The 115,343-nt window shown below is 50.8% G+C and carries 111 protein-coding genes, 2 tRNA genes and 1 other RNA gene; 55 read left to right on the forward strand and 59 right to left on the reverse strand.

Features of this window, described 5'->3' with window-relative positions:
• The 3 genes from FWG96_04310 to FWG96_04320 form a co-directional block, all read left to right on the forward strand.
• A partial coding sequence (locus FWG96_04310; GenBank protein ID MCL2032471.1) for a uroporphyrinogen-III synthase occupies positions 1–331 on the forward strand: 331 nt, incomplete at its 5' end.
• Positions 332–1,046: 715 nt separating this feature from the next.
• Positions 1,047–1,361, forward strand: a complete 315-nt coding sequence (locus FWG96_04315; protein ID MCL2032472.1) for a nucleotidyltransferase domain-containing protein — start codon at positions 1,047–1,049, stop codon at positions 1,359–1,361.
• A complete protein-coding gene (locus FWG96_04320) occupies positions 1,351–1,710 on the forward strand; it encodes a DUF86 domain-containing protein (protein MCL2032473.1) in 360 nt (119 codons plus the stop codon). The genes FWG96_04315 and FWG96_04320 overlap by 11 nt, the downstream gene beginning before the upstream one ends.
• 68 nt (positions 1,711–1,778) lie before the next feature.
• Here the strand turns inward: FWG96_04320 and FWG96_04325 are convergent, their stop codons facing one another.
• From FWG96_04325 to FWG96_04340, 4 genes are all read right to left on the reverse strand, one after another.
• On the reverse strand, positions 1,779–2,567 hold the full coding sequence (locus FWG96_04325) for a ferrochelatase (protein ID MCL2032474.1): 789 nt from the start codon (positions 2,565–2,567) through the stop codon (positions 1,779–1,781).
• Positions 2,568–2,611: 44 nt separating this feature from the next.
• A complete protein-coding gene (gene cobJ, locus FWG96_04330) occupies positions 2,612–3,379 on the reverse strand; it encodes a precorrin-3B C(17)-methyltransferase (protein MCL2032475.1) in 768 nt (255 codons plus the stop codon).
• Between the two features lie 12 nt (positions 3,380–3,391).
• Positions 3,392–4,099, reverse strand: a complete 708-nt coding sequence (gene cobI / locus FWG96_04335; protein MCL2032476.1) for a precorrin-2 C(20)-methyltransferase — start codon at positions 4,097–4,099, stop codon at positions 3,392–3,394.
• Between the two features lie 247 nt (positions 4,100–4,346).
• The gene (locus FWG96_04340; GenBank protein ID MCL2032477.1) at positions 4,347–5,702 is read right to left on the reverse strand and encodes an SEL1-like repeat protein; all 1,356 of its coding nucleotides are present in this window, start codon (positions 5,700–5,702) and stop codon (positions 4,347–4,349) included.
• A 136-nt stretch (positions 5,703–5,838) separates the two neighbouring features.
• Between FWG96_04340 and FWG96_04345 the strand changes: the two genes are divergently transcribed.
• Positions 5,839–6,162: a nucleoside triphosphate pyrophosphohydrolase gene (locus tag FWG96_04345; protein ID MCL2032478.1), complete on the forward strand. Its 324-nt coding sequence runs from the start codon at positions 5,839–5,841 to the stop codon at positions 6,160–6,162.
• On the opposite strand, the gene FWG96_04350 is transcribed toward FWG96_04345, so the two are convergent.
• The 4 genes from FWG96_04350 to FWG96_04365 form a co-directional block, all read right to left on the reverse strand.
• Positions 6,163–6,612 (reverse strand): GNAT family N-acetyltransferase, encoded by a 450-nt coding sequence (locus tag FWG96_04350; protein ID MCL2032479.1) that lies wholly within the window; start codon positions 6,610–6,612, stop codon positions 6,163–6,165.
• Positions 6,613–6,628: 16 nt separating this feature from the next.
• The gene (locus FWG96_04355) at positions 6,629–8,614 is read right to left on the reverse strand and encodes a phospholipase D-like domain-containing protein (protein ID MCL2032480.1); all 1,986 of its coding nucleotides are present in this window, start codon (positions 8,612–8,614) and stop codon (positions 6,629–6,631) included.
• Between the two features lie 604 nt (positions 8,615–9,218).
• Entirely contained in the window at positions 9,219–9,899 is a 681-nt protein-coding gene (tpiA, locus tag FWG96_04360; GenBank protein MCL2032481.1) for a triose-phosphate isomerase, read from the reverse strand.
• Positions 9,892–11,037: a fructose-1,6-bisphosphatase gene (locus FWG96_04365; GenBank protein ID MCL2032482.1), complete on the reverse strand. Its 1,146-nt coding sequence runs from the start codon at positions 11,035–11,037 to the stop codon at positions 9,892–9,894. Before FWG96_04365 ends, tpiA begins: the two co-directional genes overlap by 8 nt.
• A 335-nt stretch (positions 11,038–11,372) precedes the next feature.
• On the opposite strand from FWG96_04365, the gene FWG96_04370 reads away from it, so the two are divergent.
• The 6 genes from FWG96_04370 (at position 11,373) to FWG96_04395 (ending at position 21,753) form a co-directional block, all read left to right on the forward strand.
• Complete coding sequence (locus tag FWG96_04370) at positions 11,373–14,621, forward strand: InlB B-repeat-containing protein (GenBank protein MCL2032483.1); 3,249 nt, start codon at positions 11,373–11,375, stop codon at positions 14,619–14,621.
• Between the two features lie 127 nt (positions 14,622–14,748).
• A complete protein-coding gene (gene aspS, locus FWG96_04375; GenBank protein ID MCL2032484.1) occupies positions 14,749–16,053 on the forward strand; it encodes an aspartate--tRNA(Asn) ligase in 1,305 nt (434 codons plus the stop codon).
• A 72-nt stretch (positions 16,054–16,125) separates the two neighbouring features.
• Positions 16,126–16,710 (forward strand): Holliday junction resolvase, encoded by a 585-nt coding sequence (locus FWG96_04380; protein MCL2032485.1) that lies wholly within the window; start codon positions 16,126–16,128, stop codon positions 16,708–16,710.
• A 207-nt stretch (positions 16,711–16,917) separates the two neighbouring features.
• Positions 16,918–18,174: a histidinol dehydrogenase gene (gene hisD / locus FWG96_04385; GenBank protein MCL2032486.1), complete on the forward strand. Its 1,257-nt coding sequence runs from the start codon at positions 16,918–16,920 to the stop codon at positions 18,172–18,174.
• Positions 18,171–20,243, forward strand: coding sequence for a polyphosphate kinase 1 (gene ppk1 / locus FWG96_04390; protein MCL2032487.1), 2,073 nt, complete (start codon positions 18,171–18,173; stop codon positions 20,241–20,243). The genes hisD and ppk1 overlap by 4 nt, the downstream gene beginning before the upstream one ends.
• Complete coding sequence (locus FWG96_04395; GenBank protein MCL2032488.1) at positions 20,236–21,753, forward strand: Ppx/GppA family phosphatase; 1,518 nt, start codon at positions 20,236–20,238, stop codon at positions 21,751–21,753. The genes ppk1 and FWG96_04395 overlap by 8 nt, the downstream gene beginning before the upstream one ends.
• 5 nt (positions 21,754–21,758) lie before the next feature.
• Here FWG96_04395 and FWG96_04400 read toward each other — a convergent pair whose 3' ends face one another.
• Entirely contained in the window at positions 21,759–22,400 is a 642-nt protein-coding gene (locus FWG96_04400; GenBank protein MCL2032489.1) for a CDGSH iron-sulfur domain-containing protein, read from the reverse strand.
• A gap of 384 nt (positions 22,401–22,784) precedes the next feature.
• Between FWG96_04400 and FWG96_04405 the strand changes: the two genes are divergently transcribed.
• Together FWG96_04405 and FWG96_04410 are read left to right on the forward strand one after the other, a co-directional pair.
• Positions 22,785–24,059, forward strand: coding sequence for an Nre family DNA repair protein (locus FWG96_04405; GenBank protein ID MCL2032490.1), 1,275 nt, complete (start codon positions 22,785–22,787; stop codon positions 24,057–24,059).
• Between the two features lie 22 nt (positions 24,060–24,081).
• Positions 24,082–24,828, forward strand: coding sequence for a radical SAM protein (locus tag FWG96_04410; protein MCL2032491.1), 747 nt, complete (start codon positions 24,082–24,084; stop codon positions 24,826–24,828).
• Between the two features lie 56 nt (positions 24,829–24,884).
• Here the strand turns inward: FWG96_04410 and FWG96_04415 are convergent, their stop codons facing one another.
• Complete coding sequence (locus FWG96_04415) at positions 24,885–25,331, reverse strand: DUF3788 domain-containing protein (protein MCL2032492.1); 447 nt, start codon at positions 25,329–25,331, stop codon at positions 24,885–24,887.
• A 173-nt stretch (positions 25,332–25,504) separates the two neighbouring features.
• Between FWG96_04415 and FWG96_04420 the strand changes: the two genes are divergently transcribed.
• From FWG96_04420 to FWG96_04440, 5 genes are all read left to right on the forward strand, one after another.
• Positions 25,505–27,136, forward strand: a complete 1,632-nt coding sequence (locus FWG96_04420) for a TCP-1/cpn60 chaperonin family protein (protein ID MCL2032493.1) — start codon at positions 25,505–25,507, stop codon at positions 27,134–27,136.
• 61 nt (positions 27,137–27,197) lie between these two features.
• The gene (locus FWG96_04425) at positions 27,198–27,470 is read left to right on the forward strand and encodes a hypothetical protein (protein MCL2032494.1); all 273 of its coding nucleotides are present in this window, start codon (positions 27,198–27,200) and stop codon (positions 27,468–27,470) included.
• Between the two features lie 514 nt (positions 27,471–27,984).
• The gene (locus tag FWG96_04430) at positions 27,985–28,752 is read left to right on the forward strand and encodes a recombinase family protein (GenBank protein MCL2032495.1); all 768 of its coding nucleotides are present in this window, start codon (positions 27,985–27,987) and stop codon (positions 28,750–28,752) included.
• Entirely contained in the window at positions 28,749–29,603 is an 855-nt protein-coding gene (locus FWG96_04435; GenBank protein MCL2032496.1) for a recombinase family protein, read from the forward strand. Before FWG96_04430 ends, FWG96_04435 begins: the two co-directional genes overlap by 4 nt.
• A 438-nt stretch (positions 29,604–30,041) precedes the next feature.
• Complete coding sequence (locus FWG96_04440) at positions 30,042–30,380, forward strand: hypothetical protein (GenBank protein ID MCL2032497.1); 339 nt, start codon at positions 30,042–30,044, stop codon at positions 30,378–30,380.
• A gap of 1,007 nt (positions 30,381–31,387) precedes the next feature.
• Here FWG96_04440 and FWG96_04445 read toward each other — a convergent pair.
• From FWG96_04445 to FWG96_04485, 9 genes are all read right to left on the reverse strand, one after another.
• Positions 31,388–32,272, reverse strand: coding sequence for a serine protease (locus FWG96_04445; GenBank protein ID MCL2032498.1), 885 nt, complete (start codon positions 32,270–32,272; stop codon positions 31,388–31,390).
• Positions 32,273–32,370: 98 nt separating this feature from the next.
• Entirely contained in the window at positions 32,371–32,880 is a 510-nt protein-coding gene (locus FWG96_04450) for a hypothetical protein (protein MCL2032499.1), read from the reverse strand.
• 94 nt (positions 32,881–32,974) lie between these two features.
• Positions 32,975–33,586: a sel1 repeat family protein gene (locus FWG96_04455; GenBank protein MCL2032500.1), complete on the reverse strand. Its 612-nt coding sequence runs from the start codon at positions 33,584–33,586 to the stop codon at positions 32,975–32,977.
• A 10-nt stretch (positions 33,587–33,596) separates the two neighbouring features.
• Positions 33,597–34,499, reverse strand: a complete 903-nt coding sequence (locus tag FWG96_04460) for a sel1 repeat family protein (protein MCL2032501.1) — start codon at positions 34,497–34,499, stop codon at positions 33,597–33,599.
• A gap of 32 nt (positions 34,500–34,531) precedes the next feature.
• Entirely contained in the window at positions 34,532–35,221 is a 690-nt protein-coding gene (locus FWG96_04465) for a hypothetical protein (protein MCL2032502.1), read from the reverse strand.
• Positions 35,193–36,914 (reverse strand): YgiQ family radical SAM protein, encoded by a 1,722-nt coding sequence (locus FWG96_04470; protein MCL2032503.1) that lies wholly within the window; start codon positions 36,912–36,914, stop codon positions 35,193–35,195. The genes FWG96_04465 and FWG96_04470 overlap by 29 nt, the downstream gene beginning before the upstream one ends.
• Before the next feature lie 9 nt (positions 36,915–36,923).
• Positions 36,924–37,403, reverse strand: a complete 480-nt coding sequence (locus FWG96_04475; GenBank protein ID MCL2032504.1) for a GNAT family N-acetyltransferase — start codon at positions 37,401–37,403, stop codon at positions 36,924–36,926.
• Between the two features lie 108 nt (positions 37,404–37,511).
• Complete coding sequence (locus FWG96_04480) at positions 37,512–37,991, reverse strand: GNAT family N-acetyltransferase (GenBank protein ID MCL2032505.1); 480 nt, start codon at positions 37,989–37,991, stop codon at positions 37,512–37,514.
• Positions 37,988–38,842: a pyridoxamine kinase gene (locus tag FWG96_04485; protein ID MCL2032506.1), complete on the reverse strand. Its 855-nt coding sequence runs from the start codon at positions 38,840–38,842 to the stop codon at positions 37,988–37,990. The genes FWG96_04480 and FWG96_04485 overlap by 4 nt, the downstream gene beginning before the upstream one ends.
• A gap of 99 nt (positions 38,843–38,941) precedes the next feature.
• Between FWG96_04485 and FWG96_04490 the strand changes: the two genes are divergently transcribed.
• The 8 genes from FWG96_04490 (at position 38,942) to sfsA (ending at position 46,468) form a co-directional block, all read left to right on the forward strand.
• Positions 38,942–39,400 carry a DUF3784 domain-containing protein gene (locus FWG96_04490; protein MCL2032507.1) on the forward strand — a complete coding sequence of 153 codons (459 nt, stop codon included), beginning with the start codon at positions 38,942–38,944 and terminating at the stop codon, positions 39,398–39,400.
• Positions 39,401–39,553: 153 nt separating this feature from the next.
• Positions 39,554–40,480 (forward strand): hypothetical protein, encoded by a 927-nt coding sequence (locus FWG96_04495; GenBank protein ID MCL2032508.1) that lies wholly within the window; start codon positions 39,554–39,556, stop codon positions 40,478–40,480.
• Positions 40,481–40,546: 66 nt separating this feature from the next.
• Positions 40,547–42,595, forward strand: coding sequence for an ATP-dependent DNA helicase (locus FWG96_04500; protein ID MCL2032509.1), 2,049 nt, complete (start codon positions 40,547–40,549; stop codon positions 42,593–42,595).
• A gap of 41 nt (positions 42,596–42,636) precedes the next feature.
• Complete coding sequence (locus FWG96_04505; protein ID MCL2032510.1) at positions 42,637–43,575, forward strand: Na+-dependent transporter; 939 nt, start codon at positions 42,637–42,639, stop codon at positions 43,573–43,575.
• Positions 43,576–43,606: 31 nt separating this feature from the next.
• Positions 43,607–43,691, forward strand: a tRNA-Ser gene (locus FWG96_04510).
• 160 nt (positions 43,692–43,851) lie between these two features.
• On the forward strand, positions 43,852–45,114 hold the full coding sequence (locus FWG96_04515; protein MCL2032511.1) for a DUF4143 domain-containing protein: 1,263 nt from the start codon (positions 43,852–43,854) through the stop codon (positions 45,112–45,114).
• An 87-nt stretch (positions 45,115–45,201) separates the two neighbouring features.
• Entirely contained in the window at positions 45,202–45,771 is a 570-nt protein-coding gene (locus tag FWG96_04520) for a nitroreductase (GenBank protein MCL2032512.1), read from the forward strand.
• A gap of 4 nt (positions 45,772–45,775) precedes the next feature.
• Positions 45,776–46,468, forward strand: coding sequence for a DNA/RNA nuclease SfsA (sfsA, locus tag FWG96_04525; protein ID MCL2032513.1), 693 nt, complete (start codon positions 45,776–45,778; stop codon positions 46,466–46,468).
• Here sfsA and FWG96_04530 read toward each other — a convergent pair.
• Together FWG96_04530 and FWG96_04535 are read right to left on the reverse strand one after the other, a co-directional pair.
• Positions 46,459–47,370 carry a hypothetical protein gene (locus FWG96_04530; GenBank protein ID MCL2032514.1) on the reverse strand — a complete coding sequence of 304 codons (912 nt, stop codon included), beginning with the start codon at positions 47,368–47,370 and terminating at the stop codon, positions 46,459–46,461. The genes sfsA and FWG96_04530 overlap by 10 nt on opposite strands.
• Entirely contained in the window at positions 47,367–48,320 is a 954-nt protein-coding gene (locus FWG96_04535) for a hypothetical protein (protein ID MCL2032515.1), read from the reverse strand. Before FWG96_04535 ends, FWG96_04530 begins: the two co-directional genes overlap by 4 nt.
• A gap of 252 nt (positions 48,321–48,572) precedes the next feature.
• On the opposite strand from FWG96_04535, the gene FWG96_04540 reads away from it, so the two are divergent.
• Positions 48,573–48,980 (forward strand): flavodoxin domain-containing protein, encoded by a 408-nt coding sequence (locus FWG96_04540; GenBank protein ID MCL2032516.1) that lies wholly within the window; start codon positions 48,573–48,575, stop codon positions 48,978–48,980.
• Positions 48,977–49,258 carry a DUF1294 domain-containing protein gene (locus FWG96_04545; protein MCL2032517.1) on the forward strand — a complete coding sequence of 94 codons (282 nt, stop codon included), beginning with the start codon at positions 48,977–48,979 and terminating at the stop codon, positions 49,256–49,258. The genes FWG96_04540 and FWG96_04545 overlap by 4 nt, the downstream gene beginning before the upstream one ends.
• Here the strand turns inward: FWG96_04545 and twy1 are convergent.
• The 5 genes from twy1 to FWG96_04570 all read right to left on the reverse strand — a co-directional run bounded on the left by twy1 (position 49,236) and on the right by FWG96_04570 (position 54,667).
• Entirely contained in the window at positions 49,236–50,192 is a 957-nt protein-coding gene (gene twy1, locus FWG96_04550) for a 4-demethylwyosine synthase TYW1 (protein MCL2032518.1), read from the reverse strand. The genes FWG96_04545 and twy1 overlap by 23 nt on opposite strands.
• Positions 50,193–50,200: 8 nt before the next feature.
• Positions 50,201–51,610, reverse strand: a complete 1,410-nt coding sequence (locus FWG96_04555; GenBank protein ID MCL2032519.1) for a replication factor C large subunit — start codon at positions 51,608–51,610, stop codon at positions 50,201–50,203.
• A 6-nt stretch (positions 51,611–51,616) separates the two neighbouring features.
• Positions 51,617–52,153, reverse strand: a complete 537-nt coding sequence (locus tag FWG96_04560; protein MCL2032520.1) for a zinc-ribbon domain-containing protein — start codon at positions 52,151–52,153, stop codon at positions 51,617–51,619.
• A gap of 20 nt (positions 52,154–52,173) precedes the next feature.
• A complete protein-coding gene (locus FWG96_04565) occupies positions 52,174–52,956 on the reverse strand; it encodes an ATP-binding cassette domain-containing protein (protein MCL2032521.1) in 783 nt (260 codons plus the stop codon).
• 73 nt (positions 52,957–53,029) lie between these two features.
• Positions 53,030–54,667, reverse strand: a complete 1,638-nt coding sequence (locus FWG96_04570; protein ID MCL2032522.1) for a sodium:solute symporter family protein — start codon at positions 54,665–54,667, stop codon at positions 53,030–53,032.
• Positions 54,668–54,950: 283 nt separating this feature from the next.
• Here FWG96_04570 and ffs point away from each other — a divergent pair.
• An RNA gene (gene ffs, locus FWG96_04575) (signal recognition particle sRNA) lies at positions 54,951–55,257 on the forward strand.
• Between the two features lies 1 nt (position 55,258).
• Here the strand turns inward: ffs and FWG96_04580 are convergent.
• The 4 genes from FWG96_04580 to FWG96_04595 are packed head-to-tail and all read right to left on the reverse strand — an operon-like array spanning position 55,259 to position 59,701.
• Complete coding sequence (locus FWG96_04580) at positions 55,259–56,236, reverse strand: methanogenesis marker 2 protein (GenBank protein ID MCL2032523.1); 978 nt, start codon at positions 56,234–56,236, stop codon at positions 55,259–55,261.
• A gap of 46 nt (positions 56,237–56,282) precedes the next feature.
• Complete coding sequence (locus tag FWG96_04585; GenBank protein MCL2032524.1) at positions 56,283–57,860, reverse strand: site-2 protease family protein; 1,578 nt, start codon at positions 57,858–57,860, stop codon at positions 56,283–56,285.
• Positions 57,861–57,909: 49 nt separating this feature from the next.
• Complete coding sequence (locus tag FWG96_04590; protein ID MCL2032525.1) at positions 57,910–58,572, reverse strand: DUF115 domain-containing protein; 663 nt, start codon at positions 58,570–58,572, stop codon at positions 57,910–57,912.
• A complete protein-coding gene (locus tag FWG96_04595; GenBank protein MCL2032526.1) occupies positions 58,562–59,701 on the reverse strand; it encodes a DUF373 family protein in 1,140 nt (379 codons plus the stop codon). Before FWG96_04595 ends, FWG96_04590 begins: the two co-directional genes overlap by 11 nt.
• 112 nt (positions 59,702–59,813) lie before the next feature.
• Here FWG96_04595 and FWG96_04600 point away from each other — a divergent pair, with 112 nt between their 5' ends.
• Entirely contained in the window at positions 59,814–60,455 is a 642-nt protein-coding gene (locus FWG96_04600; protein MCL2032527.1) for an MBL fold metallo-hydrolase, read from the forward strand.
• Here FWG96_04600 and FWG96_04605 read toward each other — a convergent pair whose 3' ends face one another.
• The 7 genes from FWG96_04605 to FWG96_04635 all read right to left on the reverse strand — a co-directional run bounded on the left by FWG96_04605 (position 60,456) and on the right by FWG96_04635 (position 65,073).
• Positions 60,456–61,115, reverse strand: coding sequence for a translation initiation factor IF-6 (locus FWG96_04605; protein ID MCL2032528.1), 660 nt, complete (start codon positions 61,113–61,115; stop codon positions 60,456–60,458).
• Positions 61,116–61,120: 5 nt separating this feature from the next.
• Positions 61,121–61,384, reverse strand: coding sequence for a 50S ribosomal protein L31e (locus FWG96_04610; protein MCL2032529.1), 264 nt, complete (start codon positions 61,382–61,384; stop codon positions 61,121–61,123).
• Positions 61,385–61,389: 5 nt separating this feature from the next.
• The gene (locus tag FWG96_04615; protein ID MCL2032530.1) at positions 61,390–61,545 is read right to left on the reverse strand and encodes a 50S ribosomal protein L39e; all 156 of its coding nucleotides are present in this window, start codon (positions 61,543–61,545) and stop codon (positions 61,390–61,392) included.
• Positions 61,546–61,547: 2 nt separating this feature from the next.
• Positions 61,548–61,877 carry a DNA-binding protein gene (locus FWG96_04620; GenBank protein ID MCL2032531.1) on the reverse strand — a complete coding sequence of 110 codons (330 nt, stop codon included), beginning with the start codon at positions 61,875–61,877 and terminating at the stop codon, positions 61,548–61,550.
• Positions 61,878–61,888: 11 nt separating this feature from the next.
• Positions 61,889–62,317, reverse strand: a complete 429-nt coding sequence (locus tag FWG96_04625; GenBank protein ID MCL2032532.1) for a 30S ribosomal protein S19e — start codon at positions 62,315–62,317, stop codon at positions 61,889–61,891.
• A gap of 269 nt (positions 62,318–62,586) precedes the next feature.
• Positions 62,587–64,464 (reverse strand): DUF2207 domain-containing protein, encoded by a 1,878-nt coding sequence (locus tag FWG96_04630; protein MCL2032533.1) that lies wholly within the window; start codon positions 64,462–64,464, stop codon positions 62,587–62,589.
• A 45-nt stretch (positions 64,465–64,509) separates the two neighbouring features.
• Positions 64,510–65,073, reverse strand: a complete 564-nt coding sequence (locus FWG96_04635) for a LemA family protein (GenBank protein ID MCL2032534.1) — start codon at positions 65,071–65,073, stop codon at positions 64,510–64,512.
• A gap of 165 nt (positions 65,074–65,238) precedes the next feature.
• On the opposite strand from FWG96_04635, the gene FWG96_04640 reads away from it, so the two are divergent.
• From FWG96_04640 to FWG96_04650, 3 genes are all read left to right on the forward strand, one after another.
• Complete coding sequence (locus tag FWG96_04640) at positions 65,239–66,552, forward strand: hypothetical protein (protein ID MCL2032535.1); 1,314 nt, start codon at positions 65,239–65,241, stop codon at positions 66,550–66,552.
• A gap of 185 nt (positions 66,553–66,737) precedes the next feature.
• Positions 66,738–67,997 (forward strand): hypothetical protein, encoded by a 1,260-nt coding sequence (locus FWG96_04645; protein ID MCL2032536.1) that lies wholly within the window; start codon positions 66,738–66,740, stop codon positions 67,995–67,997.
• A gap of 6 nt (positions 67,998–68,003) precedes the next feature.
• Positions 68,004–68,732, forward strand: a complete 729-nt coding sequence (locus FWG96_04650; GenBank protein ID MCL2032537.1) for a DNA alkylation repair protein — start codon at positions 68,004–68,006, stop codon at positions 68,730–68,732.
• A gap of 23 nt (positions 68,733–68,755) precedes the next feature.
• Here FWG96_04650 and FWG96_04655 read toward each other — a convergent pair whose 3' ends face one another.
• Entirely contained in the window at positions 68,756–69,355 is a 600-nt protein-coding gene (locus FWG96_04655) for a uracil-DNA glycosylase family protein (protein ID MCL2032538.1), read from the reverse strand.
• A gap of 108 nt (positions 69,356–69,463) precedes the next feature.
• Here FWG96_04655 and FWG96_04660 point away from each other — a divergent pair, with 108 nt between their 5' ends.
• On the forward strand, positions 69,464–70,330 hold the full coding sequence (locus FWG96_04660; GenBank protein MCL2032539.1) for a KilA-N domain-containing protein: 867 nt from the start codon (positions 69,464–69,466) through the stop codon (positions 70,328–70,330).
• A 223-nt stretch (positions 70,331–70,553) separates the two neighbouring features.
• Positions 70,554–71,108: a zinc-ribbon domain-containing protein gene (locus FWG96_04665; GenBank protein ID MCL2032540.1), complete on the forward strand. Its 555-nt coding sequence runs from the start codon at positions 70,554–70,556 to the stop codon at positions 71,106–71,108.
• Positions 71,109–71,237: 129 nt separating this feature from the next.
• On the opposite strand, the gene FWG96_04670 is transcribed toward FWG96_04665, so the two are convergent.
• The 5 genes from FWG96_04670 to FWG96_04690 all read right to left on the reverse strand — a co-directional run bounded on the left by FWG96_04670 (position 71,238) and on the right by FWG96_04690 (position 77,952).
• Positions 71,238–74,633 carry a hypothetical protein gene (locus FWG96_04670; GenBank protein ID MCL2032541.1) on the reverse strand — a complete coding sequence of 1,132 codons (3,396 nt, stop codon included), beginning with the start codon at positions 74,631–74,633 and terminating at the stop codon, positions 71,238–71,240.
• A 204-nt stretch (positions 74,634–74,837) separates the two neighbouring features.
• Entirely contained in the window at positions 74,838–75,305 is a 468-nt protein-coding gene (locus FWG96_04675) for a zinc ribbon domain-containing protein (protein ID MCL2032542.1), read from the reverse strand.
• A 242-nt stretch (positions 75,306–75,547) separates the two neighbouring features.
• A complete protein-coding gene (locus FWG96_04680; GenBank protein MCL2032543.1) occupies positions 75,548–76,087 on the reverse strand; it encodes a rubrerythrin family protein in 540 nt (179 codons plus the stop codon).
• A 72-nt stretch (positions 76,088–76,159) separates the two neighbouring features.
• Positions 76,160–76,780, reverse strand: a complete 621-nt coding sequence (locus tag FWG96_04685; protein MCL2032544.1) for a hypothetical protein — start codon at positions 76,778–76,780, stop codon at positions 76,160–76,162.
• Between the two features lie 44 nt (positions 76,781–76,824).
• Positions 76,825–77,952 (reverse strand): hypothetical protein, encoded by a 1,128-nt coding sequence (locus tag FWG96_04690; protein ID MCL2032545.1) that lies wholly within the window; start codon positions 77,950–77,952, stop codon positions 76,825–76,827.
• 69 nt (positions 77,953–78,021) lie between these two features.
• Between FWG96_04690 and hmgA the strand changes: the two genes are divergently transcribed.
• The 3 genes from hmgA to FWG96_04705 are packed head-to-tail and all read left to right on the forward strand — an operon-like array spanning position 78,022 to position 81,303.
• Positions 78,022–79,176, forward strand: coding sequence for a hydroxymethylglutaryl-CoA reductase (NADPH) (gene hmgA / locus FWG96_04695; protein ID MCL2032546.1), 1,155 nt, complete (start codon positions 78,022–78,024; stop codon positions 79,174–79,176).
• A gap of 4 nt (positions 79,177–79,180) precedes the next feature.
• Complete coding sequence (gene pheT, locus FWG96_04700; GenBank protein ID MCL2032547.1) at positions 79,181–80,836, forward strand: phenylalanine--tRNA ligase subunit beta; 1,656 nt, start codon at positions 79,181–79,183, stop codon at positions 80,834–80,836.
• On the forward strand, positions 80,836–81,303 hold the full coding sequence (locus tag FWG96_04705) for a peroxiredoxin (protein MCL2032548.1): 468 nt from the start codon (positions 80,836–80,838) through the stop codon (positions 81,301–81,303). The genes pheT and FWG96_04705 overlap by 1 nt, the downstream gene beginning before the upstream one ends.
• A 4-nt stretch (positions 81,304–81,307) precedes the next feature.
• Here FWG96_04705 and yjjX read toward each other — a convergent pair whose 3' ends face one another.
• The 4 genes from yjjX to FWG96_04725 are packed head-to-tail and all read right to left on the reverse strand — an operon-like array spanning position 81,308 to position 84,497.
• Positions 81,308–82,264, reverse strand: a complete 957-nt coding sequence (gene yjjX, locus FWG96_04710) for an inosine/xanthosine triphosphatase (GenBank protein MCL2032549.1) — start codon at positions 82,262–82,264, stop codon at positions 81,308–81,310.
• Between the two features lie 49 nt (positions 82,265–82,313).
• Positions 82,314–82,517 (reverse strand): DUF2116 family Zn-ribbon domain-containing protein, encoded by a 204-nt coding sequence (locus FWG96_04715; protein ID MCL2032550.1) that lies wholly within the window; start codon positions 82,515–82,517, stop codon positions 82,314–82,316.
• A gap of 32 nt (positions 82,518–82,549) precedes the next feature.
• Positions 82,550–83,140 (reverse strand): tRNA (pseudouridine(54)-N(1))-methyltransferase TrmY, encoded by a 591-nt coding sequence (gene trmY / locus FWG96_04720; protein MCL2032551.1) that lies wholly within the window; start codon positions 83,138–83,140, stop codon positions 82,550–82,552.
• A 4-nt stretch (positions 83,141–83,144) separates the two neighbouring features.
• Entirely contained in the window at positions 83,145–84,497 is a 1,353-nt protein-coding gene (locus FWG96_04725; protein ID MCL2032552.1) for a signal recognition particle protein Srp54, read from the reverse strand.
• A gap of 415 nt (positions 84,498–84,912) precedes the next feature.
• On the opposite strand from FWG96_04725, the gene FWG96_04730 reads away from it, so the two are divergent.
• Positions 84,913–85,044 (forward strand): transcriptional regulator, encoded by a 132-nt coding sequence (locus FWG96_04730; protein ID MCL2032553.1) that lies wholly within the window; start codon positions 84,913–84,915, stop codon positions 85,042–85,044.
• A 133-nt stretch (positions 85,045–85,177) separates the two neighbouring features.
• Here the strand turns inward: FWG96_04730 and FWG96_04735 are convergent, their stop codons facing one another.
• Positions 85,178–86,566: a phosphoserine phosphatase gene (locus FWG96_04735; GenBank protein MCL2032554.1), complete on the reverse strand. Its 1,389-nt coding sequence runs from the start codon at positions 86,564–86,566 to the stop codon at positions 85,178–85,180.
• 159 nt (positions 86,567–86,725) lie between these two features.
• Positions 86,726–88,303 carry an ankyrin repeat domain-containing protein gene (locus tag FWG96_04740; protein MCL2032555.1) on the reverse strand — a complete coding sequence of 526 codons (1,578 nt, stop codon included), beginning with the start codon at positions 88,301–88,303 and terminating at the stop codon, positions 86,726–86,728.
• Between the two features lie 114 nt (positions 88,304–88,417).
• Here FWG96_04740 and purB point away from each other — a divergent pair, with 114 nt between their 5' ends.
• From purB to FWG96_04785, 9 genes are all read left to right on the forward strand, one after another.
• Positions 88,418–89,785, forward strand: coding sequence for an adenylosuccinate lyase (purB, locus tag FWG96_04745; GenBank protein MCL2032556.1), 1,368 nt, complete (start codon positions 88,418–88,420; stop codon positions 89,783–89,785).
• A 2-nt stretch (positions 89,786–89,787) separates the two neighbouring features.
• Entirely contained in the window at positions 89,788–89,973 is a 186-nt protein-coding gene (locus tag FWG96_04750) for a hypothetical protein (GenBank protein MCL2032557.1), read from the forward strand.
• Between the two features lie 192 nt (positions 89,974–90,165).
• Positions 90,166–90,582: a C-GCAxxG-C-C family protein gene (locus FWG96_04755; protein MCL2032558.1), complete on the forward strand. Its 417-nt coding sequence runs from the start codon at positions 90,166–90,168 to the stop codon at positions 90,580–90,582.
• A gap of 118 nt (positions 90,583–90,700) precedes the next feature.
• A tRNA-Ala gene (locus FWG96_04760) sits at positions 90,701–90,774 on the forward strand.
• A 104-nt stretch (positions 90,775–90,878) separates the two neighbouring features.
• Positions 90,879–92,570 (forward strand): ankyrin repeat domain-containing protein, encoded by a 1,692-nt coding sequence (locus tag FWG96_04765; protein ID MCL2032559.1) that lies wholly within the window; start codon positions 90,879–90,881, stop codon positions 92,568–92,570.
• A 127-nt stretch (positions 92,571–92,697) separates the two neighbouring features.
• Positions 92,698–93,150 (forward strand): NfeD family protein, encoded by a 453-nt coding sequence (locus FWG96_04770; protein MCL2032560.1) that lies wholly within the window; start codon positions 92,698–92,700, stop codon positions 93,148–93,150.
• Between the two features lie 52 nt (positions 93,151–93,202).
• On the forward strand, positions 93,203–94,282 hold the full coding sequence (locus tag FWG96_04775; GenBank protein MCL2032561.1) for an SPFH domain-containing protein: 1,080 nt from the start codon (positions 93,203–93,205) through the stop codon (positions 94,280–94,282).
• A 96-nt stretch (positions 94,283–94,378) separates the two neighbouring features.
• Entirely contained in the window at positions 94,379–95,608 is a 1,230-nt protein-coding gene (locus FWG96_04780) for an OFA family MFS transporter (protein ID MCL2032562.1), read from the forward strand.
• Positions 95,609–95,764: 156 nt separating this feature from the next.
• Positions 95,765–96,487, forward strand: coding sequence for a hypothetical protein (locus FWG96_04785; GenBank protein ID MCL2032563.1), 723 nt, complete (start codon positions 95,765–95,767; stop codon positions 96,485–96,487).
• Positions 96,488–96,631: 144 nt separating this feature from the next.
• Here the strand turns inward: FWG96_04785 and FWG96_04790 are convergent, their stop codons facing one another.
• The 3 genes from FWG96_04790 to cobB all read right to left on the reverse strand — a co-directional run bounded on the left by FWG96_04790 (position 96,632) and on the right by cobB (position 100,437).
• Positions 96,632–98,029: a methanol--corrinoid methyltransferase gene (locus FWG96_04790; GenBank protein ID MCL2032564.1), complete on the reverse strand. Its 1,398-nt coding sequence runs from the start codon at positions 98,027–98,029 to the stop codon at positions 96,632–96,634.
• Positions 98,030–98,031: 2 nt separating this feature from the next.
• On the reverse strand, positions 98,032–98,814 hold the full coding sequence (locus FWG96_04795) for a cobalamin-dependent protein (protein ID MCL2032565.1): 783 nt from the start codon (positions 98,812–98,814) through the stop codon (positions 98,032–98,034).
• Positions 98,815–99,078: 264 nt separating this feature from the next.
• Entirely contained in the window at positions 99,079–100,437 is a 1,359-nt protein-coding gene (gene cobB, locus FWG96_04800) for a hydrogenobyrinic acid a,c-diamide synthase (glutamine-hydrolyzing) (GenBank protein ID MCL2032566.1), read from the reverse strand.
• 113 nt (positions 100,438–100,550) lie between these two features.
• Between cobB and FWG96_04805 the strand changes: the two genes are divergently transcribed.
• From FWG96_04805 to FWG96_04815, 3 genes are read left to right on the forward strand one after another with little or no spacing between them, the layout of a single operon-like run.
• On the forward strand, positions 100,551–101,138 hold the full coding sequence (locus tag FWG96_04805; protein ID MCL2032567.1) for a GTPase: 588 nt from the start codon (positions 100,551–100,553) through the stop codon (positions 101,136–101,138).
• The gene (locus tag FWG96_04810; protein MCL2032568.1) at positions 101,135–101,776 is read left to right on the forward strand and encodes a hydrogenase nickel incorporation protein HypA; all 642 of its coding nucleotides are present in this window, start codon (positions 101,135–101,137) and stop codon (positions 101,774–101,776) included. The genes FWG96_04805 and FWG96_04810 overlap by 4 nt, the downstream gene beginning before the upstream one ends.
• Positions 101,773–103,389, forward strand: a complete 1,617-nt coding sequence (locus FWG96_04815) for a methylamine methyltransferase corrinoid protein reductive activase (protein MCL2032569.1) — start codon at positions 101,773–101,775, stop codon at positions 103,387–103,389. Before FWG96_04810 ends, FWG96_04815 begins: the two co-directional genes overlap by 4 nt.
• Positions 103,390–103,419: 30 nt before the next feature.
• Here the strand turns inward: FWG96_04815 and FWG96_04820 are convergent, their stop codons facing one another.
• The 3 genes from FWG96_04820 to FWG96_04830 are packed head-to-tail and all read right to left on the reverse strand — an operon-like array spanning position 103,420 to position 106,209.
• Positions 103,420–104,235: an ABC transporter ATP-binding protein gene (locus FWG96_04820; GenBank protein ID MCL2032570.1), complete on the reverse strand. Its 816-nt coding sequence runs from the start codon at positions 104,233–104,235 to the stop codon at positions 103,420–103,422.
• Complete coding sequence (locus FWG96_04825) at positions 104,232–105,050, reverse strand: ABC transporter permease (protein MCL2032571.1); 819 nt, start codon at positions 105,048–105,050, stop codon at positions 104,232–104,234. Before FWG96_04825 ends, FWG96_04820 begins: the two co-directional genes overlap by 4 nt.
• A 4-nt stretch (positions 105,051–105,054) precedes the next feature.
• On the reverse strand, positions 105,055–106,209 hold the full coding sequence (locus FWG96_04830) for an ABC transporter substrate-binding protein (protein MCL2032572.1): 1,155 nt from the start codon (positions 106,207–106,209) through the stop codon (positions 105,055–105,057).
• A 147-nt stretch (positions 106,210–106,356) separates the two neighbouring features.
• Here FWG96_04830 and FWG96_04835 point away from each other — a divergent pair, with 147 nt between their 5' ends.
• From FWG96_04835 to FWG96_04845, 3 genes are read left to right on the forward strand one after another with little or no spacing between them, the layout of a single operon-like run.
• Positions 106,357–107,076, forward strand: coding sequence for an alpha/beta hydrolase (locus FWG96_04835; protein MCL2032573.1), 720 nt, complete (start codon positions 106,357–106,359; stop codon positions 107,074–107,076).
• A complete protein-coding gene (locus FWG96_04840) occupies positions 107,048–107,281 on the forward strand; it encodes a hypothetical protein (protein ID MCL2032574.1) in 234 nt (77 codons plus the stop codon). Before FWG96_04835 ends, FWG96_04840 begins: the two co-directional genes overlap by 29 nt.
• A gap of 2 nt (positions 107,282–107,283) precedes the next feature.
• A complete protein-coding gene (locus tag FWG96_04845) occupies positions 107,284–107,862 on the forward strand; it encodes a DNA-3-methyladenine glycosylase I (GenBank protein ID MCL2032575.1) in 579 nt (192 codons plus the stop codon).
• A gap of 99 nt (positions 107,863–107,961) precedes the next feature.
• Here the strand turns inward: FWG96_04845 and FWG96_04850 are convergent, their stop codons facing one another.
• Positions 107,962–108,444: a pyridoxamine 5'-phosphate oxidase family protein gene (locus FWG96_04850; GenBank protein MCL2032576.1), complete on the reverse strand. Its 483-nt coding sequence runs from the start codon at positions 108,442–108,444 to the stop codon at positions 107,962–107,964.
• A gap of 280 nt (positions 108,445–108,724) precedes the next feature.
• On the opposite strand from FWG96_04850, the gene FWG96_04855 reads away from it, so the two are divergent.
• On the forward strand, positions 108,725–110,137 hold the full coding sequence (locus FWG96_04855; GenBank protein MCL2032577.1) for an ATP-binding protein: 1,413 nt from the start codon (positions 108,725–108,727) through the stop codon (positions 110,135–110,137).
• A gap of 286 nt (positions 110,138–110,423) precedes the next feature.
• Here the strand turns inward: FWG96_04855 and FWG96_04860 are convergent, their stop codons facing one another.
• The 3 genes from FWG96_04860 to FWG96_04870 are packed head-to-tail and all read right to left on the reverse strand — an operon-like array spanning position 110,424 to position 114,379.
• Positions 110,424–111,962 carry an ATP-dependent helicase gene (locus FWG96_04860; GenBank protein MCL2032578.1) on the reverse strand — a complete coding sequence of 513 codons (1,539 nt, stop codon included), beginning with the start codon at positions 111,960–111,962 and terminating at the stop codon, positions 110,424–110,426.
• Positions 111,949–113,826 carry an AAA family ATPase gene (locus FWG96_04865; protein MCL2032579.1) on the reverse strand — a complete coding sequence of 626 codons (1,878 nt, stop codon included), beginning with the start codon at positions 113,824–113,826 and terminating at the stop codon, positions 111,949–111,951. The genes FWG96_04860 and FWG96_04865 overlap by 14 nt, the downstream gene beginning before the upstream one ends.
• The gene (locus FWG96_04870; protein ID MCL2032580.1) at positions 113,756–114,379 is read right to left on the reverse strand and encodes a hypothetical protein; all 624 of its coding nucleotides are present in this window, start codon (positions 114,377–114,379) and stop codon (positions 113,756–113,758) included. The genes FWG96_04865 and FWG96_04870 overlap by 71 nt, the downstream gene beginning before the upstream one ends.
• A 90-nt stretch (positions 114,380–114,469) precedes the next feature.
• Between FWG96_04870 and FWG96_04875 the strand changes: the two genes are divergently transcribed.
• Positions 114,470–114,763 (forward strand): hypothetical protein, encoded by a 294-nt coding sequence (locus tag FWG96_04875; protein MCL2032581.1) that lies wholly within the window; start codon positions 114,470–114,472, stop codon positions 114,761–114,763.
• Positions 114,764–115,343 lie beyond the last annotated feature (580 nt).

The following is a 115,343-nucleotide window of genomic DNA, read 5'->3' on the forward strand; positions in this document are numbered from 1 at the left end:
AGCGGGTGCGGAGGTCGTAGATTTTGCCGCCTATAGTCTGAAGCCCGCTGATCCAGGATATCTCAAAGAGATACTGGATGCGGGAAATATTGGAAAGATAGATGTGTTCGCCTTCACGAGTCCCCTTTCCGCACAGTCCTTTGCAGAGGCCGCTGAGAGCAGGGCCATTAAAACCGCAGACATGCTTGGTAAGGTAAAGGTTGCCGCGATAGGTAGACCTACGATCGATATGCTGACGTCTCTCGGTATAAAAGTGGACATTATCCCCGAAAGGGCAACGTTTGAGGACATGATCGCCGCGATAAAGAGATCTTTATCGGACACATACTGAATTTTTTGCAGCCTCTTTGTACGCTTAAGAAGTCTCACATCAAACCATTTGTACAGGTCTTCTTATGGACGTCTCAGTGCATCAAAATCAGGCTCCTTCATACAGGACCCACTCCGTTCCGTCCGTACTATCACTTCTTTTCCTTATATTTTGCTCATATGCGAGGTTTTGGAACTCTTGACATCAGTTTTGACAGGAACTCCTCTGTCCGTGCAGGATGGATAGTGACCGTTCTGTCCACGCCGTAGCTTATTCGTATATTCTTGATCTTTTTCGCTGAGAAAGAACTCTGTTCAGTGTCATATTCCGCTTCTACATGCTTAATGGAAGAATAATAGATTTCTTCTTTATATCGTAATGCACCCTTGATCAAAAGGCTGTTCGGGGATAAAGTATACTTCGTTCTTACGAAAAAAGGGAGGAAAAATAATAACAACGGCAGCCCCAATGCGTTTCTAATAATCCTGCCACGGTGGTGAATGTGAAAAAGACCGTGTTCCATAAAGAACTCGGTATAGATCAAATAGATCATCCAAAGCAGGGTAAGCACCAAAGCAAAGATGAGAAGATTGGTGCCCCTTTGCCTGTATACATCGCCCCGCATATGGGTACATCGAAACACGTGTATTTATTATAACAACGATCGGGGATCCTTCTTTTTATCCCGTATATTGGAACAGACAGTTTTATAGTCAGACAGAACAATCACAATAACATGATCAGGATCGGCAACGATGAGATTCAGCGCATTCGCGGAATAGTCGAGCCGATAGCATCGAGAAGAGGCGGATTCGAACGGATATATCTGTTCGGTTCCCGCGCCAGAGGCGACGGAACTGAAAAAAGCGATTATGATTTCTGCGTATATCCTGATGATGATGTAAGCCTCCTTAAACTGGTGGGCCTCATGAACGATCTGACAGCAGGTCTGGAAAGCGAAGTGGATATAGTAGATGCTACCGCACTGAAGGCTGGAGATGTCTTCATAAGTGAAATCGAAAGAGACGGGGTACTGGTCTATGAAAGATGAGTGCGGCCCGTTATATGCTCTTGGGATGATCATCAGATTCTGTAATTCTATAAGATCGGCAATGGAACGTTTCGGAAATGATGAAGAAGACTTCCTCGGAGATGAGTTGTACCAGAACAGCTGCTGCTTTGCACTCATACAGATTGGGGAGTATGTGAAGAAACTCCCGAAAGAGATCACGAAAGAACATCCGGACATAGAATGGTCTGAATTTGCCGGGTTGCGCGACTTTATAGCACACAGTTACCACAAGACCAATATGCACAGAATATGGATCATCATGACAGAGGACATTCCTCTCCTGAAACCCAGATGTGAAACGATTCTAGATGAGTTGAAAAATGAATAGACTCAGGCAACCTGATCGTACCTTGCGCTTATTGTTTCATGGTACTTATTAACTGCCTGGAATCTGGATCAACGCAATGCAACCGGCTTCCCGATCTTTTTGACAAGAATGTCATTCATGTCAGGATTTAGTCCAAGGGGCTCGGCATAAAATATCGCGATATTTCTGCCTTCTCTTTCCACAATCCCCCCGTTGCTGCCTGCAGGTATGCCCAATTTCTCCGGTATCTCCTCACCGATATGGGCGCCGGAAGCGAGGAACATAGGAAGCACGATGATCCTATCAAACCCGGCATTCATCATCTCTTCGTACGAATGCTCTATGGTCGGTTCATTATATTCGTTGAAACCGGCAAACACATTCCTGACGCCGGATGCTTTCAGGCGGTCGGATGTCATGTTGACAAGGTCGGCGTTATGTTTCATTGGGGAGCCATGTGCAACAAGCAATACTCCGGTGTTTTCGGAGCAGCCTACCTTCTTCAGCTTCTCCAGCAGGACCTGCGTGACGCCAGGGTCATCGCCAAAGGGCTCATTGTAATGGATCATGATGTCTTTGCCATACTTGGTCGACACAAAGCTCCCGTATCCTTCCGGTATTCCGAGTTTGCATGGTATGTCCTGTGTCGTATGCCTCCCAGACGCTACAAAAAGCGGCAGCGCAACGATCTCGCTGACGCCGTCAGCGGCCATTGATCCCATAGCATCTTCTATTGAAGGGTCGGTCATTTCATTGAATGCGGTGCGGACGCAATATCCTTTATTTTTTAGCAATCCTGCATGCATATCGACCATTTCTTTGTTGAACGGCAGCCTGGACCCGTGTCCGATCAGCAGCACGAAAGTCTTCTCAGACATGTTCACCCTCCTTCCTTTTGTTCTTCATTATTTTGAATATCATTTCAAACACCTAATATCTCATAGCCTCTCGGAGTGATCATCCTTCCTTTTGAGATATAAGTCTGGCTGTTACCGATTATCACTATGCAGAACATATCTATCTCGTCATAATCGATCGCACCCAGCTTTGTTATCTTTTTGCTTTCGTCCTTTCTGCCGGCATTCCTAACGATGCCGACCGGCGTCTTTGAAGAGCGATATCCGCTTATGATCTCCACCGCCTTTTGGAGATGGTCCGTCCGCTTCTTGCTCTTTGGATTGTACAATGCGATTATCATGTCCCCGTCGCTTGCGCGGTCTATGCGCTTCATGATGAGATCAAGCGGCGTCATGAGGTCGGAAAGGCTTATGATGGCGAGATCGTGCATAAGCGGCGCACCCAATATCGAGGCGGCGGATGAGGCGGCGGTCACTCCGGGCACGGTCTCTATTTCAATGTCAGATCCTATCTCGTCGGCCATCTGGTAGATTATCCCGGCCATCCCGTATATCCCGGAATCTCCGCTGCTCACCATAGCGACGGTCAGTCCTTTATCTGCCTCTTCGATGGCGATCCTGCACCGCTCAACCTCTTTCATCATGCCGGTCGTTTTGTATGTTTTATCGGGAAAGTACTCCTTTAGGATGTCAGTGTATGTGGTGTAACCTATCACAAGGTCGGCGTTCTCTACCGCGCTGACCGCCCGCAGGGTCATGTCTTCTTTGTTTCCGGGTCCGAATCCTACTACGTACAGTTTTCCGGACATTATGTCATCTCCTTGGACTGACATTTGTAACGTGCGTCATCGTTTGGTCTCCTTTCTTTTCTTTACTATCACAGTGGTGAAATAGCCGTACTTTCTTTTTTTGTCAAGAGGTCCGACATATTGATCATCGAGGCCGACATTGCTGACAACGAACACATCCGCTCCGTGATCCAGGCTCTCGATCTTTTCGGATATTCTGTCTATCGAGCCGTAGGCTTTCATTATCACCACGTTATCGAACTCGTCAAGCGCGTTACAGAAAAGTTCAGATCCCTCTGCCGCTGAGACGACCGCAAGACCTTCCGTGCCTATCGTCAGCGGTATCTTTGCCCTTGCGGCACCGTCACAGAACGACGGCACTCCCGGGACCACCTCCATTTCATAGCCTCTGCTCTCGATATCCTTGCCTACGCGCATGAATGTGCTGTACACGGTGGCGTCGCCGAGCGTTATCATGCAGACGTCGTCCCCCCTTTCAAGCGCGGACGTCAACTCGGTTATGGCGTCGCCGTAGTTGGACGATCGGACCGCTTTGTCGGATGACATACTGAACACAAGCTCCAAGACTTGTTTTCCCGAGACATCTATTGCTCCTTTGACGATGTTCAATGCGGTGCTGTGTTCCCCCCGCACTCTTACCGGATATGCGATGATGCCGCATTCTTCGATCGTTCTTTTAGCTTTTAGGGTAAGGAGTTCCGGGTCGCCGGGACCTATGCTCACTCCATACAGTTTTCCTTTCATCCGGGCACCGAGGAGTAGATGGCTATGCCCTTATTATAGTTTGGCACATACATCCAACAGAGAGTAAAAGATTCCGGGCGCCGCCGGACAGGTCATTCGGCGGAGGTCATCCCTCCGGAGAGGAAACAGCGGTATTCTACGCGCTGTTGTTCTCTCCCTTTTAACTTCCGCCTGTGGTCGCGGGTGCTGCCTTATGCTGCGAAATCTGACGATCAGCGATCGAACATGTGACCCCGTGGTGCATCCGTCATTGTTTCAATACGGGAGCACCGTTTCCCATCAGTTCCAGGATCTCCGAGGCATTGAACGGTTGTCCTTCTATCTTTTTGGCCGCCCTGAAGTGATCCCTTTTGGCCGCGACAGCGTAGTACTTGTAGGCAAGGAGCATATTCTTTTCCACGCCCAGCCCGTTCTCGTACATCTCTCCCAATTCGAACAATGCGTCGAGCGCGTGCGCGTCGGTCTCGTATGTCTTAGCGGCGGATTCCAGCATTCTCTTCGCTTTCACAAAGTCCCTGGCCACTCCGGGCCTTCCTTCCTTATAGAATACGCCCAGGCGGTGCTGTGACTGCGATTCGTTCTGTCTTGCCGCCAGCTCATACCATTTCGCGGCCTCGGCATAATCTTTCTCGAAGAGGATCCTTTCATTCATGTGGCCGACCTTGTATTGCGCTATGGCGTTGCCCTGTTCAGCGGCAAGCCTGTACAATCTGAAGGCCTCTTTGTAATCCTGCTCCACACCCTTGCCCCATTCATATCTGTAGCCGAGTTCGGCTTGCGCGATCGCGTCTCCCTGTTCGGCTGCGAGAGTGTACAGCCTGACGGCCTCCTTGAAGTCCAGCTCCACTCCCTTCCCTTCAAAGTACATGTAGCCGAGGTTGGCTTGCGCCCTGGCGTTACCCTTTTCCACTGAAAGTTTGTAAAGCCTGACGGCCTCTTTGTGGTTCTGTTCCACGCCTTTTCCCCAAGCATACATGAAACCTAAGTTGGCTTCCGCGTCCGCATTGCCTTGTTCCGCAGCTAGCTTATACAGCCTGACGGCTTCGTTGCTGTCCTGCTCCACGCCTTTTCCCCAGGCATACATGAATCCGAGGGTGTTCTGTGCTCTGGCGTCGCCCTGTTTGACGGCAAGTCCGCATAACCGAACGGCTTCTTTGTAGTCGCGTTCCGCGCCTCTCCCTTCGAAATACATCTGACCGAGGCTGGATTGTGCGCGGGCAAGTCCCTGTTCCGCCGCCAGCTTGTACAGCCTGAATGCTTCTTTGTAGTCGCGGTCCACGCCTCTCCCTTCGGAATACATGTGGGCCAGGTTGGCTTGCGCGCTCGCATTACCCTGTCCGGCGGCGAGCTTGAAAAGCTCAAGGGCCGCTTTATGATCTTTATCAACGCCCTTTCCTCTTGCGTACATGAGGCCGAGATTGTTTTGTGCGTCGGCAAGTCCTTTATCCGCAGCGAGCTTATACAGCCTGGCGGCTTCTTTGTAATCCTGCTGTACGACTTTCCCGTTTTCACACATGAAGCCGAGGCCGTTCAGCGCTTTCGGATCTCCGGTATTCGATCCGTTCAGCAGATCGAACAGCTCTTTATAAATGTCATTAAGCATACCCATCGCACCCATATATATCTCTGAAATAATATTCTTTTGTTCGGCGCGCGCCCGAATCACCTGTTTATTGCCAGATTGCGCGGGCGTTCAGCGTGTACAAACATTTTTCAAATTCCGCCGTGTTTATGCTCTCATGGCTGTCAGAACAGTGAATAAGCTCGTCAGGGACAGGATCCCGGCCTTAATAATCGAGAGCGGGGAGATGCCAAACTTCAGGATAATGGACAACGATGAGTTTCTGGAGGCGCTGAACGAAAAACTGCTGGAAGAGGTCGCGGAATACCAGAGATCCAAGAGCATGGAGGAATTGGCGGACATCCTGCAGGTGATCTGTTCGATATCCGAGGTCATCGGCCGCGGCTTTAAAGAGCTTGAATATATAAAGGACGAAAAAGCGGCCGAACGCGGGTTTTTCAAAATGCAGACGTTCCTTGAATCCATTGATGACATGAAATGATCATGAGTTCCCCCGCACGCTGCACATCATCCTCAGGGCGCTGCCGCCGTCGTAGTAGAATTCCTCCAGATATGCGATGGCCGTGAACCCTCTCTTTTCGTAGAAAGAAATGGCGCCGGTGTTCTCCTCTTTCACTTCCAGCTGTATGTAGTGTCTTCCGTCCATTGAGGTGCGGAATCTGAATTCCTCCAGCAGTCTGCTTCCGACCCCTTCTCTCCTGCGGCGGGGGTCCACGGCAAAGATCTGTATCGACGCTTTGTCCTGCGGTAGCCTTGCTCCCGAAAGGAATCCTATCACATTTCCGAGGTCATCCGCTGCAATCAGCTGTCCGCCCGGCCACCCGTTGATGAAAAGAAGGAACACCTCACGGACGTACCTTTCGCCGAGCGACTTGTCTGCGATCTCGTAAACACTGTCTATATCGGAGACGGTCATCTGCCTTACTAACATCAAAAAGGTATGGCGGTCAGCGGTTATTATTCCTCCTTCTCATAATAACGCCTGCACCGCCGGCGGCCATAAGGCCCGCTGCGGCGGCGGCCCAGAGACTATCCCCGCCGAAAGAATAACCTCCTCCGTCGGTCACCGTATATTCGCAGGAAGCCGAATAAGGCGTTCCGTCCATCGCCACACTTATTGTGTAGGTCCCTTCGGGAAGGCCGGTGCAGACGATCATGTTTATGTCCGACCGTCTGAGAATGCCTTCGCCCAGAACGTCCCACACATAGGCATAATGTTCCGGCCCGGAGACATAGAACGCATAGATCGGTTCCCCGTTGAACGAAAGCACATCGAATGTTATTTCAAGGCCGGTCTCCGCAATGGTGTGCTCATTCACTCCCCAGTCTTCAATGAACAGCTCGGCAAAGAACGCGGTCACCTCAGGGGAATCTATGACCATGGCGAATTCCCTGTTGTTAACGAACGAACCCTCCGTCCAGTTTACCGAGCCTACCCATACCAGATCATCCATTATCACGCCTTTGTTGTGTATGAGGGAGAACGATGCCCTGCCGTTCACAGAAATAGCTTTGATCGCGGTCGTATTATTCAGAGTGTTGACATATTCGTCGTTCCTGCCGCCGTTCGCGGAGGAGTCCAGGATTAATCGCGTATCGACCCCCCTTTCCGCCGCTGACAGCATCCACCTCAGCGGAGAGGTTCCGGCGACGGTCTTGTAGGAGCTTCCCAGGTCAAGTTGCTGAGAGAAAACCCTTACGTCGGAATTCTCGATGAAGTATTTCAGCGCGGATGCGGAATTATCCGGAGACAGCACGGGCATTATCCTGGCGTCAAAGGCTGCCGTTTCCTGATGATCCTCCGCCCCGCTGAAACTCAGGGCCCCCTGATACGGCTTCAGCGCAGGGTAGAGATCAAGAAGGGGGCGGACGTCCCCGTATGCCTGGTTCAGGTCGCTGAGGAACACGTTCCTGACATATTCTGCGAAACCGTTACTTTCCGCGACGATCCCCCAGCCGCGGTTCGAACAGCCCGGGCCCAGGTTGCTGGAGGTCCAATTCTCGGAAGTGACGATCACCTTCTCTGAATCAATTACCGCATACTTGTTGTGGAAATATGAGAACCGTTTGTAGCTGCCCGCGGGATCGTTGATAAGGTACACCTCGCCTCCCGCATCGGCAAGGGACCGCATCAGCGTGAGTTCGGTGCTGATATCGTATCCTAACACATTCCCTTCCAAAAGGACGCATACTCTCACCCCCCTCTCCGAAAGATCACAAAGGAGGGCGACCAGTTGGACGCTTGTAAGGAGATAGATGGAGATCAGGACCTCGCGCTCGGCTTGCCCTATCTCTTTGAAAATGGGAGAGCCGCGGGATTCAGGGAAGCTGAAAGGCGTCACGACGGCGTCGAAATACAGTTCCGGATCGAAAACGTTGTTGGTAAGACCCGGTTTTGTAGAGTTCCAATCGGTAAGAGAATCTGTATCCACGGAGCCTATGCGAAGCAGATATCTGCCTGAGGGCAGACTTACGGGCTCCCCGACCCAGCCCTCTTCTGCCTTTTTGTTCCCGTAGCAAACAGCATCGATCAATACGCTGCCGCAGTAAAGGTAGATATCGTCCCCGGCGTCCGCAAGTATGAAGCTCCCTTTCTTTTGAATGCGCTCATCGTCGAAAGTTATCACGCGGTCCCTCCCCGAGAACCAATCGTCTGCGGCGGCGGTCTTTACAATGGTCAGCCTTGTAAAAGGTTCGATACAGATATCCTCTGCAAATGTGAGCGTCCCCTCCCCGTCGGTTATGGACCAGCCGTTAAGATTCACATTTTCGGGACCATAGTTGAAAAGAGATACCCCTTCATGGCTGCCGAAGGGCTGCACCTCGGAGAAAAGGACCCCGTCCGTTATTTCCCCCGATGAGTTGTTTTCAACGAACAACACGGGCGATAAGAACAGCAGCAAAATGAGAGCAAGGCACCTTTTTTTGACCATATAATACAAATTGTTCGGTTTATATTAAAATGCGAAATACTAGAGTTAGGAGGTTATACAATAAGCATGAATATATATCGACAGACTGTTTTACAGATAGAGGGAGAAATGAAATTTGCAGGGATGCCGTTGCTTCGTTCGAAATATAGGGGAAAGATTGAGAACTTACAGCACAGGGTCCCGGTGAACATAAAGTTCAGGAAAATGACAAACCTCTTGAAGATCCGTAGGGGCCGATCGAAGGAGTTTTTGAGTTGACCAAACAGCTTTGTACGCCGGTCCGAAGGGTCAATGCATGCAGCGGTGCGGCATCCTCGCAAAAGTTCAGAGAACAGGATACGAAGATACAAGAAAAGATGATGGTAATCTGATGACGGAAGCGGGCATGAAAAAGCTAACCCGAAGATGTTATTGTGATTGCGGGCATGGGACAGCAAAGGGGTCGATCCCCTATCCTTACCATTTGTCCAATACACACGGCGTCTGACGGATTGCTCTTTACGCCTTATAACCACATGCCGTTCTGTTGCAGATGAGGGCGGGTAAGGGGAAGACATCTTTTCAAAAAATGCCCTGTAGAGAGCATACGGTCGTCCCGGGCCGGTCAGAGGCGCTTCACAAGATCAAGGAGCGCTGCTTTGGGGTCCTTTGCTTTAACGACGCCGGATGCAAGAAGCACTCCGGAGGTGCCGAGATCTATCGCCGCTTTGACGTCTTCGCCGGTCTTCACGCCCGCGCCGCAGAGGACCGAGATGGACCCGTTCACCTTTTTTACGGCCTCCACGGTCTTTTCGATGATGGCGGGGTTCGCCGTGGTCACCGATACATTCCCTCCGATGAGCTCCGGAGGTTCCACAGCGACATAGTCCGGTCTGAACTCAGCCACCTGTACCGCGGATTGGACATTTTCCGCACAAACAACGGTCATAAGGTCAACGCCCTTTGACAACTCAACACATTCTCCGATCCTTTTCCAGGGTGTTTTATGTTCGGAATGGTTGATCAGAGTTCCGGCCGCACCGCATCCCTTAATCATAGAGGGAGTGGTCCAGCCGGTGGCCGAACCTGGTGCGTAGGGATCCGCGTTCTGAGACAGAACGGGGATCGAAACGCTCCTCGATATCAGCGAAAGGTCCACGGCCGGGGGGCAGACCGTTATGGTTATTCCTGTTTCATCTGTCACAGCCTCGCATATCTTGGCGAGAGCGAGGGCGCCGTTCGCCTCCACTTCGCTGTATGCCTTGAAATTGACGATGATCGCCGGCTTAGTGACCTTCTTAGTCAAGTTTCTCAAACCTCTGTTTCAATTCCTTGAGAACCTCCGGCCTGGAAGTGTATTCCATTTCCTCCGCCGGAAGTATCGAGGGAGTGAAAGGCCCCTGCGTCCTGAGGAACCTGCTTGTCTTTATGGCATTTGTGCGGGCGGTGTCGAACGTTGGGTTGCCGAAGAAATCGACAGGCACATGGTCTCCGCCTTTGGAGTTGATATCCTCCAGCCCCTGAAGTTTCCCGTCATTCAGCTGGAACCCGAGGCAGCATATCCTCGGAGGTCCGTCGAAATATGTGGGATCGGATTCCTCCGGAGAGCAGGGGTAGAATGTTCCGTAGTGAGAACCCCTCATCCATCCTCCCGCGATCCAGGATGTCATAAGGAACGGCTGTGTGTACTCCCCGACAGACGGGAGGCCGTTCTGGCAGCGGCAGACGCACACCGGGTCGTCCTTTCCGATGTATTTACCTGCGGTAAGGTTGAGCTTATCGGTAGAAATGACGCATGCCGGACCGATCCCCGCCCTTGAGGATATTCTTTTAATGGCGTATCTTGAGGTGTCTCCGAGGAGCGCGAGGATGCTGAGGGTCTCCTCCGGCGAGGAGAGGACCACCTTCTTGCTGTCCATGACATCATGCACCTCCACGTCGAATCCTTTCTTCGCCCTTGCGTCGACGACCAGTCCGGTGGTCGTGAAGGGGTCCAGGAATATCCTGGAAAGTATGGGGGAGTATGCCGAGGGTTCGGTCTTGTCCGCAATGAAGAACAACAGCGGCTCCGATCCTCTTTCCTCGAACGACATCTCCGCAGAGCCGGGCCCGGCGCCTTTGACGTTGCCGGAGAACGCATCGGTGAGTATGTCTTGGCCGGCGGCGTACAGCTTCATGGATTTGGCGATCTTGGTGGCTTCCTGGAAACACTCCCACGCGGCGCTGTGTATCTCTTTGTTGCCCTCTCCTTTGTAGTGGGTCATGAAAAGGTTTATGTCGTCCCCCACGCGGGTGACATAGAAGTCTTCAAGGATCCCCTGCCTCTGTTTGTCTGCCAGGATCTTCTTTGCAACCTGCATCATAGAAGGATGGGGCCTCGAGTGTCCTACAACGGAACCTACGTCCGCTTTGATAACTGAAACGGTCACTTTCTCTTTAACCATGGATTCACCATTTTCTTTTTGAGTATAGGCAGACAGTTATAATAATATTTATTTTGAAAGGAACGACACTTTTTTCGGAGGAGGAGTTTGTCAGTTTTTTGCATATGTATTGATATATATTCATATAAAAAATATGTCCAAAATATTTAAGTCGTATGTAATGGGATGCTCGCCAGACAAATTATTTCATATAAAATACAGAGGGGGAAGGGAATATTATACCAACTACCTATAGAAAATGCCGTGCTGCTTAGCGTACCATTTCGGCCAGCATAGCAAATCCCAACAGGAATGGGAAGGCAGCGGCAGCGGCGATTCTGCTGGTATCAGTAATCATGATGTCGGCCCTTCTGATAGCATCGGAGGGAACGGAAGCCGATCCGGCCGATGTGTACGCGGACACGGTGCAGGAACTTTCGGACGCTATGATCAACGCATTCGAAGATACGAACATCTTCCTGACAGAGGACTTCGCTGACGATCTGGAGCTTAACGGCACCATACAGATAATACTCCCTTCCACACACGACTATAACATTACCATATGCGGCGGTACGGCGCTGACAGCAAAAACAGGCGAACGGCATTTCGATATCGTCAATAACGGCACGGGCACCATAAGGTTCGAAGATGTGAAACTCACGAACGATTCCAAAGTGCCGAATACCGGCGGCATGCAGCTGCAGGGAGGGAACTATGAGTTCGCAAACTGCTCGTTCACTGACCTTACAAGAACGTCAGTGACCTTCAACGGGAACAGGAACGACGCCTCCTTTGTTGATTGTACCTTCAGCGACAATGTCAACAGAGCGATAGTTCTGAGGGGCGGCCAGTCTGCGGATGTCGCCGAATATGATCTCAGAAACTGCCTGTTCCTGAAAAACAGCGTCACCGGCTCCACCAACAGCGACGAGGGCGGCGCGGCAATACATGCGAAGGGCTCGTATTTCAGCCTCAGCATCGACGACTGCGCATTCATTGAGAACAGATCCGTCGGAACGATGCAGGCGATCTCTTCGGCGGGCGCAAACAAAAGGATGGACGGCGGCGCTCTGTACATCAACGCCGCCGACGGCAACACCGGCGCCTTACTGAACATCCATAACTCATATTTCGAGAAGAATTTCGCACAGGATGACGGCGGCGCGATACTTGTCGAAGGGACGCAGACCTTTACCAGCATAAGGAGCAGCATCTCAAACTGCACATTCTACGACAACACCGTCGCCGGGGCGCATTACGGAGGGTCCATGTTTGGTCTCACCGCCGCGGTCACCGACGGTGCGGGCGGCGCGATAAACTATTTCGGACTGACCGAATCGGAGGTCACACACTGTACATTCTACAACAACGGGGTGACAGGCGCATATCCGGCGGGAGTGAATCCCACCCTCAAGTATGGGAGCACAGGAGGAGGCGGCGCGATCGCCGTCGATACGGGCAACTACGGAACAGACATCGAACATCTTCCCCCGATGCCGAAATTGACCAACAATATCTTTGTCGGGAACTATGTGCTTTATCCCGCTTCCCAATCGAATATCAATACCATCAACGGCCTTTCCGGTAATGTGCTCGGCGACATGCTGGAGCGTTCGAGGACAGGTAACGTCTTCGTCCTCCCCCTTTGTGACGCTGATTTCCAAGGGGTCCTGCTCGGAATGGATCCCCGTATGCTTGAGAACAACGGGAACATAGGCTATGACAACGGCAACCATGATACCTACGGCAACCCGAAAACAAACCACTATTACCACACCACAGGGTCAAGCGGGTACAGTAACGGGATCAGCTCGACCGAGGGGATACTTGTCAAGAACATATTTGCACATTACAACGGCACCGCCAACAGAGGAGATCCGAACACCGCGATATCTACGGAGTACGGAGACTATGTCGGGGCGGAAGGCAGTGTCACGAAGAAAAAGTGTTTCATCGTGAGCCCAACATCCAATGAGCTGTACCGCGACGGGTCCGTACCGTACGTGGTGGAGATCCCCTATGACGCGCTGGGAAATAAGCGGGATACGTTCCCCAATGCCGGAGCGGTCGAGATATTCTGGACCATGTTCAACCCCGGCGCCGGCGCCGATTGGACGGACGCTGTGCCGACTGAGATAGAAAATCCGGACAATTCGGGCGAGGTCTATGAAGTGATACAAAGCCTGAACTTCGGCACGAACAACAGCTACTATGTGATGACCGCCGTCGGCATACCGGATGTCCCTTCGGGGGACCTTATCGCGATGCCGCGCTCGGCGATAGAGCATTCTTCCCCCGACTACGGATTCCTGGGATGGCGCAGCAGCGTACCGGACCTGGACTGGATCGGCTATGCACAATGGGCGGCCGATAACGGTTATGTCGAAATATCTGTCCAGGAATTCCTGGGCAGCCATCCTCTCACCGATCTGCCTGCGGACGCGTTCCCTCTTTATCAGCCCGGGGACATAATTCACTCGGCAAAACAGACACTGACGGCAGAGTGGCAGCAGGACCTTTACAGAGTGGATTTCGACCTCAACTACGACGCCGTGCCCAATTGGTATAACTCACCCGAACCGGGGAAGGAGGCGCCGAGGCTGAATGTTGCCGCAGGAAGCACAATTGCGGCGCCTGTTGAGCCGCAGCGGACGGACCATGCGTTCGGAGGCTGGCATACGGATGCGGGATGCTCCCAGGTCTGGGATTTTGATTCCGACGCCGTCACGGCAGATATCGTCCTTTATGCCAAGTGGGCGATCCTGACCTACAGCGTCATTTATCACAGCGACGGAGCCGGCAGCGGCGCCGCTCCGGCCGATCCCGGCAGCCCCTACGCAATATGGTCGCAGGTAACGGTCCTTGGAAAGGGTACGCTGAATAGGACGAATTTCACCTTTGAAGGGTGGAGTACGGTCCCCGGCGATTCTTCCGCCGTGTATGCGGAGGGTGATACGTTCGTCATCAGCGGAGATGTGGACCTGTATCCCGTCTGGACGTACGTTCCCGGCGGGGGCACCGCGCCCGCAACATTCTACATCTATTCGAGTGCCGATGACGGATCGTACATAGACCCGCTGGGTACCGTGAGCGTCAAGGAAGGCGGCAGTGCGGCGTTCACCTTCTCCGCCAGACAGGGATATGATATTAAAGCGGTCTTCATCGACGGAGAGGAACGACCGGAGCTTCCCGGCGCCGGTTCGTATACTTTCAACAATGTCATTAGAGATCACTACATATCCGTCATATCCGCCGCTCCGGAGACGGTCGTCCCGGAGGATATGGAAGGTGGAGGAAAATGGTCCCCCTTGAACCTGATATGCGCCGTGATCGCATTGGCGGCAGGCGCGATAGGGATCGTTGCGGGCAGGAACCGGTCCGTCGAAGACGAAAAGACGCGCAGGTCCAGGTCGGCAGCGGCGCTCAGGGTGCTCGGCCTGCTTACCGGGATCATGGCGATCGTAGTGTTCTTCCTGACAGAGGATTGGACGCTGCCGCCGTCGGCTGTGGACGAGTGGACACTGCTGATGTTCGTTCTGCTCGTTGCGTCCATATTCGCAACCCTCGTCAGCTTCCGTTTTGACAGGGCAGGGGAAGAGTGAAGTGGTTCCGAGATAAACCGCACAACAAACGCCCGTCCTCAGGGACGGGCCTCTTTATTTTCATCAAACATAAAAGCCGCCTACTGCAAGTTATTTATTATATGCGGGTCTAATCAGGCATGTTAAAATGACCTCGATCAGAGACTCCGGTAATATTGGTAAGGAAGACGGCATCGTTACAGTGAAAGGATGGGTCCAGGACATAAGGAATCTTGGCGGCATATCCTTTCTGACCCTCAGGGACAGGTACGGTACGGTGCAGATAACAATGCCGAAAAAGAAGATAGAACCAAGTTTATTCGAATCGCTTACCCGGCTGTCAAGGGAATCGGTCGTCGCAGTGACAGGAGAGGTGAAAGAAAGCGACCAGACGGCTTTGGGCGTCGAGGTCATACCGATCTCGTTCGAACTTTACAGCGAAGCCGGGGTACCGCTGCCGATGGGGGTCATAGACAAGGTCAACGTTGAGATGGACACGCGCCTCAACAACAGGTTCATGGACCTCAGGAAGCCGGAGATGAAAGCGGTGTTCGAGATAAGATCGCTGGTGGCCGAACTGATATCCGAGGCCATGATCAAGAACGGTTTCCTGAATATCAGCACCCCCAAGATAGTCGCTACGGGGGCGGAAGGCGGCGCAACGCTTTTCTGCATAGATTATTTCGGAAGGCAGGCATATCTGGCGCAGAGTCCCCAGCTCTATAAGCAGATGATGATGTCCACCGGCCTCGACAGGGTGTTCGAGATAGGTCCGGCCTTCAGGGCTGAAAACTCCAATACGAACCGCCACGTCACAGAGTTCTCTTCTTTCGACGGAGAGATGGCCTGGATAGAGAAAGAGGAGGACGTCATGGCGGTGATAGAAGAAGTGATTGATCACGTTCTCACGCAGCTCAAAGAAAGGGGCAAGAAGCATCTGGACATTCTAGGAAAGGATATAATTGTCCCGAAGAGGCCGTACCCCGTGCTGACATACACCGAATGCCTTAAGACGGTCATCGGTCTCGGCCTGCCCCTTAAGGACGGGGACGATCTCGGTACTGAGGGTGAGAAGCTGATAGGCGATATGATGGCCGAAAGAGGGAACGATCTGTATTTCATCATCGAATATCCCGAAGAGGCTAAGCCGTTCTATATCATGGAGAAGGAAGGCACGGATCTGTCTTTCTCATTCGATCTGGATTACAAAGGCCAGGAGATATCCTCCGGAGGCCAGAGGGAGCACAGGTACCCTGAACTTCTGAAAAGGATGGAGAAGAAAGGCCTGAACCCAGAAGACTTCGGTTCCTATCTGGATGCTTTCAGATACGGCATGCCCCCCCACGGAGGCTGGGGGATGGGAGTGGACCGTTTGGTCTCAAAGATACTGGACCTTCCGAATGTGAGGGAAGCGATACTGTTTCCCAGGGACACGAGCAGACTTACTCCGTGATGCACTTTCGGTACTTTCAGCCACCCCCATGTTTTCTTTTAATAATCTCCCGTACATCCAGACAGTGATATCATGGCGGCGGCCGGAGACATTTACGAAAGGGAACTGAAGGGTCTGCTCAGCGGGGATCGAAAAGCGATAACGAAAATGATCAAGACCTGCAGTGAAGAGGAGACCAGATCCTACAATCTGATGCTGGAGGACCCGTTCCTGGTCATAAGGGCGGCGGGGTCTCTCGGCGTGGACCTTGTCGCTCTCAGATGGGATTACTCGTTCCCCATAGAAGTTAAGAGTTCGGCCGAGGAAACGATGCATTTCAGCAGGAACCCCAGGCTCACCGAGCAGGCCGCGAATATGAAAGAGGTATGCTGCAGGTCGAGTCTTCTCCCCGTCTACGCATTCAGGCTTAAGAGCGTAAGGGGGGATCCGTGGAGGATATTCACGATCCCCACCCGCAATGAGCTGAAAGGAAAGAATGAATCCCTTCGGGAAAGGATCCCGAAGATGGAGGTCACCGGCAACGGGAACTATGTGATGAGGTGGGGCGATGGTATGAAGCTCTGCGATCTCATGTCGTATATGTCGGACGGCAATGTCCCGGAAGAGCCGGACGGCGTCGTCAGCGGCGGCACTCCGGAAGAGATATATGAAGAATAAGGGCCGTCAGCACTCATAGGGCTCATCACGGATCAGCCTGGTTCTTTCTTCATCCGGCCGTCTCATGATGGTTTAGGCGGTTAATAAAGCGTATGACGAGGCGCTCAGGTCGCTCGGTAAGCGGTCTCTTTCTTTCCACGAGCCGTTTTTTCAGGCACGGTCTTCCCCTGCGTATAATATAAATTCCTCCGAACCTATGGGGGAAACATGTGGAAACAGGTCAAAGAGAGCTTTTGGAAAGAGAACCGCGAGTCGAAGGTCGACGAAGTGATGGACGCTGTGCAGGACATAATCGATCTCGTCAGGTTCGAAGGCGATAAGGCGTTGGCAGACCTGACAATGAAATTCGACAAGGTCATGATCGAGGATATCGAAGTATCCAGAGATGAGATCGAGGAAGCGTATGAGAACGTAGACCCGATCCTGCTGGATGAGATAGAGAACGCGGCAGACTTCATACAGCGTTTCCACGAGCTTCAGGTCCCGGAGGACCTCTGGCTGAAAGAGATTGAGCCGGGGATAACCCTGGGCGTGAAAAGCACTCCTCTGGAAAGGGTGGGCTGCTATATACCTGGGGGAAGGGCGTCTTATCCCTCCACCGCACTGATGTGCGTGATCGCCGCAAAGGCCGCGGGCGTGGAGGAAGTGATATGCTGCACCCCGCCGCCGGTCAGCCCGCTGACGTTGGTGGCCATGGACATAGCCGGCGCGGACGAGATCTATAAGGTGGGCGGCGCCCAGGCCATAGCCGCAATGGCTCTGGGGACGGAGTCCATAGAGCCGGTGCAGAAAGTGGTCGGACCCGGCAATGTTTACGTAACAGCCGCGAAGATGATGCTCAGAAAGAACGTGGAAATAGACTTTCCCGCCGGACCGAGCGAGATCGGGGTCCTTGCGGACGAGACCGCTAACGCAGAATTCATCGCGGCGGACCTTCTCGCCCAGGCGGAGCACGATCCGTCGTCGGCGTGCCTGCTGGTAACGACCGATCCGGAGCTTCCGGACGAGGTCTGGTCGTTCATGGAAGAGCAGATGGAAGGCGCTCCGAGAAAGGACATAATGCTATCCGCGCTGAAGAACTCAGGATATATCGTGGAAGAGGACATGGAGCTGGCAGCGGAGATCATGAACGGCATAGCGCCGGAACACCTCTCGATACAGGTCAAAGATCCGCTGGACGTTCTTTCGAGGATAACCAACGCCGGGTCCGTGTTCATAGGACCTTATACGCCCATTGCGGCCGGCGATTATGCATCCGGAACTAATCACGTTCTTCCTACCGCCGGGTATGCGGCGACGATGTCAGGGCTGAACGTATCACATTTCAGGAAAACATCCACGGTCCAGATGATATCAAGGGATGGACTTGCCGTCCTTGCCCCCACCATAATAGCTTTATCTAAAGCTGAGGGGCTGCACGCACATTCAGATTCGGTCAAGATAAGGGGACGGAAAGAAGAATGAATCAGGCGGAAGAGGTTGATCTTTTCGACCACAGCCTATACATAAACAGAGAGCTGTCCTGGCTGGAGTTCAACCGCAGGTGCCTCGCCGAGGCCAATGATCCGAGCGTTCCGCTGCTTGAGAGAGTGAAGTTCCTCGCCATAGCGTACGGGAACATGGACGAATTCTTTATGATAAGGGTCCCCGGGCTGCTGCAGAAGGAAGAGAGCAGCAGTCTGATAGCCATCGGGCCGGACGTCTACCGCGACACAAAGGCTCTTATGTCGGAGATAAACGTCTCCGTCGACAACCTGGTGGACGGCTACGAGGCGTGCTGGGGCAAGCTGAGGAAGGAACTGTATGACGGCGGCATACGGATACATGACATCGGTTCCCTCTCCGACGGCCAAAAGGCCTGGGTCGGAGAATACTACAGAGAAAGGGTGCATCCCCTGCTCACCCCTCTGGCGCTGGACATCTCCCATCCATTCCCGTTCATATCAAGCAATTCGCTCAATATCGCGGTGAGGATAAACAACAAAGGGGAGAACATATACGCAAGGGTTAAGGTGCCGCTGAGCATTCTGCCGAGGTTCGTAAGGATACCGTCCGAATCCCAGGGTATGGATTTTGTTCAGCTCGAAGACATAGTCGAATCGGAGATCAATCATCTCTTTCCGGGAATGAATGTGACGGGGGCGTACATCTTCAGGGTGACAAGGAACGCGGACATCCAGGTGACCATCGACGAGGCATGCGACCTGATGTCTGCCGTCGAGACGTCTCTTGACTCAAGGGACGTGGGGTTCCCGGTCAGGATGATGGTGGAAGAAGGCATGCCGAACGAGATGATATCTCTCTTCGGAAGGAATCTGAAGCTAAGGGACAATCAGATACACACGGCAACGCTGGGAGGAATGCTTCTGACCGACCTGTGGCAGATAGCATCGCTTGACGTGCCCGAATTCAGGGACAAGCCCTTCGTCCCTTACGTCCCGCCCGAGTTCGGGGAGGACAGGTGCATCTTTGACACCATCAGAGAAAAAGACTGGATGATATTCCATCCCTACGAGTCGTTCGATATCATCGTGCGCTTCCTTAACGAAGCGTCAGAGGACGCCAGCGTTCAAAGCATAAAGATATGTCTTTACCGGATAGGAAAGGATCGGTCGATCATAAATGCCCTGAGAAGGGCCCGCGAAAGCGGCAAGACCGTCTCCGTCCTGATGGAACTGCGCGCAAAGTTCGACGAGACCAACAACATTTATCTGGCGAGGGAGCTCGAGAAGATCGGCGTCCATATGGTCTACGGGCCGGTCGACCTGAAAGTGCATTCAAAGCTTCTGCAGGTGGTCAGGCTGGAGAACGATAAGCTCATCAGATACACCCATATGAGCTCCGGAAACTACAACACGAGTACAGCGAAGCAGTACGGCGACACGTCCTTCCTTACCATCAACAAAGAGATAGGGGATGACGTCGGCGAACTGTTCAACGCGCTGACCGGCGTCTTCGGCCCCAGAGATTATAAATGCCTCCTGGTCGCCCCGACGACGCTGAAGAAGACCCTTATCGGAAAGATAAGAAGGGAAGCGGAGAACCAGGCGAAGGGGAAGAAGGCATACATCGCGATGAAATCCAACGGCCTTGTCGATTCCGATATCATTGCGGAATTATACAAGGCGTCAATGGCGGGCGTGAAGATCGACCTGAACATCAGGGGCCTGTGTTGTCTGAGGCCCGGTCTGAAAGGGATCTCTGAGAACATCAGGGTGATCAGCATCGTCGACAGGTACCTTGAGCATTCGAGGATATATTATTTTGAGAACAACGGTGACCCCGAGATGTACATGGGGTCCTCCGACATGATGCCGAGGAACCTGATCGCAAGGGTGGAGGTACTGTTCCCGATAGTCGATAAAAAAATGCTCGCGCTGATAAAAAAGAACATACTCGATATTCATCTTAAAGACAGCTTGAAGGCCAAATGTCTGACCCCGGGCGGACGGTACGTCCCGGTGAAGAAGAAAGGCAGGAAATTCCGTTCGCAGGAATGGTTCATCGAAAACAGAGGCAAATGGCATGGCTGAGGATTCAAAGGTCATAAGCTTCATCGATATAGGAACGAACTCCATCCACATACTCGTCGTGCGCTTCTTCGGGAACTCGATCGGCACTCCGATCTACCAGGACAAAGAAACGGTGAGGCTGGGGCAGCACCTTTTCAAACAGGGTTACATCGACGAAAATACCATTGAGAGGGTGCGCATCGTTATGTCGAACTTCGTGCAGCTCTCAAAGGACCTCGGGGCGGAGAAGATAATAGCATATGCGACATGCGCCGCGAGGGAGGCGTCAAACAGAAAAGAATTGCTGGACGCGGTGAAGGTGGAAGGCGTTGACGCAAAGATAATATCGGGGCTCGAAGAGGCGAGGCTCATAAGGCTGGGGGTGTTCGGCCCGAACGGCCCTCCTCAGAAAACATTGGAAATAGACATCGGCGGCGGCAGCACGGAGATAGCCCTCTGCAAAGGAAGCGAGGATCTCTTCTTTGACAGTCTGAGCCTGGGTTCGGTGAGGCTCGCGTACGGAGGGGAAACGGACCACACCAAAGCGCTGACCTTCTCTGAATATGATTTCTTAAGACGGCAGGTCGACATGATGTCCTACCGCACCTGCCGCAGGGTCAGGGAGATAGGGTTCGAAAAGGCCTACGGGTCGTCGGGGACAATGATCGCTCTCGCGGAGATGTGCGCCGCTAAGAGGGACGGGGATTCATCCTACATGATGTACTATGAATTGGTGGAGGTGATGAAGGAACTCTACAGGAAAGACGTCGAGGAAAGGAAGGAAGTGCCCGGTATGAATCCCGTAAGGGCCGACATCATTGTATCGGGCGGGGCGGTAGCGGAGGAGCTCATGTACCTTCTGGGGATCGACAGGATAGAGATAAGCGAGAGGGGCATGAAGCAGGGGATGGAAATGGATTATCTTCTGAACAACGGGCACTCCGAGTTCAATGTGAAGGAGTCGTCCGTGCTGAACCTCGCAAACAGATGCCAGTATCAGAGGCCCCATGCGGAGACGGTACGGAGGAACGCGCTCCTGCTGTTCGACGGCATGAAAGAGCTCGGCATACACAGCATAGACGGCGAGATGAGGACGCTCCTGTCGTATGCGTCCCTGCTTCACGATATCGGGGAGTTCATAAGCTATACGAAACACCACATCCATTCTTACACGATCATCGTCAACTCCTTCCTCCCCGGGTTCGATAACGAGGAACTGAGGACAATGGGGCTGCTGGCGAAATTCCACCATAAGAAATTCCCCGACAGGGGATCAAAGCATTTCAGCGGCATGAAGGAAAGTGAGATATCGGACATCCTGATGTGCGCCATGATGCTTAAGATCGCCGACATACTGGACCGCCACCGGAATTCCTCCGTCGATACGGTCGATATATCCGTATCGGCCGGCGCCATAACGGTCGGTCTGGGATCGGAGTCCGACATAAGCATGGAAATATGGAAGCTGAAGACCATAAAGGATGATTTTAAAGATGTTTTCGATCTCGACCTTGAGATAAAACGGCTGTGACCCCCTCAGCGAAGGTGCGCCGCGTCGCAGAAGGGTTTGTTCTCAGACCTTCCGCAGCTGCATAGGGCGACACGGTTCCTCACCTCATACACATAACCGTCCGATGATTCCACAGGTATCCCGCCTTTGACCCAAAAGGGACCTCTCTTCGTGCCTGCCGAGGTTGCGGAAATGCTTTTTTCAAGTTTTGGTTCCTGTATCTCCCCGTCTATTGTTATAACAAGACTTCCGCCCGAACAATCGTATGTCTGCTGCAGCGCGATGTCGAGAGTTTTCTTTTTCTTGACGGTGCTTTCGATCTTATGTCTTCCGTGGCAGAACCCGTCGCCGACGCAAAGCGCGGGGTCCTGCAGCAGGGCAACACCATCATCTCCGTGGCAGATCTTCGCCCTCTCGGCAAAGGTGTTCCTTGGGGCGGTCTCTGTGCCGTCGAAATTGCCATGGTCACCGCTGCAGAACGGTTTGTCCCCGGACCTTCCGCATCTGCACAGGGCGTACGTCTCGTCAGGGTAGTGCTTCTTTCCGTCCGCCCACCTGTCCGGCTTGCCCATCGCATCTTTTTCGAGGACCTCTTCTTTAAGAGGTACGCCGCCGTACACTATGTACGGGCCGTTCTTCGTGACTTTGATCTTATTACCGTCGGACATGATATCGCCTAAAGTGATAATTGCTGTGTTGGTAAATAATATCGTTAGTGGGAAACTGCGTCCGTACTGCTCGGATCGTTTGACGGAATGACCTCTTCCGAAGTTCAATGACAGTTTTTGATGAAGTATATAGCCGATGCCGCCGCAGCTGCGGCGGCAGGCCATATCGGCCAGAAATCAGTCGAAATTATGCGAGGGTAAACGACTTGTATTACCTAAAAAGGCAATATCATTCTATTTTTCACAATGTTTAAAATATTAAAACGAGCATTTTCGAACCATAGCAAGGGGCAACCCCTTGCACCGGTTTCGACCAGTTGCCTCTTGCTCAATCTTCCCTTCTTGTGAAGTTTTTTCTTTCGGGATGCTATATGGTATGATGAGATGTCAGGCGCAGAGTTCTTCGATAAGATGGCCGAGATAAATCAGTCCCCGGCCAGATCCGGTCTTTGTTCTATATGCAAAGGTTCCAGAAGACTCTGCGGAAAGGACCGCTGCCCTTTGATGATCAAATTCTATTCCCAGCAGAGAACCATGCCGCTGATGGACATAAAGGACCTGGCGGGATGCAGCCCCCCGGCGGTGTTCGTCGGCAGATACGGATATCCGAAGGTGGACATCGGTCCGCTCCTTCCACCCGAATTCGGCGACACATCGATACTGGACAAGCCGGAGATGTGGGTGGGCAAGTCTATAGACGAGATCGTGGATATGAGGTTCAGGCTGGTCAGGGGGAAATACAGGATAGACGCGAAGAACTTCAAGGCCGCCGGCAGGATCGTCGACAGCGTTCAGGAGCTGGCGCTGACGGAGAGACCTTTGGAAGTGGAAGCGAACTTCAGGCAGAAGCCCAGAGGAAGGGTGGTTCTGGACGATGAGGTACAGCCATTCGGCCCGTCGGCGAGGATGGACGGCATGACCATAGGGAGCGGGAGATTCGAAAGGAACCTGGAGAAGAGCTTCTACGACATCGATCTGAACGCCGCAGGGGCCGTGGTCAGCGCCTACAAGAACGGCACTCTCGTCTCCGAGATACAGAAAGCGTTCTCAGTGGGTACGATGGGAGCGGAGAAAAGAAGGCGCTTCGTGCCGACGAGATGGAGCATCACGGCGGTGGACGACATCATCGGCAAGGATCTGCTTAAAACAACAAAATACAACCAGACGATAGATGAGTTCAGGATCTACCAGTGGGAGCAGCTTGACAACAGGTGGTGCGTGCTGATGATGCCATGCACGTGGAGGTACGAGCTCATCGAAGCTTGGTATCCGAACACCACATGGAATCCCCTGGGCAAGACGATCGACATCATTTCCGACTGCGAATTCTTTGAGGGAAGGTCAGAATATGCGCACATCGGCGGCTGCTACTATGCGGCGAGGATGGCCGTGAACGAACTCCTCCTCAAAGAGCGCAGGACCGCCGGAGTGGTGATAATGAGGGAGGCCCATCCCGGATATGTCATGCCGGTAGGGGTATGGAACGTGAGAGAGAACGTAAGGGCAGCTCTCAGAACAAAACCGTTCAAATTCGACGTACTGGACAAGGCCCTCGCACATGTGGACGGGGTGATGGATATCAAAAGAGACACATGGATCAGGAACTCCGGTATTCTGAAAGATTATCTGACGCAGAGGAGGATAGAGGACTATTACTGACCTTATCGAATTCGAGGGCGCCTTGGAATGGGACGGCTGTTACAGGATAACGGAAGCGAAAAGGGCACTTTCCCCCTCCGGCCTTCCCGGCATAGATTACGCTCTCAACCCGTACGGGGGGTGCGAACACGGCTGCGTTTACTGCTATGCGCCGGAGGTTCTGCACACCGATTGGAAGGATTGGAGGGTCGTGAAAGTAAGAACGAACATACCAGAAAGGCTGGCCAAGGAACTGTCGGGTCTGGAAGGAACGATAGGGATCGGAACTGTAACGGACCCGTATCAATACGCTGAAAAAAGATTCAGACTTACGCAGAGATGCCTGGAGATACTGAAAGAAAGGGATTTTCGTATACACCTTCACACGAAATCCGATCTGATCCTAAGGGACATAGAATTGATATCATCCATGAGGGGAGAGGTGGGGATTACAATAACAACTCTCAGTGACAAGTTCTCGAAGATCACCGAACCGGGCGCACCCCTGCCAGGAAAAAGACTGGATACATTGAGGCAGCTTTCGGAAAGAGGCATCGACACATACGCTCTGATCGGGCCAGTGCTGGACCACCTGGACGGAAATGAAGAGGAACTTGTGGAAGCGATCGTTTCTACCGGAGTAGAACGGGTGTTCATCGATAGGCTGAACCCGCGGCCGCTTCTCACGGAAAGACTGAACCGCATGAACATACGCGGATCGGAAAGGCCTAGGGAAAAGATACGGAAGCTGGCAGCAGCTTCGGGACTTTCGGTCAGTGATGTTTTCTGACCGCGGCCGGATTCCCTTCGGGATAAGGGAGGCGCATTATCGTTCAGGAAATGACGTCAGTTGCGTTCTTTGATGCCGATAAGCTTCATGACCGCATCCCTGTCCTCGTCATCTTTCACATCTGTCATGAAGCTGCGCCCTTCCGCATACGGCCTGGCCTCAGAGATGGCCTTAAGGATATGCGGCGGCAGGTCCGAACCTTGCGCTGCGCATACGGCCTTCTCTCCGAGAACGAAGTTCGCTTTGAAGGATCCTTCCAGAGGGATAAGGTACACCAGGGTCCGCTTGCCGCTCTTCACAACGAGCGTCCAGCCCGCATCTTTGCTGTAGAATTTCCATTCTCCGCTCACATCCTTGTAAGCGGATGCGATGTGCCCCATGACACGGTCCCACAGGTTTTTTCTTTCCCCCAGCACTGTCAAGACCATATCTTCGTCCGGCTTGACGGCTTTATCTCCGAACGCACTTAACGACATCTTTCCGCTTCCTGTAACGTATTGCATGATATTTTATCTATCTCCCGGCCAGACACCAAGCCTATAAAAGCCGTCGGCAATATTGAGGCCGGCGATCGCGTGGACGAAGTCTCTTTAACTAACAAAGTTAGAACAAAATAGAAAACGTTAATATAGAAGAACAAAATTACCAGACTAATCAAATAAGGAGAAATCATCCTATGTATGCGAACGGAAATCAACCTATCATTGTGCTGAAAGAAGGCACAGAGAGAACAAAGGACAAAGAGGCTCAATTCAATAATATCTCGGCCGCCAAAGCCGTGGCCGACGCCGTAAGGTCCACGCTCGGACCCAAAGGAATGGACAAAATGCTTGTTAACACCATCGGAGACGTTGTGATAACGAACGACGGTGTGACGATCCTCAAAGAGATCGAGGTTCAGCACCCTGCGGCGAAGATGGTCGTCGAGGTCGCAAAGACACAGGACAACGAATGCGGCGACGGTACGACAACGGCGGTAGTGCTCGCGGGAGAACTTCTCAAACAGTCGGAGGAACTCCTCGACGCGAAGATTCACCCCACGGTCATAACGAACGGATTCAGGATGGCCGCTGACAAAGCGTTAGAGATCCTGGATGAGATAGCGGTAGACGCTACCAAGGACGAGATGCTCAAGAGGGTGGCCGTAACATCGCTGACAGGAAAATCCGTCGGCGAAGAGTACGAAAAACTTGCAGACATAGTGGTAAAAGCGACAAAGTCCGTTATGGAGGACGGCAGGGTCGACGCCGATAACGTACGCGTCGAAAAGAAGGTCGGCGGTGTCATCGGGGATACATACCTTGTTCAGGGCGTTGTAATAGACAAAGAGGCCGTGCACTCCCGTATGCCCAAGAGGGTGGAGAACGCAAAGATCGCGCTCTTCACCGCATCTCTCGAAGTAAAGAAAACAGAGTTCGATGCTCAGATACAGATCTCTGACCCCGCGGCAATGTCCGCCTTCCTTGCAGAGGAAGAGAACGCGATGAAAGCGATCGTAGAGAAGATCAAAGAGGTCGGCGCGAATGTCGTATTCTCGTCAAAAGGAGTCGACGAGCTCGTCCAGCACTATCTCGCCAAGGCGGGGATACTTGGTTACAGAAGGTGCAAGCAGAGCGATGTCGAAGCCATCGCGAAGGCCACCGGAGGAACCGTTGTGGGGAGTGTCATGGAAATATCCAAGAAAGATCTCGGGACGGCCGGTCTTGTAGAGGAGAAGCTGGTCGGAGAGGACGGAATGGCATTCATCACCGAATGCAAGAACCCCAAAGCGATGACGATCTTCGTACGCGGCGGGACCGAGCACGTCATGGAAGAGGTAGAGAGGGCGCTCAACGATGCGATACGCACGGTCGGGGTCACCCTTGAGGACAAGAAAGTGGTCGCCGGAGGCGGCGCGCCCGAGATCGAGCTGTGCCTGAGACTCTCCGAGTACGCCTCGACGGTGGGCGGCAGGGAGCAGCTTGCTATTGAGAAGTTCGCAAAAGCGATGGAGATCATACCTTGGACGCTTGCGGAGAACGCGGGACTCGATTCCATAGACAGCATCATTAAACTGAAGAATGCCCACGAGAAGAAGAAGGACGGGAAGTACTATGGTCTGGACCTTTGCTCCGGAGAGGCAGTTGACATGCTCAAAAACAATGTCATCGAACCTTTGAGGGTCAAAGTTCAGGCGATAAACTCTGCGGAAGAGGTGGCGAACATGGTCCTCAGGATCGACGACGTCATAGCCGCGCGCAGAGGTGCCCCGCCGCAAATGCCTCCGGGCAGAGGCGGACCCGGCGGAATGCCGCCTGGCATGATGTAAGATCAAACTCCAGGGAGGGCAACCCCCCCCCTTTTAATAAAAAATTCTCGAAGGTGATATCATGGGATTCTTCAAAGACCTTGGTGAAGAACTGGAGAACGCGATCGACAGAGGCGCAAAGATGATCGATGAGGCGGGATTCAACTCAAAGATCAATGACAAGAGGCGGGAGATCGACAAGGTCGAAGAGGAGCTTGGAGAGCTCTTTTACAAAGCATACAAGGACGGAGAAGACCTCTCCGGCATCGGCGCCTACCTATTCAAAAAGATAGACGACCTCTATGTTGATATCGAGAAGATCGAAGCGGAGAAAGAGGCCGCTAAGAAATCATAAGCCCAATGCAGCCTCACAACAGCTTCGAGACAGATTTATTTCAAACTACTTTCTCTCATCTAGTTGGATGATTTCATTTTCAAAGAGAGGATGAAGGATTATGAAAACCTTGGTTGACACCAATGTGCTTATCCTTTGAAGTGCTCGATGTCGATCACGATAATCTTGATCTGATGTCGACGATCTCGAAGATGGATTGCTGGCTTTCTCTGCCATAAGGAACGGAATAGGTGCAGTCATCACCAGAAACGAAAAAGATTTCTGTGAAGCAGAGATGACCGTTATAAATCCCAAGGACATCGGCAGACGCCTTGGCCGTTATGTTGAAGGAGGAAACGTTGTGATTGACAATACCTTTGACAATAGGCGTTATTCGCTGCCGGAAAAGAGTCCTAGGATGTGTGAAAGTAATAATCAATATTTTTAAACTTTATTAAGCTATAAGCTTTAATTGTATCGCTCTACTCTAAGCTTTTTATACTCCGCCACTAATATTGTGCATGGATGGGAATCCATGCGAGCAGCACTCTACGTCAGGGTATCCACGGAAGAACAGGCAAGAGAAGGGTTCTCCCTGGACGCACAGACCGAAAGACTGGAAGCCCACTGCAGGGTAAAAGGCTGGACTGTATCCGGCATCTATAGGGAAGAAGGATATTCGGGAAGGAACACAAGCCGCCCGGAATACAAAAGAATGATGGCCGACCACGAGAATTGGGATGTTCTTGTTGTTCTGAAGATGGACAGGATACACCGTAACAGTGTGAACTTTACCATGATGATGGACGATCTGAGGCGCAAAGGCAAAGAGTTCAACTCTATGCAGGAGAAGTTCGATACAAGCACCGCGATGGGAAGATTCGTGATGGACATATTCCAAAGGATCGCTCAGCTGGAAAGTGAACAGATCGGCGAAAGAGTGAAGATGGGCATGGTCATGAAGGCCAAGTACGGCACCGGGTACATGGGTTCCGGAGAAACATACGGGTATGTTTATGAGAGAGGTTCTCTGACTGTTGTAGAATATGAAGCGGAGGTCATCAGGAATATCTACTCTATGCGCTGCGGGGGGATGTCGCTGAGGTCCATAGCGGACACATTGAACAATTCTTTCATTCCCCCCAAGAAAAGCGTAAAATGGACGCACCAATCTGTTTCAAAGATACTGCACAACCCAGTCTATGCGGGTTACAAAAGATGGGATGGTATCGTAAGCAGCGGAGAGCATGCCGCGATAATCGGCCAGGACGTTTTCGAATCGATCAATGGCCCGATCGGATGAGGGCCACTATGAAAGCGGCCGTCTATGTAAGGGTGTCAACCGAAGAACAGTCAACGGAAGGGTATTCGCTGGAAGCGCAGAAATCGTCTCTCCGGGATTATTGTATCGCAGAAGGCTGGGAGATCGCCGACATATATGAGGACGCGGGATATTCCGGAAGGAACATCAAAAGGCCTGAATACACAAGGATGATGGATGACCTTGACAAGTGGGACGTCATGCTGGTCCTGAAAATGGACCGTATCCACAGGAACAGCCGGAACTTCATGAACATGATGGATGACCTCAATAAAAGGGGGAAGAAATTCGCTTCGGCGATGGAATCTCTGGATACGAGCAACGCTCTCGGAAAGTTTGTTATCGATATGATACAGAGGATAGCCCAGCTGGAGAGCGAACAGATCGGCGAAAGGACCTATATGGGAATGAAAGAAAAGGCGGAATCCATGTCCAACACCGAAAAGGAAAGCAGGACAATGGGGTTCAACGCGCCGTATGGATATGATCTCAACAACGGGATACTTCTTTCCATGCCTGAAGAGCTAGAGGTTGCCAGAGAAATATTCACGGAGTATCTGAAAGGGTCCACAATGGATGGTATTGCATATAAACTGAACAGAAAGGGCCTGCTGACAAAGAAAGGAAACCCGTGGAATATCTACAATATAAGGAATATTCTTCACAATCCTATATATGCAGGATATATGCGTTGGGATGGAACATATATAAAACATTTTGCAAAAACGGCAGTATCATCGGATGAATACAACCGAGTTCAGCACCTAATTTCCTCCAAGACCAGGGATTCCAGGAAGAAGAAAGTCGAAAATATACCTGATGATCCAGAGTAACCTGGATGTATGTTACATCAACTCATATTTAAGGCTTTCTTTTATTTTCCCTATGCTGGGTTTTTATAGATATGTGTGCAACCCATATTCTCCTGCTACCGAAAAACAATGCTCTGGGTCTTTTGAAAAGCCCATTTTTGACCGAGGTTATTTATATTATCTAAGTAGAATTACACCCTTGAGGTTAACCCTCAAAAAGGAGGAAATAAAATGGTAGAATGCCAAAAATGTTTAGACCCAACGTCGTTCGGTCTATTTTTGGTCGCAACAGTATCGTTACCCCTAGCGCTCTTTAACTTGATAGGGCATGATGTAGCTGGAGAGAGTGTATTCGGTGGTCCCGGAACCTTGTTCTTCACGCTAATCGGTGCGATGATAATTGTTGTGGCAATGCTTGCATACAGATCTGACAGTAATTTCGGCTTTGTAGTGTTCGGATTGGTTGGTACAGCAGTCCTTATGACCGGACTAGGTTACGATGGTGGCGGATATGCAGAAGGACTGGGTGTCTTTTTCGGAGCAGGTGCTTGGGAGAATCTTACCTTTGCGATAATGTTCGTACTTGCAATAATATGGTCCATATTCGCAAAGACCCCGAAGAACCTGTCCCTGATATTGGTCACGACGACCCTGATATTCTTGTTCGTAGGACTTAGCGGTCTGATTGATGGCGACTATTGGCACTGGCTAATAGGAATCGCAGCGCTGCTCAACTTCCTGTTGAACGTATACCTTGCATTTGCTTTGGCGCTCGACGGCAAGCTCCCGATCTTCTGATCGGAATGCAAGATCAAACCTTTTTCAAACTCTCTTATTTTTTCTATCCAGTGTAAATAAAGATATATCTCATCAGAGATATTGGGTCTTGAATAACATGAGGCAAGATAAGAAGAACAAGCTGACGGCAATATTCGTGGTCCTGATAATGGTCTTCGTTACTTTCGTAGTAGCGGCGGCATGGCTCGCAGAAAACATTTGAGAGTAAATTCATATATTGCAATTAGTTAAGCTCATATCTTTATTGCATTAATTAATTGCAATCAGACATCTCTTTTTCACATCCTAGGTAATTATACTTTAATAATTAATGCAGTAGCTTAACTTATTTAATTATTATAGTACAACAAAGGCGGTCACCGCAGACAGACGCATATCTGATATCCTGGAGCCGCCGATAAATGAACGATTGGGGCGTGAACTAAAGCGCCCTCGGCGATCACGCCGATATGTGGTTTAAGGAGATAACCGGTGGCTCCAGGATACCTGCCGTAGATTGGCCGAGGGATATTTAAACCGCGCAGGAGCAGTGCATGGGGCGGGATTCATTCTTTGATCGGAGTTCAGCAGACATCTTAAAGATCCGAAACACAAGGCTTGTAGCTCAGTATAGATCGTTTCGCTTCAGAATGAGAGGGGTCTTTGAATAATTGTACGAAACGCGCGATGCGTCTATACTTTTTGTCGATTTGCAACGTATTCAACTTGATACTCGGGAGACCGTCGTTGACACACTTGCTGATATGTTTGGTCAAAAAGATCATTTTCTTGAATGTTAGAGGATATTGAAGTGAAAAATGCATCAGAAAATGAATATTTACATCGGTTTTCTGATTATTATTGATATACTATTATTAATTAAGCTAATATCTAAATTATATTAATTAATTGCAAAGTAATATCTTTTTTTCGTTAAGAAAATAGTCCTTCTTTAATAATTAATGTAGTAGCTTAACATGCTATATTAATGAAGATATGTCGTAATTCACAAAAAACAGCCGGACTTTTTAACCGATTATCCTGTAGCCGTGGTTGTCTCCGTCAAGTTGGAATTTTACGTTACGGTCTCTCAGAATGGACATGATGGTCTTAGCGTGTATGCCTATGCCCACATTTATGAATTGATTCTCAACGACCCTCTTCCCCTCGTACTCCGCAGTGGGCTGGAAACCGAGAGGCATATGCGCTGTCTGAACCTGCATAGCATAGATCCTTCCTTCTTTGTCGTAGATGGGACCTCCCGACTGTCCTCTCAGGCCCGGCGAGGATGTCTCTATATACAACATCTCGTAGTTGCCTTCTTTGCTCCTTTCCTTTTTCAGGACGTTCCGCGTATGTATTCCGTCGTTGGGGAACAGCGGCAGCGGAAGCACGCCCTTTTTTATGCGGAAAGCTTTGCTGCTTTCGTCGAACTCCGATTCGATCTGAGCAAAGGGGAACCCGAGCCTGCATACGCTGGTCCCGGGTTTTAGGGATTCCGGCTCCCTGAAAACGGGGTATTCTGCTATCCACTTTGGATCGAAAGGCTCCAGTCTCCCCACGCAGATGTCGATCTGCCTGTCCACAAATGCCTCGACAAGTCTGACCCCGTCCCATGCCCACCAAAAGGAATGATTGGTCAGCCACTCAGGGTCTGTGCGAATGGTATTGAAAGGGGAGCCTGAATCCGAGTTCCTCGATGAGTTGAGCTCATTTACTTCTTTGATCTTGTTCTGATCATTTTGGAATTTAACAAAAGAATCGAACATATGTCCGGCGGTGATTATCCACCCCTCTCTGTTGATCACAATGAATGCTCCGCAGGTAGCATTCACTTTGCCGTCCATCTGTCTGGTCGAGATGATCAGGGGTCTTGTGAATTTGGCCGCTTTTTCGCAGGCATAAGCAAACATACAGGACTCTGAATGCCCTTGTAGTATAAATTGTATCCCAGAATGATTGGCGAAATGATATTCCGAAAAGAAATAGGTTTATGGGGGCGGGTGCCCCTTTATTGCTGTTTCACTATCGCATCGAGAAGTTCCGGGATGTCCAGCACGGCGCTTCCGATGGAATACACAAGATTCTCGTCCGCAAGTATCTTATCGATCACATTCGGATCTGTAAGGGCCATTCTGCCTATGTGCATGACGTATGCTCTGGCGAGGTCCTGAGCATACTTCACTTTGATGTCCATCGCTTTGGTGTCTTCGGCGCGGTCCTCTTCAGAGAGGCCCGGGAGGTAGAAATCAGTGTAGAGGCGCAGTGACTGTTCCGGCAGGGAGGCGATGTCCCAAAGGTCTCCGGTGAGGTCGTTGCTTCCGTCCTTAAGGTCGTCTATTATCGACTTGTATCCCAGAATATCCTTCTTAAGGAATTCCATCATATCGAGGCATTTCTCCGCCTCATCACCCATAAGGTTAGTTGCTTTTTCCTCGAACTCATCGATCTCCATGACCTTACGTCCGATCGCCGCGCGCATGAGCAATACCTGCTCTCTTATGTCTGCGTTCCCATCCATTTTTTCCACCACTTAGTGTTCAAAGCCTGAGCTTATAAAAGTATATACGCTATCTTTATATAGCCTTTTTCTTTTTTCGCAGTTTCTTGTATATTCAGTATATTTTATCGCAGGATACTTTCTTTGCTTTTTTGCCGCAGAACGGGCATTCTTTACGGATAACTTCGATCCCCTTATCATCTTCCATCACGAGCTCCGGGCCCATATAGGTGTCCATGATCCTGATGGTACCGTTCAAAGCGGAGTCAAGCATCTGCTTGCAGCACACGGCTTCGATCTCTATATCCGATATCTCAAGGTTCAAAATGGGTCTGGATCTGAGCTTTCTGCTTATCCTCTCCGACATTCTCGCTATGAGCCTTTCTGCATCCTCTTCCGCCCCCGGAATGCCCATTTCGGCGGCAAAAGCGAACATATACAATGCTTCCCGATCGTTCTGTTCGACGCCGAGACCGCCTTCGTACATCTTGCCGAGGACATACATCGCGACAGGGTCCAGAGAGGTTGCCGCTTCCGAGATGAGCTCGTATGCTTTTTCAAGGTCGCGGTCTACGCCTCTGCCGTCAAGATAAAGGAATCCGAGGGTCCTTCTTGACGCAAGATGCCCGTCCTCGCTTGCTTTGATGAGCAGTTCAGCGGCCTTTTTCATGTCACCGCCTTCATTGAGGATCATGACGGCCTCGTCGTACATTTCGTCAAGGTCCATGTATTCCCCTTCAGACACGTTCGCCACCTTCGCTTTCAAGATCTGAAAGCAGTTTCTTTGCCTCCTCGCTTCCGCTTGAGGACGCGAGTCTCAGCCATTTCATTCCCTCTTCTCTGTCTTTCTCGACTCCGAACCCTTCCAGATAGTACGCGCCGACATAGTACATGGCGCCCAGCATACCTCCGAGAGCAGCGTCGAGGAACCATTTGAACGATAATTCCGGGTTGGGGGGCGATCCCAGGCCGTGTATGATCCCAAGGCGTTCCATTGCGAAGGTGTCGCCCTGCTCAGCAGCTTTACTGTACCATTCGGCCGCTTTCTTCAGATCTGTTTTCACTCCGATCCCCATCTCATAGCATACGCCGGTCTGAAATTGAGCATTGATATTTCCGGCGGAAGCGGCGTTTTTGTAAAGTTTGAAGGCCTTTACCACATCTTTCTCTACGCCCAGTCCCTCCTGATAAATGAAGGCCAAAGAATTCCTGGCCTCAGAGTTCCCCTGCGCGGCGGCCTTCCTGAACAACTCTGCCGCTTTTTTGTAATTCTGTTCTACTTCAACGCCGTCCATATATGCTATCCCAAGGAACAGCTGGGCGTCGCTTATTCCCGCCTCGGCGCCCTTCGCGGAGTATTCCACCGCTTTTTGCGTGGTCATATTTGTATAACGGTGCGACATGAACATTCGCACAAGGAGGGTCATAGCGCCCGGCTGCCCCTTCTCACTTGCAGACTCAAGAAGTTTGAATCCTTTCTCCGCGTCCTGTTCGACGCCCATTCCGAACAGGCAGGCCATTCCCATAGCATACAGTCCGTCGGGGTCGCCTTTTTCGGCCATCCTTCTCACTTCATCAAGATCCGCTTCGAACGCCCCTGTATCTGTTTCGAAAACAAATCCTTTATTTTTTTCTGACACGGGGGTAAATAGGCCGTCTGTTTTATATCGTTTCACTTCAGCCTTGTCCTTATGGATTTGAGATAGCTCTCGGCCTCTTTGTACTTAGGATATTTTCTCTCTTTGTTTCTGAAATTTTGGTCGTGAGCCCGCCTGCCGGGCCTGTAACCCTGCGCTAAATGAAGGGATTCGTGATATACAACATAATCCAAAACGAACTCCGGCACGGAGATATCGTCCAGCGCGGAGGAAACCCCGACCACCCTCATCATCGGCGAGCAGAACCCCATCTTCGTTACATTGGGAGTCTTTGTCCACGAAAAGAACGAATTATCGATGCTATCGGGTTCCAGAAGCCCCGAGTCGAGAAGCCGATCCAGAGATCCTATGAGGTCCCGTTCGTTTCCTTCCGGCGATCCGGTGAGGTTCCTGCTCCTTCTCAGATAAATCTTTCTCTTGCTGTTTATGTACTCGTCGGACCTTACCCAATCCAGGTATGTCCCGCCGTATGCCGGCCTTTTGTCGGTGATGGTCTGAACCACCGTTCTGGAGAAATCCTCGATGACGCCGTCGGGTGCGTCGATAAGATAGTCCGAGACCATCACGTCAACAGAATCGCCGGTTCTTTTCCAGAAGGCTTGGAACTCCTTGCGGCCGTAAAAGGAAGCGGCCTTCAATTCCAGGCCGTGCTCCGAGACGATCGGCGAGACGATCTTAAACAGTCTTTCGTCGTTTCGTATCATTTCCCACCGTTTTTGGCCCAAGCAGGGCATCTTTCTGTTTTTGTTTCATCTGCATCGAATGTTCCGATTTCAGGTTCTTGGTGTTGTCGTAATCTCTTCGGGTATGGTACATCATTGTGGATACCGTAGACGGCGTGGGAGTGAATATCTGGACCTGTTCGGGGTTGGTCCTGAGTTCTTTGTGCACAAATCTGTTCAGTTCTTCCATGTCTTCCTGATAGCACCCCGGATGCGCCGCCATGAGATAATATGTAAGGAACTGGTCCTTTCCCTGCCGGATATTGGAATCGTCGAACATCTTTTTGAACTCGATCAGTATGCCCGGACCGGGCTTCTGCATCAGTTCGAGAACATGGGATACCGAATGCTCGGGAGCGATCTTGAGCTGCCCGGAAACGTGGCTTCCGACCAATTGATCGACGTATTCCTTTCCGCTTATGCGGTCCGACACGACCATATCATACCTTATCCCCGAAGCGACGAAGACTTTTTTCACGCCGGGTATGCCGGAGATCCTTTTCAGGAGGGATATCTGCCTCGAATGGTCGATGGGAAGATGAGAGCAGGGTTTCGGGTAAAGGCATTTCTTATCTCCGCATGCTCCCTTTATGAGCTTCTTTGAACACTCTATACCGTACATGTTCGCGGTAGGTCCCCCCACGTCATAGATGATGCCGTTGAATCCCGGCGCCGAGGCGATCCTCTCCGCCTCTGAGACCAGAGAATCCTCGGACCTTGAAACCACGGTCCTTCCCTGATGGACGGAAATGGCGCAGAACGAGCACCCACCGTAACATCCTCTGTGGGAAGTGATGGAATTCTTTATCGTCTCCATAGCTTTCACTTCCCCGTCTTTAAGATAATACGGGTGCACGGCATTCTCGTAGTCCATGGAATAGACCCGGTCCAGTTCGTCCGGGGTCAGATTTCTGGAGGGCGGGTTCTGGACGAGATATCTGTCTCCGTGCTTCTGATAAATGCCCTTGGAGATGATAGGATCGCTGTTCTCGTAGAATATCCTGAAGGCTTTGATGAAATCGTCTTTGTTGCCGGCGCATTCCTCATACGACGGCATTTTGATATGGTCCTCCGGAGGCTCTTTGCCTATCCGGCATATGCCCCTTATACCATTGACGTCCTTTTCATCCTTCATTCTCTCCGCTAGTTCAAGATTCGACAGCTCGGCCATGCCGTAAGTGATGATATCGGCTTTGGAATCGAAAAGAATGCTCCTTCTCACTGAATCTGACCAGAAGTCATAATGCGCGACCCTTCTCAGGCTTGCTTCTATCCCTCCGAGAACTATCGGCTTTCCCTTAATGTGCTTCTTTATGAGGTTGGCGTACGCGATGCAGGCACGGTCAGGACGGCGGTCGTTCACACCGCTGGGGGTAAAATCATCATCCTTCCTTCTTTTGTTGGTCGGGGTGTAATTGGCGACCATAGAATCTGTGGATCCGGCGGTAACGCTCCAGAACAGTTCCGGCTCCCCCAGCCTTGTGATGTCCTTCTCAGAATCTATCACAGGCTGGCATATGATCCCCACCTTGAAACCATGCTCGATCAGCCAATGGCCTATGACCGACGCCCCGTTGTAAGAAGAGTCTATGTACGTATCGCCGGAAACTATCACCACGTCAAGGTTCTTCCAGCCTTTCTTCTTTATCTCTTCTGGGGTCGTCGGTATGAACATCGCTTTTTCTTAAAAGCGGTATTCCATTATATAATCATCCAGAAAGAACCCGTCTCCGATATCCTCTTTCCTCTCTTCGACTATGGTGAAGCCTTTATGGGTATAGATACTGATTGAGATGGTGTTCTCCTTGTATACGCGAAGGTACAACTTCCTCATCTTCATATTTCTGCACCACTCCGCTAGAATGTCTATGGCCTCGGAGGCGAGTCCTTGCCCGCGGAAATCTTTCAATATGTAGATCCGGCTCAGCAAAACCGTGTCACTATCCCGCAGTACGCATATATATCCGACATTAACGTCGTCCTTTTTGATGAAACAGTACAAGTATCCCTCGCACATCTGCTCTTTGATCGCCAACTCAGACTGGAATTTTTTCAGAACATACTCCGGCAGGTCCCTATCGGGGAATGTACTGTAATAATCTGTCCAAATCTCTTTGGCCATTTCGGCTAACTCCTCAGCATCGTCGTATTCGCAGAATTTCATTCCTACTCCTTCCTTCTATATTCGTCCCCCTACGTTTTCCGCAGAGCGTTCAATAAATATATATTATTTACTTTCGTACGCGCAACCGAAGGGCATTGCGGGCACCGTTCAGAAGAGATATTCCGCAATACGGTCGTACATGAAGTGGCCGCCGCCTATATCGACCGTCTCATCCCGAACGATCTTGAAACCTTTGTGCAGATAGATGTCAATGGACGATACGTTGTCCTTGTTCACGCGGATGCGGACCTTTTTCTTCTTAAGCATCCGCCCTTTCTCCAATATGTCGTCCAAGGTCCCGGAGCCGAGACCCTTCCCGCGGAACTCCTTCGATATATAGAACTTGCTTATGAGGAGCGAATCGCTTTCCGGCACTATGCAGAAGTATCCCGCCTTGGTGTCACCCGCCATGATGAACGAATAGAGATATCCGTCGCCGATCTGCTGTCTGATGGCTTCCTCCGTTTGGAACCTGCCCAGGATGTACTCGGTATCATCCATGCCTATGATGGTTGGATAATGTTCCATCCAGATGTTCCTGGCCATTTCCGCCAGCTCCTTTGCTTCATCCGTGCCGCAGAATCTCAATATCCTCCCTTCCCGATAATGCGGACCAGTTCGCTCAGGCCCTCTTCGAAATTAACGCCGAACCTTGTGTCGGTTCCCGCGTTCTTTGTCCTCAGGATACTCTTGGAGGTGAACTCCACGGCCGCCGCATTCGCTTCGGCGAGGTCCGATCCGTTCATAAGCGCGGAAACGACGACCGAACCGAAGACGTCGCCCGTGCCGTGATAATAACCCTCCACCAGATCGCGGAAGGAGTAGGATATCGCTCCCGTTTCCGTATCATATGCGGCCGCGCCGAGATGTTCTTTGTCAAAAAAGACGCCCGTCAGGATGATCTTTTTCGGACCGATGCTCCCGAGCCTTCTCAGCAATCCTTCGATATACTCTTTCGAATACGGCCCCTTGGAATATTCCTCTCCCAGAAGAAGGGCCGCTTCCGTTATGTTAGGAATTATCACGTCGGCCTTCTCGCATAGTTTCTTCATTCCCATAGGAAAATCTTTGCTGAATACGGGATAAAGTTCCCCGTTGTCGGCCATTACGGGGTCCACCACGATCAAGGTATTCTTTTCTTTTGCCTCTTCGAATATCTTCGATACGATATCGATCTGCTCAAAGGAACCGAGGAATCCCGTGTATATGGAATCGAAACCGAGATCCAAGGTTTTCCAGTGGTCCCAAATGGGAAGAAGATCGTCCGTGAGGTCCCTGTACGTATATCCGGTAAATCCCCCCGTATGCGTGGAGAGCACAGCGGTAGGCATCGCCACGCACTCGACCCCCGTTGAGGATATTATCGGCAGAGCTGCGGTAAGCGAGCACTTCCCGAAGCAGGATATATCGTGTATGGCGAGGACCCTTTTCTGAGCCATAGGGTCAGTTAAGTGCTGATCAATAATAATACGTTGCTGTAAAAAGAAGCCGCGGGCAGTAAATATATTCTATTGATATTGCAATACAGTTCCCATTACATGAGAAAGATCTCCAGAGACTACCTCGCATACCTTGCGGTCGCATTCATGATACTGGGCGTAATCTTCATATCGCTGTCCCAAGGATACCTGTCATTTTCGATGTATCCTGCGGTGATATTCCTCTTTTTCGGTTTCATTTCGATATACTGGGGGATTTATTATATGAAGAAGCGCGAATCATTCGATATCACCATTACTACCAGCTTTTTCATCAGAAAAGAGAACCTGGAACATTACGATACGCAAAGAATGATAAGGGATATGGGAAAAGTAATGATGATCATGGGGATCTTCATCATCGCGGGTGGATCGGTATATTTCTTCATAGAAAGTACGGGAACAAGGTCCTTGATATTATCTGTTACGTGGATTGCAGCCTTAGCAATTCTGGTCGGATTCTTGATCGTCTGCAGAAAAAGCAAGTACCTGAAAGAACCGGGTTCGTCCTCACGGTGAAAAAAGCAGAAGCACCGCGCAAAAGCGATGGATCTGTTCAACATCCTAACGTTTATCGGCAGTAAGCCGTAGATTGTTGCGGATTATGCGCCAACAAAGCCGTGCCGGTTTGAACAAAGTCAGGGTTTAAATCAAAAGATAGCATAAGAGTAAATGATGTCTCCATCGCTCGACGAGCACCTCGAAGCAGTATTGCAGGACTGCAATGATAGGATCAACCGGCTGGAGGAGTCCGGGTGCTCGGATGACGAAATGCTGGACGCCCTGATCAACAGAGGCAGTGTCCTTTCGATGATGGAGTATTACATGTCGGCACTGTCGGACCTCAATGACGCAGTCGATATCATCGTCAAAATGGAACGCGCCGGTAAACAAGCGGACCCCGGAAGTTTCATCAGAGTGTTCGTTTCCAGAGGGGAGCTGTATGCGGAGAACGATCCGGACCAGATGGCTGAAGACTACGCGATCGCATCTGCCCGCCTGCACGAATTCGGCGAAGATTCCAAACTCTACGACAGGAAGAAGGTGATACAGATGTGTCTGGACTGCTGCGAGGACCTTTTGAGCGGCGGACACCCGGAAGGGACCTCGCCATTCATCGACAAACTGTATACGATGCTTATCGGACACGATGATGACTGGTCGAAGAACAGATATCTGGAGACGCTGGTTATAAGCGCACAGTCGATGGAGGAAATGAACATGGAGGATCAGGCCATGGAGTTTTTCTCCGAAGCGATCGGCGCCGGATACGAGCTCTTTGAAAAGGGCTCGCTGGAGGACATGATGTCCCTGATATTCGCTTTTGTTCTCAGAGGGGATATTGAGCAGAAGAAAGGCCTTCTTGAGCGGTATCTAATAGACAGGAAGGCTGCGATCTCTCTTCTAGAAGAGCTTATGTCAATGAACAAACTTGACGATATCCAGGTGTTGATAAGGCTGCATCAGGATGTCGCAAATACATATCTTACGCTCAACAGGGTCAAGGAGGCGGAGGAGCACCTCATGAAAGAAGTCATGCTGAGTATGGATGGGGCGGAAGAATATATCAAAGAATATGTGGACAGGGACAAGCGCTGAGCACTTTCAGTATATTCGGGCACCCCTGAATTAACATTATAAAAGGAACAGGCTTACTGTGATTTGATGGAGAATACATTCTGCTCAAACTGCGGGTCTTTGGTCTTACCATATCAAAAGAAATGCGGTTCATGCGGGCGGAATGTGGATCGGTCGTCGGAGAACGGGCTTGCTAAGTTCGCAAACGCGGGACAGCCTCCGAAGAAGATGGTCGAAAAAGAGAATCCGGAAGCACCCTACCTCCCCTACGAGCCGAGGGAGATGCAGCTGGATATCATCGCCGACATCAGGAGGGCCATCGATGAAGAGAGGCACATCGTGATGGAATCTGGGACCGGAACGGGTAAGACCATAGTCTCTCTCGCAGCCGGCCTGGAACATGCGAAGAGGACCGGTAAGAAGATAGTGTACCTCACAAGAACGATATCTCAGAGCGACCAGGTCATGAAGGAACTGAAGGCGATCTCCGGCATCAAGCCGGTCTCCGGAATAACGATCACGGGAAGGAACAAATCCTGTCCCCTGTTCTTAAGAGAGGGACTGGATGACCTTCCGCCCAACGTATTGTCGCTGATGTGCGACGAAAGGAAGAAGAAAAGTCTGAACGATGGAGCAGGCGGCTGCAGATACTTCGACAGGACAACCGCGCAGGTCAACTACGTCGTCGATTATTGTCTCAAAGAGTTCCCCACATCCGCGGAGCTTGACGCGCACTGTGAGAAGTTCGGTTCCTGCCCGTATGAGATGAAGAAGATCCTGATGAAGCACATGGATGTGGTCGTCGCTCCGTACATCCATATCCTGTCGGAGGACATCCGAACGAACTTCATCGCCAACCTCGGAGGCGAAGACGTCCCTCTGCTCCTGATAGTGGACGAAGCGCATAATATAATAGATGCGGCGAGGGAACAGGAAAGCTTCTCAATAACAATGAGGATGATCGACGCCGCGATCGAAGAATGCACAGTGACCAAGACATCCGATGTGCTGAACGGCATAAAGGTCGAGGACGTCATAAAAGCCGTAAAGAGTGCCGTGAAGCAGCTGGCCACTGACAACATACCTTTTGGGAAGACCGAATTCAGACTTGGCAAGGACGCTGTGGAGAACATAATCATGAAACGCTTCGGAATGACCAGGAGCGATCTGAATAAGGTGATAGAGGAGATGATAGACGTCGGCGAAAAACGAACGGATGCCTTGGCAGAGAAGGGGAACCCCCAGATCTCGGAGATATACGCCCTGGGCGTAGCTCTGAAGGACTGGGCGATGTCCGACAATGACAGGTATGTAAGGTCGGTGAAGACCTCGGAGAACGGCGAATATCTTTTCGCAGCGTGCATAGACCCGTCCGACATAGTTAAGTTCATGCAGGAACAGAAAGGCGCGGTGCATATGTCGGGTACGCTTCAGCCCTTAGAACAATATTACAAGATCATGGGACTCCCCAGGACGACCATTGCCAGGACGTACCCGTCACCGTTCCCGAAGGAGAACAGGTCGGTCGTATACGTTGACGACGTGACCACCAGATACGAAAAAAGGGATCCCTCTATGATCGCCCGCATAGGAAAGAGGATCTCCGATCTCTGCAATGCAGTCGACAGGAACACGCTGGTTTTCTTTCCGTCTTACAAAATGATGAAAGAGATGCGCTCGGTCCTCGAGAGGGATATCGGCAAGCCGCTATATTGGGAGGAGTCAGGCCAGCAGAAGAGGACCATGAGGGCGCTGGACGCTTTCAGAAGGGGTACCGGCGGGGTATTCTTCAGCGTCATGGGCGGGTCCATCGCAGAAGGCATAGATTTTCCGGGCGAGGAACTGTGCTTCACCGTGATAGTGGGAATACCATTCACCCCGCCGTCCCTGGAGCAGAAGGCGATGTCCGAGATGTTTGATGCCAGATACGGGCCGGGGACGGGATGGAAATATACGACAGAGGTCCCCGCCGTGAGGAAGATAAGACAGGCCATCGGAAGGATGATCAGGAACGAGACAGACTACGGCATGGCGGTCATCCTGGATTCGAGGATATCCGAATACAAAAGGCCGCTGGAGGCCACATTGTCCAAGGATCCGGTGAAGGATGCCGTCGAATTCTTTTCGAACAGATAAGAATGCAAAACTTGTAAATATCGACTGCCGATAGAGGAATCATGGCGGCAATGAACATCCTTTCCAACATGAGGGTCTGGATAATACTGGGTGTTATATGCGCGTTTATAGTAGGGCCGATCGGCGACATCTCTTCTACGCTGATAGTGATCGTTCTCATAATCCAGATGACCTTGTCTATGGACGGGTTATCATTCAACGCAAAAAGCCTAAAAGAAAACAAAGGGCCGATATCGTATTCCGTTATCGCATGCTTCGGGATCTCGACTGCGGTAACGCTAGTCATAGGGTCTTTTTTCATTGCGGACCATCCTGAGATCTGGAAGGGCTGGGTCGTGCTTGCCGCCGTTCCGTGTGCGGTTTCCGTTGTGACAATGTCCTTCTTTTCCAAAGGGAACACAACGATGTGCGTTCTTTCTCTGGCGGTGATATATTTCATCGCGCTGGCGATGACGCCGCTCATAACATGGGCGCTGGCGGGGGAATCGGTCAGCGTATTGAGGATATTTTCCTACGTGGTGCTGTTCGTCGCCGTACCTATGGCGGCATCCGTTCCGCTGAAGAAAGTGAAGATAGGCAGAGATACCAGGATGATCGCGATAAGCGTCATGCTGTTCTTTGTTGTGTTGCTGTCCTTGGGGCAGAACAGGGAGTATCTTTTCTCGGAACCGGGCGTTGTGTTGTTAGTGGCGGCCGCATGCATCATCCGCGTATTTGCCGTCAGCTTCGCGGTGCTTCATTTCTTAAAAAAGAAAGGCACCCGGAGAGACGATAGCATGGTGTACGTCCCCATGGCGGTGTGGAAGAACTCGGGCCTCGGGGTGACGCTGTGCTTCGTTCTTTTCGGCAGCATGACGGAAGCGGTTATACCTTGTGCGATATCGCTTCTCATCGAACTTCTGTGGTTTGCAGCCATCACAAAGTACATAGAGAGAGTTTGGCCGGATAGCGCCGATCGTTCACACCCAGCCGACGGTTGAGTTAAATATGAACATAATATTGCCAAGCTAAGCGGAGGTAGCTAAGCCCGGCCCACGGCGCCGGTCTTGAAAACCGGTGGTGTTTCACCTCGGGGGTTCAAATCCCCTCCTCCGCGCTTTCTTATCAATCTCTCAACCTGCACGACGAGTTCGCTTAAAGAGGGCCAATTCACACATTAAGACTTTCGCAACTCTCACATCAAAATTCCCACAACTCTCACATCAAAATTCCCACAACTCTCACATTTAAATATGTTCCAGCACATATCTGATATTGTGGAAGAATATAAGCCAAGATTGGCCGATGGTGAACTCAGAAGAAAGCTTGGAGCAATAGGGGCCGTACTTATAACAGGGCCTAAATGGTGCGGCAAGACCACCACCGCTGAGCGGATTGCAAAAAGTGCGATCTACCTGCATGATGCGGATATGCGGGAGGCGTATCAACGGACATTGAAGGTCAAACCATCGCTCCTTCTCGAAGGTGAGAAACCGCGCCTCATTGACGAATGGCAGACCGCACCGATCCTTTGGGACGCAGTCAGATACAGCGTGGACAGATCATCCGAAGCGGGACAGTTCATCCTTACAGGGTCAACGACGGTTAACGAGTCAAAGATCTTACATTCGGGAGCAGGGAGGATAGGAAGGATGAGGATGCACACTATGAGTCTTTATGAGTCCGGGGATTCAACAGGCGATGTATCCTTGCGGAGCATGTTCGAGGGAAATGAGGTATCCGGCGTTTCCCCGCTATCGATAGAGGATGTTGCCGCGCTGATCGTCCGAGGAGGATGGCCGGGGTCATTGGGGAAGAGCCTTCTGGATGCACAGGTGCTGACCGAGAGCTACTGTGAGACGATACTCCGTTCAGAGGTCAAGACCGTAGACGGAGTGGATCGTGACAGCGATAAGATGCGCCAGGTCTTGAGATCCCTTTCGAGAAACGTTTCGACCCAGACGCCTGATACCACCATCATGGCCGATATGTCGGCTAAGGACAATGCGCCTATTCACATCAATACTCTGAAGGCATATGAGAAAACTCTGAGAGAGATTTATGTTATTGAGGATCTTCCCGCGTGGACCCCTAAACTGCGTTCGAAAACATCGGTCAGAACATCGGATACCAGACATCTGACCGACCCGGCTATAGCCGCATATTTCCTGGGAGCGACCCCGAAAGGCCTTTTTGCCGACCTGAAGACCTTCGGGTTGCTGTTCGAGTCCATGGTCGTAAGGGACATGAGGGTCTACGCACAGTCAGCGGGAGGGAACGTCTATCACTACAGGGATGGCGACGGAACGGAGGCGGACGCTGTGATCCAACTCCGCGACGGCAGATGGGGCGCTGTGGAGGTGAAGCTTGGATCGGGAATGATCGACGAAGCTGCAGAGAATCTGCTTAAGATAAAAAACAAGATCGAGAGTGAGTCCTTGGGGGAGATGTCCTTCCTTGCCGTTGTCACTGCGTCTGGATACGCATACACGCGCGAGGACGGCGTGCACGTAGTGCCGGCGGGATGTCTTAAAGATTGAATAACAAAGACACTGAAAAAGGCATTATTCATACCATGCCCGACATTCCCGTTAAGGGTTATATTCTGAGGACGCAGTACCGATATTATGAACGAAGCGCTAAAGAACATATATGACAGGTCATCAGTCAGAAAGTTCAAGAACGAAAAAGTCCCCGATGAATGCATAAAAGAGATACTCAAAGCCGGATTCTATGCGGCGAACGGCATGAACCGCCAGGCAGTCAGGTTCGTCGTCCTCGAAAACAAAGAGACGATCAAGAAATACAACAGAAAGGCAATATCTCTTTTTGCAGAGATGGCAAGGGCGGCAGGGCAGCCCAACCCGATGGCCGAAAAGATGGCCAACGACCCCAGTGCGGACATATTCTACGGAGCGCCGACGCTCGTATTCGTATTCACGGACCCGAGCGCAGTGACGCCGGTCGAAGACGGGTCGCTGACGGTGGGGAACATGATGCTTGCAGCGCATTCATTAGGATACGGAACATGCTTCATAGGTTTCGCGGCCGGATTGGGATATGATCAGGAATTCAGGAAGGAATTCAGCGTACCTGACGATCACAAATACGCAGCGTGCATGATACTCGGCAAGCCCGACGGCAGCATAGAAAAGCATCCCCGTTCCGAAGTGAAGATCCTGAAGTGGGTCAAGTGAAGCGATGAAGTATCCGAGCACTCTGACTGGCACTTTCATCGAAAGGCCCAACAGGTTCATTGCATACGTGGAGATAGACGGAAAGAAAGAGAGATGCCATGTCAAGAACACCGGCAGGTGCAGGGAACTTCTGATCCCGGGCGCAACAGCCGTGCTCAGTGTGCCGGACAACCCTGACAGATCCACCAGATACGATCTTATCGGCGTTTACAAGGGAGATATGTTGGTGAACATCGATTCCCAGGCGCCGAATAAAGTAGTCGAGGAGTCGATACACCGCATACCGGGGTTCGAGGATGCAGATAAAGTACGCCCGGAATACAGGTACGGGGACTCACGCATAGACATTTATGCAGAAAGTGGCGGTAAAATGAAATTAATGGAGATCAAGGGGGTCACCCTTGAAAAGAACGGCCTTGCTCTTTTCCCCGATGCACCTACCGAGCGCGGTCTCAAGCACGTGAGGGAACTGGAGGCCGCTCTGAAAGACGGGTACGAAGCGTACATAATGTTCCTTGTACAAATGTCCGGGCCCAAGGTCTTCTCTCCTCACTATGAGATGCATGAGGAGTTCGCATCAGAGGTCGAAAGAGCGTACGGATCCGGTGTAAAGGTGCTTGCTTACGATTCTGTCGTTACCGAAGACTCCATATCGCTGGGTAATCCCATTGACGTCGAGTTCGCAGGTCACTCGTAATCCACGTCGGCAGCATCGCCGCCGCCCGCTTCTTTAGCATCCTCTTCGATGATCTTCTGCACAAACTTCAGATATTTCCCGAGCGCCACTTCCTGATCGTTGATCATCTGGTGCACAAGATACACATTCTTCAGCGCCGGCGGGGCGTCTATGAATTTTCCGTTCTCCGGCTCGTCTCTTATCATATTCATGACGACGGACCTCATTGATTTTGTGCCGGCCATTGTGCCTTGGTAGCCAACCACCGCATCCAGCGCGGACGCCCCGTATGAGGTTGCGTTGATGTAACCCATCGCCGCATCGCACAGATCCGAATAGAAGTTGAAATCCACATCTTCCACAAGGTGGGTGAGCTTCTCGTGCAGCTTTTCCTGGTAGTACGCATATACCTCTATCTTCGATTTGCTGACGTCCGACACCAGTTCCGAAGGGCCGAACATATCCTTCATATCCTTGATGGTGAAGCTGGCGTTGATCTTGAATTTGCTGACGGTCTTATCGTTCAAAGTGATGACCATGTTCTTCCTTACGAGGTACATGTCGATAACAGGCTGGATTATCTTGTTGTGGCGTACGATCGCTTTTCTCTCTTCGCGTTTTTTCCTTTTTTTATTGCTGTTGGCATTGATAGTGTCAAGGATAATGACGGCAAAAAGCAGGGCGAACACGCTGCCCATGCTGCTTCTTAGAACATCTAATATATCCACTGTCCTGTTGGCGAGGAACAGGATGACCGATGCTATTGCTATGAATGAGATGATCGCAAGTATTGAGAGGACCAAAAGCCTTGAGGTGTGCGCCCTTTCAACACGGTCGGAAGGCTTCTTGTTCTTGGTGCTGAGCATGTCTGAATTCTTTATCGTACCTAGTATGTCCGGAACCTTTACTTTTGGGATCTTCATTGGATCACCCCGCATTTCATTATTACGTCTCTTATGAGCTCCTGGGTCTCCTGCGGTGTTTTGATCGTGTTGACAAGATACACTTCGCAGTTCGAAAGGAAATCCGAAAAGAACCTGCTTCTTATCTTTCCTTTGTGGTCATTCCAAATGATCTGATGGGGGTTGCACAGGTCGTTCAAAAGCAGGTAGTTCACTCCCTCTTCCGGCATAAGCCGCCTTATTGCGACGGGATCGGTATGGTCTCTTTTCATGAGGAAGACGTATCTGATCTTTGTCATCGGTATGACCGACGATTCGCCGGCAACCCACCTTACGTTCGCGATCCCCCGGCCTTTGTTGTCGAACCGCACGTGGCTTACAAGCGGCTTATACTCCTCCCAAACGTCTCCGATGTCGGCGTCGATGTAGCAGTTCTTCTCCGAACCGTGAGCGATCGGCCTCCTGTCGCCCAGTTTGACGAAGTACCAGTCGTCAGATATCAGATGCGCGTTGCTCATTCTCAGTAATCCCCACGACTGGGTCGTCTTTCCTGTCTTGGAAGGCGCTATCAGGGTCACCCCTATCCCATCCATATCGAGCACGGCGCCGTGGACCGAATAGGTGTCATGCGCCTCCTCCAGAATACTTCCGGATATCCCAAGCGCTATGCTTTTTATCCACCCGTAATAGTCGAAGTTGAAAAGGAAAGCTATGTTGTTTGCAGGTTCGAACAGGACCTTCATATCATAAGCCGGGTCGCAGATGGAGTAGATCTTCGCATGGGCCCTTATATCATCGGACATGGAGTAGAAGTTATCTTCCCACATATTCAGGTGTTCTCTGTCCTCCGTCAGGAACTCAACACACAGGCCGAAGATATCCACCTTGGAAGAGTACGATTTGAGGCCTTTATATTTCAGCCGCAGTTCCGAGGCTTTTTCGACGTCGATGAGTTCCACTTCATAGCTCATATGATCAAATGAAAATGGAGATATTCATATTTACTGGATTTGGTCGAAAGGTCCTTCTTTGGTTTGAATGGAGAGAATGCGGGCAGAGCCCGCATTGCAGATGTCTCACACTTGATATATACAAGTATTATCCGAGACGATCCGCGCTAATCCGCTCAAATCAAAGGGATTTGAAAGCATATAATTACATATACCAGCTACCGCGTTCACTCCCTCTGCACGGCATACTTGCGATGCCGAGGGGATGAGATAATGACAAATAAAGCAGTTGTTTACTCTTCGAAATTGGGAAAGACAAAGAAGATAGCAGCATATATTGCAAAAGAATTGAATGCCGACCTGTTTGATCTGAAGAAGCAGACCGCCATCAACCTTTCTGAATACAACCACATAATATTCGGCACAGGCATACACGCCGGGAAACCGTACCGTCCGCTTGTCGAATTCCTTGAAAAGAACAAAGAACAGTTCACCGGCAAAAAGAGGTCGCTTTTCCTCTCATGCATGTACGGTGATAAAAAGGGCGAGGAGCAGCTTAAAAGGGTCTCCGCCCAACTCGGTATCAGCGACGCTTCATTCTTTGTGGGAAAGGATGAAAAGAATGAAGAAGGGTTCGGAGCGTCCGTAGACGCCTTCATAAAGGAGATGTCCAGAAGATGAACGCGGACCCCGTTCATCTTATCATCATACTATATGTCATCTTGAACGGCGTTTCGTTCTTACTCTTCGGGGCGGATAAAAGGAAGGCAATAAAGGACAGATACAGGACCAAAGAATCGACCCTGATCATTTCCGGGATGGTCGGTCCTTTCGGTGCTCTGGCGGGGATGAGCGTTTTCAGGCACAAGACCAGGAAAATGAAATTCAAGATAATCTATCTGTTTCTGATCATACACCTGGTCCTGATCCTGTTCCTTATTCAGAGGTTCCTGATCTGAGCAGGCGGTATGTTCTGACGTCGGTGTTGATGTTCTTATCGCCCAGAAGGAGGACCCTGCTGTCCTCCCTTTCTTTAATTATGGACATCCCAGTGACATCTCCCAGCTGCGATGAGAAATCTTTTATTTCCTCGAAGGACGGCATTGACGTAAGCGAAAGTCTCTGTCTCGACGCGCCGACGAATACGTATCCTTTAGGTTCTATAAGGTCTGGGTCAGCTCTGATATCCAGCTTCCCGTACTCGTCCGCCCATCCGAAATTAAGGTCCTTCACCAGCGTATGTCTTATCACCGTCCTGGTATCGAGGGAAGGGAGCACGTCGAGCGTCCGCATCAGTCTGCTCCATCCGTCGCTTATCTTCGGTCTGCAGACCTTTTTGTATATCTCTTCGTTCGGAGCGGCTACCGTCACATACAGCTGCCTCGGCAGTTCATCCAGAGACGCCAGCTGGTCCGGGTATGTTCCGTTCGTTACCAGGAACGTCGTCATATTCCTTCTGTGGCATTCTTTGATGAAGTCCGACAGATAAGGATAGGTTATCGGTTCCCCCGCAAGGGATATCGCGACCTGATCCGGGTTGGAGGCTTCTTCGAACATCTCCCTCGGGCAGCGGGAATCTCCTTTGAACCCCGATATGAGAAGCCTCTGGTGGGCTATCAGAGCATCCAGCATCTCTTTGGGCTCCGCCCATTCTTCTACTTCGAAGTCCCTTTCCTGCACCCTCCAGCAGAAACTGCACTGCTGGCTGCATTCGTTTATCGCCGGGGTCATCTGCAGGCACCTGTGGCTCTTGATGCCGTAGAAATCCTGTTTGTAGCAATGGCGGCCGTGTATCATACTTTCCTTCAGCCAGTGGCAGAGCTTCACCGCCGCGTGGTCTTTATAGAGACGGTACTGCTGCTTCACCAGCAATTCCTTGTATGATTCGTCCATTCGATCCCTCAGAAGTCAAGCAGTCTGCTTTGCGGTTTCCCGTTCGTTGCAGGAGCGGGTCTTTCGGAAGGTCCCTCATCCCTTTCGGGAGGGGCGGATACGGCCTGTTTTACAGGTTCCGGCGCTGTCGGGTAAGCTTCTTTTACGATCTTTGAGTCTATCTTTGAATTCAGAAGCAATCCGAGTTCCTCGGGTTCTAGACACATGTCCTTTGCAAGCATCGCTCTGAACTCCGGATCGTTCATCGCGATCTCTTTCAGCGATCCCAGGATATCCGTGTCAACTCTTTTTGTGGATGTGTGGAGGGAACATGCTATTTTGTAGGATAGCGAAGATTTCAGCGCCCGCGCCGTTTTCGACCTTGACATCTTCATCAGGTACTGCGGGAATCTGAGCCTGCCGTCGGACGTCCTGCCGCCGATCCTCGATGTGGAAACGCCGGCGGTCATCATCACGCTCGCGTACGACCACAGCCCGTAATACTGGCGCCTGCTGACCCTTCCCAGGAATACGTCCGCTCTGGAAAGCTTCCCGTATCCTCTTACCAGGTCGCCGTGGTCCTTGTACTCGTACGGAAGGTTCTCGTCCACCCAAAGCATGGCCGTCTCCGGGTCCACATCAGTGTCAGACAGCGCCCTGTATGCACCGAAGGGATCATTGCCTCTGAACATCCTTTCCAGCACGGAATACATGTCCTTCTTGGCGAACCTCTCCTGCAGGCTCTCAGCGGAGGATACGTCAATGAAGTCCCGCCCTTGGGAAAGGGCTTCAAGGTCCCTTACCGCCGCCCGCATATCTCCGTTAGAGTTCTCGGCGATCCTCATAAGAACAGTATCGTCGGCGGTGACGCCTTCCGAGAGCGCTATCTTCTTCAAAGCGCCGGCGATGGATCTCGCGGTCGGTTTTCTGAATGTTATCTGAATGGTGTCCGTTTTCACGGTCGAGCTTTTTTTTGAGAGAGCATAGAAATCGTTGACTATCAGGATGACTGGCTGCTTTGTCGTTTTTATGAGCTCATTGATCACAGGCAGAGCCCCTCTGTCGGCATTTCCGAATAAATTATCAGCTTCGTCCAGGATGATGAGCTTTTTTCTGCCTTCTTTGTTACTTTTGTACTCCTCATCCATTCCCAGCGAGTTGAAGTAAGATCCTCTTAAAGCCACTTCTTTGATAACGGCGCCCGTTCTTTGGTCGGAGGCGTTCATCTCTACCATATCCCACCCCTTCTCGTTGGCCAGAGCTTCGGCGGACGATGTCTTGCCCACTCCCGGTGATCCTATCAGAACGACGGCGCGTTTCTTGGGCATGCCGTTCTTCCATGATTCCGCCCATTCCGCCAGTTCCCCCGCCGCCGAGGGGTTGCCTATGACATCCGAAAGTTTCTTCGGCCTATACTTTTCAGTCCAGTCCTCGGTCATGGCGCATCACTCGGCGGTCTTCGGCGGCATGAAAGCCAGAACAACCACTTCCATCGCCTGCATGAAGTAGACGAATAAGGATGTTATCACGAACATCAGCGTCATAAGGAGGGATTCATCCATTCCGCTCTTTATAAAGAACATGAACACGGATATCATGAGGAATATGGCTCCCCTTTTCCATTTCTTGAAATACAGGTGGCCGAGCCCGTATATGCTGTACAGCCCGGTGCCAAAGACATCCGGCATAAATCCCAGAACCCCCGGCACGAGGGCGAGGATCAGCCCTACCCATCCGTATTTTACCATGCGGGGCCTGAACACCACCATCTGTGTTCTGGATAACGGCTGGCCGCAGCTGCGGCAGAACATATCATCAGGAGACATCTTCGCGCCGCATGACGCACAAATGTCCGTTTCCGGCGGTATGAAATTCCCGGCCTGGTCCAGCCTTATCGTGTTGTCTTTCTTCCTTCCGCACGAATGGCAGAATTCCGAATCCTCGGGTATCTCGCTCCCGCATTCAGGGCAAATATATCTCATCTGTTTCCCCAGCCGTATGCTTACATGTGCATACGATAAATCCCATCATCACATTCAACCTTAATAGGCTCATCGTAGAGTCCGCTCATTGTTTCTTCGGTGAAGAGTGCATCCTTTTTACCGTCGGCGAATAATCTGCCGTCCCTCATCATTATGACGCGGTCAATGCTCTTAGGTATGTCCGCAAGATCGTGCGTCACTATGATCAGGCTGACGCCCGCTCTTATCAGGATATCGAACATGCTTCTGAATTTTGACGCCATCACGACGTCAAGGCCGGTCATAGGTTCGTCCATGACGAGAACACTCGGTTCGGTGACGAGCGCTCTTGCGATCAGCGTGCGCCTCATCTCGCCGACGGAGAGCCCACCTATCGCTCTGTCAAGGAGGTCGTCTATACCCATCATGGCGGCCGCGCTCCAGACCTTTGAGAGCATCTCCTCGGTCACGTTCATGTTCCTGAAAACGTCAAGGCTTCCGAAGAATCCCGAAGCGATGACCTCACTTACTTTGGTATCGTCTCCGAATTGGCTTTGAAGGTCCATCGATACGATCCCCATCCTGCTCCTTACTTCGAAAACGTTCCAGTTATCCTCTCCGAATATCTTCATGACAGCGGGGGAGTCCTCATTGTAGTAGGGGTGTATCTCCCCCCTCAGCAATTTCATCAGCGTGGTCTTCCCGGAGCCGTTCTTTCCGATCACTGCGGCGCTTTCGTTCTCCTCTATCGAAAGATCTATGGAATCAAGGATCCTCTTTCCGTTCCTCACGACGGAGACGTCTCTCATTTCCAGCATCTTCATGAAAACCGATAGATGAACATCCCTAAAAATGTTACACAAAAAAGTGAAAGGGGGAAGAAGTTTGAGGCTGTTATTAGGAATCTGTGTTGTTCTCATCTGCCTCTGCGGGCGCCTCCGCCGGTATGGGGTTCCTCACCCTGTCTATGAGGTATATTACGGCCAAAGTGATCACGGACAAGGGAAGCGCGACTACCAAAGCGTCGACAAACATTATGTTCGAATCCATGAACAAGACCGCATTGCCGGTGATCCATTTGCATATTGGCAGGAATATCGACGAACTTGCGTTGATGAACAATGCCCAGAACAAATATGCAGCGGTACCCACAGAGACGCTGGCAAGCGCGGCGTTCTTTCTGGGATTCTTTGCGAACAGACCGTATGTCATAAGCGGCAGCAGCGCCGCCGCAGTGATGCCCATGAACAAAGACGTCGCTTTGGCGATGATGTCGTTAGGCATGAGATAACAATACACCACGATCAGCACCATTGCAATTGCCGTCACTGATCTGTTTACCTTCAGCGATTGGAAGTCTTCGTTCTTTTTGGTCATCCTGTTCTTCAATATTGTGTAAAGATCGTGTCCTCCAGCCGCACCTATCGTATGCATAAGGGCGCTGAGAGTGGAGATCGCGGCGCACAGCAGCGATAATATGAAGATACAGATGAATATCTCTCCGGACGTTGAACCGCCGAACGCGCCGAGCACATACTCAGGTATGATGAAGTCCACTCCAAGGTGGAGCACGTTTGTAACATAATCGAACGCAGACATGCCGAAATTCTCAAAGAAGTAAATGTTGCATAATGCGCCGACGGTATAGGCGCTCCCTACAATGATGAATATGAACAAGCTGCCCACTATCATGGAGCGCTTGAGCATTCTGTCATTTTTTGCTGACATGAATCTTACCACAAGCTGAGGCTGCGTCAAAGCGCCGATACCCACTCCTAGCAGGAACGTAGATACCACCAACCACCATTCTTCTGTTCCAAATGATGGGAACGAAGCCAAGTCATTGGCTCCGTTCAGTGTACCTGGGCCTTTTAAGCCGGCAAGCGATCCGAAGTCGCCCAGAGTATATACGGTGACCGCCAATATGACGATCATGCCGATAAGCATGACTCCTGCCTGCAAAGCGTCGTTGTACATGACGGCGATTATCCCGCCGTATACGACGTACAGACCGACGATGATCGCCAGTATTATCAATATGACGTCATAGAACTCGTTCAGGCCGGTAAGCACCACGAGGGTGTTAACTCCGCCTTTCAGAACTGCGGCGCAGTAAATGGGCATCATTATGATTATTATCAGTGCAGTGAACCCGCGGATCCCTTTGGATTTATATATCTTTCCAAGCAGATCCGCGAAGGTCGACGCCCCGAGTTTTCTTCCGACCCTCCTGACTCTGGGTCCGAACACGACGAACGCCACGAACAGCCCGAGGAACAGGTTCAGGAAGCACAGCCACATCAAGGCCGGACCGTGCGTGGCGGCCTGGCCTCCGAACCCTATTATGGCAGAGGCGCTCAGGAACGTCGCCCCATATGAAAGAGCGATTATAAAGGAATTGGATTTGTTTCTTCCGAGAAGGAATTGCTGATTGTCTTTCGTGTTGCGGTATCCATACAGACCCAGCAGTATCGTCACCGCGACGAACACTATCATCAGTCCGAAAAAAAGGCTCAGAGATACGCCTTCAGCCATCACTCCTCACCTTCTTCTTCGTCAATTTCATCATCTTTTTTGAATATAGCCCATCCGCAGCATAAGATCACACTGAGAAAACATCCGATGTATGCCCCTATGATGTATGGGTCGGTCAATCCGAAGAATGTCATTTTAACACCTACGTGCTAAGTGTTAGCACGGCGCACACATCATTAGCGAAGTAATATTTAATACATGCTCTGAAATAAAATGAAAAACCTGCTTGCGGCCACCTACCAGCAATAGAAAGATATTATATACCCTCCCTCAATAGACCTAGCGTTAGGCTTGACCGGGGAGCTTGGCGTGCCCTATACCCGCAACCGTCAATAGCGGGGGTGACTGCAGAGGGCGGCAAAGCTGAGGGTCCAAGCCCGCAGAGTGACTATGAGATCTTGTCCTGCAGAGCCGGAGTTTGTGTGCTGAACGGCCGGAGGGTCGTATCGCCCGCATTAATCGGGGAAACCGGGTCAGGTCCTGACGGGAGCAGCCTTACCTCGTGCTACTGACGTTTGCGGGGTCGCAGGGTTGAGAAGCGATGCGGTCAACTTGGGTCAAGATGCGATGTCCACCTCTGTGGCCTAACACTCATCTTTTCCTGGGTGAGCACCCGGTTATGATGTCCTTCTCAAAATCGAACAGGACCTTTGTTTCTCCGTCCATGCTGAGTTTCAGCTTCAGGGAATCGTCGATCTTTCCCACAACGGCGCCTTCGCACCCAACGGTCTCGAAGAGTCCGATGACCTCGGATGAATTCTCCGGCGGACAAGCGAACAAGAATCCGAATCCCTGATATGAGAGAAGCCATTGGATCAGATCAACACCATCGGGTATAGGTATCTTCTTTATGTCCACTGTGCCCCCCTTCATAGAACTTTCAAGCATCATGCCGAGCGTCCCCACACATCCGGGATTGCTCATATCTTTCGCTGAATGGACCAAATGCTTTGACGCAATAACGGACATCATCTCTATCTGGGCCTGGACCAGCGCATCTTCTTTTCTCGACGTGGTGTCCCATGCATATCTCAGGCCCGGCGGGTAAAAACCGTCGAGATCCATTACAAAAACAATATCGTCGTTATCCTTCGCTCTGCAGCTCAGTATAATGTCTCTTTTAGGGACGGTTCCCATTATCGAAATGTCGATCGCGTTATATTTGCAGTCCGGGTGTGTGTGCCCCCCTACGATGGGGACGTTGAATTTCTTCACCGCCCTGGACATCCCCTTCAATATCTGGTTGCAGACCGCACTCTTTGACAATGAGAGAACATCCACCATGGCCAGCGGTCTGCCGCCCATGGCGGCTATGTCGTTCACATTGACGAGAACGGCAAAGTACCCTGCGTAGAACGGATCGGAATTCACAAGGGACTCCATTATGCCGTCGGCTGCGAACAATATGTAATCGTCGCCGTACTCAACCGCTGCCGCATCTTCGCCCTCAGAGGCCGCGACCCACGGGAAATCCCTTGTGGAAAGGGATCCCACTATTTCGCGAACCGGCCTCTTCCGGGTAACTCCAGGGAATGTCCTTATAGCCTCAATAATGGCCTCCAGAGTCATCGCTACCGCATATACGAAAGAAGATAAAGTTTGTTGTATGGAACGGTCAGAAAAGGACGGCCGCCATCACAAGCACCAGCATGAATATCATTACTAACGACAGAGAACTCGTTATACTGGCGGTGATCTTCTCCCTTCTCTTCTCATCCTTCATTCCAAGCCGCTGAAGCAGTGCGCTGAGGCCTCCCTGGAAAATGAATCCTCCGTCGAAGGGGTATGCGGGGATGGCGTTCGACACTCCGAGCATTATGTTCAGCCAGAATATCCAATAAAGCACACTTACCAATACCCAGAACATGTCGCCCAGCGGGACGTCATACCACCAGTGTGTGACCTCCGGGATCGGGGAGAAACCTTTCAAAGGCCCGCCGATATATGTCAGCATGGACCATGCCGCCGTCGTTATAGATTCGGCGCCGTATATTGGGTTCCTTCCCGTATCCAGTATTATGTCGGGAGTGGTGAAGCTCATTCCTGATACAGACGTACCTATCCCTATGTACCCCACCCCTCCATTGTCTCCCAGTGTCAGAGTTTTGGTGAAGGTCTCCGTCCCATCGGCGGTCATGCACAAAATATCCGCCGTTTCTCCAGGCTTGGTGGTCTGCATGAAAGATAAGAATTCCAAATAGTCATGGATCTTTTCGCCGTTAATAGATAAAATGAATGTTTTGTAAAGAACCTTCTCCGGTTCGCAAGCAGTCTTGTCCGATTCGCATTGTTCTTTGTCCGATTCATTAAGCTTCCAGGCCGGACTATCCTTTGTGACCGATTCGATGAACAGCCCCCATATCAGATCCGCCGTATGCTCGCTGTCTTTGGTAAGGTATGTGATCTGTACTACATCCCCCGGCTCCCAGGAGTATGTCATGGTGTGATCTTCCCAATAGAAGTATTCCTCGCCGTTGACCAACTCTATTATCGCCCCGCTGGGGATGCCTGCAGAATGGGCAGGCGAGTCCGATGATACCGCATAAACGCCGGTGTTGTCCCCATATGAGGACGAGACGTTACCAAGCATCAGAACGGCGAATATGGAGAATATCGCCACAGCTACTATGAAGTTGACCGATATTCCTGCCGAATACAGATCCAGCTTCGCTCTTCTTGAGCTTTTTTCGATGTCCTCTTCGTTTGGTTCCACGAACGCGCCCAGGGGAATGACCCCGTACAGAACGCCTGTAGAGTCAACCCGCATGTTGTTTGCCCGGGTCTGCATGCCGTGCGCAAGCTCATGGACAACCATAGCGACCACCAACCCCAACCACCCATAATGTATGGGGATAAGGGGATTCAGGCCCGGTATGGCCAAACCCTTCTCCCAGCCGATCCCCGGAGCTGCAAGGCTGGCCGAAATATTACTTATCCCCACGACAATGATCAGGATCAAGAACACCATAAGGAACATCGAGATCGCAAGGGAGAGAGCGCCGAAGAACTTCCAGAATCTCTTGTAAACGGACAACCTCTCCATCATCCCGGTTCCCCATTTGGTCTTGATCATCACACAGGGGCCGTATTTTACGAGGCCGCGCGCCGCCGCCTTGGGGGATCTCCGCACCCAGATGTAGAATGGGACGTAGATGATCGTAAGGATAAGCAGGACAATATAGGTTGGATCCACGGCGCCGCCTCTGTTAACGAACCCTTATTACTGTTTTCTTATAAAAGGGTCAACGAGGCGTTTCGACGGAGACGTCGGGTTCGTTGTGGTCGAATATGATCTTTTTCGCCCACCATAACTTTTTGGCTTTGATCATCCGATCCGATCCTTCTTTTGAGGACGGCGTACTGAAATCGAATCCCAGGAGCAATATCTCCTTCGCCCCGAAATGCCTGGCGATGCACACGGCGCGGTCGCCATCCGTGAACCCGCCGTAATTGGACACAACATTGTCGGGCCTGGATTGCGTTGTGAGAACGACCGGACCTAAGAAGTCCTGCGCATACCTCTGTATCAGATGAGTATTGTCGCCGTGCGCGTGTATGAAAGTGACGGCGCCCTTCTTACTGGCTTCGATCTGCGGCCCGATCTCGCCGTCAAGGTCGGTCACCACGATGTCGGGGGCCACACTCATCTCTCTCAAAACTGCGACGGACGAGCCGGACGCGATGAGCGTGCCTCTCGGGGCGGCCGATGCGATATCCTTCTTCAGATCGTCGCTGTTACCGAATACCGTGGCTTTTCTCTGCATAACGACGTCATCATCAGATATGAGATAAGAATTCAGCATCAGCGCTTTCAGCATGCGCGCGGAACTTTCGTCCGTTAACGGATCATAACCGAAGTCTTCGAGTATCTCGTTATAGATTGGTTCCCAGTCCTCAGGCAGCATCCGCATCCGCGTCCTTTGTGTTCTCGGCGGCCTTGATCGCGCCTTTCATGCGGTGCTGAAGCAATGCGGACATCAGGGCCAGGATGATGCCTCCGATGAGTTCCGCAGCGAATACGGCGTTGCTCTTCAATCCCATATCGAAATATGCCAGAACGACGTCCAGCGCACCGGTCGCTATCAGTCCTATCGCGACGATATTTATGCTTCCGATTATGAAACTTATTTTGATCTTCTTAGCGGAGATGTATTGGTCGACCATGTCGCCGATCTGATAGGCGAGGATGGAGAATATCACAAGCCACAGGGCATTGGATATGAACCATAACGCGCCGAGGAAGAATGAAGGTATGTATATTTCGCCGAGGGAAAGGTATCCGGCGACCATGCCTATCAGGAAAAACAGCAGAGAGATCAGGACGAAAGAGACGGTGACGCTGCCGCTTCTTATCCTGGCCATCCATTTGACCCTCCAGAGGGATAACCACTCCGGTATGTTGTATCCGTACAGCAGTATGAACACGCCGATCAGGAAAACGACAAGAGGGGACGTGATGTTCGAAGGGGCGGTCCCGTCTCCTAAAGCTGATGCGATGGGAGGCACTATGAACAAGAGCATGATGAGAATGATTATCCACCCTATCGGAGCAAGGAATCTCTTTCTTTTGCCCGGATCCTCCAATATCTTGGACAGGATGTAGACCGTTCCTTCCAATCCGGGGGCCTGCTTGACATACACCTTCTTGACCGAATCAATGGGGATCCTTGACGACACTATCGGATAGACATATTCATCCTCCGCTCCGTCCCCGACCAGTATGACTCTGTCGGGAGAGATCATTTTGAGCACTTCTTCCAGCTCATCCACGATGGCGGCGTCCGATCTGTGGCCGACCTTTTCATTCCCGCCTATGAGCGCGATCTCCACTTCTGTGTTCCCTTCGGCTTTGATCTCCCTGTAGATGCTGATCGCTGCGTAAAGAGCATTGACGTCGGAGTCCTCTGGGTCGGCCACCCCTAATGCCGTTGCGGCTACGGAACACCCTTCCACACCCACAACCGGCGTCTCGATGCCGCCCTTGACGCCGAAGTCGTCATCCCTGTCCACAACGAGGACCAGTGTCTTCTTCATCGCTACTGGATTGTCTCATTAATATAAGAGGATGATGTGAATTGAAAAGGATAAGCGCCGGATGAGGGTCAAGAGGGGAAACGTTTTCTATCTGCTATGATATGGTCTTTCCATGCGCATCAAATGGCACGGACATTCGTGTTTTGAGTTCATTGATCTGGAGAATTCTCTGATAGTGGACCCGCACGATGGAAAATCCATTGGGATAAAACCCCCTGTTTCGAACGCCGGCATTGTGCTGATCTCGCACAATCATTTTGACCATAACGCACAGAGAATAATCAGAAACGAACATTCCGCACTTATCGCCGAGACGGGGGAGCGCGAGATAAGGGGAATGACGATCGAATGCCTTCCTTCGTTCCATGACGATATGGAGGGAACTCTCAGAGGAATGAACACCATCCATAAGTTCACTATGGACGGTATAACCATTTGCCACTGCGGCGACCTCGGAGAGATCCCGTCCGACGACGTCATCGAGGCCCTGAAGAATGTGGATATAATCTTTGTTCCAACGGGCGAGGTCTACACCCTCCCGATACCGAGACTGAAAAAATTCCTCGGTATCATCAACCCGAAGATAGTGGTTCCGATGCATTACAGGGTCGGGGGGCTCACACTCCCCCTGACGACGCTCGACGAGTTCCTGTCGGACGTGCCCAAGGACACGATAGTATACGTAGGCAACGAAGTGGAACTGTCTTCAGACGACATACAGGAATTCACAGGCGTCTGGGTCTTTGACAGGTGATCAATAGAGCGCCAAGCCGTCCTCTATCCTGCCCATTTCGACGGGTGTGGTTTCGTCTCCGATGAGCGCACCTTTCGAATTGCATAATATGCCCGACCCGACATATCCGGAGCCGTGGTTCACCGAACCTTTCTTCGCCTCCACGCCGAGGACATCCTTCAAAAGGGCGATGTCCTCCGCTGTGGCGTTCACGTTGCAGAGGCATCCTTTGTTCGTTGCGACGCATGCCGATCCGACCGTGCCGTAACCGGCAATGGCGGATCTGACAACCTCCACCCCCAGAGCATCGGCGATCCTCTTTTCCGCGCGGGGGCCCAGCACAGGGTTTATGATCGCGCCGTTGTCATTTGCGAGTACGTTGTTCCCTGCGGCATTTGCTTTATCGGGAAGCACGGTCACGTTTATCTTTTCCTTTATCTTTTCCAGTTCAGATGATTCTATCATCCCGGACACGACGGCGCCGTTGGAATTCATCCTCACGAGCGAACCGATGACAAAGGCCCCCGATATCGTCGTAAGGATCGTTTCCACTCCGAGCACCGCTTCTATATCCTCTGCGAAACCGGGTCCGGAGTTTGCCGCCACCAGCGACAGACTCTCGTTTACCGATGCATAAACTCCGATGTTCGGAGTGCCGTTGCAGCGGGAAAGTCTCATCATCCCTTTCACTCTGAAAGCGAGACCTCTACAAGTCCGTCGTCGAATTTGACGGCCTTGACGGTCACTTTCGACGGAGGGTTCCTTATCCCGTTCTGCCAGATCCTCTCGTTAAGGGAGGCATCTATCCAAACGTTATCCTCGTCGACCTTCATGTGTCTCATGATGTAGGACCTGACCTCTTTTATTGCGCGGGCGGACCTCTTCGTGCGGGGGGCCAGCTTTGTCTTTCTGAGAGGTATGGTCATTATCCTTTCGATCTCATCTGCCATATTCCTCACTCCTTCAGTTTGGTCATGCGCCATGATCTTCTCTTGGGGTGGCGCAGGAACTGTCTGTTCGTTCTCATCATGACCCATGCGGGCACGCGGCGGTTCTGTTTAATCTTTTTATTAAGCCTGCCTTTCATCGCAGGCGGTTTTGTACTGGACATCGTCATCTCCTCTCTATCTTGATCTCCCGCTGTTGGGGCATGATCTTCTTTAGAATGTCTCTGAGCATGGCGTCCGTTATCACTCCCTGCAGCCGTCCGCTCTGTGCGAGCTGGATCAGCTGCATCTCCACCATGTTGGCCTGTTCCGGGCTGGCAAGTTTTATGTTTGCCAGCCTGTCCCTCGCCTCGGGGGTGAGTATCTGTCTGAGTACGGACTGCTTCTGCATCTCGAATTGTCTGGCCTGTTCCTCCTGCGCGGCCTGGTTTGACTGCTGCGCCTGGACCTCTTCCATCCTTCTCCTTCTGAGTGCTTCCAATTCGGGATCTTCCATGCCTGACACCTTCATTCCTTTCTTTCGTCGAAGACCTCTTTTGCAGTGTTGTCAAGCAGCGACTGGCCCGCCGGGCTTATCATGCGGCCCTGCTTGCTTGTCGGCAGGAGATATCCGGCCGCCTCAAGCTGCATCATACATTTCCTCGCGATATTCCGGCTCCCTTTGACCGCCCTGTTGGGCATCGAACCCTTATCAGCGGACCCGCCGTATTCGGCGGCGAGCTTGGAGGACCCTAAGGGCCCCTTTACATAGAGCTTCCTGAGAATGGAGGCGGCCCTTGTGTACCACCAGTCCTCCTGCGTAGGCGCCCTTTCGGTGTGCCTGCCGGTCTTTGCGAACTCCGCCCAGCTCGGAGGGGTGATCTTATCGTTTCCCTTCAGTTTCTCCGCTGTTTTGAGTATGAGTTCGTCGGCAGGAACGTCATAGACTGTTACCATATTCATTCCTCGTATTTTGTCAGGAAGCGTGTCCCCGACAATCACGGACTTTGGTATAAGGGATGTTATATAAAAGCATAGCTGACTGAACATAATGTAAAACCGACCCCGCACGTCCGGCCAGGCCCCCGTGCGGCCTGCGGGAGAAATTCCCGCCACGGCATGAAAGATAAGCGTCCTTCATGATATCCGTGGGAAGGAGTATCTTATCGAAGTATATGAATTGAACTGTTACCCCCGTTCTCTACGATGCCGGTAGCGGGCCATGATCACCTGTGGCCTCCGCCCCCTCCTCCAAAACCTCCGCCTCCGCCGCCGGTAAATCCACCTCCGCCGCCGCTGCTGAAACCTCCTCCGCTGCTGCCTCCCCCGCCTCCGCGGACGAATGCCGTATACGAGGCCTGGTTGATCGAAGAGATACTTTGAGAGAGTCCGCCGACACTGTGGAGCACGTACATGTAGGTGAGAGTGTTCAAGCTCGAGCCGTACATTCCTGGCTCGGCGAACCGCACGTCCAGCTCCTTGATCACCTTGTCGGCCGCTCCGAGGGCAGCCGCATAGACCAGATGCTGTTCCCAGAGCGGGAGTTCCATGGCCCGTCTTTCTTTCATCAGCGTCATGTCTGTGTAGAACTTTTTCAGCGCAAGGACCTTTGCGCGTTCATCCTCGCCCTTGACGGTGAGGGGGCGGGATGTCCTTTCTGCGACGGCCGCCGACAACACGGCGATGATGAAAGAGATAAAGATGGCGGCCGGAATATAGTCAAAGAAATCAATGAAAGCGGCGATGCCTATGACCGGAACCGTCAGGATAAGCGGTATGAGAGGGATAATCTTCCACTTCGAATTCCGCCTCCCCAGAGCGTCATCGACATAACTGCCCGCATTGAATTCCTGTCTGTCGATCTCCGACAGCCGTATGTGATCCGCCGAGCCGCCTGCAACAGCTTTCTTTACCTGACTGAGCGTGATCCTGATATCGTCCTGTCCTTTCACGGTGCAAAAGAGCATGTTGTAAACGCCACGTTCGAATCTTGTCATAGGCGCGTCCCCGTTGAGGGAAACGAAAACGATCTCCTTTCCCGCGCCCGCCTCGATCGCAATTATTTTCTGAACCGCTAAATTCAGAACGGTGGCGGTTATCCTGTTGCCGAAACCGGTCCTTGCCAGTTTATAGTAGCCTCCCAATTGCGCCGCGATGTTCGGTTTGATCGAGGGCAGCTCGCGCAAATACGGCTGATTGAAATTCGGTTTGTTGCGGGGGAGAAGTTTGACCGTTAACACAAGGAGCAGCAATGCTGCGGACACCATCGCAACGATAAGCCACATCTGGATGTTTGCCAAAAGGATGACCAGTTCCGTATGCTCGCGGAATTTTCTTTCCTCATCAAGTATCGAACCGAAGGTTTTGTCCGTCCTTACCGGAGTTATGGAGTACAGTTCCGTCTGCTGGTTGACAACGCGGATCTCGAACATGGTGTATGCCTGCAGATTTGAACTTTTGAAAACAGCGTTCGCGGTGCCGCCTGCGAACTCGCAGTAGCCATTCGGATCTCCGTGGCCGAAGATGCGCGTTGCTGTCTGCGTACTGCCCGGCGGCATGGTGACGGTGACCGTCAGATCCTTAAGGTCATCTGAGAAATAGGTGAACACCTTGTAATAAAAATCAACGCAGTCGGAGTACCTGCCGACCACGTTCGCAAGTTCGTACTGAAAGACCACCGTATGCTCGCCTGACGCGGCTCTCTTGTAGAAAGCGTTCATCTCCCACTCGCCCGAAAGGGCATTCATGCCGTAGGAATAGAGCGCCATACCGCTGCCGCCCATGTACGTTGCCTGGCTGCCTGTTTCGTAGGAGACCAAATCAGCCGCCGTCCCGTCTATGATACAGCTGACGGACGATCCTATCAGCGCATTTACTTTCTCATCGGGGAATGAGATGTACATCTCGCCGCTGCTTATGCCGGACCACCTGAAATTGTAAGTTTCCGCTACTGCCACGCTGCCGTCCGCGCGGACCTCGATGTCCACATCTGTTTTGTAGTGATCGAATTCGTAATCCGGATCGTCCGGCAGGAAGGTTGCCAGAAGGATCACTACGAAAATAATACAAAAAACCGCGACCACGATCTTTTCTGTCCTTTTCACTCTGCCGCCCCCGCTGGTGATCGCATACGTTATCTCGGTACCGGCTCAGAAACTGACCCTGACATTTTCCAGCTCGGCTTCCGGTGCGTCAAAGAACTCTGCTTCCTTGAATTTGAGAATGGAGGCGAAGACGTTGCCCGGGAATGTCCTAACGGCTTTGTTATAGATCATGACCGTATCGTTATAGAAACTGCGTGAGACCGCAATGGTCCTTTCGATCTCCGAGAGCTCGTCCTGGAGCTTTACGAAGCCGATGTTCGCCTTAAGGTCCGGGTATTGTTCGCCGAGCGCGAACAATTTGCTGAGAGTTTCCGTAAGCTGATTGTTAGCTCTCGCAAGGTCGCGAACGCTGTTCGCCGAAGCTCCCGCGCTGCGGGCTGTGGTCACATTCTCAAGCGTTTCTTTCTCATGCTTGGCATAGCCTTTCACTGTCTCGACGAGGTTCGGCACGAGGTCGAACCTCTTTTTGCATTGTATCTTTATCTGACTGAAACTATTCTCGACCTTCAGTTTCTTTGCGACAAAGCTGTTGTAGAACAGTATCATCGCTGCGGCCGAGGCGACCAAGAGCAGACCCAAGATGATCAGACCAGTCCAAAGCGGCGACATTTTTACTTCCCCCTTCCTTACGCCTTTTGTTATGCGCGCTGCTGTATTTATATCCGCCCCGTGAAAAGGATGCCGGAGAAGATTAGTGTATTATATAGAACAGACAATATCAATCTGTAAGCAGACCGGCAGCTCCGGACTGTCCGGCTAAATGGGGAGAGACACATGTGGGGAAAGAACAGATATGGTATGGTAGCCCTCTCCGCCCTGGCAGTGCTGGCGATGGTCCTGCCGGCGGTCTCGGTGGCATCCGGGGAGGAAGGGTACGCGGATGGCGGGGAAGGTTTTGTCGTCACAAGCGCGGGTCTCCTTTTGGCGCCAGGAGAGAGCCCCCTCGCTGTAGGAGCCGTCCTCCTGATGCTTGGCGGCTCAGGCGAGCTGATATGGTCTAAGGACATCGAATGGTCCGGCGGCGGATACTCCGGCTTCCGATGGAACGATGTGCACTTGGTCCGCTCGGCCGCTGCAGTAGCGGACGGCTTCATCGCCGTCGGGGAACTCGTGGAGAAGTATGACACGGCGGGCAACCCCGTGTGGCAGAAGAGCTTTGACGAAGCGGGTGCGACCTTGTTCTTTTCGGTGACAGGGACGGCGGACGGCTTCATCGCAGCCGGGAACAGGGACGGCGACGGGATCATCATGAAGTGCGACGGCGAAGGCACGGTGATATGGGAGGCGAGCCTCGCCGCCCCCGGCAAGCGGTTCATATTCCAATCCGTGACGGTTGCCCCCGACGGGCTCGTTGCTACGGGATACTCCCACGACGCCACCTTCTTCGACGACAACTGGTCGGCCGGCCCCCGCAATACGGTCATCGCGAAGTTCAACGATAATGGCACGCTCCTTTGGAGCGATGAGCGCAGCATGCCTTACGACGCCACCTTCTGCTCGGTTGCGGCGGTTCCGGGCGGGGCGGTCGCCGTCGGCGGCTCGATCGGCAACCCGCTCATAGTGAGATATAGCAACAGCGGGGCCGTGCTGTGGGAGAAGGACGTCGTCGGTATGTCATCCGTTGAGTCGGTGATAGCCGTGCCGGGCGGGTTCGCGGTCGTGGGAGAAGCGTACCATGGCCCCACGTGGGACCGCGATGCGGTCATCGCGATGTTCAGCGACGCCGGCGATATCGTCTGGCGGAAAGACTTCGGCGGGGCGGACGATGATTCTTTCAGGTCCGTCGCCGCGGTGGAGGGCGGGCTGATCGCCGTTGGCTACTCGTATAAAGGATCGTTCGGCAACGGCGACCTTGCCGGCATAGAGTCGAAGAGCACGAGGGACACTATCATCGTGATGTTCGACGACACCGGCGGCGCGGCATGGGTGCAGAATACTCCCTGGGGGATTTCCGCCATCATCAATACGGAACCGGATATGTCGGGGGTGTGGCTGTGGATGGGCGCGTTTTCAATCGCCTTCGGGCTGGCATGCGGGGCAGCGTTCCTGCTCTCGGCAAGGAGACAGGGCGGACATGGCGCAGAATGATGAGAGCGAGTGAGTAAGGCACATACTCCTTCGCAGAGACACCGTGGTTGCCATTGCGCCTAATAATAGTATTATACTGAGCCAGATATATACATCTATAACCACGGTTATTGGCCTCTTCCTAGGGGGGGGGAACGGCCTGGAGCAAGGAGGGAACACACATGCGCAATATGAGTAGGGGGGTTTTGGCGGTCTTGTCCGCGCTGGCGGCACTGGCTATGATCGTGCCCAGTGCTGCGATACTGTCTGCGGAGGAGGAGGGATTTGTTAATGGGGAAGACGATCCTGGCACGGATCTCTTTACGCCGACTGCGGCAACCGAAAGTTATGTCGCTGCAGGGACCATCATAATGAAGCTCAGCAGCACGGGCGAACTGTTATGGGGAAAGAATCTCTTGTTATCTGGTTTCAATCTATTTATGTCTGCGACAGTGGTCCCCGACGGCTTTGTGGCTGTGGGAAGTTCGATCGCAAAGTACAACAACGCAGGCGACCGGGTATGGCAAAGGACATCCGGTTCCCTTATACTCAGTGCTGTGACGGCGGCCTCCGACGGATTTACCGCAGCCGGAAGCAGAGGCAACGATGCGGCCATAGCGAAGTATGATAACAGCGGATCAAGGATATGGGATAAGACCTTTGGCGTGCCCGGTTCGAACGTGTCCTTCCGTTCAATAACGGCTGTCTCCGATGGTTTTGTAGCTGTGGGAACCTCAAATGAGATCATCCGCAACGGCAATACTACGTGGTATGGTCCTGCAGACGGAATAATTGTGAAATACAGCGGAACAGGCGATGTGGTGTGGCAGAACAGTTTCGGTGGGGACAGCAGCGATTACTTCAACTCGGTGGCGGCAGTACCTGGCGGAGTGGTCGTTGCAGGAGAGTCGGCAGGTTACGCGAACATCGTGAAATATGGTGACGACGGCGCAGTAGTGTGGCAGAAGAGCCTTAGCCGGGAAGACGCAGATTCATTTAAGTCAGTGGCTGCGGTCCCCGGAGGGTTCGTCGCGGCGGGAGATGTATACCATAATACCTACGGCAGCAGAGACGGCGCCGTAGTGAAGTTCGATGACATGGGAGAAGTGATCTGGAAGAAGAGCTTCGGCGGAGTGGAATCAGACTATTTCGAATCGGTAGCAGCCACGGAAAGCGGTTTCATCGCCATAGGAGACTCATACTACAGATCTTTTGGGACCGGAGATCTGGTCGGGGTTGAATCGAAAGATGACTCGGTGAACTTCATCGCAGTGAAGTTCAATGACATAGGAGAGGCAGAATGGGTGTATAACTTCGGCGGAATAGACATTAAGGGCATGCTCTCCAGCTTGACTGCTGGCATTTGGCTTTGGTTTGGGATCTCTGCTGTAGTCGCAGGCGTGCTGATCGGAGGCATATTATTGTTTTCGTTGAGAAAGCCAAAGGGAGCAATGCCTGGAAAGTGAAGCAATATGAAGCACAAAGATCGCTACGACGACGAATATGTCCTCGATCTTTCTTTGAAGATACACTCAGTAATGCCGGGTTTTGATAAAGATGCTTTTTCAAACGGTCTGATAGGCCGCCTTGATGATAAAGAATTGTTTGCGAGGCTCGACATTATCGTCGACGCCATGGAAAAAAGCATGGGGATTGACTACTCAAAAAATATCCAAGTGTTTTTTAATATGCTTGGCCCGGAATTGACCCAACCTGAGGGGATGTTCACCTCAGGGTGGTGGCTGTGGCCCGTTGGCAGGTATGTCGAACGGCATGGGAATGAAGATTGGAAGCTGTCTCTGCCCTTCCTGAAGGAACTGACGAAGCGGTTTACAGGAGAGTACGCCATCCGCCCTCTTCTGAAAGAGCACCCGGAAGAAGTGATGGATGAGCTTATAGCGTGGACGAAGGATGAGAACGTTCATGTCCGGAGGCTTGCAAGCGAGGGGGTCAGGATACGTTTGCCGTGGGCGGAGAAATTGACCGTCGCTTTGGACGAGCTCGAAAGGTATGCGGTCATCCTCACGAACCTGAAGGATGATCCGGAAAGGTTCGTACAAAAAAGCGTCGGAAACAATCTGAACGACCTGTTCAAAGAGTCGCCTGAAAAAGCAAAGCGGATCATCGAACAATGGGAAAAGACGAAGGAAAGCAAAGCACGGGAATGGATCGTAAAGCACGGCATGAGAAATCAAAAATGACCGTTTTACAAAAGACCAAGTGCTCAGCCGAATATCGCGCTATGGACCGCGCCCCTTACTTCAGGCATTCTCTTCTTCTCGAACATGGGGTGTTCCTTGAACCATCTGACGTTCAGAGGCGATGGGTGCGGTATCACGAATGCGGGTTTACCTCTTATCCTTTGATCGGAAAAGACCAGTTCCGTGAAATCATACTTAGGGAAGAAGAAATCCGCCGCTGCCTTGCCGACCAGGACGAAGATATCATTGTTCACAAGCTCTATCTCTTTGCTGAGCCATTTCTGCGCGCATATCTTCGGCGGAGGGTTGTCCCCTTTGTTCTTTGACTTCCCCGGATAGCAGTGCCCGACGGATGTTATGTAAAAGATGTCTGGATCATAGAACACCTCCTCGGATATGCCGTACCAATCGTTCCTTAATCTCCTGCCGCTTATGTCGTTGAACGATCTTCCGGTATTGTGCACATGTACCGACGGCGCCTGGCTGACCTGCACTATCTTCGCGTCGGAGTTCCCCATGCAGACAGGTCTGGGCTCAAAACCGAAAAGCTCTCTGCATTCTCTGCAAGCTAAGAGCTTCGTTTTTAGTTTTGCTAGGTCATCCATGATAACGTCATCATTCATTTCGGCATTAATATAGGTTCGATTCAAGTTGAAAATAAATGATGACAGTTTGTCTGTAATACTAACTGTAATGAGGAAATATGTAAACAAGCAACGGCTGAAACGTTCATGATGATTAAGAATAAGACCAGCATTATCACGGTACAGGATGTTCACGTCACGATAGCATCTTTCGACATTGACGATTATATTTGCATAACAGACATGGCAAAGGCTAAAGAGGGCGAGTCTCGTGCTGCGGATATAATCAAAAACTGGATTCGCAACCGCACCACTCTGGAATTCTTGGGCACCTGGGAGATGATGCATAACCCTAACTTCAAAGTGGTCGAATTTGACCACTTTAGAATGCAGGCAGGATTGCCGACCTTCGTCCTAAGCGCGAAACAATGGGTTGAAAAGACCAATGCGATCGGAATCTTCGTTCAATCCGGCAGATACGGCGGTACGTATGCGCACAAGGATGTTGCATTTGAATTCGGCTCTGCAATCAGCCCGGTGTTCAAACTATACTTGTTAAAAGAATATCAGCGGCTGAAGGATATAGAGAACAACAGCCATAAGCTGGAATGGGATGCCAAACGGTTCCTGTCCAGGACCAATTACCTGATACACACCGATGCTGTGAAGAAATATGTCCTGCCGCTTAGTGATTATACAGAACAGACGGAGTGGCTGGCATACGCAGACGAGGCTGACCTGCTGAATGTGGCAATGTTTGGTTGTACAGCAAAACAATGGCGTAATGAAAATCCAGAACTGGCAAAAAATAACAACATCCGTGATTTTGCATCTGTGAATGAACTGGCGGTCTTGTCCAATCTTGAAACACACAATGCAGAATTGATAAAAGCAGGGAGACCCAAGACAGAACGGTTCCAAACACTGCTGGAGATTGCTAGGTATCAGATAGCTTTGCTTGATGAGGCAGAGCGCATGAGGTCGGCGAAAAGCGGAAGAACGCTGCCGGAATAAACCCCTAAACGTAAGCGTCCAACAAATCCCTAAGAACCTGTGTATCTCATCGAATGAAGACTCTCAGTCATTGTGGAGAAAGCATTTTCCTGTTTCGGTTGTTTTTCCTACGGATTCGGCAGTATTATGTCATTACGACAAAATCTATGCGGTCTGCCTCCGACCGTCATTTCACACAAAATCTGAAAGAGCCAAAATTATATAGAAAAAATGCACTGTTGTCATGATAAAAATGGAAGAACGATCATCCTCGAATTTTTGTATGAAATGCGGAGCCCCGTTACGCGAATCCGATACTTTCTGCACAACCTGCGGTGAGGCGATAGGCAGTACCTCCCAAGCACAGCCGTATTCGCAATATGGGTACCCACAGAATAAAAGCAACAGATTGAGGAATATGGCAATCCTATCGGCTGTCTGGGCCGCAATCGCATTAGTGTTAGGCTTATTCTTTATTCTTGGAGCAGACTATATAATGGGTATATTCGATTCAACCCCCGATTTTTGGAATATTATGGAAGATACATATGGCTACACTCGTGATGATATTGCATATTCACTCTTTGTGACAGGCGCGGTCATAGCAGCTAGCGGTGCATTTGCGGCGGTCACAGCGGTGCTGTCCATGACAAAGAAATTCCACTTCGTGGCATTGATAGCGTGCATAATCTCCTCTTTACTTGGACTTATAATACTGGTGGGCGCTATCGGGTTCATAGTAGCATACTTCATATACAAAGCAAAGGACGAGTTCAAAAGTAACAATCAAAAAATATAAGCCGAGCGGGGACATCTTCGTGAGAGGATGTCCCCGCTCGGCTAGAGTTTATAAATAAAACGCATTTCGGCACACTGCTCATGAGTCTGCCGAAAATTTAGCTATTCATCGCCCAAGGTATTATTGTACTCATTGCTGTTCGATCATGTAACCTCCAATTAACCCACCGGGTGTTTTTGCTACGACTAATAGTATGCCATTTTTATTCACATCCTTGTCAATCATCTCATTTAATATATTATTAATAATCACAAAGTTCCACATATCAACTATAAGGCTCACATATCCCAACACAGGCACGAAATAACTAATTGCCTCGACGGTAATTGCAACAGCGAGACCCTCTACATCTGACGGAGGAAGTCCCATTTTTATTGCTTGGTTGACTTTTGCAATTGTGTCTGATTCGATATACATCGTCTCTACGACAACATGTGGGGTAAGCCACCTAAGCCATTCTGCAGGGATTGGGATTATATCAAACATAGGACTCACATATTCAGTAGGTAAAACAGCCGTTATTCCGCCATCTTTTGCATACACTATTTCTATTGTATGGTCACTCGTCACATTATTGAATATGTAGGATCCTCGATTTTTCTCTGCATATGACAAAGCCACTCCGTCAACCTTTACTTCGAATACAAAATGTTCTGGTTTCTTAGCGAAAGAGACACTAACCCAGCCTCCTTTATTAACTTCCTTGACAGAGCTATCAAGTGTCGTATATACAAGGCCACTTTTAACTTCTAAATTAGTTACCGTAATTGAATAGTCAAATGGGCCCGGGAGAGTGGTGGTCGACACTTCGATAGTATGGTTCATATTCACGCTACGGAATGTGTATTGTCCCCGTGCTATCTCTTCCTGAGACAAAGCCATTCCGTCAACCTTCACTGAAGAAAAATAGCCGTATAGAGTGTATCCTGCATTTACGGCAAAGGTGAAGGTTTGGCTGGTGCCTTTCTCCACTGCTATTTTTCCGCTGGGAGATATCGTTGCTCCAGGGTCAGAGGTTGCAGTGATGTAATAGTATGTAGGAGGCGTACGGATACTCTTAACATCTATTGTGTGATCGGCCGTCACATTCGAGAATGTATAGGATCTGGCAGTCATCTGCGCAGATGTCAATGCAGTTCCATCTACCGTCACCGAAGATAGAGTATATCCTGCATTAGCGGAGAATATGAACGTTTGGCTGGACCCCGGCTGCACCGACACTGCACCGCTCGGCGAGATCGTCGAGTTGGAGTCGGCGGTCGCAGTTATGATAGGGAGCAGGGCGCTCTTCACATCTATCGTATGGTCGCCGGTCACGTTGGAGAAGGTGTAGCTACCTCCGAATCTCATCTCCGTCTCAGATAGAGACAGAACGATCCCGTCCACAGTCACGGAGGACATATAATGTCTTGTGTTGGGGTAGAATGAGAATGTCAGGCTGGACCAAGATAGCACCGACACTGTTCCGCCGGGATATACCATCGAGCTGGAGTCGGCGGTTGCGGTGATGGTAAAGTATGGAACCACGGAACTCTCCACATCTATCGTATGGTCGCCGGTCACGTTGGAGAAGGTGTAGCTACCTCCGAATCTCATCTCCGTCTCAGACAGAGACAGAACGATCCCGTCCACAGTAACGGAAGATATATAATATCCCGCTTTGGGCCGGAATGTAAATGACTGATTCATTCCGTACTGCACAGCCGCGGTCCCGCTCGGCGATATCGTCGAATTGGAGTCGGCGGTTGCGGTGATGATCGGAAGCGGAGCGCTCTTTACATCTATCGTATGGTCGCCGGTCATGAGGGGGAAGTCATAGTTGCCTCCGAATCTCATCTCCGTCTCAGACAGAGACAGAACGATCCCGTCCACAGTAACGGAAGATATATAATATCCCGCTTTGGGCCGGAATGTAAATGGTTGGCCTGATATGTGTGTTATTGTCACGATTCCGCTCGGCGATATCGTTGAATTGGAGTCGGCGGTTGCTGTGATGACTGGGAGCGAAGCGCTCTTCACATCTATCGTGTGGTCGCTAGTCACGTTGGAGAAGGTGTAGACTCCACTGCTCATGTCTGCCTGAGACAGAGGTATATCGACTCCATCCACAGTCACGGAAGATATGAAATATCCGGCACTGGGCCGGAACGTAAATGACCGGCTCGATCCGTTCTCTACCGTCACGATCCCGCTCGGCGATATCATCGAGTTGGAGTCGGCGGTTGCGGTGATGATCGGAAGCGGAGCGCTCTTTACATCTATCGTATGGTCGCCGGTCACGTTGGAGAAAATATAGATGCCTTCGAGTTCCATCTGCCCTCGTTCAAAAGACAAAGCAACCCCATCCACCATCACGGAAGATATGAAATATCCTGTATTGGGGAAGAAATAAAAGTATTGGGTTGATCCGCTCCACACTGCCACAGATCCGCTTGGATATACCATTGAGTTGGAGTCGGCGGTTGCGGTGATGATCGGAAGCGGAGCGCTCTTCACATCTATCGTATAATCGCTTGTCATAACTACAAGGTACATTTCTTCATTGTGCATCGTATATTGGGTCAAAGGCCGATCGACCCCGTTCACTGTCACGGAGGATATGTAATGTCCCTCATTGGGTGAGAATACAACATTTAGGAATGCTCCGTACTCCACGGTCATGGTGCCGCTCGGCGATATCGTCGAGTTGGAATCGGAGGTTGGGGTGATGGTTGGGAGAGGGGCGCTCTTCACATCTATCGTATGGTCGCCGGTCATGTTGGAGAAGGTGTAGCCACTTCCATTGTTCATTTGCACCTCATACAAAGACAAAGCGACTCCGTCTACAGTCACGGAGGAAATGTAATATCCTGCGTTGGGGGTGAATGCAAAGTATTGGCTTGTTTCGGAGAACACCGGTACTTCTCCGCTCGGCGTTATCGCCGAATTGAGATCGGAGGTCGCGGTAATGTATTTGATTTGAGCAGGATTGACAAAGATAGTAAAGTCTTTTGTATAAGGAGTGCCGACCCCTTTGCCGTTTGATATGGTCGCAGTCACCGTGACCGTACCTGTCGCAGTTGTAGATAACACATCCCCGCTGATGGTCGCTCCTGTTGTCCCCGCGTTCTTTACGGACCAAGTTATGGTCTTGTACGAGGCGTCAGACGGGAACACCGTTCCTGTCAGGGTCAACGGCGTTCCGGCAGTAGCCGCCGAAGGCACCTCGGTTATGTCGGTCACACTGATGTCGGTGACTGGAATCACATGCTTCGCGATGATTGCATCCTGGTCGCCTCTCGCCGCGGTGCCGGTCCAATCGCCGTTGCCGAATGATCCTTGCTGTGAATACCCCGCGGCAACAGCGTCGCCAGGTACTGCCGCCACTGATTGAAAATAATCAGCAACAGAGCCGCCAAAATTCCCTTTAAATGTTAATCCGTCGTCCCCCCCCCCCTCCGCTGTGGAAGCAGTGAAGGCGGGTACAGAGACCAGCACTGTTACAACCAGTGCAAGGAGTACTAAAATGCCCTTTTTATTCTTCATTTTTACACCTTTTTTATATTGTCTCCGATCAAGATGAGGCCCCCCACCTAGTCAGAGCAAAATAAAGATGAATATATACTCTATATAAACCCGTTCTAGTCGGAAGCGGAAACAATATACATTCTCCGCAGAGGCAGGCAGGAAATAACGCTACAATGAAAACTGTATGAAAAAAGATTGCGGCCGCAAAGGGCCGTTTCAGGTTTATGAACGGAAATAGCTACGCTCGTTCTTCAGCACAAAATAGAGAATAATGCCTATGATGCCGAAGATAATAGTAACCAAAGCCAATATCGACCCTATCAAACAGTAGGTGCATGCTTGCTGGTGCCCTTCTTTTTTATGGATGTTCATGCAGCAGAGGAGGGCAAATATTCCACTCATTATTAGGGCAATTCCAACGGCGAAGTTAATCGCGCCGGATATCAAAAGACCTCCGACTGCCATGTTCGAAATGCCAGCTAAAATAGCTACTATTGCCCATATGCAACCCAGAACGAATATGATTGTGAGCGATCCACCCATGCTCTGGTTTTGGTTATTATTCTGATTGTAGCCGCCACTGTTGTAGCCGCTACCGCTTCCTTGGCTCATGGTGTCGAATCCGCAAGCGGGACAATATCTTGTCCCCTCAACGACGTCTTTACCACAGTTTGAACAGTAAGATGCCATGATAGCAACAACAGGATTGCGTATATTTAATTATGTATGGTCATATCTTTTATTGTTCGCTCCGCATTGAATAGTTATATACTGATGTCACTATATACCCACGGGATGCTCTCTAAAAAAATCATCTGTTGATCCGAGCATGTCGTTGTGCTGTCTGGTACATTGTGCCACCTTCTTTTTGACGGCGTCCGTTCCGAAGGCCGTGGGAATAAGAGATTAAAAGTGGCGGGAAGCCCGCCGGTTTACCAGTTCTGAGCCTGTACTTCAAAGAACGACTGCGGGTGCTTGCAGGTCGGACACAGGGCTGGAGCTTCCTCTCCGACATGGAGGTATCCGCAGTTTTGGCATTTCCATACCACTACCTTGTCCTTCTTGAACACTTTGCCGCTCTTTATGTTCTCGTAGAGTTCGAGATATCTCTTCTCGTGCACTGCCTCGATGTCACCCACCAGTTTGAATTGGTCGGCGATCTGGTTGAATCCCTCTTTTCTGGCCGTCTCCTCGAACTCTTTGTACATGATGTTGTGCTCGTAGTTCTCTCCGCCGGCCGCGTCCTGGAGATTGGCAAGCGTCTCGGGTATGCAGCCGCCGTGAAGCGCCTTGAACCAGAGCTTTGCATGCTCTTTCTCGTTCTCGGCGGTCTCCATGAATATGTCCGCTACCTGGTTGTATCCTTCTTTTCTTGCCTGTGATGCGTAGTAGGTATATTTCGTCCTTGCCTGGCTCTCTCCCGCGAAGGCGGTCATCAGATTTGCTTCTGTCTTGGATCCTTTCAGTTCCATTTGTTCACCTCATTTCCGGAACCGGTTCTGTTTTTAAAGCGGTTTCGCCGCCGCTTTTTCAAAATGAACCGGTCACCTGCGGAACAACGTCCTTTTCTTCAGCTTTCCTTCAGAATCGAACTTCTTTTCCATCAAAAGATCATAATTCTTCTTTGCGGGAATGTCCCCAGGGTCGAGCTTCAAAAGCGTCTCAAGCTCCCCCCTAGCTCTTTCGTAATCTTTCAGATCATTCAGCAAAAGGACCGCGTAGTTCCGACGGTAGATAGGTTCCATAGGGTTTAAAGATATCGCCTTTTCGTAGTATTCGGCGGATCTCTTGAAATCGGTCATCTGGATCCTCAAAAATATGGCGTATGCGTTATATAGGTCGGCGTCCGGAGATGTCTTTAACAATTTTTCATATATCCGCACAGTCTCTTTGTTATTCTTTTTGTGTTTGGCAAGGACCGTCACCATAGCTTTCATCGCCTCGACATTCTCCGGTTCCAGGTCAAGTATGACGTTCATCTGCATCAGACCGGCCTCCATGTCCTTCAGATCATAGATGAGCGTCCTGGCCAGCTGCATCCTCACCTTCGTGTTGTGGGGATCGTTCTCCAAAAAAGACTCCAGGGTCTTGACGGCGCCGCTCGGGTTGCCGCTTTCGGCCTGCCTTTTCGCTTTGGAAACGGCTTCGTACTCCGGATCCTTCATAGAACAATGAACACGGCGGCATTAATAATGATTATGAACCGAACTCATTCTTCCTTTGACAGAAGATAGCTTTTGATGATGCCGTTCTTGAACCCTTTGTAGTAAGTGTTCACGTAGACGAAGGATGTTATCATAGACACGATTCCCATGAACGCGACATATCCCAGATATGTGTTGAGGATCCTCATGAAATCCATTCCCAGGTATACTGACAGCGTCAGAAGCATCATGAAGAACGTGACTGCAAAGAACCCCTGGTACAGTCTCCCTCTCATGCCCTTCCAAAGGTAGAAGTCGCGGGGCGCATCGGATGTCACCTTAGCGCCAATGGACTTGACTATGCTCCACGGGATGACCAGCGGAGATATGAAAAGTGACAGCAGCATTCCGATCAGAAGCATGTCTTCGGAGGGGATTATCTGAAGGAACAGCGGATTTATGAAAATATATGAGCAAATCACGATCCCCAGCGCGAACAGGCTGAAAGCGGTGTTCAGGAAAAGTTTGGTGTTGAATTTTTCGTCATCGGCATCCGGCTCGAACTCTATCGTTTTTATATCGATGATCTCAGGTATCTGGAACAGCCATTCCGGGACATGGTTCTTCCTCTCTTCCGGCGGACGCTCCAACGCTCTAAGTATTCTGTAGAAATAACTTCTGAAATACCCCACTATGACCGAGACTACGCCATATGCAACGAAGAAGGTCATCAACGTTATGGAATATGTGCTCACCATAAGGGCGACAAGGTCTGTGTTCTCTCCGAAAACGTCGAAGTATTTCACTATGAATTCGTTGAAACCTATGTCAGACCCCACTATGGACAGAATGACCGCGACCAGCGCAGGCAGCAGCGATACAATCGGAACGACATACTTCCAGGTTATCACGCCCCTGTCTGAAAGAAAGACGCAGGCCATCCCCAGCATTAAGAACCCCAGGGCGAATCCGAGACATATTCCGAACAGTATCCCCGTGAAGGAGTAATTTTCAAGATAGATCGTCAGAATAATTGTGAATACCGAGCATATGACCAGGAAATACGGGAATATCCCTGTGATGAGTCTGTCAAGCTTGTCGTGCCTCGTGTCCTCGTTGAGGTTGATTATCGTCCTAAGATATGTCATGGGTTTAGGGACCATGTTCTTTATCCTGTCGGACGTTTCGCTCATAACCGATGATAGGCCGTTCCACATATTTAATGTTCGATAATTATATTATCAGAAAGATAATGTAGTGACATGGAAGAAAAGAGGGGTCTGAAGAACAGAGGATACTCTCATGCCGATGTCGATGAAAGACGGAAAGCGGTTGAAGAATTCACTGGAGCCAGCCTCGAAAGCATCTCCAAATACTGTTTTGATTCGGAGAAAGCGTCCAAGAACATTGAGAATATGATCGGTGCAACGCAGATCCCTCTGGGATTCGCTGGTCCGATCGTCATCAACGGAGACCATGCTAAAGGGGAGTTCCTCGTTCCGCTGGCAACCACCGAAGGCGCGCTTACCGCATCAATATCGAGAGGGATGTCCGTCATCAATGACGGAGGCGGCGCCAGAGTGAAGATCTTTCAGGACGGTATGACCAGAGCGCCTGTTTTCAGAACGGACGGAGTGGACCACTGCAAACAGATCATGGAATGGATCGACCGAAACATGGGACTTCTTGCGTCGGTGGTGGACACCACGACGAACCACGGAAAACTCCTTTCCGTGGAATCATATCCGGCAGGAAGGAACCTCTTCATCCGCTTCACATACGGAACGGGAGACGCGATGGGAATGAACATGGCTACGATCGCCACTGAAGCGGTCTGCAAAGAGATCGAGACCAATACAGGCGCCGTGATGGTGTCCGTATCCGGGAATATGTGCAGCGACAAGAAGCCGGCGGCGATCAACATGATCAGAGGCAGAGGTAAGACCGTCATCGCTGAAGCGCTCATTCCGAAAGAGATAGTCGAAAAGAGGCTTCACGCCTCCACAGACTCGATCGTGGAGACCAATACGAGAAAGAACCTTCTAGGAAGCTCGCTGTCCGTGACCCTCGGGGCTAACGCTCATGCCGCGAACATGCTCGCCGCTGTGTACATCGCAACGGGGCAGGACCCGGCGCAGGTGGTCAGCGGAAGCATGACCACGACCATGTGTGAGAATATCAACGGCAATCTCTACATATCGGTGAGGATGCCGTCGGTGGAGGTCGGGACGGTCGGCGGAGGCACCAGGCTGCCTTCGCAGTCGGAGGCGCTCAGCATTATCGGGTGCCTCGGGGATGAAAAAGCCAAGAAATTGGCCGAGATAGTCGCGGCCACCGTGCTTGCGGGGGAACTGTCGACCATATCCGCCCAAGCGGCCGGCCACCTCGGGAAGGCGCATCAGGAACTCGGACGCTGATAAGATGCCGGTCATCAATTTCAAATACAGCGACCTTTGCTCCCTTTTGGGCAAAGAGGTATCTCAGGAGGTCCTGATTGAGAGGATACCTCTGATCGGCGCCGATATGCACCAGACCGAGGGCGGCGCGGACGACATGTCCGTCGAATTCTTCCCTGACAGGCCCGACATGTTCTCGGCGGAAGGGCTAGCAAGGTCGCTCCGGGCATTTCTGGGCATAGAGCCCGGACTGAAAAGATATGCTTTGGGGGATTCGGACATAGTCGCCGTGACGGAGGCGCCGGTGCTTGACGTGAGACCGCATTTCGCTTGCGCCGCGGTCAGGGATATCAGCATGACCGACGATCTCATAAGATCTCTGATGGAGCTTCAGGAGAAACTCCATATGACCATCGGCAGAAAAAGAAGCAAACTTGCCATCGGAGTCCACGATCTGGACAAAGTGGAGCCGCCGTTCAGATATACTGCAGTGAGACCAGACGAAGCATCATTCGTTCCTCTTAACTGCGCCGAGGAAATGGATCTCCGCACGATATTGAAGGTCCATGACAAAGGAAAGGAATACGCGCACCTTCTGGAAGGAAAGGAAAGATATCCTATAATTTTCGATAAGAACGGCGAAGTGCTGTCATTCCCGCCGATAATAAACGGCACTTTGACGGCTGTCAGGCCGGATACGAAGAATATTTTCATAGACGTTACCGGCACAGACCGAAAGGTCGTGAAGGGGGCGCTCGATATCGTAGCGACCGCATTGGCGGAACGCGGCGGCAGGATATGCAGAGTAAGAATGGAGGGCTGCGAACAGCACTGCTCCCCCGATCTGAGCGGAACGCGATCCGTAATATCGGTGAAAGAATGCAACAGGTTCCTGGGCTTGGACCTGTCCGGAAGCGGGATGAAGGAAGCGATCGAAAAGATGGGGATGGCCGCTACCGTCGAGGGGGACGCGATAGAAGTGCTGATCCCGTCAACGAGACTGGATATAATGCACGAAGTGGACATCTTTGAAGACGTCGCCATAGGCTACGGGTTCGGACGCTTCGGGGGCCCTTACACATCGCGGCAGACGCCTGGAAAATTGGGGCCGGTGACATCATTCTCCGATAAGACGAGGGACATCATGATCGGCCTGGGCTTCACTGAGGTCACAACGCTGACGCTTAGCAACCAAAAGGATGAGTTCGACATCTCCGGACTTCCTGTGAAGATATCCACGCGCATCACCAACCCCATAACTGAGGACCACACCTGCCTGAGGTCATATCTTATGCCCAGTCTGATGAGGATACTCCGCCACAATAAGCACAGAGACCTTCCGCAGAAGATATTCGAGATCGGTTTTGTCTCAGACGAGCACCGCACAGCCCCCCGTCTCTGCGGGATGATCACCTCATCAAAAACATCTTTCACCGAGATAAAGTCGATCACGGAATCCGTCGTCAGAGAGATGGGCATGAAGTACAGCATATCTCCCTGCGGATACAGGACGTTCATCGAGGGGAGAGGGGCCTTCGTTTCTTCGAAAGATGACAATATAGGATTCTTCGGAGAATTATCTCCCAAAGTCATAACCGATTATGAGATAACACATCCCGTCGCGATGTTCGAGATCGATCTGTCCCGCATTGCCGATGAGAGGAAAGGGAGCCTGTTCTGATGGAAGTGAACGACAGATTCCCGGAATTCACTCTCAGGGATGAGAACAATGAGCTGTTCGACAGCAGATCCCTGGATGGCATAAGGTATGTCATTTACTTCTATCCGCGGGACGGGACCTCCGGCTGCACTAAAGAAGCGCTTGATTTCTCTTCTTTGTATCCTAAATTCATGCTGAGGAACATACCTGTCATCGGGGTAAGTAAAGACAGCGCCGCTTCGCACCAAAGATTCAAAGAGAAGAACTCGCTGAAAGTGAAGCTTCTGAGCGATCCCGATCATGACCTGACGGAAAGGGCGGGGGCATGGGGCACCAAGATGATGTACGGCAAAGAGGTCCGGGGAACGATAAGATCCACATTCATTGTCGGAAGGGACGGCGTCGTAGAAGCTGCATGGAAAGGCGTGAAGGTCCAGGGACATGCAGAAAAGGTGCTTGAAAAGGCAATATCGCTGACAAAGACCTGATAACTTAAAGCGGCCGCAGATCCCCCATGCGCGGTATCATTGCGGCGATCACAGATTGTTCTGTCAATGCCTTCCTGTCAAGCAACCCTTTGCTCAGCAACCCGACCGCCCCCTGTTTATTCCCTATGTCGGGATCACCGTAAAGTCTGTGCACGGCCTCCCCCACAGTCATGCCGTCCGACACCAGCGCGGCGACGTCATCGGGGTACCTGAAGCCTGGGCCTATTCCTACCGTCATCCTTCCGTCCTTGTCGAGTATGGCGCAGTATTGGAAATCATAGAGTCCGTCATCCGTAGGAAACACGCCAGCCTCTATCCCGACGGAAAGGTCGCGGTCCCCTAAAGCGGCCGCGGCGCGGTTGACCGCACCCGTGCGTGTATCGAGTTCCCACGGCTGTTCGGGAACCCCGCTTTCCGTATCAACCGGTATGACGATAGCGCTGCCGAATATTCCCTCCATCACGGCCCTTACCGCCTCGATCTTGACCCGGTTCACGGACCCGACCGCGATCCTCACAGTGTCACCGCGCCCCTCTCTGGAATATCCGCCGCTCATTATGCCGGTAGAGCTTATCTTCTCGCCGTTGTAGGCGTTCACAAGCGGTAAAACGACTATCTCAAACGGCCTGACGCCTCTTGACATTCGTTCACGGTTCACTTCTTCGGCGTTCTGTGCGGTCTCTTCTGACACAACGAGGATGTCAGCGGCGTCCATCTGTTCTCTCGGTCCATAGATATCGCTGATCTCGACCATCTCCCAGGGTTTGTCCATACCGTTCAGGAAAGCCTCCAGCTCCTTTTTTCTGAGGTAGATGGGGATGTAGCCGCCCCCCTTGCGGGATGCCATGCCGTCTGCCGTTATCCCTATCAGTACTTCATCTCCGACCTCGAAGGCTCTTTTTATCAGCTGTTTATGGCCTTCGTGCAGGATGTTGAAAGTACCGGCCACAACAGATCTCATAAGACACACCTCCGGCCTATAACGGAACCTCGGAATAAGACAGCTCCCATTATAGATAAAACAGGGCTATAGCGGCGATCGTCGCAACAATTATTGCGATCCAGATGAAGAAAAGCTTCCTCACTTTTTTCTTCGCACCTGCGCCGGCCGAATTTTTGCATCCTTCATTGCAGAACTCTCCCTCGCCGACGAAGGCTTTGCCGCAGCCGCGGCAGTGTCTGTGCTGAGGTATCCTTTCAGGTTGATCCGCCATATGACATAATCTCCCGTCAAGCATAAAAGGATTCAGGAGTGGTTTCTGTCTATTTCGTTGTGGATCAGTATGATGCAGTGGTCCGCATGGAGGCTGTGAGGCCCGACCGATACCTTCTCGGGACAATGCTCCGACAGAACACGCTCCTCGTCTTCCGTCAGGTCCGAATTGTCGCTCATCACGAACACGGGATCATCGGGCAGCCTGCCGTCCTTTACATCGGCCCCGTCCTCTTTCAGGTAGACTATCTTCCCTTTTTCCGAGAGCATCCTTATCACCTCTGCAAAGGACATCTTGGAAACGGATATCCCCGGCGACGATCTCGTCTCTGCCCCCTCTATCTTTTTCATGAGGGCGTTCCTTATGAGAGATGACGTACTCCTTTCGTCCGGGTTGAGGTATCTCAGTTCGTTCCCGGAGAACCTCACTGTCTTCGGGGGGTCATACCCTCCCTGAAGCACAAGGAACAGTTCAGTGTCCCGTCTTATGTCATGGCTGAGGAAGAATGCTGAATTGACGCACCTCACAAGTATGTCCAGTCTTCCGGCGCCGCCGGCGATGTCGTCAAGTTTGAAATCTCCGGTGGTCACTGCCTTGTGGCCGACGATCACAAAGTATCTCATCTGATCACTGCGCGTCCTCTAGGTCGTCCATATCTATGTTTCCCATCTGCTTCATCAGCTGTTTGCGCAGTTTACGGTCTTTGCCGAACGAGCCCATCATCTTTTTGCTCTGATTGTACTGCTTGAGGAGTTCCCTGACATCGTGCGTCGGGACCCCGGCCCCCTTGGCGATTCTTTCTATGCGTTTCCCCTTTATCAAGTTGGGTTCGTCTTTTTCTTCCTTTGTCATGGAATCCATTATCACTCTGAATTTAGAGAGCCTCTTTTGAGATTCTTCGTAGTCGATCCTGTCCCCCATATTGCTGAAACCCGGTATCATGGACATGACCTTCTGGAGCGGCCCCATCTTGGTGACGGCGGCCATCTGCTGATACATGTCCGAGAGGGTGAACCTTCCTGACATCATGTTCCTCGCAAGCTGCTCCATCACCTCATCGTCGCCTATCTCGTCCTTTGCCATTCTCACCAAAGAAGCGAGGTCACCCATTCCCAACAGCCTAGATATGAATCTGTCGGCATTGAATGGTTCGAGGTCGCGTATATGCTCCCCGGTACCGATGAATATTATTCTTGCTTCGGTCTTTGCAACGGCGGATAAAGCGCCGCCGCCCTTTGCGGTGCCGTCCATTTTCGTCAGGATGACCCCGGTCACGCCGACCGCCTTGTGGAAAGCGTCCGCCTGCGGCCCCGCCTGCTGCCCCACCTGTGAATCCAGGACCAATACCCTCTCATCGGGTTTCGATACCTCTGCGATGTCTTTCAGTTCTTTAATGAGGTCGTCCTCCAGTGCATGCCGCCCGGAGGTGTCGATGATCACTATCTTCTTGTCAGAGAACTTCGCCTTCCCGTTCTTCACGATCTCCGCCGCGTTGGTGTTCCCGGGTTCGCCGTAGACCTCCACATTGACCTTCTCTCCCAGCTGCTGGAGCTGGTCCAAAGCGCCTGGCCTGTAGACATCGGCGCCTATGAGCCCCACGCTGAATCCTTTCTTAGAAAGATACAGGGCGAGTTTTCCGGTGGTAGTGGTCTTTCCTTGGCCGTAGAGACCCACCATCATGATGGTCTGCGGCTTCAGGGGCAGACCTTCGCCGTTGTCGAGAAGGGATACCATCTCTTTGTAGATTATTTGGATGATGTGGTCCTTTGTGCTCTTCCCTGCAGGAGGCTTCTCGTTCAAAGCGCGCTCCTGGATCCGGTTAGTGATCTCCAGAACCAGTTGGACATTGACATCCGCTTGCAGCAGAGCGCGCTGAAGCTCTTTTGATATCTCTCTGATGAGTTCCTCGTCGATAACGGAAGAACTTCCTATGCGCGCGATCACATCCCTAAGAGATTTTCCCAATCCATCCAGAACCATGAGATACACACGCTATTGCTTCAATTATATTTAGAATGTGGTAAGTGCGGGAACAGGCCAGCCAGTCAGAAGGGATGGGATGCACTCTACAGAACTGACCTTTTTCCCCGATTGTACGGATTGGCAAGGAAGCTATATAAGTGTTTCTAAATCTAACCGGCAAAAAACGGCTCTTTTATCTGTTATAGATAGAATATTTATATATTCTTCTCCGCCCCGTCCGGAATAAGCGAATAAACAACCCGGCGGAGTGGGAAGAGCCAATGCCGTATCTGTAAGCTTGGTTCCCGTCACTGATGCATTTCGGAAGGTTGAACGGCAATCGTTTTAATAACGCACACCTGTATTTCATTCCGGTGATAATATAGCGGTCAAGGATGATGTCTTGAATGTAATGAGAAAGAGCGGAAAACCTATGAGTGCGGGTGAAGTGGAGAAGGAGCTCGGCATAGACAGAAAAGAAGTCGACAAGGCCTTCAAAGAACTCAAAGCGGAAGGCGCAATACTCTCCCCTGTGCGCTGCAAATGGGAACCCGCCAAAAAGTGACCTTTCAAACGATTTCGTTAAAAGTGACCTCTCGTCTCTTTGATATGTTTCGTTTCAACGAAGCGAGATGTCGCTTTTAACGCAGGAAAAATTGATAAAATGTTTGGGAACCCTGCTAAGCAGGGGTTTTTGTTTAAAGGTAACCGGATTTCTGAAGAGCCATCAGGTTCTCTGTGCTGAGCTTCTCTCCCGCTTTGAAACGCTCGAAGATGTCCTTTGCCTCCTTCTTGTATTCGGAGTCCACTCTCTTCTTCTTTGCAGCGGTCTTTTTGTTCCTTATTCCGGCGACATCCTTATCCATTTCGTGGACGGATTTGATCTGCTCGATGTGCTTCTTGTGCTCCTCATCGGCAGCCTGTTTGCACTCGATGAACTTTGCCTGAGCCGCATCCGCTTCTTTTCTCAGCGTATCCGCCTCTTCGTAAAGCTTCAGCATCTTGTCGTGCGAGGACTGAGCGGCCTCGGCGTGCTCTGACACCTGACGGTGGGCGGTCTCCGCCTGCACTTTTGCTTCCTTGAGCTGCAGTATGACCTCTTTGATCTCTCCGTTCTGCTCAAGGTTCTTCTCTCTTTCGTCTATTTGTTTTGCGATGACAGATATCTGTTTGACGATCTCGTTCTCTTTATCTTTGCCGAGGGATTCCGTCTGTTGTCTATACTCCAGGTCTTTAAGCTGCTTCTTGAGTTGTTTCACATTGACCTCATTCTTATCCTCGCTCGGCCTCTCGGGTCTCAACTGGGCGATCTGTTCTTTCAGAGCGGTTACTCTCTGGTTCTTCTCATCCCTGATGACCTTGGTCTCTCTCACTTTCTGGTTGAAAGAGTCCCTGTCCTCCCTGCATTTTCCAGCCTCATCTACAAGCTCGCGGACCCTGACGTTCAGGGCGTCCCTCTTCGCTTTCCATTCCTTGGTCTGGTTATTCAGTTCGTCCCGGAGGCGCCTGTGCCTTTCGGCGTCGTTATTAAGAATGCTGCGTTTTTGTTCAAGGCTCGCGAGTTCGTCCGCAGACACCTGCCTCTCTTCCTGGGGCGCGTCTCCTCCGTCGGGGGCCGCTTCGGTCTCTGTCTCTACGTCTGCTACTTTTGCTGTTTCTTCAGCTACCGCATTTTCAGGTGCTGCTTCAACTGCCACTGCTGTTTCTTCAGTCTCTGTTTCTACAGCCACCGTTTCTTCAGCTACCATCTCTTCGGGCGCTGCTTCAACTGCCACTGCTGCTTCCACAACTTCCGTTGCTTCTTCAGTCTCTGTTTCTACAGCCACCGTTTCTTCAGCTACCATCTCTTCGGGCGCTGCTTCAACAACCACTGCTGCTTCTTCAGCTTCCGCTTCTACAGTCTCCGCTGCTTCCACGATCTCCGCCGATTCCTCAGCTACTGCTTCTTCAGGTGTTATTTCCGCGGTCTCCGCTGCAGACGTTTCGATCACTGCTGCCTGTTCTTCAAGAGCGTCAGCGTTCTGTGACGCTGACTCCTGTGCTTCCTGAGAATCAACCTGTTGTATTTCCTCCTCAAATTCATCCATAAATCATCACTCATTCGTTCGACTTAGCCATAAGCAAAAGTATGGCCCACTTCGAATCGTTATATAAGGGTATTATTTATAAAGATTTCTAAGGGGCATCAACCACCCTGAAAGACCGAAGCCGGCGAAGCATCCGTCGACAAATAGATCTGGCCGCTGTCACATTCTGCTGAGCAACAGTTTTACAAGCATGTCATTGTTCTTTTCCGCTGCGATATCCAGCGCGGACTTGCCTGCGTTGTTTACAGCGCCGGCCTGCGGGTCGCCGAAATCAAAAAGATTCTCCGCCATTTCTTTTGCGGCTTTTGCGTTAGAGTTGCCCGCCGCATAAATAAGCGGCGTATTTCCGTCTTTATCTTTGGCGGCGGCATGTGCGCCCTTCTCAAGCAGCAGAATCTGGATATCATCTGCCATACGCATACCGTGACTGGGATTTCCGGCGCATGCGAGCATGACGGGGGTTTGTCCCAGGATATTCGACTTGTTCACGTCGGCGTTGTGACCGATCGCAGATTTTATAACGTACCAGCGAAGGGTCTCGCGTGTTGAGAAGGTCTCCATGTCGCTGCTGTCGCGGAGGGCCCATGTAAGCAGGGTGTTAGACAGATCATCTACGGACGCGTTGATGTCCATTCCGGAAGCGACCATAAAGTCTATTATCATGGAGGGATGACTTTCACTGAAGCTGTAAGGATCCTTCCCTCCTCTGAGCCAGGTTATGGCGGTTCGCCCCTCGCCTGTCTTCAGGCCGGGGTCTGCCCCAAGTTCCAGCAGAAGCCGCGCCGTTCCGGGGTCGCAGTTCCTGCAAGCCTCTGCGAGCGGCGATCTTTCTCCGTAACCATACAGATCCTCTAATGCATTGACGTCGGCCCCGAGCCCGACCAGCGCGCGTATCGCTTCGTGATCGCCTCCCGATGCGGCCCTGACCATCGTAAGTCCCCCCGCTTTCGCAAAGAGTTCCTCGTTCGGCCCCCCGTCGCTCAAGTTTCCCTTCAGAAGGGCGCCGATCTTTTTCGCACCGCGCCGTTCCGCCAAAACGTGGGCGGTCTCACCCATGCTATTTTTGTCATCGGGGTCCACGCCTGAGTCGAAGAGTGCTTTTACGCCGACGAATGCCTCATTTAGGTAAAAATCCATTTTTTTGCCGTATTCGTCCACCAGATGTTTGTAATGTTCAAGCGTCTCCGGCGATGCGCCCGCGGATTCGCTTTTTTTGTATCTTTCGACGGCGAGCCTGTGATTGTTAATGTGACTGTATAAGGATTCGATGAGCAGATGTATGCCATTATTCCCTCGCTCGTCGGCTCTCGAGATGCGTATGCCTTTGTCGAAAAGCGCTTTGATGAACTCGCCGTTACCTGCTTTCGCCGCGACCAGATAAGAGAGATCGCCGTTTTTGTCTTTTACAGCCGCGTTCGCTCCCGCATCCAGCAGCGCCATGGTTATCTTATATGCGGTCTCGGCGGGGCGTGTGAGCAAAAGTTGTTTTTGCCCGGCGACGAGCATCAGAGGAGTCTTTTCAGAACTATTGTTGATGTTCGGGTCGCATCCGCTTTCCAGGAGGTACTGCACAGCGGAAAGATGTAACATTTCGGAAGCCAGATGCAATAATGTGTTGCCGCCGTCGAAAAGCGCTTTTTTATCCGGCATATTCCTGATCATATCAAGAATGTTCTCCAGTGTTTCTCTGCCGTATTCGGCGCCATTGTAGGCTGTCCGCAGTTTCATAAATTCCATGATATCTGTTCCCCCGCCTTAATCCAGAATCCGAAGGCCTTTGCGGACCGGATCGATTGTGATATGCAGTAAAAAATATAATATAATGTTATTCAATCCGACATCCGATATCAAATGGATGGCTCTATTTGTCCCCTTGATTACAGGTACGGTCGCATCGAGATGAGAGGCGTCTTCTCCGAAGAAGGCCGCATCTTATATCAGATGAAAGTCGAAGCAGCTCTCGCAAAAGCGCATGCGGCAATGGGAACCATCGGTAAAGACGAGGCAGATGAGATCGCAAGGGTCGCATCGCTGGACGTCGTCAATATAGGCCGTATCAAAGAGATCGAAAGTGAGACCGGCCATGATGTCATGGCGTTGATCAGAGCGATGACCGAACAATGTAAAGGTGACGCGGGGAAATATGTGCATCTCGGCGCGACATCAAACGACATTGTCGATACTGCCTCCGCCCTTCAGATAAAGGATGCGCTGGAGATCATCCAGGACGACATGGACGAACTGCTGTATACGTTTGCGAGGATAGCTAAAAAAGAGAGGGATACGCTGGAGATCGGAAGAACGCACGCGCAGTTCGCGATCCCCATCACCTTCGGCTTCAAGATAGCGGGATACATCGCAGAGATGATCAGGCACAAGGAGAGACTCTTCGAGATCGCGCCCCGCGCCTGCGCCGGCAAGATGGCCGGAGCCGTGGGCACCGGCGCAGCCTTCGGCAAGAACTTCAATACGATCCAGATACTTGTGATGCGGGACCTTTGTCTTACATACGAACCGGCTGCGACGCAGGTGGTAGGCCGCGACAGATATACCGAACTTATCTGTCTTTTAGCAAACATAGCGACCTCTCTCGAAAGGTACAGCACAGAAGTTAGGAACCTTCAGAGGTCCGAGATAGGGGAGGCATCGGAGCCGTTCGACGCGGAGAAGCAGGTAGGAAGCTCGACAATGGCTCAAAAGAGGAATCCTATAGGCTCGGAGAACGTCACCGGGCTGGCAAGGATCGTCAGAGGGTTCGTCATACCCACTTTTGAGAACCAGGTGCTTTGGCACGAAAGAGATCTTTCGAACTCGGCCGCGGAGAGATTCACTATACCTCACACGTTCATACTTCTGGACGAGATGCTCCTGAAGATGAACAAGATCTTCTCAGGACTGGAGGTGCACGCCGATAAGATGCTGGAGAACATCGAATCATCCAAAGGTCTCATCATGGCCGAACCGGTGATGATGATGCTTACAACGAAGGGCGTCGGCAGGCAGGATGCGCACGAGATGGTAAGGGAGGCGTCAGTGGCCGCCGTCGAAGGGGGCGTCAGCCTAAAGGAGGCTCTTCTGGAAAGGGCGGACGTCAGGGAAGTGGTCTCGGAAGAAGAGATCGCTTCGGCGATGGATCCGGCTAACTACACGGGCGACGCGAAGGAGATCGTGGACAAAATGGTCTCAGCGGCGGAAGAACTGCTCGGCAGGAAGGTGTGAACATGGTATCAGAGAGAAAGAAAACCAACATGAAATACGGCGCTATCATCGGCGCCGCCGTCGGCGTAGCGATATTTGCATTGACATACACCCTGAATCCCAGCTGGGCATATCTTATGTTCATACCCTTGGCGGCGGCCATGGGCTGGGGCATACAATATGTGAAAGACGAGAATATCGACGATTGATGCGGGCGTTCGGTTCGGGATCTGACATAACACTGCAATGAAAGATGCAGAGGCCCGCAGACGGCTTGCCAAATCATTCATTGAAAGATTTTATAAGACACGGATGCGGTGTCTTTAATGACGCCTGAGATCTGTTCGGAGGGAACATTTTGTGAACGCAGGCGGGCAGCATAATGTCAGGAGGTAACGGGAATGAGCGATAACGTCGAGAAAGCATCCGAGCTCTTTGGAAACGGGATGTACTGCTCCCAGGCGATATTGGGTGCTTTTTGTGAGAGATACGGGATGGATAAGGAAACCGCCTTCAAGATCGCGTGCGGATTGAACAGCGGATCCAGATGCGCCGAGATCTGCGGAGCGGTCTCCGGAGCGATAATGGTCATAGGCTTAAAATACGGTAACTCGAAGGACACATGCAACCTGAGAACGGAAGAGTTCATTGAGAGATTCAGAGAAAAGCACGGCGAAGTAACCTGCCGCGGCCTTCTGGGATGTGATATTTTCACACCCGAGGGAAGAGCTAAAGCCATTGATGAGGATCTTTTCGGGACTGTGTGCAGAGGTGCTGTCATCAGTGCGGCACAGGTACTCAGCGACCTCGGGTACTGAACGTCCTGCCGCCCTGACGGTTTAGCGGGCATACGCAGGAGGCTTTCGTTCCCTTCATTGCTCCTCTGTCCTGTGTGAAAGATTTATATCTATTGCGACAATGAGCATGTACCCATATGGGCAGGTAAATCAGCCCGGTAGATTGCTACCTTCGCAAGGTAGAGGCCGCGAGTTCGAATCTCGCCCTGTCCACTCTTACTCTCACTTTGTAACAAAGGAAAAGTAAAGATATTGTTCTCGACATCTTACCATTCGCAGAGAAGATAATATGAGCTTTAGCACGAACATATTGAACGGTGAGGTGCAGACCCGATGTCATTTCATGTCAGGAGACAAGCACCTCTGGCGGACCGGAGTGTGAGAAGGTGGACCAATACAGCATCCAGAGGATATACCGAGACAAAGGATATGATGCGGCATTGCCGGCATATGTCCAGGCGATCGAGGAGGTCAGAGGCAACGAGGCCAGAATGAATGCGCTTGCCTTCTTTGCGTCGGACTGCGCACACGCCAAAGCGCTGAAGCTGCTGTTCGACGCGGGGGTGTCCCCCATGGTGACCGAGAACTACGGATACACATTGCTCCATCGTCTCGCCATACGCAAAGAAGGGCGCTTCGAAGACATACCGCCCGGTGCGGTCGCGGAGACGACGGCATTCCTGCTTGACAATAAGGTCAGCGCCCTGAAAAGGGATGAGAACGAGGGAATGACATGCTATCACTTTGCGGCGCGCAGAGGGATCGCCGAGATGGTCGAAAAACTGGCGGAACGTGGTGTCAAGCTCAACTTATCAGACAGGAACGGAAACACGGGCCTGCACCTCGCCTGCCAGTACGTAAGAAGCGCCATAGGCAGGATAGATTCGGAGAAGAAAAGGCTCGATCGTGTTTTGAAAGAATGCGAGGAGACGACAAAGCGTATGAAAGAGTCCGGCGCGTCCGACGAGAAGATATATGATCATCTGAGAAGCAGTGAGTTCACCGACCCCGATAGGGCGCAGAGGGAATACGACAATGCAGTGCGGCTTGTGGAAGACTATTTCCGCACGGTCAAGGCCTTCGCGGACGGCGGCGTGGATAAAGACCATAAGAACAACTACGGCATATCGGCGCTGGATGTCGCCGTCCAAAGCGACGCTAAAAAGATCGCGGCTTATCTATCCGGCACATTGTCTGATGACGGCGACGATTCGGCCATAGCGGCCGGCGGCATGACTCTGCACCAGGCCGCCCAGAAGGGCGACGAGGAAGCGATCAGAGCCATAGCGGCGGCGGGTGCAGACCTTAATGGTCTGAAAGACGGGAGAGAGGACCAGTTCGGAGGGTGTACTCCTTTGGCGATAGCTATCGCTTTTCTCAAAGATAAAGCGGTCGACGCGTTGCTCTCATGCGGGGCCGACCCCGTGTACAAGGACGGGAAGGGCCGGACGGCGCTGTACTATCTGCCTCATCCCGACCTTGCGTCATCGCTTAATGACAGCGTTTACAAGGAGAAATGCGTTTCCAATATACTCAAAGCCGTTATCGGCGCCGGGCATGACCTTGACCGATCAGCGGATGACGAGGGGAACACCGTGCTGATACTGGCCTGCAAAGCTCCTATGGGCGTTGAGTTCAGGGGCTACAACATGAAACGCGAGGTCCTTAACGAAGTGCTGAAGCATGATTTCGACGTGAACAAAGCCAACAGATTCGGCGAGACCGCATTGATGCACGCAAGCTCCAGGGATTTCAAGATCATGGAGAACATACAGACGTATCTTCTTGAGAGAGGAGCCGACGTATCCGCGGCCGATAAGAACGGCGACACTGCGCTGCATTATGCCTCGCGCTACTTTGACAAATCGGCTGCGCGTACCTTCTGCGACATGCTCCTTGAGTTCGGCGCGGACCCGAACGCCGTGAACAACTCAAGGAAAACGGCTTTGGATCTTGCTGTCGAGCGGAACAACGAACCCCTCGCCAAACTGCTTCTGAGCAGGATGTAAGGAGGCGGCGGCCTCGGCGGTTCGGTGACATAATATCAAGTACATGCAGTACGCCGACGGCCCGTAAGCCAAGCAGAGCTAAAATTTTTCAACAATTTTTATAGCCTTATAATACATACCCCTCCGTATGGATGCAACAACGATAGCAATAATCCTTATGATAGCCGGCCTGATTCTGCTGATAATAGAGGCTCTGACGCCGGGATTCTTTGCAGTTGTACCTGGAGCGGTCCTTGTCGTGGTGGGCGTACTGGGCTACTTCGTCGGCGGTTTCTTCGACACATGGTATCTCCTCGTTGCATCGGTCATCATCGTCACAGTAGTGGTAACGGTGGGCACCATAAAATTATACCAGATGCTGGCCAGGCCCGAACCTCCTACCACGACCGTCGTCGATTCTCTGATAGGGCGGGAAGGAGTGGTGATGACCGACGTAAAGCCGGGAAACCTCAAAGGCAAGGTCAGGATAGGTTCCGACAGCTGGAGTGCGACGTCTGACAACGTGATCAAAACCGGGGCAGAGGTCGTTGTGTACGCCGCGGAAGGCGTTCATGTGAAAGTCAGGCAAAAAGACCTCTGAGCCGATAACTTATTTTTTATATTCTTCTCTCTATATCCCATTGGTGATAATAATGGAAGATTGGTTCTATGGATTGGTTATAGTTATTGCCGCAGCCCTCATTGCCATAATGATGAGCGGAGTGAAGATCGTTCAGCCGTATGAGCAGGGAGTGTACATGAGGCTCGGGAAGTTCATAAGGATCCTCAATCAGGGATTGAACTTCGTTACTCCTTTGATCAACGTTGTAGTGAAGATCGATCTGCGTACCCAAGTGTTGGACGTTCCGAGGCAGGAGGTCATTACCAAAGACAACTCCCCGGTGGGCGTTGATGCCATCGTCTATATCAAAGTCACGGATCCCCGCAATGCGTTTTTTGAGATTGTGGATTACAGGTTCGCTACAATGAATCTCGCGCAGACCACGCTGAGGTCGATCGTCGGAGAGATGGAGCTGGATGAGATCCTTTCTAACAGAGAAAAGATCAACACGCAGCTCAGGGACATACTCGACGAGAACACCGACAAGTGGGGAGTTAAGGTAGAGAGCGTGGAGATAAGAGAGGTAGACCCGGCAAGAAAGGTCAAGGACTCAATGGAGGAGCAGACGTCCGCCGAGAGGAGAAGACGTGCGGCCATCCTTCAGGCCGATGGTCTCAAGAGGGCCGCCATTCTGGAAGCTGAAGGCAAGAAGAAGTCAAGGATACTGGAGGCCGAAGGCCTGCAGCAGTCCATGGTGCTTGAAGCGGAAGGCAAGAAGGTTGCTTTGATACTCGAAAGCCAGGGAGAGGCTCAAAAACTGAGGATAATGTCCGTAGGTGCAGCCGCGCTGGATTCCAAGGCACTTTCAGTGCTTTCCATGGAAACGCTGAAGGTCGTCGGCCAAGGCGAGTCGTCCAAGATATTCTTCCCCATGGAGGTCACAAGGCTCATGGAAGGTATATCTGAATACGTAGGCAGTGCGGTGAACGTGCCGGATAGGCCCGTATCCACGATGAAGGACATGGAAAAGGTGTTCGGTGACGTGGATGACATCCTCGGCCCCATACCGAAAGAATCGGAGATCAGAGACAGGATCGCAAAGGCCGACAGGATAGCCACGGCAGAGCTTGCAGAGACCGCCGATATAACAAACACTATTCCAAAAGGCTGAAAAGCCTTCTTTAATTTTTTCATTAATGTATATTATTGTGCATTAATGTACAAATATTCATATATTATTTGCCCATGTGTCTTTTCGGAAAGGCTCATGGAAGATAAAGGTCATATTGAAATCAACAAAAAAAGATACATAGTACTACTCGCCGGTATAGCGATACAATTCTGTGCCGGAACGCTTTACATGTGGAGCATATACAACGCGCCAGTTGCGGAACTCCTGTTCGGCGGCGACAGGAACGCATCGGCTCTGACCGCAACGTTCATGCTTGTGGCATTCGTAGCCGGCATTCTTATCGGCGGACGCATAATGGATAAGATAGGGCCTAAAAAGATGGCCGTGATCGGAAGCCTGATAATGTCTTCAGGGATACTAGCATCGTCACTGGTGAACTCGGACCACTCATATCTGATCTACCTGACATACGGAATAATAGGCGGGTTCGGGGTGGGCACTGTCTACACCTGTACGGTATCCCCTATACAGAAGTGGTTCTTCGACAGACGCGGCTTCGCTACCGGCCTGATGGTCGGAGCGTTCGGGTTCTCTTTAGTGATATTCGGACCTTTGGCCGATAAGGTCCTCCTGCCAAGCTTAGGCGTGTCCTCCACATTCCTTGTATTTGGTGCCGCTTTCCTGCTTATCTGTGTCCCCGCGTCACTTTTGATCGGGAACCCTCCGGATGGTTACGTCATACCGAAAGCGCCTTCCGCCTGCAGCCAGAAGCAATACACTACAAAAGAAATGCTGAAAACCAGATCATTCTACCTGATAACTCTCTCCCTCTTCTTTATCCTGTCCGCGTTCTTTGTACTGAACCCGCTGTTCAAAGACCTCGGAACCGAAAGAGGCCTCGGCGACCTTGCGGTCATGACAGTTATGATAGTGGGAGTATGCAGCGCGTCAGGAAGGATAGCGATCACCTGGATATCCGACAACATAGGAAGGATGTCCGGCTTGCTCCTGATATTCGCGCTTACCTTAGCCGGCGTCACGCTTGTGATATTTGCTGAGAATCTCCTGTACGTTGCGTGCATGGGTCTGATCGCTTTTGGTTTCGGCGGTGCGGCCGGGATATACGCCACGGTGACATCCGATAACTTCGGCACAAAGAACATGGGTAGCAACTATGGTCTTGTAATGCTTGGTTTCGGTGCGTCGGCGCTGGTAGCTCAGGTGTTGTCAAAAACGCTTGTTTCAGACGGCGACTACACTCTGGTCTTCATAGCGTGTGCGATAACAAGCATAGCGTCTCTTGTGTGCATACTGCTGCTGAGAGCGTTCTCTGATACGAAGAACAGCACGGATATACTGGCTTGAATCAAACGGTTTTTAGTTTTGTTAAAAGGGGCTCCCGCCCTTTCTTTTTTGACATGTTGCAGAAACCCGGATAAACAGAACAAATCAACTGTTTGCGGTAAGCAAGGATTTATGTCTGAATCATATACTGAAAACAAAGAAACCAGGCGGCACATCTTGGAGCAGTATCCGGCGGCGGAAACAATGAGTCTGAACAACGAGATCACCATTTTATCGAAGCGCGAGGGGGTGAACATAATTGGTTTCGCCGACCTGCGGTGTCTGTCAAAGGAAGTGCGTCAAAATTTTGATTTTGGGATCGTGTTCGCTTTATCATATACAAAAGAGGCCATGTCTGAAAATAAGGGCGGGTCGCCGCAAAGATACCATGCGGAGCTGAGATCCATAAATAAACGCCTGCCGGAACTTGCCGCCATGATCGCGGATCTTTTGATCGGAAGGGGATACAAAGCCTGTATCCGGGTCTCCTCAACAGTCGTGGCGGACGAAGATCACCGCACGAACCTGCCCCACAAGACAGTAGGTACACTGGCGGGGATCGGCTGGATCGGTAAATGCGCATTGTTCGTCACGGAGGAGGTCGGTTCGGCATTGCGGCTGGGTGTCGTACTGACGAGCGCCGAGCTTGAATGCGGAACGCCTGTAACGAAGTCCCGCTGCGGTACGGACTGCGCATGCTGTGCCGACGCATGCCCCGGGAAAGCTGTCCTGGGCGGATCGTGGATGACCGGCACAGACAGAGATGAGTTCTTTAATGCCCGTGCCTGCTATTCCGCCGGACATGCCCGCGCAAGGGCGACGCTGGGTATCGACGAGACCGTCTGCGGGCTGTGCATATCAAGCTGTCCCTTCACAAAACGCGGGCTCGGTTACGAATAAGAACGGCGGCGTCTTTGCGGGAAAGCGCAGAAGCCGTATCTCCTATTGTACAGCAGATCGAAGGATACCCGCAGGTAATGCAGAGAATATAATAAAAAAAGGGAATTTGGAAAAAGTTTAAACTCATCAAGAGTAACCGCAGGCTTAGAGGCCGTAGTTCTTCTTGGTGTAGTTCGGAACGTCGGCGTACTTCTTGTCGCAGTACTCGAAGAACTTGGCTTCCTCAGCGGGGAGTGCCTCGAAGTCTTTTATGATGACGTCGATGGTCTCTTTCTGCTTTACGGTGAGCGGAAGTTCTTTGCTCTCGAATCCGGCCTTTACGAGCTTGGCTGCGGTAAGTCCTGCTGCCTTTGCGCGGAGGTAGATGTTGTTACCCTCTTTCGCAATTGCCTCTCCGACCTTGTAGGCGTTGTCGAAGGCGAGCATGTAGCCCTCGGGGCCTCTTGTGCGGTCGGTGATCATGTACAGGTCCCTCAGGGTCTTCTCGTTTCCGGTTGCGATAGCGCAGTTCATCAGGGCCACTTCGTAGCCGAGTGATCCGAGCCAGCACTGGACTGACGATCCACCGAATTCGGGGTGGTACTCAACGGACTCGTTCGACCAAACGTCGCAGATCTGAGCCATCAGGTTGCCCTGCAGGTCAGCGTGTGCGCACTGGCAGTTCTTTCCCTCTTGGGCTGCAGGCCTTCCGGTGATGGTCTTTATTATGGGTCCCTCGTATCCGCAGTCCTTGTCGGGTCCGGATGCGCCGCACTCCATTGCAACCATTGTCCTGGCCGCCGATATTGCCCTTGTTACGGTCGAGAAGGTCTTCTGGACATCCTGGTCGAGCATGCCGCCGGCCATGAACATCGATGTGTTCGCACCGGAACAGTTGGTGTCTCCGCCGCAAACCACTTTGTTCTTCTTCGCGGTGTTGACGAACTCAGACCATACGAACTCCATGTCGATGGAGCCGAGGTATCCTACACCATAAAGGAACGCTACTGCGTCTCCGGTCGTGACTGCGTGGTCAGCGAGCTCTTTTCCGCCCATCGTCTCGCATGAGATGAGGTCGGCTCCGTTCTCGCAAGCAACGTCGCAGCATCCGAAGAGTGCCTCAGGGTAGAGGTGTTTTCCCTTCGCGCCGGGGCGGAGTCCTTCCTCTGCCTCACGCTGGTCAGGCAGGGTCTGCCTTACTGCAGTGCAGATGCCGTACTCCTCGTTGAACTTCCTGGTGATCTCGCGCTGTCCCTCGACAACGGGGGCCGCGAATTTGGGGTTACCCATCTGGGAAATCCACTCTGTCTCGAGCTGCAGGTCCGGGAATCCGAGCGTGATGGCTCTGTTCAGTGCGTCTTTCGAGATGTAGTCAACGTACTCTTTCTTCAGTCTTGCCGGGTCTTTCTCAGATCCGGGCCTCGGTCCGTAGTTGAGCTCGGGTATTACCCTTCCGGCGCCCACTTTTATTCCGCATCCGTAGGATACGGGGGATTTCGCGGTTCCGAATACAACCTCATCAGCACTCGAGTATGCCATTTTTGTGAATCTTGTTGCTGCCATGTTTACACACCTCCAACGATGTCGTCCCAGTTTGCCCTGATCTTTCTCCAGTCGTAGCCGGCTTTGACTTTGTCGGCTATCGGCGGGGTCTGCGGGGCTTTCTCAGAGTATATTCCGAGGTCGAATGACTCGGAGAAGTCTCTGTTCACTGCGCCGCCTGCGGACATGAAGGGCAGGTTTATTCCCTTCGCGACGAGCTGCTCAGCAGCCCTGGGGAACGCTGTCATCGTCGTCGTCATGAGTGCCGTTCCAGTAACCATCATGGGTTTGGATTTGATTACCTCTGCGACCACGTCTTTCACATCGACGTCCTTGCCCATGTCGATAACTGAGTATCCGGACGAGGTCAGCATGACCTTGGCGATGTTCTTTCCGATGTCGTGGGGGTCTCCCTCTGCAACATGCATGACAACCAGTCCTTTCGTCTCCCTTCCGCCTTTGATCTGTTTCTCGGCGATTGCGATTCCGATCTCCATGGTCTTTGCGGCCATCATGATCTCGGGGAGATAGTAGATGTGGTCTGCATACAGCTTTGCAACAACTTCCATTCCGATTACAAGTCCGTCGTTTATGATGACGAGCGGGTCTTTTGTTTTCAGCGCCTCAGTGGTGGCAGGGCCTACGTCCTTGAATTTCATCCAAACAACGGTCTCTGCGACCTTTTTAAGCACCGGATCCTTAGGCAGCATCTTGGCGGCGATAGCTTCCGGGGAAGCCTCGTTCTGTGCTTTGATGTCATACCTTGTGAGGATCTTTGCATAGTCTACTCCTTTGTGACTAACCATAAGTTTTTCCTCCTTGTTTATGTGTTAGCCGATTTCTCGACCGACACTAATGGTAGAATAAGTCGAACACTATATAACCTGTATCAAGGATGGATGTTATATCCATTCGATATAAATGGTAACACAATGCTTATATACTGTGAACGAAAAAAGTAGATATGTCGCGCCTTGAGAAAGCTATATTGTTCTACGTATTTCGTAAAAAATGTTTGTTTTTTTGAGGTAAAGTTGACATCCGGCCAAGGTCGAAACGTAATTATGATCTCATCTTCTGAAGTAATCGTAACAGCTGTCAACAAATCTCCCCGGGATTTTCGGGTTGGATGCGAAATGGATGTGCGTATACCCTGCGATGGTGTTTCCTGCCATCATACCGTCTTTGCCATCCTCGATCCCGTTCCCCCTTGTAAGGTCGAATGCATATTCCCTGTGCCCGGCAGGAGAGATGGCCGAATAGTGGAACTCATGCCCTCTGACGGTCCACCCCTTTTCACATAGGATAGTGTCGGCATTGGAGGTCATTTCCACATACCCCAGCGATCTTCTTCTGTCGTTCATTTTGGATTCCGCTTCCAGAACCCCGCACATCTCATGTCTTCCGCCTTCCGTTAGGCATATGTGCTTGGAGAGGTACATCAGACCGCCGCACTCAGCGTATATCGGCATGCCGTCCTCTGATGCCTTTTTCACGGCTGACCTCACCTTCTCGTTCTTTTCTAACTTTTCGGAGAATATCTCCGGGTAGCCTCCGCCGAAGTACAGGCCGCTGACGTCGGGGAGGTCGCCGTCGATAGGAGAGAAGGGCACTATCTCGGCGCCGGCCTCGATCATAGCTTCTATATTATGAATATAATAGAAGTTAAAGGCGCGGTCCTTCGCCACACCTATGCGCACCTTGCTCTTTTTCTTGGAGGGAGGATCATATTTTCTTGTGAAGGAGGGGGCGGTTCCCGCTATCTCCACAAGTCTGTCGATGTCCACGCAGCTTTCCACATGCTCCATTATTTTTTCATACTTACCGCGGTCATAGTTCTCCGCGGCGGGGATAAGACCGAGATGTCTGCTTTCCAATGCCATGCATTCATCCCTGAGCACTCCTCCGAGGCAGGGTATGTCTTTGAGCGAACGTTCCAATATCCTCAGGTGTTTCTCGCTTCCCACTCTGTTGAAGATCACTCCCGCTAAATTTACGTCCGCATCATATTCTTTGAAGCCGAGAGCTATCGCGCCGGCGCTTCTGGCCATTGACTTTGCGTCGATCACGAGGATGACGGGGGCCTTGACTATCTTTGACAGATGGGCGGTCGAGCCTTCTTCGCTTGTGCCGTCTATGCCGTCGTACAGCCCCATGACCCCCTCTATTACAGATATTCCCGACCCTTCCGAACCTTTTACGAAAAGTCTTTCGGCCTCGTCTTTGAACATCCAGGTGTCCAGGTTCCTGCATTCTTTACCGAGGACCATTGTGTGGTGCATGGGGTCAAGATAATCCGGGCCGGTCTTGAAGGATTGAGGGTTCAGCCCTCTTTTCTTCAGAGCCATCAGCAACCCCATGGTTATAGTTGATTTCCCAGCTCCGCTGTGGGTGCCTGCAATTACGATCCTGGGGACACCGCACGACATAATGGATATATGCTCCAACTTGTATTTTAAAGATACACCGCGCGCCGAAATAGGGACGTTCAAAAATTCCATTGAAAGACTAATATATCATCCTGACTGTTCCCCTTAATCATATGTATGTTTACATTTTAGGCGGATTCCTCGGAAGCGGGAAAACGACGCTTTTGATGAAGCTAGCTTCAATGTACAGTAAGAAGGGCGCTAAAGTAGCCATATTAGTGAACGAATCCGGCGAGATCGGAGTCGACGGCGCCACTCTGAAAGCGGAGGGCTACGACGCCATAGAGCTGCCGGACGGATGCATATGCTGTTCCCTTTCCGGCACGCTGCAGACCGCCCTAAAAAACATAAAAAGAGATATTGACCCTGACATAATAATAATAGAGCCCACGGGGCTAGCGCTGCCTCATAAAGTAAAGGATCTGGTCCATATTTCAATGATCAATCCCGACGAAATGTACATCATCGGAATAGCAGACATACAAAGGTTCGACGATCTGATCAAGAAAAAGGAGGAATTCTTCAAAAGACAGATGTTCGCCGCGGACTTCATCCTGATCAACAAAAGCGACCTCGCCACGCCTGAGAAGATGGAATCGGCCATCAAATGGCTGAAGGGTGAGTATCCGGATAAGCCGATGATCCCTGTGTCCACCAAAACGGGGGAGAATATGGACAAGGTCTACGAGATGATGCAATGAGCGAACATAAACACGACAAGGACTGCCACTGCCGCGAGTGTGAGGACGAGAAAGCGGATACGGAAAGGACGTCGATCGAGGAAGCGGGCGGCGTCGCCGTCGGCCTGAAAGGACACATACACGGTTTCAACGCGGATGCCGCTGCCCGCATGTCCAACGCGCTGCTTGCCACAGGTAAATGGGTGGAGAAAGAGTCCGGCTCCCTGCTTGGGCACATAAAGGCCGCCGTCTACAACTCAGAAGGAAGGGGGATAACTTTCAACCTGACGGATGTGGGCAACGGGGTCGAACAGCACGGCACGCTGCCCCCCCAGAAAGAGGTCAACTTCAACTTCATGTCCGCCGTACTTGACGTGGACCCCCATGAATTGGAACACGCAATGATGGATGCCCTTGAGGATACCGGTCTGGACTACCACCTGGAGGGGCAAAGCTGCGATCATGAGCACCATCATCACGAACACGGCCACGATCACGGTCATCACCATGATCATGGTCATGAACATCACGATCATCATCACCATGATGAGAAGGATGAGGTCTGCCACTGCGAAGCATGTGAGGACCGCAGAAAGGAAGAGGCCGAAAGGGCCGAAAAAGGCTCTTTCTGGGATAAAATAAGGAGGAGGAAAAAATGAGATACGGTATATCGCTGGACATGGGTACCAGCGGAACCAGGGCGCACAGCGTGGACCTTTCCGACGGGAAGATACTATCCACGTCTGTAACGGAATGCCACCCGCTGCCGGGTGCCAACATAATGGACCACCTGACATTCTGCATCAACATAGGAACGGATATCGCACACAGGATCGTCATGGACACTGTCAACAAAGTGATAAAGACCCTCGACGTCGACCTGAAGAAGGTCGAAAGAGTCTCAATCTGCGGGAACCCCATACAGCTTTCGCTGTTCCAGGGCATAGGCGTGGAGGACCTTGCTTTTGCGGGAGAGAACGCCCACAAAGCGAGAGGCATCAAGGTCCTCGACAGGAACGCCGGAGTGTTCTCCGCCGTGGATGTGGGCCTTGACGTGCCCGACGGCTGCGAGCTGTGCGTTCCGCCCTCTATCAGACACGAGATCGGCGCGGACGCGCTTGCCATGATGTACAAGAGCGGATTCCTGGAGCAGAAGGATAACTGTCTCGTCACAGACTACGGAACGAATGCGGAGATGGCACTGAAGGTCGGCGATGACATATACACAGGTTCCGCCGCCGCCGGACCTGCGATGGAAGGACAGTCCATAAAATACGGTATGCTTGCCGGCCCTGGGGCCATCAGCGATCTGGAATATGACACCCAGTGGAGATGCCTCGTGCTTGATGAGAACATAATGCCGCAGCCGGGGGACATGGTCGACTTCAACCTGAACATGGTCACCTCCGAGGGGCCGATGCACGGCAAGGCGAAAGGTATCACCGGGACCGGCGTCGTCGCCGCTGTCGCAGCGGCTTTGGGAGGCGGCCTCTGGAAAAGAGGAAAGCTCACCACCGACGGCGAGAAAATGGTCTTCCAGGACGGAGTATACATCGACTCGCACGACATCTCTGAGGCTTGCAAGGCCATCGGCGCCATGAGGGCGGGACACTTCACGCTCCTTGAGAAAGCCGGGATAAAGTTCGACGAGATGCAGACCATGTATATGGCGGGCGCATCGGGAACGTATGTGGATGCCGTCAAGGCCAGGGAGGTGGGCCTCCTGCCCCCGTCCTGCAACAAGATATACCAGTACGGCAACACGTCCCTCGCGATGGCTACGGACATCCTCAGGAACCCGGAGCTCCTTGACGAGCTTCAGGGGATAGCGGACGGCATCAGGGCGAACCACGTGATGTTCGCGTCCGACCCGATATTCGAGCAGATCTATGTTATGGAACTCGCATACTGGGATGAGGGGATGAGCATGGATATGTACAACACATACAACGAGATGATGGACATACAGCCTCTGCCTAAGGTCAAAGGTGTGCCTGAGGTCTTCCGCATGGTGGCCCGTGACATACCGGATCTGGGTGCCGGCGGCCTCCGCATAATCCATGACATAGGCACCGAGCTGAAGGCGCACATGCCGGGATGTACCGGATGCAAGAAGTGTGAGAAAGAGTGTCCGGAGAGGGCTCTTACCGTCACCGATGACAAGCAGATCGTTGTTAAAACAAAGAACTGCCTGGGAACTGCGTGTTACAGATGCCAGTTCTCATGTCCGGAAAAAGTGTATAAGTACGACCTTCTGAAACTCGACAGCTGAAACTATCATAGAGGGGGCGACCCCTCTTTTTTAATCGTTCATAACGTTCTCTTTTTCCAGCTCGGTCAGTATCTTTTTCCGGAGGGCGGTGAATTCCAGACATGCGCGGTCCCTGGGGCGCGGCCAGGGGATGTCTATGATCTCCTTTATGCTCGCGGGACGTTTCGTAAGCACCACTATCCTGTCGGAGAGGAACACCGCCTCATCGACAGAATGAGTGACAAAAATTATCGTTTGGTCTGTCTTTTCAAGGATATTAAGGAGCTGCACCTGCATAATGTTCCTGGTCTGGGCATCCAAAGCGCCGAACGGTTCGTCCATGAGGATCACATCAGGATGTCCCACCAGCGCTCTGGCGATGCCCACGCGCTGTTTCATACCTCCGGAAAGTTCGTGGACACGGGCGTCGATGAACTTCTCCAGGCCTGCGAGTTTGATGTACTTCTCCGCCCTCTCTCTTCGCTCTTCTTTAGGAACACCGGCTACTTCAAGACCGAACTCCACATTCTTCCTCACCGACCTCCAGGGGAACAGCGCAAAGTCCTGGAACACCATCCCTCTGTCCGCTCCGGGGGCGGTACACGGCCTTCCGCTTATCCGTATCTCTCCCGATGTGGGCTGTATGAGGCCGGCTATAAGCCTGAGGATCGTGGTCTTGCCGCATCCCGACGGTCCGACAAGGGTTATCAGCTCTCCTTTTTTGATATCGAGAGAAAAGTCCTCCAGGGCGACTGTTTCCACTTCATCCCTTTTGAAAACCTTCCTCAGGCCGCTGATAACAATATGGGTATCCGGAGGTGCTGCGTATTCCTGCGGTGTTTGTTCCGTTCCTTGTTCGTCATTCATACTTCTATCCCCATCCTCTTTGACAGCAACCTGTGGATATAATCCGCTACGCCTATCGTCAGCAGCCCCAATACCGCGATTATCACCAGCGCGGCGTAGGCGCCCGGCCAGTATCCCGCTGCCGCTTGCTCGGCAAGATAGAATCCTATGCCTCCGAGAGGCGTAGCGTATAACTCCGCCGCGACGATACACATCCACCCGATCCCCAGCCCGACCTTGACGCCGTTCATGACATACGGGACGGCGGAAGGCATCATCACTTTGTAGAATACTTGTATCTGCGATGCGCCCAGCGTCTTGGATGCATCTATCCAGTTGGGATCTATTTTTCTCACCCCGAAGATGACGTTTGTCAAAAGCGGGAAGAAGATACCGACAAACACCACTAAAACGGGCCCGATCGAATAACCTAACGAAAGCATGAATATCGGAGCCCATGCTATGGGGGCTATCGGCCTGAGTATCTCGATGACGGGGCTTGCAAAATCCCTCAGGACCTTGGAGTAGCCGAGGATCAGCCCCAATGGCACCGCCACAGCAAACGCCAGAAGGAATCCCTTGATGAAAGTGGACAAACTGGACGATATGTATCCTCCTAAACTTATTTTGGTCATCCTGTCACCGTTCAGATACAGATCGACCAAAGCATTCCAAGTTTCCAAAGGGGTTGGGATGGCGGTGCTTTTTGTGATTACTGAGATCGCCCACCATGTAAAAATGAAAATGGACAACGAGATAACAGCTATCAGTACGGTCCTTGCGAACCTATGATACTTGTTATTCTCGTCGTATTTTATTCCTAAGATCTGACTCATCGCATTAAGCCTTCACGAGTTCTCCGTTTATAACAGTTATCGTAATGGGCGGCGCTCCCAGCAGACCGAACGATGCCTCGCCGTTCTGTATGGCTGTCGCGACCCCCGGCCCGTTCGTTGCGGGAGAGAACGAGACATTGAGCCCGTAGTCTTCAAAGAACCCGAGTTCCTTTGCCACATGGACTGCTATCTGGTGTATGTCTCCGGCAATGACGGCCACTTTCAGGCTCGCGGATCCCTCAAAGGTCTCTCCGCTTGCCAATAACTGAAGCGCTTTTCCGAGGAAGCTTTCATCTATGAACTTGTCTGCGAACTCATCGCCGTTTTCAAACCCAAGGTTCTTGAGTGTTTTGTTTGTGGCGCCCAGTTCGACCAAGTTCTCTGCTAAGGATGGAATCTCGTTTTTCAGATATGCGAGGGGCGTGCCGCTGTTCTCGCCATAGGTGTACGTAACGGTCTCCATAGCTTCTTTTATCTCATCCTCTGTGAAATTCGGACCAGCTACATCCTTCGCAATGCTGACCAGCCGAGCATAGTCCTCGCTCGTTTTGTTGTTGAGCGCACCGTTTACCCAATTGACGGCCTTGACATATGCGGCCAAGAACCTGACGGTCTCATTCTCATGAGTAGAGGTGTATCCGTGGAACCCGGCAATGACACAGCAAGCGTGTCCTGGGAACAGGTCGTTGGTAAGCGCCAGTTCTTTAAACCTTGTTGTTCCGTCGTCTACTATCTTCTGATACTGGGGCTGCCACAGCGAACCTCCGTCGATGACATCGTTTCCGAGGGCCAGCCCTGCGTTGGATATGTTTGAGATGAAATACACAGTATTAGGGGCAGAATTATTTCCCCCCACGGTATACGCCGCGAAGCTCATGCCCATGCCTTCTACGATCGTGAGAAGCTGTACATGCTGTATCGTTGATATTCCGGGCGTTCCGAACACCTTCCCTTCCCAGCCCGACGGTATCGGTTGGCTGCTGGCGTCGAACATATCGCCTACATTATACTTTTTATCAATATAAATGCCGGAACCTTCTGTGTTGACTCCGGCAATGATATTGATCTCTTTGTCTTTGTCTTGGAGGAAGAAGTACACTCCGACCCCTGCTACAACAAGGACTGCTATGATTATTACTGCTATGATTTTGGTATTCAAACAACCACGTCCAGGCAAAAAATGTCTACATGATATTTAACCATATTAGGATATTTTATCCTTATTGTGATAAAAATTTCTATGTGCTGTCATTGAATGGGCCCCGTCGCGACAAGGCCCTTGGTTCGGCGGCCCCGCGCAAAGAATATGAACCTAAGAACAATAGAAGGGCGCATGAAGGCCCTTGCCAACGGCGTCACGATATATTACGAAACAGAGGGTGACGGCCCGCCAGTAATACTGCTGCACGGCAACGGCGAAGACCACAGGATATTCGACCGCCTTACGGAAAAACTGAAAAAGGACCGCAAAGTGTTCCTGGTCGACACACGCGGGCACGGGCAAAGTGAAAAAGTTGATTCATTCCACTATTCGGATATGGAGGAGGATGTCGCCGCGTTCATTCGGGAACTCGATATAGTGAGGCCGATCCTTTACGGGTTCAGCGACGGAGGGATCGTCGGGCTGATGCTTGCGGCAAAATATCCGGGGATGCTGTCCGGTCTCATCGCCAGCGGCGTGAACCTTACTCCCCGGGACCTTAAGACGTCTTTCCGCCTGATGATACGTCTGCAGAACCTTTTCAAAAGGGATCCTTTGCTGAAACTTATGCTGGAAGAACCCAACATAACAGATAAGGAACTGGAAAGAATAGACGTGCCCGTCCTGATCACCGTGGCGGAAAAGGATATTGTCCCCGTCTCTCATGCCGAACATGTCGCCGGCAGGATACGGGACAGCCGCCTGATAGTCGTCCCGAAAGAGGATCATGCCAGCTACGTAGTACATTCGGATAAACTGTTCCCGCTGATATCGGATTTCATAGAGAGGCCGGAAAATGATCGAGCCGAACGAAATAAAAGCTAAAGCGGAAAGGCTCAAAGAACAAAACCTTGACTGCAAGCCCGATGTCTGCGCCGGGTTCCCATACACAGACCGCCCCGGTAGGCTGTCAAGTTTGTACGGCGTTATCGAACACGCAGATGTGTGTACCGTTGTCTTTGAAATACTCGAACGGCTTAAAGCGATCTACAGGTTTCGGACGGGATATGACTTTTCAAAAGGAGAATAAAAATGAGCGAAAGATTCAGATGTTTCGGAAACACGCCGCAGTATGCGGATTATCACGACAAAGAATGGGGGCGGCCCGTGCATGACGACAATAAACTGTTTGAAATGCTGATCTTAGAAGGTGCGCAGGCGGGGCTTTCATGGGAAACTGTATTGAAAAAGAGAGAGGCATACAGAGAAGCCTTCGACGGGTTTGACCCTTATAAGGTCGCTCTATACGGCGATGCGAAAATTGCAGAACTTATGACGAATGCGGGCATTATCAGAAACCGTTCGAAGATCAACGCCGCAGTGATCAACGCCAAGCTGTTCCTCGAGATTATCGCCAAGCACGGGAGTTTTGACAAGTTCATATGGGCTTATGTTGACAACAAGCCTATTGTCGGCCATTGGGAAAAATTTGAGGATATGCCGTTAACCACGCCCATATCTGACAAGATAAGCAAGGATCTGAAGAAAATGGGATTCAAATTCGTAGGTTCGACTATCATTTATTCGTTCATGCAGTCTGTCGGCATGGTAAACGATCATCTTAAGCCATGTTTTGTTTACAAAGAGATACAGAACGGACCGCTTGAATAATGCCATCGAATGTTACACATTAGATGTGGCGATCGGGTGAAAGGTCACCGTTGCCCGCTCATATAATATGGTGGTGAGGGGCGATACGAAGCCGAAAGCTTACGTGCCCGGCCTCGGTTTCTTCTTTCCTGTGAAATCAGCCGAGACTATCTTGTATACGCAGACGGTCTCGGCCTGTTCCGCAGTGAAGACCGCATCCTTACCCGACTGATGCCTGAACATAAAGGACAGTGCTTCACATTTTTCTTCCGCATTCTCAATGAAGGCCACCCTCCCGTTCCCGATGATGCTTGAGAAATAATAACCGGAATTGCAAGGTGCATCCGCAAAAAGAGGCTCCCCTTCGTTCGACATTTCGAAGCAGACCATGTTGTTCTTTTTGAGAATCTCGATCTTCCTTCCTTCATATGCGCTGTGGAAGAACAATTCCAATACGTTATCGTTCACGAACCTGTAGCCGAAGCTTAACGGCACCACATAAGGCAGACTGCCGTCCACCATGGCCACATGACATGTCTTGCAAAGGAGTAGGATCTTCTCCAACTCCTCCCTGTCCTTTATTTCTCTGTCCTTCCTTCTCATTTCATCACTTTCTGACAACAAAGCGGCCATATCGGCATACCTGATGCGGTACACCTCAAAGGCCCCTTGTTCGTTTATCTTTCTTTCGGCTTTGATAAGTCGCGGCACACTTCAGAGAGGACACATTTAACGGGGTAATTTTGCGAACTAACTCCTTTACCTCTGCCGCGCGTCTTTTTTCGAATATGCTTTCACATAGAAAAACATAAACAATAAATAATTCATTTACAATTAAGTCAATCGTGATTGAGTAAATCATGAATAAGGAGTGGTGGCCAGTATGGAAAGATTCTTCGACGGGGGCAGAATACACGAATTAAAATCGCTTGAAGAGCTGTATAAACGCGACGAGTTCACCTTCGCCGTCGTGTACGGAAGGCGCCGGGTCGGGAAAACAAGTCTCATTAACGAATTCATAACTCGGGGGGATAAAAAAGCGATAAGGTTCACCGCCACAGAAGATACTAATTTAGTAAATCTAGAGAACTTTTCGCAAAGCGTGTTCTCCGCATATCCGGAGATGTCCTTTCTGGGAACTTTCCGTTCCTGGGAAACCGCATTTGATTTTATCGTTGGTCAGGCCAAAAGTGAGAAGCTGATAATCTTCATTGACGAATACCCATACTTGGCAAAGGCATATCCGCCGATATCCTCTCAGCTTCAGAGATACATAGACCTTGTTCTTCTGAAGACAGAAATGATGCTCATCCTCTGCGGCTCGTCCATGTCATTCATGGAATATCAGGTGCTCGGCTATCAGAGTCCCCTGTACGGGCGGAGAACGGCGCAGTACCGCATAAAGCCGCTTGACTACTATGACGGTGCGGAATTCTTCTGCGATGCCAGTTTGGAAGATAAACTCCTCGGATATGCCGTGACTAACGGTATTCCGAAGTACCTTAACGTCATATCCGAAGCAAAAACAGTTAAGGCGGGCATTGCCCGAGCATTCTTTACCAAGGACGGATTCCTTTATGAGGAGCCGCACAACCTGCTTAAGCAGGAACTGCGTGAGCCGGCAGTTTATAATGCCATAATCGCGGCAATCGCGAACGGCGCGACAAAATTGAGCGTCATTGCCGGAAAAGTGGGCGAAAAAGACAGCAAGGTCGCCACCTACATTAAGAATCTCATCGATCTCGGAATACTTAGCAGAGAAGTGTCAACGCTCGCCCGGAACGACAGGAACGGCATATATACTGTGAAGGACAGCATGTATAGGTTCTGGTATCGTTTCGTACCTAAGGCAGTGACACTAATAGAGTGTGAATTCGGAGACATATACACAACGAAAGTGGAGCCGTTCATACCGGACTTCATGGGGCCCGCCTTCGAAGATATCTGTAAACAATACCTGCTGCGCCTCGGCCGCGTAAACAAGGCGCCGTTCCCGTTCGACAGGATTGGTAAATGGTGGGGCGGCAACCCGGTAACGAAGAAAGAGACGGAGATAGATATCGTCGCAACATCCACTACGGAGAACGACATCATCATCGGCGAATGCAAATGGCAGAACAGGGAAACCGGCGTGGATATCTACAAAGAACTGAGGGGGAAGGCGGCCCTGTTCGCGGACCGCGATATCCACTATTACATATTCTCAAGATCAGGATTCACGGCGGGGTTAAAAAAAGAGGCGGAGAAAGAAGACAGGCTGACGCTGGTCAGCCTTGAGGATCTATTCAGGATCTGACGGGCGAGTCGGTATGCATAGGTGCAGGAGAGGGGGTTTCGTTGCAATTTTCCGACTGGCAAAACCAGAAAATGCTGTAGGCCCTATCGTAATTACTCATTATGATCTTGTTTTTACCCAATCGTGGATTCGTCAACTCGATGATTTTTTAATCGAATAAGGAGGCCCCATTGCTGGGACCCCCTTATTCAACTGCACTGCTGTCGAGGCCAGGATTCTGGGGCAAAGAGATAAAGAAATCTGTTTCGGAGCGTGCAGACAAAGTACTCTCGTTTCTGAATTAAGATTATTGCATTGAAATCAGTTTATCTGGATCTATGCCAGCCTTATAAAACATTTCTAAAAGCCTGTTCTGTGCAGTGCGGGCACCAGCTATATTTGTATCGACAATAATTAGCTTTGACTCGGCGCGAGTGCAAGCGACATAGTGATTTTTACTGTGTTCTTCTTTCAGTTCCCTGTTGTGAGCAAAGTCTTCAATAAAAATGATAACCTGTTCAAACTCCAATCCTTTTGATGTGTGTATAGTGAGTGCGCAGTGCCTGGGCCTTTCGGGGTTCAGTGCAACCGCAAATTTTTTGTCCGTGACGGTTTTATATAGTTCATCAATATGTTCTTTAGGAGTTGTATAACCAAGATAACCAGAAAGCATATTTACTGATTGGTTGAACGCGTTCTGATTCGCACTCTCAGCGTTTTGTTTTATATCATTGAGGATTTTTTTAATTTCTTTAACTCTGAACGCATCGCTTTCCACAGGGATATCGTTTAAGAAGTTGTATGCAGAATATGTGTCCAATAATACAAAGCTTGCAATGGCATAGTAGATCCATGCCGTATTTGTTGTAATATTTTCTATCGGAATTTTTGGTATGAAAATATGTTCTAAACCTTCTTTTGTTAATAGATCCGCACCTGTCTTTGCGTTAGTATTCGTATGCCTAAGTAATGCCGAAGTCTTCTCGGAATCCAGTAAAGAAATAACTTTGCCTGCCCAGTTGTCGTAGGTCGCCTTGATCCATATTATGTTTCCACAGTTTTGCGGATTGACAACAAGCGGGTGTGTCTCCTCGAATATAAGGTTTGAATAATCTTGAATCTGCTTATCTGATCGATGATTCATTGTTAATTTTTTATGCGTGAAATTTTCTTTTACAAAAATGGATTTGAACACTTCGGGGTAGGCTCCCTTCCATTGAAATATAGACTGTTTATCATCGCCCACTATGAATGTCTTAATCTTCAGATCATCGGAGATATGCATGAGGAAATTGTGCATATCAATATCACAATCCTGATATTCGTCTATATAAATGGCGCAGTACTTTGCTTGTAAATAAAGGCGGCAAGCAACTGATTTTTTCAGAATATCCAATGCTAAATCGAAAACGAAGTTTTTCTTGACGTTTTTATATGAATATATTGTGTGGTATTCTTCTATGCTTTTCACGCCTTCATCGAAATCTTTTAGTTCACGATTTTTATTGGCATAGTCTGTATCCATCTCAATGTCAAAACTTTCGCCATAGACATCTTTCATAAATGGTTTTATAACTTCATCAGTAGCGAAATTATTATTTGTTCCGATGAAGCATTGTGATGAGTCGAACGTGAGCCTGTCGCGAATTTCCTGTGTGGCTTTTCTTGTAAAAGTAATGGCCGCAATCACTTTATGTGTTCTGTTTTCTGACAAATCTTGCATTATTTTGGCAATCATGGTTCGTGTCTTTCCCGTACCGGCACTGGCGCTTACAACTATATTCCCTGAAGTATTGGTAACAATATCTAATTGCTGAAGCGATAATTCCGCATCAATTGGTTTCATTGCGTACCGCCCTTAAAGAAGCGAAATTATAGTGTTTATAAATTTTCATACAATCATCATCAGACAATTTGCTTGCTAATTCGACCATATTCTGCTGTTTTGAAGACTTCAGAAGTTTAATGGCCTCTTCTGCGGTGCCTTTTTTCAATAATTCGCAGAAACGTTCTTCTCCTAAGCATTCCAGTAGATCTTCTTCCAGATTACAATGAGATAAAAACAGCGCATATTTTACGCGAATTGAATCGAGAGCGGTTTTTTCGTTATCGTAATAAGTTCTTGCTTGCGGAGGTTTGCTCTCACCGACTGATAAATCCGATCTCGCGTTCAAAGATTCTGATGCAGAAGAGCCGCCGATATATTTCACAAGATGGTTGATTCTTTCGAATCCTGATTGTCTGTATAGGGCGGGATCACTGTTTTGTATTTTTGTAATGTCATTGTCGGTTTTTATAAAATATCGAATGTTCAGCGCAGACAAAACGTCAATGTATTTTTCGAATCCTACTCCTTCCACGCTTAATACATGCACGCCTTTTGATTCATAATACGGATCAATCTCAGTTAGCACTCGTTCGAATAATACACACTCGGACTCACCTTCTACCAGCAACACCGAATCCGCAAATATTGATTCGGACAACGCACGGTTGAGTTTCTTTTTTGCGGTTTTCCAGACATCGGGAACAACATATGATTCGCTTGAGGCGGTTATTTTGTTCGGGTTATACAGACGGATCAGATGCAAATCATCCATTTCGCTAAGTATAAACGGTGAGTGAGTGGAGATAAACAGATAGTTTAGTTTGTTGTCGTTTGCTTCGCTGTTGAAAAGGAAATGCGATAATGCGGATTGCATTGATCTGTGTATGTGCGTTTCAGGTTCTTCAATTAAAAACAGATTTATTTTCTTTTCGGCAGTTTCTTCAGACAAAAGATTGTATATCGAATATGCCAGAAGCTTCTTGCGGCCTTCCCCTGCGGTCGGATATTCATTATCATCGTTATCTTGTTGAATGAAAGGAACGATGTCAGAGTAAAGATGGTTGATGGCAAAAGTGGACTTTATTCCGATCGAGACATCCTCATCTCTCATTTTACGGTATGACGGCGTAAGTTTGTTCTGAAATTCTTGAATTCCGGATAGTTTCGAGATCTCTTGATTGATTTCCTTGACTTTTGTCTTTATGTTGTTTTCTGTCAAGCTGTCCTTTTCTTCTTCGCTTTCTTTGTTTTTGATTAGTGTGCGTATGTTTTTCTTAAACAGATCTTGGAGGTCGATATAAGAATTGATGTAAATTACGTTGAACACGCTGTCAATGTCAAAGTATCCGTTGTTATTTGAGCGTATATCCTTTAACTTCTCGGCATCGCCGCCCCACTGCATAGAAATTTCAGCACAGTTCATTTGATTGTTGTACGAAGCGGTAAATCTGATGAATACCTCGGCGTCAGAGCTGCATATGGCATCTTTCATTTTCGCTCTCAGCTTTTCTGTATCGGGGGAATCGGCATCCTTAATGTCGATGCAGGCAGTAATCTCTATTTTTGTCTCGATATTCCTTTTGTGAAAATCAGATTCCGTTAAATCGAACTTGCGCATGTTTCTGTCGAAAAGACAACGAAGGGCATAAAGAAAATTCGTCTTTCCGATATCATTCATACCGAAGAAAACGTTCTTATTGCCTATGTCCACTTTTATGTTATCAAAATTGCGGAAATTTTTGATTTCTATCGATTTGAATCTCATATGTTTGTCCCCGATATCTTTTTGGTTCGACTCATCTAGGCGTTTTTCAACCCATTTGTTGTTTGGTTTGTCTCCGGAACCGTCCTGCCAAGCAGTACTGCTGATTTTCATCATCATGGTTTTCGATGAAATTCGCCAAGGCGTTTGAAACCTCTCTTATGGTACTCAAAGATTCGTCTATGAACTCCACGCTGTAATCCATATTCTCGCTTTCGACCTCAAGTGTTTTCCCGATGTGGATGTTGTTACGTAGGTCCTTTGCAGCTACGATGAAGTGCTTACCTTGCTCAGAAAAATCCAGTGCCCCGATTCTTCTGAGGTATGACCTTATTTCATCGAACCGGATGAAATCTGTCATATCTTTCCTTAAATAGAGTTCACAAGGATCCCTGCACGTCTCTATCTCATTGCATTGCATCTGGAAGGTCAGAGCGGCACCGAACATTATTCCTTCCAATACTGAAAAAGTGTTTATAAGCAGCTGTTTACAGGTCATAGCCCTGAGGCTTTTCTGTAAAGCATATGTCTTCAAAAGATCAAGATTGAAGTGTACATACTGGAGTGTGAAAGCAACATTAGCTTTGATAATATCATCATGTATTATCTCATCAAGTCTGTATTCCCTGATGATCTCTTTTTTGGTTTCAAGCTTTATGTCCAGTTTCATCATTATGTTATACTATGTTCCATGTATATAATCCCGAACAAAACAGTTCTCTTTAAGAAAAGTTTAGATTACTGCACTAGGTTACATTGATGCTTGTTAGAAAAATTCAACCCAGGCGACCCAGTCGCATTCATGAGAGGTGTAATAAGGGCATCCCTGGAGTTGTATGAAAATTATGAATATTATTCAGTAGCTGAAACTCTTAAAAGCATAAGAAGTAAGATAGACGATGGCAAAATGCCGTCCTTAACTATGATTCTGTCTCTATCTGCAAATCTTATAAATGATCTACTGGGGTCCGAACATCATGCGAAGCACGGCAGATATGAACACAGATATCCTATAGTGCTCGATGATAGGTTTGAAACACGGGGGCTCACGGAATAAACATAACAAATCAGATGTTATTCAAAGATTTTATGAACACATAGAAAATAATGTTTATCAAAAATTCAGAGCTGCTGGATGCCAAATATTATAAGCGCACGCAAAGTCCTGAAGAAAATTCTCAAGACTTCATGAAAGACATCGAATAAAATGTGAAAAGAGGAGACTGTGAACGAGCCGCCAAAGACGGTATTCCTTTATTTTTGCTGTATTCGACGGAGCATCTAAACCTATGAAAAAAGTGTTGAAGAATGCACTTAAAAAAAATTCAGACCTGATCTCCCTGCTAGAGATGTTGATGGTATCACAGAGGGATTTCTTTCTGTCTACGCTATGTACGATCATGATGGAAAAAAGATATCCGACTACACGTATGTAAGAAACGCTCTTGCACACCCGCCATAAAGTAAGGAAAACGGTGCTTTCAGATAGTGTAAGCCATGCCGGGCACGCAACTGTTAAATGACCTGGCGGTCAGTATTCGGAGCATGAAATGTCGAGGTCAGGATGCACATTTCCAGCAGTCAGAAGACGAAAAAACCCGCGCTGTTCCGCAACAGCGTTTAGAAAGGTGAGCCAG

Source organism: Candidatus Methanoplasma cognatum (assembly GCA_009777615.1).
GTDB lineage: Archaea > Thermoplasmatota > Thermoplasmata > Methanomassiliicoccales > Methanomethylophilaceae > Methanoplasma > Methanoplasma cognatum.

What these genes read in the sequence shown, in the direction of transcription:
- FWG96_04590 (MCL2032525.1), bottom strand. Translation starts at nt 58,572, where the DNA reads ATGCTGCCTGAGGACTGGGAACCAATCTATAACGAGATACTCGAAGAC.
- FWG96_04395 (MCL2032488.1), top strand. Translation starts at nt 20,236, where the DNA reads ATGGCTGAGGATTCAAAGGTCATAAGCTTCATCGATATAGGAACGAAC.
- trmY (MCL2032551.1), bottom strand. Translation starts at nt 83,140, where the DNA reads ATGAGATACTTTGTGATCGTCGGCCACAAGGCAGTGACCACCGGAGAT.
- FWG96_04755 (MCL2032558.1), top strand. Translation starts at nt 90,166, where the DNA reads ATGAGCGATAACGTCGAGAAAGCATCCGAGCTCTTTGGAAACGGGATG.
- FWG96_04730 (MCL2032553.1), top strand. Translation starts at nt 84,913, where the DNA reads ATGAGTGCGGGTGAAGTGGAGAAGGAGCTCGGCATAGACAGAAAAGAA.
- FWG96_04580 (MCL2032523.1), bottom strand. Translation starts at nt 56,236, where the DNA reads ATGACTCTGGAGGCCATTATTGAGGCTATAAGGACATTCCCTGGAGTT.
- FWG96_04715 (MCL2032550.1), bottom strand. Translation starts at nt 82,517, where the DNA reads ATGGCGGATCAACCTGAAAGGATACCTCAGCACAGACACTGCCGCGGC.
- FWG96_04565 (MCL2032521.1), bottom strand. Translation starts at nt 52,956, where the DNA reads ATGAAGATGCTGGAAATGAGAGACGTCTCCGTCGTGAGGAACGGAAAG.
- FWG96_04340 (MCL2032477.1), bottom strand. Translation starts at nt 5,702, where the DNA reads ATGCTTAATGACATTTATAAAGAGCTGTTCGATCTGCTGAACGGATCG.
- ppk1 (MCL2032487.1), top strand. Translation starts at nt 18,171, where the DNA reads ATGAATCAGGCGGAAGAGGTTGATCTTTTCGACCACAGCCTATACATA.
- FWG96_04570 (MCL2032522.1), bottom strand. Translation starts at nt 54,667, where the DNA reads ATGGCTGAAGGCGTATCTCTGAGCCTTTTTTTCGGACTGATGATAGTG.
- FWG96_04405 (MCL2032490.1), top strand. Translation starts at nt 22,785, where the DNA reads ATGTCAGGCGCAGAGTTCTTCGATAAGATGGCCGAGATAAATCAGTCC.
- FWG96_04670 (MCL2032541.1), bottom strand. Translation starts at nt 74,633, where the DNA reads ATGAAGAATAAAAAGGGCATTTTAGTACTCCTTGCACTGGTTGTAACA.
- FWG96_04860 (MCL2032578.1), bottom strand. Translation starts at nt 111,962, where the DNA reads ATGAAACCAATTGATGCGGAATTATCGCTTCAGCAATTAGATATTGTT.
- FWG96_04725 (MCL2032552.1), bottom strand. Translation starts at nt 84,497, where the DNA reads ATGGTTCTGGATGGATTGGGAAAATCTCTTAGGGATGTGATCGCGCGC.
- hmgA (MCL2032546.1), top strand. Translation starts at nt 78,022, where the DNA reads ATGGAAGAAAAGAGGGGTCTGAAGAACAGAGGATACTCTCATGCCGAT.
- FWG96_04450 (MCL2032499.1), bottom strand. Translation starts at nt 32,880, where the DNA reads ATGGATGGGAACGCAGACATAAGAGAGCAGGTATTGCTCATGCGCGCG.
- aspS (MCL2032484.1), top strand. Translation starts at nt 14,749, where the DNA reads ATGACCTCGATCAGAGACTCCGGTAATATTGGTAAGGAAGACGGCATC.
- FWG96_04600 (MCL2032527.1), top strand. Translation starts at nt 59,814, where the DNA reads ATGCGCATCAAATGGCACGGACATTCGTGTTTTGAGTTCATTGATCTG.
- FWG96_04805 (MCL2032567.1), top strand. Translation starts at nt 100,551, where the DNA reads ATGTATGTTTACATTTTAGGCGGATTCCTCGGAAGCGGGAAAACGACG.
- FWG96_04735 (MCL2032554.1), bottom strand. Translation starts at nt 86,566, where the DNA reads ATGGATGAATTTGAGGAGGAAATACAACAGGTTGATTCTCAGGAAGCA.
- FWG96_04675 (MCL2032542.1), bottom strand. Translation starts at nt 75,305, where the DNA reads ATGGCATCTTACTGTTCAAACTGTGGTAAAGACGTCGTTGAGGGGACA.
- FWG96_04620 (MCL2032531.1), bottom strand. Translation starts at nt 61,877, where the DNA reads ATGGAAGATCCCGAATTGGAAGCACTCAGAAGGAGAAGGATGGAAGAG.
- FWG96_04665 (MCL2032540.1), top strand. Translation starts at nt 70,554, where the DNA reads ATGATAAAAATGGAAGAACGATCATCCTCGAATTTTTGTATGAAATGC.
- FWG96_04530 (MCL2032514.1), bottom strand. Translation starts at nt 47,370, where the DNA reads ATGAAGATCCCAAAAGTAAAGGTTCCGGACATACTAGGTACGATAAAG.
- FWG96_04540 (MCL2032516.1), top strand. Translation starts at nt 48,573, where the DNA reads ATGACAAATAAAGCAGTTGTTTACTCTTCGAAATTGGGAAAGACAAAG.
- FWG96_04605 (MCL2032528.1), bottom strand. Translation starts at nt 61,115, where the DNA reads ATGATGAGACTTTCCCGCTGCAACGGCACTCCGAACATCGGAGTTTAT.
- pheT (MCL2032547.1), top strand. Translation starts at nt 79,181, where the DNA reads ATGCCGGTCATCAATTTCAAATACAGCGACCTTTGCTCCCTTTTGGGC.
- sfsA (MCL2032513.1), top strand. Translation starts at nt 45,776, where the DNA reads ATGAAGTATCCGAGCACTCTGACTGGCACTTTCATCGAAAGGCCCAAC.
- FWG96_04545 (MCL2032517.1), top strand. Translation starts at nt 48,977, where the DNA reads ATGAACGCGGACCCCGTTCATCTTATCATCATACTATATGTCATCTTG.
- cobJ (MCL2032475.1), bottom strand. Translation starts at nt 3,379, where the DNA reads ATGTCAGTCCAAGGAGATGACATAATGTCCGGAAAACTGTACGTAGTA.
- FWG96_04840 (MCL2032574.1), top strand. Translation starts at nt 107,048, where the DNA reads ATGATCGAGCCGAACGAAATAAAAGCTAAAGCGGAAAGGCTCAAAGAA.
- FWG96_04795 (MCL2032565.1), bottom strand. Translation starts at nt 98,814, where the DNA reads ATGGTTAGTCACAAAGGAGTAGACTATGCAAAGATCCTCACAAGGTAT.
- FWG96_04455 (MCL2032500.1), bottom strand. Translation starts at nt 33,586, where the DNA reads ATGGACCTTGACGAAATGTACGACGAGGCCGTCATGATCCTCAATGAA.
- FWG96_04845 (MCL2032575.1), top strand. Translation starts at nt 107,284, where the DNA reads ATGAGCGAAAGATTCAGATGTTTCGGAAACACGCCGCAGTATGCGGAT.
- FWG96_04425 (MCL2032494.1), top strand. Translation starts at nt 27,198, where the DNA reads ATGGGATTCTTCAAAGACCTTGGTGAAGAACTGGAGAACGCGATCGAC.
- cobB (MCL2032566.1), bottom strand. Translation starts at nt 100,437, where the DNA reads ATGTCGTGCGGTGTCCCCAGGATCGTAATTGCAGGCACCCACAGCGGA.
- FWG96_04780 (MCL2032562.1), top strand. Translation starts at nt 94,379, where the DNA reads ATGGAAGATAAAGGTCATATTGAAATCAACAAAAAAAGATACATAGTA.
- FWG96_04315 (MCL2032472.1), top strand. Translation starts at nt 1,047, where the DNA reads ATGATCAGGATCGGCAACGATGAGATTCAGCGCATTCGCGGAATAGTC.
- FWG96_04485 (MCL2032506.1), bottom strand. Translation starts at nt 38,842, where the DNA reads ATGGCTCAGAAAAGGGTCCTCGCCATACACGATATATCCTGCTTCGGG.
- FWG96_04435 (MCL2032496.1), top strand. Translation starts at nt 28,749, where the DNA reads ATGAGGGCCACTATGAAAGCGGCCGTCTATGTAAGGGTGTCAACCGAA.
- FWG96_04750 (MCL2032557.1), top strand. Translation starts at nt 89,788, where the DNA reads ATGGTATCAGAGAGAAAGAAAACCAACATGAAATACGGCGCTATCATC.
- FWG96_04820 (MCL2032570.1), bottom strand. Translation starts at nt 104,235, where the DNA reads ATGAATGACGAACAAGGAACGGAACAAACACCGCAGGAATACGCAGCA.
- FWG96_04705 (MCL2032548.1), top strand. Translation starts at nt 80,836, where the DNA reads ATGGAAGTGAACGACAGATTCCCGGAATTCACTCTCAGGGATGAGAAC.
- FWG96_04660 (MCL2032539.1), top strand. Translation starts at nt 69,464, where the DNA reads ATGATGATTAAGAATAAGACCAGCATTATCACGGTACAGGATGTTCAC.
- FWG96_04380 (MCL2032485.1), top strand. Translation starts at nt 16,126, where the DNA reads ATGGCGGCGGCCGGAGACATTTACGAAAGGGAACTGAAGGGTCTGCTC.
- FWG96_04560 (MCL2032520.1), bottom strand. Translation starts at nt 52,153, where the DNA reads ATGAGATATATTTGCCCTGAATGCGGGAGCGAGATACCCGAGGATTCG.
- FWG96_04465 (MCL2032502.1), bottom strand. Translation starts at nt 35,221, where the DNA reads ATGATACGAAACGACGAAAGACTGTTTAAGATCGTCTCGCCGATCGTC.
- FWG96_04495 (MCL2032508.1), top strand. Translation starts at nt 39,554, where the DNA reads ATGATGTCTCCATCGCTCGACGAGCACCTCGAAGCAGTATTGCAGGAC.
- FWG96_04350 (MCL2032479.1), bottom strand. Translation starts at nt 6,612, where the DNA reads ATGTTAGTAAGGCAGATGACCGTCTCCGATATAGACAGTGTTTACGAG.
- FWG96_04640 (MCL2032535.1), top strand. Translation starts at nt 65,239, where the DNA reads ATGTGGGGAAAGAACAGATATGGTATGGTAGCCCTCTCCGCCCTGGCA.
- FWG96_04815 (MCL2032569.1), top strand. Translation starts at nt 101,773, where the DNA reads ATGAGATACGGTATATCGCTGGACATGGGTACCAGCGGAACCAGGGCG.
- FWG96_04365 (MCL2032482.1), bottom strand. Translation starts at nt 11,037, where the DNA reads ATGGTTAAAGAGAAAGTGACCGTTTCAGTTATCAAAGCGGACGTAGGT.
- FWG96_04655 (MCL2032538.1), bottom strand. Translation starts at nt 69,355, where the DNA reads ATGAATGATGACGTTATCATGGATGACCTAGCAAAACTAAAAACGAAG.
- FWG96_04505 (MCL2032510.1), top strand. Translation starts at nt 42,637, where the DNA reads ATGGCGGCAATGAACATCCTTTCCAACATGAGGGTCTGGATAATACTG.
- FWG96_04415 (MCL2032492.1), bottom strand. Translation starts at nt 25,331, where the DNA reads ATGCAATACGTTACAGGAAGCGGAAAGATGTCGTTAAGTGCGTTCGGA.
- FWG96_04855 (MCL2032577.1), top strand. Translation starts at nt 108,725, where the DNA reads ATGGAAAGATTCTTCGACGGGGGCAGAATACACGAATTAAAATCGCTT.
- purB (MCL2032556.1), top strand. Translation starts at nt 88,418, where the DNA reads ATGGATGGCTCTATTTGTCCCCTTGATTACAGGTACGGTCGCATCGAG.
- FWG96_04520 (MCL2032512.1), top strand. Translation starts at nt 45,202, where the DNA reads ATGAACGAAGCGCTAAAGAACATATATGACAGGTCATCAGTCAGAAAG.
- FWG96_04420 (MCL2032493.1), top strand. Translation starts at nt 25,505, where the DNA reads ATGTATGCGAACGGAAATCAACCTATCATTGTGCTGAAAGAAGGCACA.
- FWG96_04355 (MCL2032480.1), bottom strand. Translation starts at nt 8,614, where the DNA reads ATGGTCAAAAAAAGGTGCCTTGCTCTCATTTTGCTGCTGTTCTTATCG.
- FWG96_04370 (MCL2032483.1), top strand. Translation starts at nt 11,373, where the DNA reads ATGATGTCGGCCCTTCTGATAGCATCGGAGGGAACGGAAGCCGATCCG.
- hisD (MCL2032486.1), top strand. Translation starts at nt 16,918, where the DNA reads ATGTGGAAACAGGTCAAAGAGAGCTTTTGGAAAGAGAACCGCGAGTCG.
- FWG96_04475 (MCL2032504.1), bottom strand. Translation starts at nt 37,403, where the DNA reads ATGAAATTCTGCGAATACGACGATGCTGAGGAGTTAGCCGAAATGGCC.
- FWG96_04490 (MCL2032507.1), top strand. Translation starts at nt 38,942, where the DNA reads ATGAGAAAGATCTCCAGAGACTACCTCGCATACCTTGCGGTCGCATTC.
- FWG96_04345 (MCL2032478.1), top strand. Translation starts at nt 5,839, where the DNA reads ATGGCTGTCAGAACAGTGAATAAGCTCGTCAGGGACAGGATCCCGGCC.
- FWG96_04595 (MCL2032526.1), bottom strand. Translation starts at nt 59,701, where the DNA reads ATGAAGAAGACACTGGTCCTCGTTGTGGACAGGGATGACGACTTCGGC.
- FWG96_04555 (MCL2032519.1), bottom strand. Translation starts at nt 51,610, where the DNA reads ATGACCGAGGACTGGACTGAAAAGTATAGGCCGAAGAAACTTTCGGAT.
- FWG96_04430 (MCL2032495.1), top strand. Translation starts at nt 27,985, where the DNA reads ATGCGAGCAGCACTCTACGTCAGGGTATCCACGGAAGAACAGGCAAGA.
- FWG96_04770 (MCL2032560.1), top strand. Translation starts at nt 92,698, where the DNA reads ATGGATGCAACAACGATAGCAATAATCCTTATGATAGCCGGCCTGATT.
- yjjX (MCL2032549.1), bottom strand. Translation starts at nt 82,264, where the DNA reads ATGAGATCTGTTGTGGCCGGTACTTTCAACATCCTGCACGAAGGCCAT.
- FWG96_04650 (MCL2032537.1), top strand. Translation starts at nt 68,004, where the DNA reads ATGAAGCACAAAGATCGCTACGACGACGAATATGTCCTCGATCTTTCT.
- FWG96_04870 (MCL2032580.1), bottom strand. Translation starts at nt 114,379, where the DNA reads ATGATGAAACTGGACATAAAGCTTGAAACCAAAAAAGAGATCATCAGG.
- FWG96_04835 (MCL2032573.1), top strand. Translation starts at nt 106,357, where the DNA reads ATGAACCTAAGAACAATAGAAGGGCGCATGAAGGCCCTTGCCAACGGC.
- FWG96_04470 (MCL2032503.1), bottom strand. Translation starts at nt 36,914, where the DNA reads ATGTTCATACCGACGACCCCAGAAGAGATAAAGAAGAAAGGCTGGAAG.
- FWG96_04825 (MCL2032571.1), bottom strand. Translation starts at nt 105,050, where the DNA reads ATGAGTCAGATCTTAGGAATAAAATACGACGAGAATAACAAGTATCAT.
- FWG96_04400 (MCL2032489.1), bottom strand. Translation starts at nt 22,400, where the DNA reads ATGTCCGACGGTAATAAGATCAAAGTCACGAAGAACGGCCCGTACATA.
- FWG96_04865 (MCL2032579.1), bottom strand. Translation starts at nt 113,826, where the DNA reads ATGATGATGAAAATCAGCAGTACTGCTTGGCAGGACGGTTCCGGAGAC.
- twy1 (MCL2032518.1), bottom strand. Translation starts at nt 50,192, where the DNA reads ATGGACGAATCATACAAGGAATTGCTGGTGAAGCAGCAGTACCGTCTC.
- FWG96_04445 (MCL2032498.1), bottom strand. Translation starts at nt 32,272, where the DNA reads ATGTTTGCTTATGCCTGCGAAAAAGCGGCCAAATTCACAAGACCCCTG.
- FWG96_04635 (MCL2032534.1), bottom strand. Translation starts at nt 65,073, where the DNA reads ATGTCGCCGCTTTGGACTGGTCTGATCATCTTGGGTCTGCTCTTGGTC.
- FWG96_04680 (MCL2032543.1), bottom strand. Translation starts at nt 76,087, where the DNA reads ATGGAACTGAAAGGATCCAAGACAGAAGCAAATCTGATGACCGCCTTC.
- FWG96_04320 (MCL2032473.1), top strand. Translation starts at nt 1,351, where the DNA reads ATGAAAGATGAGTGCGGCCCGTTATATGCTCTTGGGATGATCATCAGA.
- FWG96_04500 (MCL2032509.1), top strand. Translation starts at nt 40,547, where the DNA reads ATGGAGAATACATTCTGCTCAAACTGCGGGTCTTTGGTCTTACCATAT.
- FWG96_04610 (MCL2032529.1), bottom strand. Translation starts at nt 61,384, where the DNA reads ATGGCAGATGAGATCGAAAGGATAATGACCATACCTCTCAGAAAGACA.
- FWG96_04625 (MCL2032532.1), bottom strand. Translation starts at nt 62,317, where the DNA reads ATGGTAACAGTCTATGACGTTCCTGCCGACGAACTCATACTCAAAACA.
- FWG96_04685 (MCL2032544.1), bottom strand. Translation starts at nt 76,780, where the DNA reads ATGAAGGATCCGGAGTACGAAGCCGTTTCCAAAGCGAAAAGGCAGGCC.
- FWG96_04615 (MCL2032530.1), bottom strand. Translation starts at nt 61,545, where the DNA reads ATGTCCAGTACAAAACCGCCTGCGATGAAAGGCAGGCTTAATAAAAAG.
- FWG96_04775 (MCL2032561.1), top strand. Translation starts at nt 93,203, where the DNA reads ATGGAAGATTGGTTCTATGGATTGGTTATAGTTATTGCCGCAGCCCTC.
- FWG96_04325 (MCL2032474.1), bottom strand. Translation starts at nt 2,567, where the DNA reads ATGTCTGAGAAGACTTTCGTGCTGCTGATCGGACACGGGTCCAGGCTG.
- FWG96_04810 (MCL2032568.1), top strand. Translation starts at nt 101,135, where the DNA reads ATGAGCGAACATAAACACGACAAGGACTGCCACTGCCGCGAGTGTGAG.
- FWG96_04790 (MCL2032564.1), bottom strand. Translation starts at nt 98,029, where the DNA reads ATGGCAGCAACAAGATTCACAAAAATGGCATACTCGAGTGCTGATGAG.
- FWG96_04535 (MCL2032515.1), bottom strand. Translation starts at nt 48,320, where the DNA reads ATGAGCTATGAAGTGGAACTCATCGACGTCGAAAAAGCCTCGGAACTG.
- FWG96_04690 (MCL2032545.1), bottom strand. Translation starts at nt 77,952, where the DNA reads ATGAGCGAAACGTCCGACAGGATAAAGAACATGGTCCCTAAACCCATG.
- FWG96_04740 (MCL2032555.1), bottom strand. Translation starts at nt 88,303, where the DNA reads ATGGAATTTATGAAACTGCGGACAGCCTACAATGGCGCCGAATACGGC.
- FWG96_04850 (MCL2032576.1), bottom strand. Translation starts at nt 108,444, where the DNA reads ATGAGAAGGAAGGACAGAGAAATAAAGGACAGGGAGGAGTTGGAGAAG.
- cobI (MCL2032476.1), bottom strand. Translation starts at nt 4,099, where the DNA reads ATGAAAGGAAAACTGTATGGAGTGAGCATAGGTCCCGGCGACCCGGAA.